Annotated in this window: 104 protein-coding genes, 1 other RNA gene, 1 pseudogene and 1 riboswitch; of the genes and pseudogenes, 52 read left to right on the top strand and 54 right to left on the bottom strand. The window is 73.1% G+C overall.

What is annotated here, in order from left to right:
- Window positions 1-129 precede the first annotated feature (129 nt).
- Window positions 130-1,152 carry an ATP-binding cassette domain-containing protein gene (locus ACIGZJ_RS01485; protein WP_396455394.1) on the top strand — a complete coding sequence of 341 codons (1,023 nt, stop codon included), beginning with the start codon at window positions 130-132 and terminating at the stop codon, window positions 1,150-1,152.
- Complete coding sequence (locus ACIGZJ_RS01480; RefSeq protein WP_392927491.1) at window positions 1,149-1,961, top strand: ABC transporter permease; 813 nt, start codon at window positions 1,149-1,151, stop codon at window positions 1,959-1,961. The genes ACIGZJ_RS01485 and ACIGZJ_RS01480 overlap by 4 nt, the downstream gene beginning before the upstream one ends.
- Window positions 1,962-2,011: 50 nt before the next feature.
- Here ACIGZJ_RS01480 and ACIGZJ_RS01475 read toward each other — a convergent pair whose 3' ends face one another.
- A complete protein-coding gene (locus tag ACIGZJ_RS01475; protein WP_396455393.1) occupies window positions 2,012-5,452 on the bottom strand; it encodes an ATP-binding protein in 3,441 nt (1,146 codons plus the stop codon).
- Between the two features lie 163 nt (window positions 5,453-5,615).
- On the opposite strand from ACIGZJ_RS01475, the gene ACIGZJ_RS01470 reads away from it, so the two are divergent.
- Window positions 5,616-6,431 carry a site-2 protease family protein gene (locus tag ACIGZJ_RS01470; RefSeq protein ID WP_396455392.1) on the top strand — a complete coding sequence of 272 codons (816 nt, stop codon included), beginning with the start codon at window positions 5,616-5,618 and terminating at the stop codon, window positions 6,429-6,431.
- A 56-nt stretch (window positions 6,432-6,487) separates the two neighbouring features.
- Here ACIGZJ_RS01470 and ACIGZJ_RS01465 read toward each other — a convergent pair whose 3' ends face one another.
- Together ACIGZJ_RS01465 and npdG are read right to left on the bottom strand one after the other, a co-directional pair.
- Entirely contained in the window at window positions 6,488-6,673 is a 186-nt protein-coding gene (locus ACIGZJ_RS01465; protein ID WP_396455391.1) for a hypothetical protein, read from the bottom strand.
- A gap of 122 nt (window positions 6,674-6,795) precedes the next feature.
- Window positions 6,796-7,488, bottom strand: a complete 693-nt coding sequence (npdG, locus tag ACIGZJ_RS01460) for an NADPH-dependent F420 reductase (RefSeq protein ID WP_396455390.1) — start codon at window positions 7,486-7,488, stop codon at window positions 6,796-6,798.
- Between the two features lie 47 nt (window positions 7,489-7,535).
- On the opposite strand from npdG, the gene ACIGZJ_RS01455 reads away from it, so the two are divergent.
- The 3 genes from ACIGZJ_RS01455 to ACIGZJ_RS01445 all read left to right on the top strand — a co-directional run bounded on the left by ACIGZJ_RS01455 (window position 7,536) and on the right by ACIGZJ_RS01445 (window position 10,416).
- Window positions 7,536-8,192 (top strand): hypothetical protein, encoded by a 657-nt coding sequence (locus ACIGZJ_RS01455; protein ID WP_396455389.1) that lies wholly within the window; start codon window positions 7,536-7,538, stop codon window positions 8,190-8,192.
- 86 nt (window positions 8,193-8,278) lie between these two features.
- A complete protein-coding gene (locus ACIGZJ_RS01450) occupies window positions 8,279-9,607 on the top strand; it encodes an MFS transporter (RefSeq protein ID WP_396455388.1) in 1,329 nt (442 codons plus the stop codon).
- A 134-nt stretch (window positions 9,608-9,741) separates the two neighbouring features.
- Window positions 9,742-10,416: a GNAT family N-acetyltransferase gene (locus tag ACIGZJ_RS01445; RefSeq protein ID WP_396455387.1), complete on the top strand. Its 675-nt coding sequence runs from the start codon at window positions 9,742-9,744 to the stop codon at window positions 10,414-10,416.
- Window positions 10,417-10,484: 68 nt separating this feature from the next.
- On the opposite strand, the gene ACIGZJ_RS01440 is transcribed toward ACIGZJ_RS01445, so the two are convergent.
- Window positions 10,485-10,715: a hypothetical protein gene (locus tag ACIGZJ_RS01440; protein ID WP_396455386.1), complete on the bottom strand. Its 231-nt coding sequence runs from the start codon at window positions 10,713-10,715 to the stop codon at window positions 10,485-10,487.
- Between the two features lie 143 nt (window positions 10,716-10,858).
- Here ACIGZJ_RS01440 and map point away from each other — a divergent pair, with 143 nt between their 5' ends.
- Window positions 10,859-11,704 (top strand): type I methionyl aminopeptidase, encoded by an 846-nt coding sequence (map, locus tag ACIGZJ_RS01435; RefSeq protein WP_392927473.1) that lies wholly within the window; start codon window positions 10,859-10,861, stop codon window positions 11,702-11,704.
- A 76-nt stretch (window positions 11,705-11,780) separates the two neighbouring features.
- Here the strand turns inward: map and ACIGZJ_RS01430 are convergent, their stop codons facing one another.
- Window positions 11,781-12,482: a bifunctional DNA primase/polymerase gene (locus tag ACIGZJ_RS01430; protein ID WP_392927472.1), complete on the bottom strand. Its 702-nt coding sequence runs from the start codon at window positions 12,480-12,482 to the stop codon at window positions 11,781-11,783.
- A 430-nt stretch (window positions 12,483-12,912) separates the two neighbouring features.
- Between ACIGZJ_RS01430 and ACIGZJ_RS01425 the strand changes: the two genes are divergently transcribed.
- Together ACIGZJ_RS01425 and ACIGZJ_RS01420 are read left to right on the top strand one after the other, a co-directional pair.
- Window positions 12,913-13,143 (top strand): hypothetical protein, encoded by a 231-nt coding sequence (locus tag ACIGZJ_RS01425; protein ID WP_392927470.1) that lies wholly within the window; start codon window positions 12,913-12,915, stop codon window positions 13,141-13,143.
- Window positions 13,144-13,169: 26 nt separating this feature from the next.
- Window positions 13,170-13,367, top strand: coding sequence for a hypothetical protein (locus ACIGZJ_RS01420; protein WP_396455385.1), 198 nt, complete (start codon window positions 13,170-13,172; stop codon window positions 13,365-13,367).
- A 36-nt stretch (window positions 13,368-13,403) separates the two neighbouring features.
- On the opposite strand, the gene ACIGZJ_RS01415 is transcribed toward ACIGZJ_RS01420, so the two are convergent.
- A complete protein-coding gene (locus tag ACIGZJ_RS01415; RefSeq protein ID WP_392927465.1) occupies window positions 13,404-13,919 on the bottom strand; it encodes a PadR family transcriptional regulator in 516 nt (171 codons plus the stop codon).
- A 276-nt stretch (window positions 13,920-14,195) separates the two neighbouring features.
- On the opposite strand from ACIGZJ_RS01415, the pseudogene ACIGZJ_RS01410 reads away from it, so the two are divergent.
- The 3 genes and pseudogenes from ACIGZJ_RS01410 to ACIGZJ_RS01400 form a co-directional block, all read left to right on the top strand.
- Window positions 14,196-14,327: pseudogene (locus tag ACIGZJ_RS01410) on the top strand (pyridoxamine 5-phosphate oxidase); the annotation flags it as partial.
- 38 nt (window positions 14,328-14,365) lie between these two features.
- On the top strand, window positions 14,366-14,764 hold the full coding sequence (locus ACIGZJ_RS01405; protein ID WP_396455384.1) for an ACT domain-containing protein: 399 nt from the start codon (window positions 14,366-14,368) through the stop codon (window positions 14,762-14,764).
- A 101-nt stretch (window positions 14,765-14,865) separates the two neighbouring features.
- The gene (locus ACIGZJ_RS01400; RefSeq protein WP_387940175.1) at window positions 14,866-15,123 is read left to right on the top strand and encodes a Prokaryotic metallothionein; all 258 of its coding nucleotides are present in this window, start codon (window positions 14,866-14,868) and stop codon (window positions 15,121-15,123) included.
- A gap of 55 nt (window positions 15,124-15,178) precedes the next feature.
- On the opposite strand, the gene ACIGZJ_RS01395 is transcribed toward ACIGZJ_RS01400, so the two are convergent.
- From ACIGZJ_RS01395 to ACIGZJ_RS01370, 6 genes are all read right to left on the bottom strand, one after another.
- Window positions 15,179-16,393, bottom strand: a complete 1,215-nt coding sequence (locus tag ACIGZJ_RS01395) for a DNA cytosine methyltransferase (RefSeq protein ID WP_396455383.1) — start codon at window positions 16,391-16,393, stop codon at window positions 15,179-15,181.
- A 73-nt stretch (window positions 16,394-16,466) separates the two neighbouring features.
- A complete protein-coding gene (locus tag ACIGZJ_RS01390) occupies window positions 16,467-18,350 on the bottom strand; it encodes a DUF6339 family protein (RefSeq protein WP_396455382.1) in 1,884 nt (627 codons plus the stop codon).
- Window positions 18,350-19,252 carry a hypothetical protein gene (locus tag ACIGZJ_RS01385; protein ID WP_396455381.1) on the bottom strand — a complete coding sequence of 301 codons (903 nt, stop codon included), beginning with the start codon at window positions 19,250-19,252 and terminating at the stop codon, window positions 18,350-18,352. The genes ACIGZJ_RS01390 and ACIGZJ_RS01385 overlap by 1 nt, the downstream gene beginning before the upstream one ends.
- On the bottom strand, window positions 19,249-21,141 hold the full coding sequence (locus tag ACIGZJ_RS01380; protein WP_396455380.1) for a hypothetical protein: 1,893 nt from the start codon (window positions 21,139-21,141) through the stop codon (window positions 19,249-19,251). The genes ACIGZJ_RS01385 and ACIGZJ_RS01380 overlap by 4 nt, the downstream gene beginning before the upstream one ends.
- Entirely contained in the window at window positions 21,138-22,157 is a 1,020-nt protein-coding gene (locus tag ACIGZJ_RS01375) for a PD-(D/E)XK motif protein (RefSeq protein ID WP_396455379.1), read from the bottom strand. Before ACIGZJ_RS01375 ends, ACIGZJ_RS01380 begins: the two co-directional genes overlap by 4 nt.
- Window positions 22,154-24,757: a Z1 domain-containing protein gene (locus ACIGZJ_RS01370; protein WP_396455378.1), complete on the bottom strand. Its 2,604-nt coding sequence runs from the start codon at window positions 24,755-24,757 to the stop codon at window positions 22,154-22,156. The genes ACIGZJ_RS01375 and ACIGZJ_RS01370 overlap by 4 nt, the downstream gene beginning before the upstream one ends.
- A 558-nt stretch (window positions 24,758-25,315) precedes the next feature.
- Here ACIGZJ_RS01370 and ACIGZJ_RS01365 point away from each other — a divergent pair.
- Entirely contained in the window at window positions 25,316-25,804 is a 489-nt protein-coding gene (locus ACIGZJ_RS01365; RefSeq protein WP_396455377.1) for a very short patch repair endonuclease, read from the top strand.
- 21 nt (window positions 25,805-25,825) lie between these two features.
- Here the strand turns inward: ACIGZJ_RS01365 and rnpB are convergent.
- From rnpB to ACIGZJ_RS01340, 5 genes are all read right to left on the bottom strand, one after another.
- Window positions 25,826-26,225: RNase P RNA component class A (gene rnpB / locus ACIGZJ_RS01360), an RNA gene on the bottom strand.
- Between the two features lie 13 nt (window positions 26,226-26,238).
- Window positions 26,239-27,726 (bottom strand): MFS transporter, encoded by a 1,488-nt coding sequence (locus tag ACIGZJ_RS01355; RefSeq protein ID WP_396455376.1) that lies wholly within the window; start codon window positions 27,724-27,726, stop codon window positions 26,239-26,241.
- A gap of 26 nt (window positions 27,727-27,752) precedes the next feature.
- Window positions 27,753-29,210 carry an RNB domain-containing ribonuclease gene (locus ACIGZJ_RS01350; protein WP_396455375.1) on the bottom strand — a complete coding sequence of 486 codons (1,458 nt, stop codon included), beginning with the start codon at window positions 29,208-29,210 and terminating at the stop codon, window positions 27,753-27,755.
- Window positions 29,211-29,317: 107 nt separating this feature from the next.
- Window positions 29,318-29,734, bottom strand: a complete 417-nt coding sequence (locus ACIGZJ_RS01345; RefSeq protein WP_396455374.1) for a type II toxin-antitoxin system death-on-curing family toxin — start codon at window positions 29,732-29,734, stop codon at window positions 29,318-29,320.
- Window positions 29,731-30,066 carry a hypothetical protein gene (locus tag ACIGZJ_RS01340; RefSeq protein WP_396455373.1) on the bottom strand — a complete coding sequence of 112 codons (336 nt, stop codon included), beginning with the start codon at window positions 30,064-30,066 and terminating at the stop codon, window positions 29,731-29,733. The genes ACIGZJ_RS01345 and ACIGZJ_RS01340 overlap by 4 nt, the downstream gene beginning before the upstream one ends.
- Before the next feature lie 114 nt (window positions 30,067-30,180).
- Here ACIGZJ_RS01340 and ACIGZJ_RS01335 point away from each other — a divergent pair, with 114 nt between their 5' ends.
- Entirely contained in the window at window positions 30,181-30,627 is a 447-nt protein-coding gene (locus ACIGZJ_RS01335) for a DUF3995 domain-containing protein (RefSeq protein ID WP_396455372.1), read from the top strand.
- A gap of 93 nt (window positions 30,628-30,720) precedes the next feature.
- Window positions 30,721-31,506 carry a peroxide stress protein YaaA gene (gene yaaA, locus ACIGZJ_RS01330; RefSeq protein WP_396455371.1) on the top strand — a complete coding sequence of 262 codons (786 nt, stop codon included), beginning with the start codon at window positions 30,721-30,723 and terminating at the stop codon, window positions 31,504-31,506.
- Between the two features lie 51 nt (window positions 31,507-31,557).
- Here the strand turns inward: yaaA and ACIGZJ_RS01325 are convergent, their stop codons facing one another.
- The 3 genes from ACIGZJ_RS01325 to ACIGZJ_RS01315 are packed head-to-tail and all read right to left on the bottom strand — an operon-like array spanning window position 31,558 to window position 34,320.
- Window positions 31,558-32,712, bottom strand: a complete 1,155-nt coding sequence (locus ACIGZJ_RS01325) for a bifunctional RNase H/acid phosphatase (protein ID WP_396455370.1) — start codon at window positions 32,710-32,712, stop codon at window positions 31,558-31,560.
- A gap of 4 nt (window positions 32,713-32,716) precedes the next feature.
- On the bottom strand, window positions 32,717-33,460 hold the full coding sequence (locus tag ACIGZJ_RS01320; RefSeq protein ID WP_396455369.1) for a zinc ribbon domain-containing protein: 744 nt from the start codon (window positions 33,458-33,460) through the stop codon (window positions 32,717-32,719).
- A gap of 23 nt (window positions 33,461-33,483) precedes the next feature.
- Complete coding sequence (locus tag ACIGZJ_RS01315; RefSeq protein ID WP_396455368.1) at window positions 33,484-34,320, bottom strand: Nif3-like dinuclear metal center hexameric protein; 837 nt, start codon at window positions 34,318-34,320, stop codon at window positions 33,484-33,486.
- Between the two features lie 485 nt (window positions 34,321-34,805).
- Between ACIGZJ_RS01315 and lanL the strand changes: the two genes are divergently transcribed.
- The 3 genes from lanL (at window position 34,806) to ACIGZJ_RS01300 (ending at window position 40,717) form a co-directional block, all read left to right on the top strand.
- Entirely contained in the window at window positions 34,806-37,898 is a 3,093-nt protein-coding gene (gene lanL, locus ACIGZJ_RS01310) for a class IV lanthionine synthetase LanL (protein ID WP_396455367.1), read from the top strand.
- Complete coding sequence (locus ACIGZJ_RS01305; RefSeq protein ID WP_396455366.1) at window positions 37,895-39,913, top strand: alpha/beta hydrolase family protein; 2,019 nt, start codon at window positions 37,895-37,897, stop codon at window positions 39,911-39,913. Before lanL ends, ACIGZJ_RS01305 begins: the two co-directional genes overlap by 4 nt.
- Window positions 39,914-40,537: 624 nt before the next feature.
- The gene (locus tag ACIGZJ_RS01300; protein ID WP_392927439.1) at window positions 40,538-40,717 is read left to right on the top strand and encodes a hypothetical protein; all 180 of its coding nucleotides are present in this window, start codon (window positions 40,538-40,540) and stop codon (window positions 40,715-40,717) included.
- A gap of 146 nt (window positions 40,718-40,863) precedes the next feature.
- Here ACIGZJ_RS01300 and ACIGZJ_RS01295 read toward each other — a convergent pair whose 3' ends face one another.
- The gene (locus ACIGZJ_RS01295; RefSeq protein WP_396455365.1) at window positions 40,864-41,961 is read right to left on the bottom strand and encodes an alcohol dehydrogenase catalytic domain-containing protein; all 1,098 of its coding nucleotides are present in this window, start codon (window positions 41,959-41,961) and stop codon (window positions 40,864-40,866) included.
- Window positions 41,962-42,131: 170 nt separating this feature from the next.
- Between ACIGZJ_RS01295 and ACIGZJ_RS01290 the strand changes: the two genes are divergently transcribed.
- The 5 genes from ACIGZJ_RS01290 to ACIGZJ_RS01270 all read left to right on the top strand — a co-directional run bounded on the left by ACIGZJ_RS01290 (window position 42,132) and on the right by ACIGZJ_RS01270 (window position 48,261).
- Window positions 42,132-43,427 carry a M48 family metalloprotease gene (locus ACIGZJ_RS01290; RefSeq protein ID WP_396455364.1) on the top strand — a complete coding sequence of 432 codons (1,296 nt, stop codon included), beginning with the start codon at window positions 42,132-42,134 and terminating at the stop codon, window positions 43,425-43,427.
- A 264-nt stretch (window positions 43,428-43,691) separates the two neighbouring features.
- Entirely contained in the window at window positions 43,692-44,345 is a 654-nt protein-coding gene (locus ACIGZJ_RS01285) for a class I SAM-dependent methyltransferase (protein WP_396455363.1), read from the top strand.
- A gap of 334 nt (window positions 44,346-44,679) precedes the next feature.
- Complete coding sequence (locus ACIGZJ_RS01280) at window positions 44,680-46,092, top strand: hypothetical protein (RefSeq protein ID WP_396455362.1); 1,413 nt, start codon at window positions 44,680-44,682, stop codon at window positions 46,090-46,092.
- Between the two features lie 7 nt (window positions 46,093-46,099).
- Complete coding sequence (locus ACIGZJ_RS01275) at window positions 46,100-47,149, top strand: N-acetylmuramoyl-L-alanine amidase (protein WP_396455361.1); 1,050 nt, start codon at window positions 46,100-46,102, stop codon at window positions 47,147-47,149.
- A gap of 176 nt (window positions 47,150-47,325) precedes the next feature.
- Window positions 47,326-48,261, top strand: coding sequence for a hypothetical protein (locus ACIGZJ_RS01270; RefSeq protein WP_392927429.1), 936 nt, complete (start codon window positions 47,326-47,328; stop codon window positions 48,259-48,261).
- Between the two features lie 84 nt (window positions 48,262-48,345).
- On the opposite strand, the gene ACIGZJ_RS01265 is transcribed toward ACIGZJ_RS01270, so the two are convergent.
- The 3 genes from ACIGZJ_RS01265 to ACIGZJ_RS01255 form a co-directional block, all read right to left on the bottom strand.
- Window positions 48,346-49,404: a prenyltransferase gene (locus ACIGZJ_RS01265; RefSeq protein WP_396455360.1), complete on the bottom strand. Its 1,059-nt coding sequence runs from the start codon at window positions 49,402-49,404 to the stop codon at window positions 48,346-48,348.
- Window positions 49,401-50,144, bottom strand: coding sequence for a class I SAM-dependent methyltransferase (locus ACIGZJ_RS01260; RefSeq protein ID WP_387940142.1), 744 nt, complete (start codon window positions 50,142-50,144; stop codon window positions 49,401-49,403). Before ACIGZJ_RS01260 ends, ACIGZJ_RS01265 begins: the two co-directional genes overlap by 4 nt.
- A gap of 109 nt (window positions 50,145-50,253) precedes the next feature.
- Complete coding sequence (locus ACIGZJ_RS01255; RefSeq protein ID WP_396455359.1) at window positions 50,254-51,564, bottom strand: glycosyltransferase family 4 protein; 1,311 nt, start codon at window positions 51,562-51,564, stop codon at window positions 50,254-50,256.
- Between the two features lie 446 nt (window positions 51,565-52,010).
- Here ACIGZJ_RS01255 and ACIGZJ_RS01250 point away from each other — a divergent pair, with 446 nt between their 5' ends.
- From ACIGZJ_RS01250 to ACIGZJ_RS01215, 8 genes are all read left to right on the top strand, one after another.
- Window positions 52,011-52,673, top strand: coding sequence for a TetR family transcriptional regulator (locus ACIGZJ_RS01250; RefSeq protein WP_396455358.1), 663 nt, complete (start codon window positions 52,011-52,013; stop codon window positions 52,671-52,673).
- A gap of 86 nt (window positions 52,674-52,759) precedes the next feature.
- Window positions 52,760-52,837: riboswitch (cobalamin riboswitch) on the top strand.
- 109 nt (window positions 52,838-52,946) lie between these two features.
- The gene (locus ACIGZJ_RS01245) at window positions 52,947-54,233 is read left to right on the top strand and encodes a prenyltransferase/squalene oxidase repeat-containing protein (protein ID WP_396455357.1); all 1,287 of its coding nucleotides are present in this window, start codon (window positions 52,947-52,949) and stop codon (window positions 54,231-54,233) included.
- Between the two features lie 107 nt (window positions 54,234-54,340).
- A complete protein-coding gene (locus ACIGZJ_RS01240) occupies window positions 54,341-55,024 on the top strand; it encodes an SCO2322 family protein (protein WP_396455356.1) in 684 nt (227 codons plus the stop codon).
- Between the two features lie 201 nt (window positions 55,025-55,225).
- A complete protein-coding gene (locus tag ACIGZJ_RS01235; RefSeq protein ID WP_396455355.1) occupies window positions 55,226-56,365 on the top strand; it encodes a CbiQ family ECF transporter T component in 1,140 nt (379 codons plus the stop codon).
- Complete coding sequence (locus ACIGZJ_RS01230) at window positions 56,362-58,062, top strand: ABC transporter ATP-binding protein (RefSeq protein WP_396455354.1); 1,701 nt, start codon at window positions 56,362-56,364, stop codon at window positions 58,060-58,062. Before ACIGZJ_RS01235 ends, ACIGZJ_RS01230 begins: the two co-directional genes overlap by 4 nt.
- Window positions 58,059-58,958, top strand: coding sequence for an ECF transporter S component (locus ACIGZJ_RS01225; protein ID WP_396455353.1), 900 nt, complete (start codon window positions 58,059-58,061; stop codon window positions 58,956-58,958). The genes ACIGZJ_RS01230 and ACIGZJ_RS01225 overlap by 4 nt, the downstream gene beginning before the upstream one ends.
- 105 nt (window positions 58,959-59,063) lie before the next feature.
- Entirely contained in the window at window positions 59,064-59,702 is a 639-nt protein-coding gene (locus tag ACIGZJ_RS01220; protein ID WP_392927415.1) for an RNA polymerase sigma factor, read from the top strand.
- Window positions 59,699-60,829, top strand: a complete 1,131-nt coding sequence (locus ACIGZJ_RS01215; RefSeq protein WP_396455352.1) for a CU044_5270 family protein — start codon at window positions 59,699-59,701, stop codon at window positions 60,827-60,829. Before ACIGZJ_RS01220 ends, ACIGZJ_RS01215 begins: the two co-directional genes overlap by 4 nt.
- A gap of 113 nt (window positions 60,830-60,942) precedes the next feature.
- On the opposite strand, the gene ACIGZJ_RS01210 is transcribed toward ACIGZJ_RS01215, so the two are convergent.
- Window positions 60,943-61,200 carry an antibiotic biosynthesis monooxygenase family protein gene (locus tag ACIGZJ_RS01210; protein ID WP_396455351.1) on the bottom strand — a complete coding sequence of 86 codons (258 nt, stop codon included), beginning with the start codon at window positions 61,198-61,200 and terminating at the stop codon, window positions 60,943-60,945.
- Window positions 61,201-61,733: 533 nt separating this feature from the next.
- On the opposite strand from ACIGZJ_RS01210, the gene ACIGZJ_RS01205 reads away from it, so the two are divergent.
- Window positions 61,734-63,203: a P-loop ATPase, Sll1717 family gene (locus ACIGZJ_RS01205; protein WP_396455350.1), complete on the top strand. Its 1,470-nt coding sequence runs from the start codon at window positions 61,734-61,736 to the stop codon at window positions 63,201-63,203.
- A gap of 45 nt (window positions 63,204-63,248) precedes the next feature.
- Window positions 63,249-64,080 (top strand): IS5 family transposase gene (locus tag ACIGZJ_RS01200; protein ID WP_396455349.1). Its coding sequence is split into 2 segments (ribosomal slippage): window positions 63,249-63,605 and window positions 63,607-64,080, totalling 831 coding nucleotides; the frame shifts between segments, so codons are not numbered across the junction.
- 287 nt (window positions 64,081-64,367) lie between these two features.
- Here ACIGZJ_RS01200 and ACIGZJ_RS01195 read toward each other — a convergent pair.
- The 4 genes from ACIGZJ_RS01195 to ACIGZJ_RS01180 form a co-directional block, all read right to left on the bottom strand.
- Window positions 64,368-64,598, bottom strand: a complete 231-nt coding sequence (locus tag ACIGZJ_RS01195) for a hypothetical protein (RefSeq protein ID WP_396455348.1) — start codon at window positions 64,596-64,598, stop codon at window positions 64,368-64,370.
- Between the two features lie 223 nt (window positions 64,599-64,821).
- Window positions 64,822-65,109 carry a hypothetical protein gene (locus tag ACIGZJ_RS01190; protein WP_396455347.1) on the bottom strand — a complete coding sequence of 96 codons (288 nt, stop codon included), beginning with the start codon at window positions 65,107-65,109 and terminating at the stop codon, window positions 64,822-64,824.
- Window positions 65,106-65,369, bottom strand: a complete 264-nt coding sequence (locus tag ACIGZJ_RS01185; protein WP_396455346.1) for a hypothetical protein — start codon at window positions 65,367-65,369, stop codon at window positions 65,106-65,108. Before ACIGZJ_RS01185 ends, ACIGZJ_RS01190 begins: the two co-directional genes overlap by 4 nt.
- 238 nt (window positions 65,370-65,607) lie before the next feature.
- A complete protein-coding gene (locus ACIGZJ_RS01180) occupies window positions 65,608-66,009 on the bottom strand; it encodes an ATP-binding protein (RefSeq protein ID WP_396455345.1) in 402 nt (133 codons plus the stop codon).
- Window positions 66,010-66,242: 233 nt separating this feature from the next.
- On the opposite strand from ACIGZJ_RS01180, the gene ACIGZJ_RS01175 reads away from it, so the two are divergent.
- A complete protein-coding gene (locus ACIGZJ_RS01175) occupies window positions 66,243-67,529 on the top strand; it encodes a hypothetical protein (RefSeq protein WP_396455344.1) in 1,287 nt (428 codons plus the stop codon).
- Between the two features lie 17 nt (window positions 67,530-67,546).
- Complete coding sequence (locus ACIGZJ_RS01170; protein WP_396455343.1) at window positions 67,547-68,260, top strand: creatininase family protein; 714 nt, start codon at window positions 67,547-67,549, stop codon at window positions 68,258-68,260.
- 73 nt (window positions 68,261-68,333) lie between these two features.
- Here the strand turns inward: ACIGZJ_RS01170 and ACIGZJ_RS01165 are convergent, their stop codons facing one another.
- On the bottom strand, window positions 68,334-68,660 hold the full coding sequence (locus ACIGZJ_RS01165; protein ID WP_387940115.1) for an antibiotic biosynthesis monooxygenase family protein: 327 nt from the start codon (window positions 68,658-68,660) through the stop codon (window positions 68,334-68,336).
- A gap of 363 nt (window positions 68,661-69,023) precedes the next feature.
- On the opposite strand from ACIGZJ_RS01165, the gene ACIGZJ_RS01160 reads away from it, so the two are divergent.
- Together ACIGZJ_RS01160 and ACIGZJ_RS01155 are read left to right on the top strand one after the other, a co-directional pair.
- On the top strand, window positions 69,024-70,049 hold the full coding sequence (locus ACIGZJ_RS01160) for a hypothetical protein (protein ID WP_396455342.1): 1,026 nt from the start codon (window positions 69,024-69,026) through the stop codon (window positions 70,047-70,049).
- Window positions 70,050-70,179: 130 nt separating this feature from the next.
- Entirely contained in the window at window positions 70,180-70,683 is a 504-nt protein-coding gene (locus ACIGZJ_RS01155) for a hypothetical protein (RefSeq protein WP_396455341.1), read from the top strand.
- 104 nt (window positions 70,684-70,787) lie between these two features.
- On the opposite strand, the gene ACIGZJ_RS01150 is transcribed toward ACIGZJ_RS01155, so the two are convergent.
- Window positions 70,788-71,171: a cupin domain-containing protein gene (locus tag ACIGZJ_RS01150; protein ID WP_396455340.1), complete on the bottom strand. Its 384-nt coding sequence runs from the start codon at window positions 71,169-71,171 to the stop codon at window positions 70,788-70,790.
- Between the two features lie 45 nt (window positions 71,172-71,216).
- Here ACIGZJ_RS01150 and ACIGZJ_RS01145 point away from each other — a divergent pair, with 45 nt between their 5' ends.
- On the top strand, window positions 71,217-71,705 hold the full coding sequence (locus ACIGZJ_RS01145) for a MarR family winged helix-turn-helix transcriptional regulator (RefSeq protein WP_396455339.1): 489 nt from the start codon (window positions 71,217-71,219) through the stop codon (window positions 71,703-71,705).
- A 53-nt stretch (window positions 71,706-71,758) separates the two neighbouring features.
- Here the strand turns inward: ACIGZJ_RS01145 and ACIGZJ_RS01140 are convergent, their stop codons facing one another.
- Window positions 71,759-73,846, bottom strand: a complete 2,088-nt coding sequence (locus ACIGZJ_RS01140; RefSeq protein ID WP_396455338.1) for a DHA2 family efflux MFS transporter permease subunit — start codon at window positions 73,844-73,846, stop codon at window positions 71,759-71,761.
- A gap of 289 nt (window positions 73,847-74,135) precedes the next feature.
- Here ACIGZJ_RS01140 and ACIGZJ_RS01135 point away from each other — a divergent pair, with 289 nt between their 5' ends.
- A complete protein-coding gene (locus ACIGZJ_RS01135; protein WP_396455337.1) occupies window positions 74,136-75,365 on the top strand; it encodes a hypothetical protein in 1,230 nt (409 codons plus the stop codon).
- A 44-nt stretch (window positions 75,366-75,409) separates the two neighbouring features.
- Here the strand turns inward: ACIGZJ_RS01135 and ACIGZJ_RS01130 are convergent, their stop codons facing one another.
- The 4 genes from ACIGZJ_RS01130 to ACIGZJ_RS01115 form a co-directional block, all read right to left on the bottom strand.
- Window positions 75,410-75,994 (bottom strand): TMEM165/GDT1 family protein, encoded by a 585-nt coding sequence (locus ACIGZJ_RS01130; protein WP_396455336.1) that lies wholly within the window; start codon window positions 75,992-75,994, stop codon window positions 75,410-75,412.
- A gap of 210 nt (window positions 75,995-76,204) precedes the next feature.
- A complete protein-coding gene (locus tag ACIGZJ_RS01125; protein ID WP_396455335.1) occupies window positions 76,205-76,984 on the bottom strand; it encodes an ABC transporter permease in 780 nt (259 codons plus the stop codon).
- Between the two features lie 11 nt (window positions 76,985-76,995).
- Window positions 76,996-78,621: a dolichyl-phosphate-mannose--protein mannosyltransferase gene (locus ACIGZJ_RS01120; RefSeq protein WP_396455334.1), complete on the bottom strand. Its 1,626-nt coding sequence runs from the start codon at window positions 78,619-78,621 to the stop codon at window positions 76,996-76,998.
- Window positions 78,622-78,766: 145 nt separating this feature from the next.
- Window positions 78,767-80,056, bottom strand: coding sequence for an MFS transporter (locus ACIGZJ_RS01115; RefSeq protein WP_396455333.1), 1,290 nt, complete (start codon window positions 80,054-80,056; stop codon window positions 78,767-78,769).
- Between the two features lie 157 nt (window positions 80,057-80,213).
- Between ACIGZJ_RS01115 and ACIGZJ_RS01110 the strand changes: the two genes are divergently transcribed.
- Window positions 80,214-80,774 carry a MarR family winged helix-turn-helix transcriptional regulator gene (locus ACIGZJ_RS01110; protein WP_396455332.1) on the top strand — a complete coding sequence of 187 codons (561 nt, stop codon included), beginning with the start codon at window positions 80,214-80,216 and terminating at the stop codon, window positions 80,772-80,774.
- A gap of 177 nt (window positions 80,775-80,951) precedes the next feature.
- On the opposite strand, the gene ACIGZJ_RS01105 is transcribed toward ACIGZJ_RS01110, so the two are convergent.
- The 3 genes from ACIGZJ_RS01105 to ACIGZJ_RS01095 form a co-directional block, all read right to left on the bottom strand.
- Window positions 80,952-82,772, bottom strand: coding sequence for a glycosyl hydrolase family 18 protein (locus tag ACIGZJ_RS01105; RefSeq protein WP_396455331.1), 1,821 nt, complete (start codon window positions 82,770-82,772; stop codon window positions 80,952-80,954).
- A 308-nt stretch (window positions 82,773-83,080) separates the two neighbouring features.
- Complete coding sequence (locus ACIGZJ_RS01100; protein WP_396455330.1) at window positions 83,081-83,749, bottom strand: hypothetical protein; 669 nt, start codon at window positions 83,747-83,749, stop codon at window positions 83,081-83,083.
- A 273-nt stretch (window positions 83,750-84,022) separates the two neighbouring features.
- A complete protein-coding gene (locus tag ACIGZJ_RS01095) occupies window positions 84,023-84,583 on the bottom strand; it encodes a DoxX family protein (protein ID WP_396455329.1) in 561 nt (186 codons plus the stop codon).
- A 149-nt stretch (window positions 84,584-84,732) separates the two neighbouring features.
- Here ACIGZJ_RS01095 and ACIGZJ_RS01090 point away from each other — a divergent pair, with 149 nt between their 5' ends.
- Both ACIGZJ_RS01090 and ACIGZJ_RS01085 read left to right on the top strand, forming a co-directional pair.
- Window positions 84,733-85,065, top strand: coding sequence for a barstar family protein (locus ACIGZJ_RS01090; protein ID WP_396455328.1), 333 nt, complete (start codon window positions 84,733-84,735; stop codon window positions 85,063-85,065).
- 22 nt (window positions 85,066-85,087) lie between these two features.
- Entirely contained in the window at window positions 85,088-85,720 is a 633-nt protein-coding gene (locus ACIGZJ_RS01085; RefSeq protein ID WP_396455327.1) for a MarC family protein, read from the top strand.
- 98 nt (window positions 85,721-85,818) lie between these two features.
- Here ACIGZJ_RS01085 and ACIGZJ_RS01080 read toward each other — a convergent pair whose 3' ends face one another.
- Both ACIGZJ_RS01080 and ACIGZJ_RS01075 read right to left on the bottom strand, forming a co-directional pair.
- Window positions 85,819-86,352: an NADPH-dependent FMN reductase gene (locus ACIGZJ_RS01080; RefSeq protein WP_396455326.1), complete on the bottom strand. Its 534-nt coding sequence runs from the start codon at window positions 86,350-86,352 to the stop codon at window positions 85,819-85,821.
- Window positions 86,353-86,392: 40 nt separating this feature from the next.
- On the bottom strand, window positions 86,393-86,827 hold the full coding sequence (locus ACIGZJ_RS01075) for an Lrp/AsnC family transcriptional regulator (protein WP_392927382.1): 435 nt from the start codon (window positions 86,825-86,827) through the stop codon (window positions 86,393-86,395).
- A 317-nt stretch (window positions 86,828-87,144) separates the two neighbouring features.
- Between ACIGZJ_RS01075 and ACIGZJ_RS01070 the strand changes: the two genes are divergently transcribed.
- From ACIGZJ_RS01070 to atpF, 4 genes are read left to right on the top strand one after another with little or no spacing between them, the layout of a single operon-like run.
- The gene (locus ACIGZJ_RS01070) at window positions 87,145-87,975 is read left to right on the top strand and encodes a tryptophan 2,3-dioxygenase (protein WP_396455325.1); all 831 of its coding nucleotides are present in this window, start codon (window positions 87,145-87,147) and stop codon (window positions 87,973-87,975) included.
- Between the two features lie 14 nt (window positions 87,976-87,989).
- A complete protein-coding gene (gene kynU, locus ACIGZJ_RS01065) occupies window positions 87,990-89,219 on the top strand; it encodes a kynureninase (protein WP_396455324.1) in 1,230 nt (409 codons plus the stop codon).
- Between the two features lie 60 nt (window positions 89,220-89,279).
- Window positions 89,280-90,020: a TetR/AcrR family transcriptional regulator gene (locus ACIGZJ_RS01060; protein WP_396455323.1), complete on the top strand. Its 741-nt coding sequence runs from the start codon at window positions 89,280-89,282 to the stop codon at window positions 90,018-90,020.
- 55 nt (window positions 90,021-90,075) lie between these two features.
- Window positions 90,076-90,600, top strand: a complete 525-nt coding sequence (atpF, locus tag ACIGZJ_RS01055; RefSeq protein WP_396455322.1) for a F0F1 ATP synthase subunit B — start codon at window positions 90,076-90,078, stop codon at window positions 90,598-90,600.
- A 129-nt stretch (window positions 90,601-90,729) separates the two neighbouring features.
- Here atpF and ACIGZJ_RS01050 read toward each other — a convergent pair whose 3' ends face one another.
- On the bottom strand, window positions 90,730-92,196 hold the full coding sequence (locus ACIGZJ_RS01050) for a choice-of-anchor A family protein (protein ID WP_396455321.1): 1,467 nt from the start codon (window positions 92,194-92,196) through the stop codon (window positions 90,730-90,732).
- A 226-nt stretch (window positions 92,197-92,422) separates the two neighbouring features.
- On the opposite strand from ACIGZJ_RS01050, the gene ACIGZJ_RS01045 reads away from it, so the two are divergent.
- Both ACIGZJ_RS01045 and ACIGZJ_RS01040 read left to right on the top strand, forming a co-directional pair.
- Window positions 92,423-93,139: a 4'-phosphopantetheinyl transferase family protein gene (locus ACIGZJ_RS01045; RefSeq protein WP_396455320.1), complete on the top strand. Its 717-nt coding sequence runs from the start codon at window positions 92,423-92,425 to the stop codon at window positions 93,137-93,139.
- Window positions 93,140-93,377: 238 nt separating this feature from the next.
- A complete protein-coding gene (locus ACIGZJ_RS01040) occupies window positions 93,378-93,860 on the top strand; it encodes a hypothetical protein (protein ID WP_396455319.1) in 483 nt (160 codons plus the stop codon).
- Between the two features lie 13 nt (window positions 93,861-93,873).
- Here ACIGZJ_RS01040 and ACIGZJ_RS01035 read toward each other — a convergent pair whose 3' ends face one another.
- Window positions 93,874-94,860: an Lrp/AsnC family transcriptional regulator gene (locus ACIGZJ_RS01035; RefSeq protein ID WP_396455318.1), complete on the bottom strand. Its 987-nt coding sequence runs from the start codon at window positions 94,858-94,860 to the stop codon at window positions 93,874-93,876.
- A gap of 122 nt (window positions 94,861-94,982) precedes the next feature.
- Here ACIGZJ_RS01035 and ACIGZJ_RS01030 point away from each other — a divergent pair, with 122 nt between their 5' ends.
- Window positions 94,983-95,801 carry an inositol monophosphatase family protein gene (locus tag ACIGZJ_RS01030; RefSeq protein ID WP_396455317.1) on the top strand — a complete coding sequence of 273 codons (819 nt, stop codon included), beginning with the start codon at window positions 94,983-94,985 and terminating at the stop codon, window positions 95,799-95,801.
- Window positions 95,802-95,847: 46 nt separating this feature from the next.
- Here the strand turns inward: ACIGZJ_RS01030 and ACIGZJ_RS01025 are convergent, their stop codons facing one another.
- From ACIGZJ_RS01025 to ACIGZJ_RS01000, 6 genes are all read right to left on the bottom strand, one after another.
- Window positions 95,848-96,780 carry an amidohydrolase family protein gene (locus tag ACIGZJ_RS01025; protein WP_396455316.1) on the bottom strand — a complete coding sequence of 311 codons (933 nt, stop codon included), beginning with the start codon at window positions 96,778-96,780 and terminating at the stop codon, window positions 95,848-95,850.
- Window positions 96,777-98,411 carry an acyl-CoA dehydrogenase family protein gene (locus tag ACIGZJ_RS01020; protein WP_396455315.1) on the bottom strand — a complete coding sequence of 545 codons (1,635 nt, stop codon included), beginning with the start codon at window positions 98,409-98,411 and terminating at the stop codon, window positions 96,777-96,779. Before ACIGZJ_RS01020 ends, ACIGZJ_RS01025 begins: the two co-directional genes overlap by 4 nt.
- On the bottom strand, window positions 98,395-99,024 hold the full coding sequence (locus ACIGZJ_RS01015) for a TetR/AcrR family transcriptional regulator (protein WP_396455314.1): 630 nt from the start codon (window positions 99,022-99,024) through the stop codon (window positions 98,395-98,397). The genes ACIGZJ_RS01020 and ACIGZJ_RS01015 overlap by 17 nt, the downstream gene beginning before the upstream one ends.
- Before the next feature lie 280 nt (window positions 99,025-99,304).
- The gene (locus ACIGZJ_RS01010) at window positions 99,305-100,765 is read right to left on the bottom strand and encodes a S28 family serine protease (RefSeq protein WP_396455313.1); all 1,461 of its coding nucleotides are present in this window, start codon (window positions 100,763-100,765) and stop codon (window positions 99,305-99,307) included.
- Window positions 100,766-100,888: 123 nt separating this feature from the next.
- Entirely contained in the window at window positions 100,889-101,806 is a 918-nt protein-coding gene (locus ACIGZJ_RS01005; RefSeq protein WP_396455312.1) for a serine protease, read from the bottom strand.
- A 120-nt stretch (window positions 101,807-101,926) separates the two neighbouring features.
- Window positions 101,927-102,556, bottom strand: coding sequence for a TetR family transcriptional regulator (locus ACIGZJ_RS01000; protein ID WP_396455311.1), 630 nt, complete (start codon window positions 102,554-102,556; stop codon window positions 101,927-101,929).
- Window positions 102,557-102,676: 120 nt separating this feature from the next.
- Here ACIGZJ_RS01000 and ACIGZJ_RS00995 point away from each other — a divergent pair, with 120 nt between their 5' ends.
- From ACIGZJ_RS00995 to ACIGZJ_RS00985, 3 genes are all read left to right on the top strand, one after another.
- Entirely contained in the window at window positions 102,677-102,832 is a 156-nt protein-coding gene (locus ACIGZJ_RS00995; RefSeq protein ID WP_392927348.1) for a hypothetical protein, read from the top strand.
- Window positions 102,833-102,925: 93 nt separating this feature from the next.
- A complete protein-coding gene (locus tag ACIGZJ_RS00990) occupies window positions 102,926-103,213 on the top strand; it encodes a hypothetical protein (RefSeq protein ID WP_396455310.1) in 288 nt (95 codons plus the stop codon).
- A gap of 238 nt (window positions 103,214-103,451) precedes the next feature.
- Entirely contained in the window at window positions 103,452-104,351 is a 900-nt protein-coding gene (locus tag ACIGZJ_RS00985) for a metallophosphoesterase family protein (protein WP_396455309.1), read from the top strand.
- A gap of 127 nt (window positions 104,352-104,478) precedes the next feature.
- Here ACIGZJ_RS00985 and ACIGZJ_RS00980 read toward each other — a convergent pair whose 3' ends face one another.
- The 5 genes from ACIGZJ_RS00980 to ACIGZJ_RS00960 all read right to left on the bottom strand — a co-directional run bounded on the left by ACIGZJ_RS00980 (window position 104,479) and on the right by ACIGZJ_RS00960 (window position 110,238).
- Window positions 104,479-107,055 (bottom strand): ABC transporter permease, encoded by a 2,577-nt coding sequence (locus ACIGZJ_RS00980; protein ID WP_396455308.1) that lies wholly within the window; start codon window positions 107,053-107,055, stop codon window positions 104,479-104,481.
- Window positions 107,052-107,807 carry an ABC transporter ATP-binding protein gene (locus ACIGZJ_RS00975; RefSeq protein ID WP_396455307.1) on the bottom strand — a complete coding sequence of 252 codons (756 nt, stop codon included), beginning with the start codon at window positions 107,805-107,807 and terminating at the stop codon, window positions 107,052-107,054. Before ACIGZJ_RS00975 ends, ACIGZJ_RS00980 begins: the two co-directional genes overlap by 4 nt.
- Window positions 107,804-108,088, bottom strand: coding sequence for an SHOCT domain-containing protein (locus ACIGZJ_RS00970; RefSeq protein ID WP_387940037.1), 285 nt, complete (start codon window positions 108,086-108,088; stop codon window positions 107,804-107,806). Before ACIGZJ_RS00970 ends, ACIGZJ_RS00975 begins: the two co-directional genes overlap by 4 nt.
- A 264-nt stretch (window positions 108,089-108,352) precedes the next feature.
- Window positions 108,353-109,027, bottom strand: a complete 675-nt coding sequence (locus ACIGZJ_RS00965; RefSeq protein WP_396455306.1) for a response regulator — start codon at window positions 109,025-109,027, stop codon at window positions 108,353-108,355.
- The gene (locus ACIGZJ_RS00960) at window positions 109,024-110,238 is read right to left on the bottom strand and encodes a sensor histidine kinase (protein WP_396455305.1); all 1,215 of its coding nucleotides are present in this window, start codon (window positions 110,236-110,238) and stop codon (window positions 109,024-109,026) included. Before ACIGZJ_RS00960 ends, ACIGZJ_RS00965 begins: the two co-directional genes overlap by 4 nt.
- Between the last annotated feature and the right edge of the window lie 154 nt (window positions 110,239-110,392).

Below are 110,392 nucleotides of genomic sequence, written 5' to 3'. Positions count from 1 at the left end.
GCCGGGTGCGGGGCCCTCCCCGCCTGCTGACAGCGCCGCGACAGTGTGATGACAGCGGGCTGTCACCGCCCGCCCGGGCCGGGGAGGCGGTGACAGCCCGCTGACAGCCGGGTCGGGCAGCCTGAGGGCATGACACGAATCGCCACCGCCCCGAACGACCGGGGACCCGCCGCTGGCAACGCCGTCGAGGTCCGCGGCATCGTCAAGCACTACGGCAGCACCAAGGCCCTCGACGGGGTCGACCTCACCGTCCGCGAGGGCACCGTCCTCGGCGTGCTCGGCCCCAACGGCGCCGGCAAGACCACGCTGGTCCGGATCCTGTCCACGCTGATCAAGCCCGACGCCGGCACCGCCTTCGTCGGCGGCTACGACGTCCTGCGCCAGCCCAAGCAGCTGCGCCGCACGATCGGCCTCACCGGCCAGTACGCCTCCGTCGACGAGATGCTCTCCGGCTACGAGAACCTCTACCTGATCGGCCGGCTCCTCGACCTGTCCCGCAAGGACGCCAAGGAGCGCGCCGCCGAGCTGCTGGAGCGCTTCTCGCTCACCGAGGCCGGCAAGCGCGTCGCCAAGACCTACTCCGGCGGCATGCGCCGCCGCCTCGACCTGGCCGCCAGCATGATCGGCCGCCCCCGGGTCCTCTACTTGGACGAGCCGACCACCGGCCTGGACCCGCGCACCCGCAACGAGGTCTGGGACGAGGTGCAGCGGATGGTCGCCGAGGGCTCCACCGTGCTGCTCACCACCCAGTACATGGAGGAGGCCGAGCAGCTCGCCCACGAGCTGACCGTGATCGACCGCGGCCGGGTCATCGCCTCCGGCGGGGTGGCCCAGCTCAAGGCCCAGGTCGGCGGCCGGACCCTGCAGGTCCGCCCGGCCGACGCGGCCGAGCTGCCCGAGATGGCCCGCTGCCTGCACGACACCGGCATCGGCGCCGCCACCTTCTCCGCCGACACCGGACTGCTCTCGGTGCCGATCACCGGCGACGAGCAGCTGACCGCCGTGGTCGGGGTGCTCGGCACCCGCGGCTTCGCGATCAGCGACATCGACACCCTGGTGCCCAGCCTCGACGAGGTCTTCCTCACCATCACCGGCAAGCCCGCGCCCGACGCGGCGCCCGCCCAGAGCCTCGCCAAGGAGCCCGTCGCATGACCACCGCCACGCTCAGCCCGGCCAAGGTGGAGGACTCCCGGATCGGGCTCTCCGGCCACCTGCGGCACGTCGGCGCGCTGACCCGCCGCAACCTGATGCGGATCAAGGCCGACCCGGAGTCGATGTTCGACGCCGTCCTGATGCCGGTCATCTTCATCGTGCTGTTCGTCTACGTCTTCGGCGGCGCGATCTCCGGCGGCCAGGACGCCTACAAGCAGTACCTGATCCCCGGCCTGCTCGGACAGACCGGGATCACCCTGGCGATGGCCGTCGGCACCGGCCTCAACAGCGACTTCCAGACCGGGGTGATGGACCGGTTCCGGACGCTGCCGATCGGCCGCTCCTCGGTGCTGCTCTCCAAGATCGGCGCGGAGACCTGCCGGTCCCTGGTCTCCTTCACCATCCTGATCGGGTTCTCCCTGATCCTCGGCTTCGAGGTGAAGACCGGCCCGCTGGAGGTGCTGGCCGCGGTCGGGCTCGCGCTGCTGTTCGGCATGTCGATCGTCTGGATCTCGATGCTGCTCGGCATGGCGATGAAGAGCGCGCAGGCCGTCCAGGGGGTGTCCATGCTCGTCCTGATGCCGATGCAGTTCGGCAGCTCGATCTTCGCGCCGACCGGCACCATGCCCGGCTGGCTGCAGTCCTTCACCAAGGTCAACCCGCTCTCGGCACTCGCCGACGCCTGCCGCGCCCTGCTCAACGGCGAGGGCGCGGTGGCCCACCCGGTGCTGATCGTGCTGGGCTGGTCGGTGGGCATCACGGCGGTCTTCGCGCCGCTCGCGGTGGCCCGCTTCCGCAAGCGGACCTGACGGTCCGCACCCCATGATCCGGCAGGCCGGCCGACCCCTGGGACGGGGGGTCAGCCGGCCTGCCAGTCGGCCACCATGTCGAGCAGCACACCGGCCTCGGTGATGGTCAGCACGGTGCCCTCGGCCCGGGCGGCCGCGAAGGCCTCCTCGCCGAGCAGGGCCCGCAGGCTCCGCTCGGACTCCTCGCGCTCGGTACGGTCCAGCCAGCCGCCCCGCGGGCCGTGCAGCCCCTGGTGCGCGCCGAGCAGCACGGCCGCCCGCCGGGCCGCCACCAGATCGCCGTCCCGCTCGGCGAACGCCCGCAGCACCCCGGCCACCGGGGGCACCAGCATCACCGACATCTGCTCGGCGAAACCGCTCGCGGGCTGCGGGACGGCCTGCAGCAGCCGCCGCCCCTCCCGGACCAGCTCGGCCCCGCTCTCCGGATCCCCGGCCCGGGCCATCACCCAGCCCCGGGTGACGGTGAGCATCCCGGCGACCAGACCGGGGGCGAAGGCGCCGATCCTGCTCCAGCCCAGCTGGTCCAACTGCTCCAGGGCCTCGTCGAACTCGCCGCGGTAGGCGTGCAGGCCGCAGAGCATCAGGTGCCCGAAGAGCAGCGCACCGTTGGACGCCTGGTTCTTCCCCGGCTCGATCGCGGCCAGTGCCTCCCGGATGTACCGCTCGCCCTCGTCGATGTCGCGGCCGAGCAGGGCACCGCCCAGGTGCACCCGCAGCATCGGCACCTCCTGCGGGGCGCCCAGCTCCTCGGCCAGCTCGATCGCCCGCTGGTACGACTCGACGGCCTCGTCGGTGAGGTCCTGGTTGGCCATCGACTCGCCGCGGGCCGCCAGCGCCTGGGACATCCCCCAGCGGTTGCCGGCCTGGCGGAACAGCTCCAGCGACTCCTCGCCGTCCCGCACGCCCTGCTCGGTGCCGCCCGGCCAGTCGTTCATCATCTTGGCCCGGATCTGCAGGATGAACGCCAGGTCGTTGCTGCTGCCGTGCCGACGGCAGCCCTCCACCGCGTCCTCCAGCAGGCCCTTCATCTCGTCCAGCCGACCGGCCACGAACGCCCCGAACACCCGCATCAGCCCGGGGAACCGGTAGGCCTGCGGCAGGTCCGGGGTGTAGACGTCCAGCATCCGCTGGGCGAGCCGCCCGGCGTCGGGATCGGCCAGGATCTCCAGATTGCCCTCGAACAGCCCGACCAGCCGGTACATCGCCATCTCCCGGCGGCCCTCGGCCACCACCCCCTCCGGCATCGGCAGGCCGTACGCCAGCACCGGGCGGTCCAGCGGGACGACCACCGCCTCCGGGGCGAACGGGTCGGGGCCGAACGCCGCCACCGCGTCGTACCAGCCGCGGGCCTCCAGGCTGTAGCCGCGCAGCGACCAGTACCAGCTCATGCCGAGCACGAGGGCCAGCCCCTCCTGCTCCTCGCCGCGGTCCACCACACGGCGCAGCGCGGCCCGGATGTTGTCCTGCTCGCGTTCCAGCACGTCCAGCCAGTGCAGCTGCTCCGGGCCGTGGATGCGCCGCTCGGCGCTCACCACCAGGGTGCGGAAGTGCTCGACGTGCCGGCGCTGGGTCCCGTCGTTCTCGACGGCCTCGGCCAGCCGCTCGGCGGCGTACTCGTGGATGGTCTCCAGCATCCGGTAGCGCGGCAGTCCGCCGCCGCCGAGGTCGGCCACCAGCAGCGACTTGTCGACCAGCGAGAGCAGCAGGTCGGCGACCTCCTCGCGGGGCACCTCGCGGTCGGCGCAGACCGCCTCGGCGTCCTCCAGCCGCCAGCCGCCGGCGAACACCGACAGCCGGCGCAGCACGGCCCGTTCGCGCTTGCCGAGGAGGTCCCAGCTCCAGTCGACCACCGCGCGCAGGGTCTGCTGGCGCGGCAACAGGGTGCGGCTGCCCGCGGTGAGCAGCGCGAAGCGGTCGTCCAGCCGGTCGGCGATCTGGCGGGCCGTCATCACCCGCAGCCGGGCGGCGGCCAGTTCGATGGCCAGCGGCAGGCCGTCCAGCCGGCGGCAGATCTCGGCGCAGGCCTCCGGCTCGCTCCGCGGGTCGAAGCCGGGGCGGGCGGCGGCGGCGCGCTCGGCGAGCAGCCGAAGCGCCACCGGGTCGGGCAGCGGCTCGACCGGCAGGACCGTCTCGCCGGGGACGCCGAGCGGCTCGCGGCTGGTGGCGAGCACGGTCAGGCCGGGGCACTCGGCGAGCAGCTGGTCGGCGAGGTCGGCGGCGGCCTGGATCAGGTGCTCGCAGTTGTCCAGGACGAGCAGCATCCGGCGGTGGCCGCAGTGCTCGACCAGTCGGCGCACCGGGTCCTCGGTGCGGCTCTCTATCACCTCGGCGACCATGCCGCCGGTGTGCAGCACGGTCTCGCGCAGGCCGAGCGCGGAGACCACCGCGCCCGGGACGGCCTCCGGGCTCTCCAGCGGGGCCAGCTCGGCCAGCCAGACGCCGTCCGGCCAGCGCCCGGCGCCCTGTTCGGCCCGGCCGGCCTCGATCGAGAGCCTGGTCTTGCCGGAGCCGCCCGGGCCGGTCAGGGTGACCATCCGGCTGCCGGTCAGGGTGCCGCGCAGGGCCGCGAGGTCGCTCTCCCGGCCGACGAAGCTGGTGAGCCGGCCGCGCAGGTTGCCGGCGCTCCGGGCGGCGGCAACCTGCGCGGCCGGCTCGGGCGCCGATGCCATGGCGGCTCCGACGGGGGCGGCGGGGACTGCTGAGCCTGCGGAACTTGCGGGACTTGCGGGGCCTGTCGGCTGGGAGGCGTCGGGCTGCGGCCGGCCCGGCGGCGGCTCGGCCGGGGACAGCAGCTGCGCGTACAGCTCCTGGAGACGGCGGCCCGGGTCGACGCCGAGCTCGTCGGCCAGCGCCCGCCTGGTCCGCTCGTAGTGGCGCAGCGCCTCGGCGGTGCGGCCGCTCTCGTTCAGCGCCCGGACCATCAGGTACTGCAACTGCTCGTCCAGCGGCTGCCGTTCGCACAGCTCGGCGAGCTCCGCGACGAGCTCGGCGGCCCGGCCGAGGCCGAGCTCGGCGGTGATCCGGTGCCGGCGGGCCTCCTCGCGCTGGGCCTCCAGCCGGGTGGCCGGCCCGCCGCGGTCGGGCAGGTCGGCGAGGGCTGGGCCGCGCCAGAGCGCCAGGGCCCGGCCCAGCCGCTCGGCGGCCGGCCCGTGGTCGCCGGTCTCCAGCGCCTCGCGGCCCTCGGCGGAGAGCCGCTGGAACTCGCCGAGGTCGGTCCGCGGATCGGTCAGCCAGTAGCCGGCCGGACCGGAGCCGACCGCGTCACGGCCGATGGTCCGCCGCAGCCGGCCGACCAGGGTCTGCAGCGCGGCCGAGGAGTCCTGTGGCGGCTCGGTGTCCCAGACCTCGTCCACCAACAGGTCGGCCGGCACCGGCCGCCCCTGCCGTAGGACCAGGGCGGCAAGGAGTGCGCGCAGCCGGGCACCGCCGAGCGGGACCGGGGTTCCGTCGTCGTGATGGGCCGTGGTGGTGCCGAGGATGCCGTAGTGCACCTGCCCATTCTGGTCGATGCCCGCGGGTGCGCACGCACATTTGCGCGGGGGTGGAACGGGGCCGGGGTGCCGTACGTTCACCCTGGACGGCTTGTCCCAGCGCCGGACCGCCCGGCATGATCGGTCCGGCCCGCACCCCAGACCCCCTCGGAGCACCCACGTCATGACCTTCGCCGCAACGCAGCGCTCGCGCAGCGAGGACCGCCGGATCAGCCCGGTGTTCTGGGTGCTGCTCGCGATACTCGCCACCTCCGGCTGGGCGGTGTACGCGGGGTACGGCAACGCCTCGTTCGGGGTGTTCCTGTTCGTGGTGGCGGGCTGGATGGTCTCGCTCTGCCTGCACGAGTACGCGCACGCCCGGACGGCGCTGCACGGCGGCGACCTCACCGTCGGCGCCAAGGGCTACCTGACGCTCAACCCGCTCAAGTACGCGAACGTCCTGCTCAGCTTCGTGCTGCCGATCGTCTTCGTGATCCTCGGCGGCATCGGCCTGCCCGGCGGTTCGGTCTGGATCGAGCGGCACCGGATCAACGGGCGGCTCAAGCACAGCCTGATCTCGGCGGCCGGCCCGCTGGTGAACCTGGTCTTCGCGGCCCTGCTGCTGATCCCGGTCGGCGCGGGCTGGCTGGACGACCCGTCCGTGCACGCCGTCTGGCGCGGCCAGGAGCTGATCGTCTCGCCGCTGGCACTGGCCCTGGGCTTCCTCGGCATGCTGCAGGTCAGCGCGGCCCTGCTGAACCTGCTCCCGGTGCCGGGGCTGGACGGCTACGGCATCATCGAGCCCTGGCTGTCGTACCGGGCCCGCCGCGCCGTCGAGCCGTTCACGCCGTACGGGATGCTGGCGGTCTTCGCGCTGCTGTGGCAGCCCGAGGTGAACCGGTTCTTCTTCGACACCGTGTACGGCCTGATGGGCCTGTTCGGGGTCGACGAGGCGTACGCGCTGTTCGGCCGGGAGCTCTTCACCTTCTGGAAGAGCTAGCGCCTCTCCTTCCGGAGAGCCGGCCCCGGTCCGGCCTGCCTGGCCGGGGCCGGCTCTCAGCCGCGTTCGGCGGCGGCCTTCGCCAGCTTGGCGCGGCGCAGGTTGAGCCAGAGCACGTTGCTCGCCACACCGGCCAGCGGGATCCAGATCAGGCCCACCCAGTCGCCCTGCACCAGGGCGACCACGGCGGCGGTCAGCGCGAGGACGACGACGATCAGGGCGAAGAGGGACGTGCGGGGCATGGCGGGGGGCTCCTCAGGGCGGGTGCGGTCGGCCCCCATTGTCGCCGACCTCACCGCCGGACCGGGTCCAGGGGTGAGGTCGGCGCGTCCGCGGGCCGGTGGGCGCGGGCCGCGCGGGCCGGTCAGACGTCCGTGATCCGCAGGCCCGCGTGCGCCTTGTAGCGGCGGTTGACCGAGATCAGGTTGGCGACCAGCGACTCCACCTGGTGGGCGTTGCGCAGCCGGCCCGCGAAGACGCCGCGCATCCCGGGGATCCGCCCGGCCAGCGCCTGGACGACGTCGGTGGCGGCGCGCTCCTCGCCGAGCACCATGACGTCGGTGTCGATCGACTCGACGGACTCGTCCTGGAGCAGCACCGCCGACAGGTGGTGGAAGGCCGCGGTGACCCGGGAGTCCGGCAGCAGGGCGGCCGCCTGCTGGGCGGCGCTGCCCTCCTCAGGGACCAGCGCGTAGGCGCCCTGCTTGTCGAAGCCCAGCGGGTTGACGCAGTCCACCACGATCTTGCCGGCCAGCTCCTCGCGCAGGGCGGAGAGCGTGGCGGCGTGCCCGTCCCACGGCACCGCGACGATCACGATGTCGCTGTCCCGCGCGGTGGCCGCGTTGTCGGCGCCGCGCACGCCGAGGCCGAGCTGGGCCGCCGAGGCCTCGGCCCGGGCCGCGTCGCGCGAACCGATGATCACCTGCTGGCCGGCCTTGGCCAGTCGGTAGGCCAGCCCGCGCCCCTGGTCTCCGGTGCCGCCGAGGACACCGACCACGAGCTGCGAGACGTCCGGCAGTTCGTGGGCCGGGTTTGTCGCTGATTCGAGGGAAGTCATGGGCCGATCCTGCCAAACGGCCGCCCCGCCGCGACATTCTGGGGCGCATGGACGCGGTGAGAGTTTCGGCACTCCGTGAGCACCTGGCGGGCACGGGCTGGTTGGAGGCGGTCGGCGGCTTCGCCGGGGCGCTGCGGCACTCGGTCACCCGGCGGGGCGCGGGCGGCCTGCTGCTGGTGGGCACCGAGGCGTACGAGCCCTGGCACCTGGCCGCCCACCTGGAGGACGAGGCCGCCTGGTCGGACGTCCCGCGGCTGGCCCCCACCCTGCTACGGCACCGGGTGCCCGAGCAGGCCCCGGAGCATCTGGCGCAGGGGCTGCGGCGGCTGAGCGGGGCCGGGCGCGGGGCGACCGTGCTGGTGGTGGCGCCGGCGGCGGCCGGGGAGGCGCTGCTGGAGCGGGTACAGGACGCCCGCCGGTCCGGCGCCACGGTGCTCGCCGTGGACGGCGGCGGGAGCGGGGACGGCTCCGGGACCGGCTCCGGTCCCGGTCTCGGCTTCGGCTTCGGCTTCGGCTTCGGCGACCTCGCGGGGCTCGCGCACGAGCGGCTGGCCGTCGGCACCGCGGAGGAGGAGCCGTTCGACCTCGCCCAGCACCTGGTGAGCGCCGCCGCCGGGCGGGCACCGGGGCGCCGCTCCGCGCTCGACCGGCTGGCCGACCTCGCCGGACGGCTCACCGCGGGGCCGGCGATCAGCCGCTGGTAGGCGGGCGGGCGGGGCCGCACCCCGGCGGGCGGCCCCGCGGAAAACCCGTTGCGGGAGCGGCCGCGGGCCGCCGAGGATGGTCCTCCGTGAACGAATCCGAACCAGCCCCGACCAGGGGACCGCGGGCGCTGCTGCGCTCCCTGCGCCCCGACCTGACCCCCTGGCACTCCTCACGGGACTTCCGGCTGCTGTGGCTCTCCGGGTGCGTCACCAGCCTGGGCAGCTTTCTCACCTACGTGGCCGTGCCGATGCAGATCAAGGAGCTGACCGGCTCGTCCTTCGCGGTCGGCCTGGTCGGCGCCTTCGAACTGGTGCCGCTGGTCGTCTTCGGCCTCTGGGGCGGCGCCCTCGCCGACGCGCTGGACCGCCGCAAGCTGGTGCTGTTCTCGGAGGCCGGCCTCGGTCTGCTCACCGGCCTGCTGCTGCTCAACGCGCTGCTGCCGACCCCGGTGCTGTGGCCGATCTACCTGGTGGCCGCGCTGGTCGCCGCCACCGACGGCCTGCAGCGCCCGGCGCTGGACTCGCTCACCCCGCGGATCGTCCCGCACGACCAGCTGACCGCCGCCTTCGCACTCAACTCCCTGTACCGGAACGCCGGTTCGGTGGCCGGACCGGCCCTGGCCGGGATCATCGTGGCCTTCGCCGGGGTGCAGACGGCGTACGCGCTGGACGTGCTGACCTTCGCCGCCTCGCTGCTGCTGCTCGCCCGGATGCGCGCGGTCCCGCCGCCCACCGGAGCCGAGAAGCCCTCGCTGCGGGCCGTCGTCGCCGGGGTCCGGTACGCCTGGAGCCGCAAGGACCTGCTGGGCACCTACGCCATCGACACCTGCGCGATGCTGTTCGCCTTCCCGGTGGCGATCTTCCCCTTCCTCGCCTCGGAGCTGCACGCCGACTGGGCGCTCGGCCCGATGTACGCCGCCTCCGCGGTCGGCGCGCTGGCCGTCTCGGCGACCAGCGGGTGGACCTCCGCCATCCACCGGCAGGGCCGGATGCTGGTGGTGGCCGCCCTCGGCTGGGGTGCGGCGATGACCCTCGCCGGGCTGTCCGGCAGCGTCTGGCTGGTGCTGTTCTGCCTGGCCCTGGCCGGCGGCGCCGACCAGATCAGCGGCATCGCCCGCTCCACCATGTGGAACCAGTCCATCCCCGACGAGGTCCGCGGGCGGATGGCCGGCGTGGAGCTGCTCAGCTACTCGCTCGGCCCCCAGCTCGGCCAGGTCCGGGCCGGCGGCATGGCCGGCCTGGTCGGCGTCCGCGCCTCGGTCTGGGCCGGCGGCGCGGCCTGCGTGGTCGGGGTCCTCGCCCTGGCCGCCGCCCTGCCCAGCCTGCTCTCCTACGACAGCCGGACCGACCCGAACGCGGTCGCCGTCCGCGCGGAGCACGAGCGGTCCGAGGCGCAGCGGGCGGCCGTCGGCTGACACCGGCCCGGCGGCCCGCCCGCTCGCCCGCTCACCCGCTCACCCGCTCACCCGCTGGCCGAAAGTAAGTGACAAGCAGCCCATTGGCCTATTACTCTCGCCTCTGTTCAGGTCTGTCGAACGGAGGGGTGGCCATGCTGGAGACCACGGCGGAGAACGTCGTACGCAGCTGGGTCGACGGGTGGATCGCGTCGCGGATGGCGGCGCCGCCCACGGTCGAGCCCTGGGGGTACACCGTCGACGTGGGCGTCGTCGGCCATGTCACCCGCCACGTCTTCGACGCCACCGGGGACGCCGTGCGGGAGGCCGACGTGCGCAAGGTGGCCGGCTCGGTGCGCGCCGGCGGGACGTGGCTCAAGATCTTCGCGGAGCCGGCGGTCATCACGCCCTGGCTCGGGCCCGGGTGGTGGATCGACGACGAGCCCGGCTACCTGATGACCGTCCCGCTGACCCCGGCGCCCGCCCACCGGCTGACCGCCCCCGACGGCTACCGCCTGCGCAGCTGGGTCCGCGGCGACGTCGTGCGCACCATGGTCGCCACCGCCGACGGCGCGCTGGCGGCCCGCGGCCAGATCGCCGTCGGCGGTGCGACCGCCGTCGTCGACCAGATCGAGACGTCCGCCGACCACCGCCGCAAGGGCCTCGGCAGCCTGGTCATGCGGGTGCTGGCGACCGCCGCGCACGAGCGGGGGGCCCAGACCGGCGTGCTGGCCGGCACCCCGGACGGGCACGCGCTGTACGCCTCGCTCGGCTGGCAGGTGCTCGCGCCGCTGACCAGCGCGAAGTACCTGGACCCGCAGGACCGCTGACGGCCTCTCGGTAGCCCGGCCCGCGCGGGCTACCGGGCCCGGGGGTCGGGCCGCCGCGACCGCGGGCCCTACTGCGGATCGTCACCGGCCGGGCGGTCGCTCCAGTTCGGGTCGTTGCGCCACTCCCGGTTGCGCTCGTCGGCGAGCGCCAGCGCGTGGGCGGCCTCCTCCCGGCTGGCGTAGGGGCCGAGGCGGTCCTTGGCGGGGCACTCCGGCCCCTCCTCGACCTTGGCGTGCTTGATGCAGTAGAACCACTCACCGGGCTTGCCGGTCGGCTTGCGGTGGAATCCCAGGGGCATGGCGCTGTCTCCCGTCGGTCGTCGTCGTGTTCGTACCGATGATTCCCCCGGCCGGGCCCCCGCGCACACCGCGGCGGCCGGGGCTGGCCCCGTGGGTTCGTGCGCCCGGCGGGAATCGTCGGACACGCTCTAGACTCGCGGCCATGGCTCTCGTACCCGGCATCCAGTCCCCCACCCGCAAGGTCCCGGCGCACATCGCCCGCCCCGAGTACGTCGGCCGGCCCGCACCGGCGCCGTACACCGGGCCCGAGGTGCAGACCGCCGAGACGATCGAGAAGATGCGGATCGCGAGCCGGATCGCCGCCCAGGCGATGGAGGAGGCCGCGAAGCTGATCGCCCCCGGTGTCACCACCGATGCGCTGGACGCCGTCGCGCACGAGTACATGTGCGACCACGACGCGTACCCGTCGGACCTGGGCTACCGCGGCTTCCCGAAGTCGGTCTGCACCTCGATCAACGAGGTGATCTGCCACGGGATCCCGGACTCGACCGTGCTCCAGGACGGCGACATCGTCAACATCGACGCCACCGCCTACATCCACGGGGTGCACGGCGACCTCAACGCCACCTACCTGTGCGGCGACGTGGACGAGGAGTCCAGGCTGCTGGTGGAGCGCACCCGGGAGTCGCTGAACCGGGCGATCAAGGCGGTCAAGCCGGGCCGGCAGGTCAATGTGATCGGCCGGGTCATCGAGTCCTACGCCAAGCGCTTCGGCTACGGCGTGGTGCGGGACTTCACCGGACACGGCATCAACACGTCGTTCCACTCCGGCCTGATCATCCCGCACTACGACAGCGAGCGGGCCACCGAGGTGATCAAGCCCGGGATGACCTTCACCATCGAGCCGATGCTGACCCTGGGCACCTACGACTACGAGATCTGGGCGGACGGCTGGACGGTCGTCACCAAGGACCGCAAGCGCACCGCGCAGTTCGAGCACACCCTGGTGGTGACCGCCGACGGCGCGGAGGTCCTCACCCTGCCGTAACGGCCACGGCCGCCGGGCCCGGCCCGGCGGCCGCACCGGCGCGGTCGGTGGGCCAGCGGGCCAGCGGGCCAGCGGGTCAGCCGATCAGCCACTGCTCCTCGGCGACCGCGCCCACCTCGGTACAGGCGTCGGTCAGCACGTCCAGCACGCGCAGCGGGTCCGGCAGCGGCTGCTCGGGCCCGCTCAGCCAGCGCACCTCGGAGCCGTCCGGCAGCGCGGCCGGCGGCAGCAGGGTGTACGAGCCGCGGCAGTGCCAGCGCAGCCCGGGGTGCTCGGACATGGTGTCCGGGGTGGAGTCCAGCGCACTCGGCCACCACTCGTCCTCGTCCACCGGGGTGCCCCGGGTGGCGGTGAAGAAGAGGTAGCGGTCCTCGCCGACCGCGGCCACCGGGCCCTCGACGCCCAGCGCGGTGAGCCGCGCCAGAGCCAGCCGGCCCGCCTCGGCCGGCACGTCCAGCACGTCGTGGGCGCGCCCGGTGGCGGTGATGAAGTTGGCCCGCGGATCCCGGGAGAGCCAGCGGGCGACCTGCTCGGGGTCGGTGGTGGCCTGGCTCTGCCAGGCGAAGGAGACCGGGTGCTGGGCGGGGGCCGGACACGCGACCCGGTCACAGGAGCACCGGTAGCCGGCCGGATGGGCCGCGGGCGCGAGCGGGAAGCCGGCGCGGACGGCGCCCAGCAGCTGATCGAGTCGGGCGGCCGGACTGTCCGTATCCGCCGACCGGGCCCGCTGGCGGTCACGCTTCTGCCACCAGGTCGTCCACCTACTGCCGGATTCCATCGGGCCCCTCTCCGCGCACTGCCGTGCCTGGTGTGACACAGCATTCGACGTACCACTCCGACGCAACGCACAGCGCCCCCCGCTGCTTCCCGGGGTGCTGCTCGGCCCTGCGGTCCGCGCCCTGCCGACCGGAGCCGGGGTTGCCGGACGGCCGACGCCGGGGTCACGGTACGGAGTCGCGGCAGCACGCAGGATGCGGCTCGGCGGGCGCGGCGACATGCGCCTCGCCCGGCCCGTACGGGCCCGCTGACCCGGGTGAACCCCGAGGGCGTAACAGGAAGGATAAGGGTGCGCGGCGCCTTCGGATGACCGGGGGCGGTGCCTCTCCGGTCACACTCCCGGCACCCGGTCCTCACAGAGCCTCCCCCTCGCGGTCCCCGGTCGCGACCTCGGCGGTCGGCCGGCCGCCCCGGGGTGAGACCCTGGTGGGGTGAAGAGCGCGGACACCGAATTCGTCGGCGGCCCCCTGGACGGCCGGATCCTGCCGATCCCGCTGGGGCCCATGTACGGCGTACCGAAGACCTACAAGGTGCCGGTCCCCGCGCACGGGGACGTTGCGGCGCGCACACTGGTGTACGTCCGGGCCAAGCAGCAGCGGGGCCTCCGCTGGTACTGGCACTACGAGTACGACGAGGCGGCCACCGCCCGCGCCTCCGGGTGACGGTCGCTCCCCCCGGGAGGACCGCGATGGCCAGGACCGCACGGCACCCCAGGACGCGGCCGCAGGCCGTGGCGCACCACAACCGGCAGGTGGCCGCGGTCACCGCCGGACTGCTCGTGGTGATCAGCGTCTACAGCGCGGCGCTCGGCGCCAACGGCTGGCTCTGGCTCGGCTGGGCGGTGCTGCTGCTCGCCTGCGTGACGCTGTTCGCCATCCGCCCCTGAGCAGCCGCACCGCCCGTTCCAGGCCCCCCTGGCCGGTCAGTCATCCTCGGCGAGGACCAGGTAGAGCTTCTTCCGCGCCTCGTTGAGGATGGCCAGGCCCTTGGCGCGCTGCGCCTCGGTGCCCGTCGTCATGACCTGCCGGATCGCCTGGTCGACCGCGCCGAGCGCCTGGCCGACCTCCTGGACGGCCTCCCAGTCGACCTCCCGGCCGGCCTCCGCCCACGGTTCGGCGTCCCCGGCCTCGGCCACCGCCCGACCGGCCTCGGTCAGCGAGTTCAGCCGCTTGCCGCCCACCTCCTCGGCGGTGATCAGGCCCTCCTCCTCCAGCAGTTGGAGGTTCGGGTAGATCGAGCCCGGACTGGGCCGCCAGGCCCCGCCGGTCCGCTCGGTGATCTCCGCGATCATCTCGTAGCCGTGCATAGGCCGCTCCTTGAGCAGCGCCAGCAGCGACGCCCGCACGTCCCCGCGCCGGGCCCGCCCGCCGCGCCGGCCGCGCGGACCGTGCCCGCGTCCGCCGTGCCCGCCGAAGCCCTGGCCGAACGGCCCGCCCATCGGCCGCCCGGGCGGCCCGAACGGCGGCCCGAAGGCCCCGAACGCCCCCCGGCTCTCAAACCCCTCCCCGGGGATCCCCCCGAACTCCGGACCCGTCCCACGACGCCTTCCGCCGCGCGGGCCCTCCTCTCGAAATCGCCTGGTCGAGCGCATCGCGCCCACCTCCTGCCATCTCCGCCGGCATGTCCGCCGACGTGTTCGTTCGGACAGTCACGTCACTGTCTCGATAACTCGACGATATATCGGTGACTGTCGCCCGTCAACGCCTACCGATACCGCTCGCTCTACGACGGCATGGTGCGGATCGTCGTCACCCCGACCTGGGCGAAGCTGATCGACTTCGAGACGACCCTCCCCAGCGCGGTCGAGGAGCTGGTCCGCCGACGCGCCGAGCGCGACGGCGCCTGAACCCGCCGGATCCGGACCCAGCCGCTACGGTGGCGGGCATGGCCGGTGAAAGAGACCTTGCGACCCTGCTGAGCAACATGCGCCCGGTGCTCAACCCGGGGAGGTACGTCTACTGCACCCTCCCCGCGAAGGTGCCCGCCGGGATGCGACCGGTGGTGACGGTCGCCGAGCCCGAGGGGGTGACGGTGGTGGTGGCACAGGAGGAGGCGGACGCACTCGGCCTGCGCTACGAGTACGTGGCGGCCTGGATCACCCTGCAGATCCACTCGGCGCTGGAGGCCGTCGGCCTGACCGCCGCCGTGGCGACCCGGCTCGCGGAGGAGGGGATCAGCTGCAACGTCGTGGCCGGGTTCCACCACGACCACCTGTTCGTCGGCGCCGACGACGCCGACCGGGCACTCGGCGCCCTGGCCGGGCTGTCGGCCCGGTCCGCCTGACCGGGTGCACCGAGTGGCCGCTCCCCCCGACGGCTCCGACACTGGGAAGCACTGAGCGCCCACCCCGGTCGGTCAGCCCCCACCGAAAGGAAGACGGCCCCATGGCGGTCTGCGACGTCTGTCACAACGACTACTGGCTGGCCTTCGAGATCAAGACCATCACCGGTGACACGTACACCTTCGACAGCTTCGAATGCGCGATGGAGAAGCTCGCGCCGCGCTGCGAGCAGTGCCAGGTCCGGATCGTCGGCCACGGCGTCGAGGTCTCCGGCCGCTTCTTCTGCTGCGCCAACTGCGCCCGCCTCAACGGCGGCCTCGGCGACCAGATCCGCGACGCGGTAGGCGCCCACCCGGCCTGACCGGCCGGGTGGGGCGGCTCACAGCACCCGAGAGTGCCCCCAAGAGCCGTCCTGGTCAGGACCCGTCCGGTCCGCAGGCCGCCAGGTACTCGTCGATCGCCTTGCCGATCGCGGCACCGAGGCCGACCGGGACGGCGTTCCCGATCTGTCGCGCGATCTGGATCTTCGACCCGTGCCACTTGAAGTCCTCGGGGAACCCCTGGATCAAGGCCGCCTCGAAGTGGGTGATCGGCCGGTCGGCCTCGGGGTGCAGGTAGCGCCCCTTCTCCGGCTTGTAGAACTCGGTGCGGATGGTCACCGAGGGCCGGTCCGCGTGCAGCCTCCCCATCACGTCGCCGGAGCCGTTGTTGTGGCGGTCCCAGCTCTCGGTCGAGAGCGGCATCTCCTGCCCGTCGATCCAGGCCGTCTTACCCCGAAGGTTCTTGCGGTTGCCACCGGCCTTGATAGCGGCGTAGCGGGCCAGCGAGAGAGGTCGCGGCACCCGCCCGATGTGAAGCTCGGCGGTCGTGTACGGCCCCGGAACGCCATCCTCGGAGACGGGGCGGTCGGGGAGGTCGAGACCGTCGACGGTCTTCGGGACGTGATCGAAGACCTCCTCCTGAACCGTCCGCCACACGGGCCTGCCGGTGAGGTCGGCCGCTCGGACATGCGTGGGCTCGGGATGGCTCAACGGGCGCCGGCTGGGGTGGCGCCCGATCACGTCCTTGCGGGTGCCGATGACGATGGTCCGACGCCGCGCCTGGGGAACCCCGTAGTCGGCGGCGTTGAGCACCGCGGGAACGATCTCGTAGTCCGCGAGCCGGTCGTCGTGGAGGGCGTTCTGCAGATCCTCGAATTGCGGAGACCGCATGAACCGGTCGACGTTCTCGATGATGAAGATCCTCGGCCGGACCTGCCCGACCACCCGTACGTACTCCTTCCACAGGAGGTTCCGCGGGTCGTCGGGGTCCTCCTTGCCCAGACCGGAGAAGCCCTGACAGGGCGGACCGCCGACGATCACGTCCGCGTTCAGGACGTCCTCGGGCGGAGTCCACCCGGTGATGTCCACATTGGCGACGTGACCGCCGAAGTTGGCGGCGTAGGTCGCCGCCGCCGCGTCGTCGGACTCCACCGCGGCGATACTGCGAAACGGACTGCGCTTCGCGCCCTTCGGCCGGTACCGCTTGGTGAGGCCTGCGGTGAATCCTCCCGCACCGGAGAACAGGTCCACCACGGTGAGCTCCCGGGGGGACTCGTCGTGGTGGGTGGGATCAGAGTCACGGATGGGCATGGTGTCGGATTCTACTTCGTGATCAGGGCGGACGGCCCCGCCGGACGAATGTCGTGGTGGCCCCAAAGTCGGATCACCCACCGGTCAGCACCTGCAGCAGGCGACGCCCCAACTGCTCGGCCATGATCGGCGGAACCGCCTGACTGATCTGTCGATACACGGACGTCTTCCTCCCTTGGACCTTCCATTCCGGCGGAAGCCCCTGCAGCATGGCCACCTGCTCAAGGGTGAGCCGCAGCAGGCCCTTGGCGGGTTCGACCTCGTGGTCCAGGACGAAGTCCGGCGCGGGGAGCTCGTCCGCCAGACTCCCTCCGAACACTCCCAGCCGGGCCCACATCGCCTTGGACCTGGACGGACCGAGATCGGCCCCGCCGCGGCCCGTCGCGCCGCCGACGATCAGCGGGGCCGGCACATCCGCACGGGCGGCCCAGTCGGCCGCCTGCGGCCAGCCCCGCGAGGCCATCGACGGCAGCAGGGTCTCGCCCAGCGTGGGCCGATGTCCGTCGAGTGGTGTGGGCCACGAGAAACGCGTCATGTCCGCCGCCGACATCGCCACCGCGAATCCGTGCGCCCTGCTCTGCGGGACCATGAAGTCCACCGCCTGCAGATCACCCCAGTCGATCACGTAGCCAAGCTCGTCCACGACGTCCATCGCCTTCGCCCGGGCCTCCTCGAACTTGGGCTTCTCCGCAAAGTCCGGAATGTTCTCCAACACGAGAATGCGCGGCCGGACGGCGCGCACCAGCGACAGGGCCCCTTCGAGCGCATCCCGCGGATCGCTCGTCGCCTGCTGCCGACCCGCCGAGGTGTACGGGGATCGGGGCAGGCCGCACACCAGGAGGTCGGCGCCCTGCCGAAAGACCGGTCGCCCGAGGTCGATCTGTTGAAGATCGCCCTTGACGACCTCCCAACCCGGCCGGTTGACCCTGAGCGTGTCGCAGCTGTCCTCGTCGATGTCGACCGCCGCGGCGATCTCGAATCCCGCCCGTTCCAGTCCGAGGGCCATACCGCCCACTCCCGCGCACAGGTCTATGGCGGTCGGTGGGCACACCTCGGTCTCAGCCGCGCCGGCCACACCTCCGACCGACGGCCGCCCCGTGTCCCGTCGGCCCGATCCCACCGGCACGACGGCCTCGGCCGCCGTCCTCGGGGTCGGCACGGCCGGCGTCGTGCCCGTGGCCGCGGGCCTCCCGGTCATCGCGTGCAGCGACTCCCCGATCAGAATCCGCAGTTCCTCGTCGAGCTCCTCCTCGTCGAGGGCGTCGAAGGAGACGAACGCCCGCAGGCGGAGGATGCGCTTCAGGAAGTCCCGGAAGACCTGACGGTCGGCGATGTCCTCGTCCTCGGGGATGTCGAACTCCTGCCACACCCTGAGAATGCCGCAGACCAGGTGCGCGCTGGCCCCGATGGACGTCCGTCGGGCGAACACCTGGTCGAAGGCCTCCTCCCCGAGCACGGACAAGGCGTCGTACAGGTCGTCGGGGTCGAGCCGTTCACCACCGACCAGGTGAGCCCGCCACCACAGCCTCCCGAAGACGTGCCGCGTAACGTCTCGGCCGGTGACACGGCGCGGGTTGAAGCCGGGAAACCGCCACGCCGTCACGTCGGGCAGGACCACCAGGGACAGGAACGCCCACAGCTGCGGGGACAGTGCCTCCGCAGGCACGATGCCCGCGTCCCGGTACAACAGCCGAGCCACGTCCATGTCGAACCGTGCGGCCTCCCGTCGCCCCGGCGACCGTCCCGGAAAGCCGTTCTCGGAGGCCCGGGCGACGATCTCGTTTCGCAGCGCCCTCATCCGGTCCACCGGCAGCCGGCGGCCGCCCGTCGCCGCGTAGTACATGGCGGGGTGAACGACGGCAGCACGGTTTCGAAGCTCCTCCACCGACGCGCCCCGCCGGTCCTCCAGCAGCTCCCCGATCGCGGAGGGGAGCAACTGTGGCATCAGAAAGACCATCAGGACTCCTTCGCGAACAGCTGGACGGCACTCTGAAGACGGGCGGAGAACAGCGAGGGGTCACCCTCATGGAGCTCGCGGAGCCCGCGCATCGACATGCCCGGCAAACGGGTGTGCACGGTCCCCAACAGGAGGTGACCCAGGGTGTCCGGCTCGAACCGCGCGTCGTCCTGGATCTCGGGGTTTCGAATGGCGTGTTCGACCAGCAAACGCGTCACGTCCGCCTGCACCGCGGAGTGAATCAGCCGGTCGGCCGCGGCGGGGCGGCCGGCCCGCTTCATCGCCTCCAACACCAGCGGGGTCCGACTGTTCACCAGGAGCACCAACGCCCCCATGGCCGCCGACGCCACATCCTGACCGACCATCAACAGCCAGGGGGCGTCCTCCGGGTAGCCCGCCTCCTTGAAGTCCAGAACGCTCATCGGGAACTGGGAGTCGTCACCTTCAAGACGGACCTGGGTTTCGTCCCGCCACAGCAGGGAGCCCGCGCGACGGGCGGTGAGAGGATCGGCGTCGTCGAGCCGCGACGCGAGGACGAGCTGGGTCTCCAGCGCCAGCATTCCACCGCTCTCCCGCCCCCGGACCGTGAGGGCGATCGGCACCGTCACGACGCCGCCGACGGGAAGGACGCAGTGGTGCGCCCGCACCCGCAGGCCGGACCCGGAAGAGCTCCAGACGACCGCCACCGCCAGGCGCGCGGCGTCGGGAAGCCCCGTCGATTGACGAACCGCGTCCACGTCGATCCGGACCTCCCGCTCCAAGCGGAGGTCGTACTGGTAGTCCCAGTCGGGGATGCTGGACGGAAGCGGCCCTCGGCCGTCCCCGTCCAGCCGCACCAGCCACCCGTCCGCCGACACGTCCCCGCCACGCGGCCTGCGGTAGGGAAAGACCTCACGGTTCATTCAAGGCCGTCCTTGTGTTCGGCGCCCACCGTTATCTGTGTGACGGTGTCGGGGGCGGGGGCGACGACGAGCGACCAGACCGTGTCATCGCCACCCTCGACGTGAAGCACCGGCGACGGGACAAGTCCCCCGGCCTCGGAACGCCATCCGACCACCTCCGGTACGGGGGCGCCCTGCGGTGGCGCGTCCTCCCGACCGCCGCCACCGAGGGTGACGGCAAGGTCCGCCGTCACCTCGTGCAGGCCGGTGTCCAACAACTGGAAGCGCTGGATCAAGACCGCCCTATCGGCGACCACGTCCAGGTATGGATCGTCCACGTACCGAATTCGCGCCGACCGGCGGCCTCGACCGGTGCCCGCGGCGCCCCGTCCTACGGCCCCCGCCGCCGCTTCGGGCCCACTCGTGGGTCGGGGACCCCGGCCACCGGCCGGGCCCTCCGGCGGGAACACCGCCGCGCCTCCACGACCCGGGGCACCCACCATGAGACCCGACATCAACCGACTCATCGGCGCGAGTGAGACCCCCTCGCCGACGTCCCCGTTCTGGACCCGCGGAGTGGCCGCCTCCCGCATCTCACGCCTGATCTCCCTCAGGGCCTGAAGGGCGAGTCGGTGATCGTCCCCCGTGAGCTTCTCGACCAGCCAGTCGTCGTGGGTGGCCGGCTCGCTCGCGGCGAAGATCCGGTCCATAGAGGGATCGGCGCGGAACACCGCGGCGTATCCCATCGCCTCCTCCGACGGGGCCGGGCCCTCCAGATAGCGCACCACCAGGTCGACGGGCCGCATCAGGCAGGTGTGGTGCACCCGCTCGTCGACGCCCGCCTCACGCGCCGCCTCCGGCGGGCGCCCGAAGGGCGAGATGAGCGGCTTGAGTCCGAAGGTCCCAAGGGTTCGTCCGAGGGTCCTGTGCTCGATGGTCTTGTCCATCGCGCGGAACGCGTGGACGAAGGACGCCAGATGCGGGACGGTGGTCGGATCGGCCACCGGTACGGTCCGCCCCTCGTGAAGCACTGAGAGACGCAGCGGCGGAACCCCGTCGGGCCCCGGGAGCAGCTTCGGCCACAGGTTCCAGACCATGGCGTCGGCGATCCTGCCCATGGCCTCCTCAGGTGTGCGTTCGCCGAAGTCGGGGTCGATGATCGCGACGGTGGTGCCGGTGACGCCGGGAGGGAAGGGACGCAGTCCGAGCCGTCTGGCCGTGCTGTCCGCCTCCTCCCCCACCAGGGGCTCGACGTACGGCAGACCGCCCTGGCCACCGGCGTCCCTGACATCGCCCCAGTAGTGGCGGCCGGTGAAGGCCCTGGGACCGTGGACCGTCCTGGTGGAGTACTTCTCGTGGAGGGCCCACCCGATGAGCCGTGTCTCGATACGTCCACCGACCCGGCACCGGGTGTGGACCAGCACGGTGTGTGCGACGGACGCGAGGTGGAAGACCACCCGACCGGCCCCGTATGTGCCGCCGCGGCTCTCCACGTCCTGGGAGTCCCCGACGTTTCGCACGAAGGCGACGAAGTCCGACGGGCCGTCCGATACCTGGTCCGCCCTGGTCGGACCGCCGAGGCCCCTCGTGCCGACGTCGGTCACGGTGAGCATTCGCGGCGCTCCCCGATGAAGCGAGGAGCGCAGGGGAAGGTGGGCGGGGATCGGGGCGTCGCGCTCCAACAGTGCCCGCCATACCGGCGCCTCACCGGGGGTGAGGGTGCGCAGCTCCATCGTGTAGTCGACCGGGCCGTCCCCGGTCCGGGCGTCCCAGCTGTTCTGCGCCGACTCCCTGACAAGGAGAGTGAGGGGGTCCAGCCTGGTCGCGTCGAGGCGGCGGAGCAGCAGAGGTCCGCCGTTCCCCCCGCCTGGGCCCTGCTGCTCGGACAACCAGCGCGGCATTGGCGTCATGGCCTTCCTCCGATCCGGGCCAGCAGGTCGTCGACGACGTCGACCGGCAGCGGTTCTCCACGCACACCCGCCAGATCCACGGTGTAGCGGATGTCCGACACCGCCACGGGGACCTCACCGATCACGGAGGCCGGGATCAGCCTGGGGAACGCGTCGTCGACCGGGTGCCAGCGACACTCGACGAGCCTCAGCCGTCGGTCGGCCTGCTGGTCTTCGAGGGTGGGTCGATAGCCCACCCTCAGGAGCTTGGAGAGGAACCCCGCCTCGTCGTCGCACAGGTCACGGACCTGCTGGACCAGTTCCTTCAGGGTCGCACCCTCCGGGTGCTCCTCGAACCGGTGCCAGCCAAGGAGGAGCGCGCCCCCGACGGGCTCCTCCAGTTGGTCCAGACCGTGCACGTGGAAGAACCTGCGTTCGGAGACCGTCGCCGTGCTCTTCACCTCGACGGCGTAGCGGCCGTCGCTGAAGTCGTACCGCTGTCCTTCGGGCCCCACCCAGAGTCGGACGGCCCCAGGGTCGATCGTCAACAACCTGGTCAAAACGAGAAGTTCACCGTGCAGTCCGACCAGCTGCTCATGCGTGAGTGTCCTCGGGGCGCCGGCGAAGAGCCGCCGCCACCGGTCCACGACGGCCAGGGCCGTGCGGTACGGGCGTTCCCCGTCCGCTTCGAGGGCCACGAGGACGTCCCCGCAGAGTCCGGTGAAGACGTCGTCGAGCTCACGGAGCGAACAGGCCACGTCCGCGTACCGGCCGTAACCCGTGTCGTCCTGCAACGGACGCTCGACGATGCGCAGTGCCGCTCCGACCATGGTCCTGGAAACCGTCTGACGCCGCTGAAGCGGGATCAACAGGTGGCGAAACCCCCGGCCGTCCACGGCCGCCAGCAGACGGCCGAACTCCGTGTCGACCGGCAGTTCCGAGGTGCGCACGACGTCGTCGTCCGTGGTCGCGGACCCCGCGTCGAGAGCCGACCAGTGCTCTTCGAGGATGGTCTGAAGTCCCCCGCCCGCTATCACATCTGCCCCTCGTAGAGAGCCGCCGCGAGGTCCTCCTCCGGCAGGTTGTCCACGTCCTCGTCGACCACAACGCCGGAGAGGTCGGCACTGAACCAGTCCACCCTGCTGTCCTCGCCACTGGGCTCCGGGAACACCATCCCGACCCCGATGACGTGCTCGACGGCGTCCAGCGGCAGACGTTCCTTGCGGGTCGGCGGCGACGTCCGGTCGATCGGGTAGAGGACGAGCAGGCCGGTGTCGGGGCACTGGGACTGCCTCGCCTGCTTCAGCATCTCCTCGGTGATCCTCCGGCCCGACCAGGCCTGCAGATCGAGGTCGATGCCGGCGTCGATCGGGCTCATCAAGGTCTTGATGTCGGCGGCCGCCGGATCCACGGACTGCTGCCTCGCTCGGACGATCCGGTCCACGGCGATGCCCTCGATGAACTCGTAGCCCGTGTCGGGCGAACCACTCGGGGCGTTGCCCACGACCGCGACGTTCCAGCGGCGCAGCGATCCGCCGTTGCGGGTCCGGGTCCGCTTCTCGATGTACTCGCTGAGCAGCCTGGTGTCGCAGTCCATCGACTTCTCGTGGAACCGGTACGCCTTCAGGAAACCGAGGATCGTGCCGTGCGACACGTCGCGAAGGATGTGCCGCCCCGGTCGGCCCTGAAGTGAAAGGTCCTCGTGGCGCGCGCCGTCAAGCCTCAGCGCGTCGCGGAGAAGTCCGCTCGCGGCCTCCTGATTGCCCCTGAGCCAGTCGGCGTCGTGGGTGTGGAAGTAGCGCGTCTGAACCCGCTGCCCTCCGTAGGAGGAACTCGCCCTGATCGCGTCGCGCATCTTCGCCGCCGCGGTGATCCGCAGGGCGGGGTGGCTTCGCAGCCGGACGGCGAAGGTGAGCGGCGTCTCGTCCTCGACCAGGTACCGGTCGATGTCCCGCCGCATCTCGGCCTCGACGGTGGCGATGTGGCGGAACCACTCGCGAAGGTCGTCGGTCATCCACACACGGGGAAGGTCCGCGTACCCCTTGCGGAAGCCGAACCACCGCCCCATCTGGAGCAACGTGTCATAGGTGGAGGCCCCCCGGACGAAGTAGCTGACGACGAGGCCCTCCAGGGTCAGACCCCGCGACAGGGTGTTCCCACCGACCGCGATCGCCGTGACGGGCCCGTTCTCGTAGTCGAGGCGCTCCACGCTGGTGGAGTTGTCAAGGATGATCCGGCACTCCGTCAACACCCCGCCCAGATGCTTCAGAAGTCCGTCGAAGGAGGTGGCCTCCTCCCCGAACTCGACGGCCCCCACCTTCGCCGTCTCCTGCTCCCACAGCTCGCGGAGTTCACTCAGCATCGCCTCGTCGCCACCCGCCACCTGGGCGGCGACCTCGGCGCGGAAGTCCTCCAACGGACCCTTGAAGCTCTCGTGCACCACGGTGCTGACGCTGGTGTGGACGAGCATCGTGGAGTGCCGGTTGCCGGTTCCGCGGAAACGGCGCGCGGCGGTGGCCAACCAGAAGTAGAGAACGGAGTCCCGCAGGGCTCCACCGATCTCGGGGACGAACCCGTCCAGCTCGTCCCGCCCGGGTCGAACCAGCGGGATCTCCGCGTACGGGACGGCGCGGATCATGTCGTAACCGTCCGGGGCGTCCTCCGGCCCCTCGCCGTCGATCGGCTGGCGGCCGAACAGCACCTCCGTTCCGAAGTGGCCCTCGGGCTTCGGCAGGTTGACGATGAAGTCCCTCGGGTAGAGGTCCTCGCTCGCCGGATCGATGAGGAGGTTCGCGAAGGGGGTTGCGGTGTAGCCCACGTAACCGCCCCTGGGAAAGAGGTCGATGATCTCCCTGATCAGCGGATTCGTGGTCTTGGAGGCCACGCTGGCCTGGTCCGCCTCGTCGTCGATGATGAGGGTGGGGCAGCCCTTGAGATAGTCGGGGGCCTTCTCAAGCCAGCTCTTGAGTTTCCGCAGCCTGGGGACGTTCTTCTTCACCACGCACAGGACGTGCTGACCGTTGCTCTGCGCGAAGAACGCCGCAGGGTTGCCGTGCGGTGGTTCGAAGTCCCCGTCGGGGCCGGTCAGCGCGTGCCACTGGTCGACCACCTGGTCCACGAGCTGGTCCTGGAGCCGAAGCTGGGTCTGGCGGCGCAGGCCGTTGTGCATTCCGGCCAACACGATGAAGAACTTGTAGCCCGCGTCCGCCGCCTTGGCGATCAGCGCGGTGAAGTTCGTGGTCTTGCCGGACTGGACGTACCCGACGACCAGCCCGCGGGTGGAGAACGTCGATTCCAGAGGGTGGTCAAGCATGGAGACCACCTTGGTTGAGGCGTCGTCCAAGCCGTGCAGGGCCGCGTCGTCCCATTGTCCGGCCCTGAGCAGGCCCTGCAGGGCCGGCCAGCAGCGATCGCCGGCCTGCGGGCCCACGTACCAGGTCTCACGGTTGTTGCGGACCACCGAGCCGGGTTGACGCATCTCCCGGATCCTGAGGGTCTCCTGCTGGTGTCGCTCCGCGACCCGCTTGGCCAGCTCCTCACTCATGCCGAAGAGCCTGATCATGGTCAGCGCCTGCTCGGGCGTCTTCTGCTTGATCAGTTGTTTGAATCCCTCGTACTGCTGGTCGAACTCGTCCATGACGACGTCCCGGCTCCCCTGTCTCACTGATTCGCCCACGCCCCACCCGTGGCATGACGGCGGCATGAGAGCCCCCAGCCAAGGATCGATTGCAAAGACAGTACAGGGAACGTCCTCTCCCAAGACCTCCCGGTCCGCGACCTACGGCCGACCTGTTCGATCTCCACCACCACGCCCTGTCACACCAACGCCCTAGGCTGGGAACGCAGCCCGGGAACCAGCCGCCACCAGGCATTCGATACGGGCCGGAGGGTCGAGGGAGTGGACTTGACTAAGAGGGACGCGGCGGGGTCTCGGGCCCCGATCGAGGGGGCGAAGAAGCCGAGCCGTGCCGAGCGGATCCGCGAGCAGGACCGGGCGGCGGGCGGCCCTGCCGCGCGGCTCGTCGATGTCGGCGGCGGACGTCTCCGGCCCGCCAGCGTCGTCCTGACCACGTCGACGCGAACCGGAACGACCCGCGCCGGATTGCGCTGGTCCGTCGACGGCCGCTCACGCGGCGTCCCGTTGGGGGTGGTCTCGCGGCGTACCCGCGCGGCCAATCTGAAGGAGGGATGGCGGTTGGCGCGCCAGGCGGGCCTTCTCACCGAGGTCGATGATCGGTCCACCTCGTGGGCCTCCTCGACGGGCACCCGTCGTTCCATGCAGTCCAACAAGGGCAAGGACACCGGCCCGGAACTGCGCCTGCGCTCTCTTCTGCACGCCGCGGGTCTTCGCTACCGGGTGTCCGCCCGCCCGCTGCCGCACCTTCGCCGCACAGCGGATCTGGTGTTCCCCAAGGCGAGGATCGCCGTCTTCGTCGACGGGTGCTTTTGGCACGGCTGCCCGGAGCACGGCACCAGGCCCGCCTCACACAGCGGGTTCTGGTCCACCAAGCTCGACCGGACGAAGGAGCGGGACGCCGAGACGAACCGTGCTCTGGAGGAGGCCGGATGGACGGTGATCCGGGTGTGGGAGCACACCGCGGCGGAATCGGCCGCCCGGACCGTCATGGCGGCCGTCAGCGTGCAGCGGGCGTCTACGGGCCATGACGCCGGGGGTACCGGTTAGGCCCGGCAGGCCGGGAAGGGGCGGAAGAGTCGGCCTGTACGCCGGGTTCTGTCTCCTGGTCCGCTTGCGCGGGCCGGGGAGGCGGCCATCCATCTAGGGCTGCCGTTGCCGACAGCCTCGTGCGGTCTACCCGCGGACTCGGGCGAGCAGCCCTCGGTCATCCGCGCACGGTGCCCGAGGGCACCGATCTTGACCTTGCTCCAGGTGGGGTTTACCTAGCCGGCCGGGTCACCCCGGTCGCTGGTGGTCTCTTACACCACCGTTTCACCCTTACCCGTCGCCGAAGCGGCGGGCGGTCTGTTTTCTGTGGCACTGTCCCGCGGGTCACCCCGGGTGGGCGTTACCCACCACCCTGCTCTGTGGAGCCCGGACGTTCCTCGGCGGGCCCGTGAGGACCCGTCGCGACCGCCCGGCCGACTCTTCCGCCGTAGTGGTCATGGTAGCCGCTCGGGCGGGGCCTCCCGTACGCCGGGCCGGGGCGCGGGCACTTCGGAGCCGAAGCGGGCGGCGACCCGGGCGGCGGTGCCGACGGCCCAGGTGGTGGTGGTGACCAGGCCCAGGGCGAGGATCACGCCGCCGAGGCCGACCACGATCCACCAGCCGGACCGGCTGGCCGGGGCGAAGCCGCTCGCGACCGGGCCGACCACCGCCGAGGTGACCACGGTGCCGATCACGGCGACGCCGAGCGACTGGCCGACCTGGCGGCTGGTGGAGGCGACCGCGGCGGCCACACCCGCCTGGGCGCGCGGCATGCCGGAGACGGCGGCGTTGGTGATCGGGGCGTTGACCATGCCGAAGCCGAAGCCGAACAGCGCGTACGCGGCCAGCAGCAGGGCCGGCGGGGAGTCCGCGGTCAGCCGGGTGAGCAGCAGCCCGCTGGCGGCGAGTCCGAGACCGGCCGCGACCAGTGGGCCGCGCGGGCCCCGGACGCCGACGATCCGGCCGGACAGCGGGGCGCAGACCAGCATCATCCCGGCCATCGGCAGGGTCCACAGGCCGGCCTCGACCGGGCTGTAGTCGCGGACGTCCTGGAGGTAGAGGGTGTTGAGGAAGAGGAAGCCGCCGAGCGCGGCGAACGCGCAGACCGCCGTCACGGTGGCGCCGGTGAACGGCACGCTGCCGAAGAAGCGCGGGTCCACCAGCGGTTCGGCCACCCGCCGCTCCCAGAGCGGGAAGGCCACCAGGGCCGCCAGCGCGGCCGCGGCGAGGGTGAGGATCAGCGGGGAGGTCCAGCCGTGCTCGGGGCCCTCGATGATCGCGGCGGTACCACTGCCGAGCAGGACGACCATCAGCAGCTGCCCGACCGGGTCCAGCCGGCGCGGCCGGGGCGCGCGCGACTCGGGGACGTACCGGGCCGTCAGCAGACAGGCGACCAGCCCGATCGGGACGTTGATCAGGAAGATCGACGGCCAGCCCGCGCCGTCCACCAGGAAGCCTCCGAGCAGCGGGCCGAGCGCCATCGAGATGCCGACCACCCCGCCCCAGACGCCGATCGCCTGGGCCCGCTCCCGGGGTTCGGTGAAGGTGTTGGTGATGATCGACATCGCCACCGGGTTGAGCATCGAGCCGCCGACGGCCTGCACCGCGCGGAACACCACCAGCCACTCCAGACTGGTCGCCAGGCTGCAGAGCAGCGAGCCGAGCACGAAGAGCAGTAGTCCGGCCTGGAACACCCGGCGGCGCCCGAAGCGGTCGGCCACCGAGCCGAACAGCATCAGCAGCGAGGCCAGCACCAGGGTGTAGGCGTCGATGATCCACTGGAGCCCGGAGGCCGGGGCGTCGAGGTCCTTCTGGATCGCCGGGAGGGCGACGTTCACCACGGTGTTGTCGAGGCCGACGATGAACAGGCTGAGGCAGCAGATCGCCAGGATCAGCAGTCGGCGGCGCCGGCCGGCCGCTGCGGGGAGTGTGGGGTCGGGCACGCTCCGATCCTCGCACGGGGCCGGGCTCAGACCGGTGCGAAGCGGACCGTACGGGTGGCGGGGTCGGCCGCCGTCAGCCGGACCCGGATCTCCTCGCCGAGCGGCAGCCCCGGATGGTCGCGCTCCCCGTCGCAGCGGGCCCGGACGGCGGGTTCGCGCAGCTGGACGGTGCCGTAGGCGGGGCGCTTCTCGTCCACGTCGACGACCACGGCGGTGAAGTCATCGCCCTCCCGGCCGGCCAGCAGCTCCGCCTCGACCAGGTCCACGCAGGCCCGTTCGACCTCGGCCGCGCGGCGGTCCCCGCCCGCCATCAGCGCGGGCACGCCCGGCAGGGCCTCCCGGGCCCAGTCCGGGACGTCCTCGCCGGCGGCGACGGCGGCGCAGACCTCCTGGGCGAACCGGTCGGCGAGGCGGCGCAGCGGCGCGGTGCAGTGCGCGTACGGGGCGGCGAGCGCGGCGTGCCCGGGGTCGGCGGGGGCCGGCAGGTCCTGGGTCTCGTCGAAGGCCTGGTAGCCGGCGCCGCGCAGCAGTCCGGTGCACTCGTTGAGGAAGGCCGCGTGCAGCGGGACGCCGGGGTCGAGGGAGCGGATCAGCTCCGGGTAGGGGAGGGTGTCCGGCCAGTCGACGTCGAGCGCGGCGGCGACCCGGCGCAGCCGCTGGTACGCGGCGGCGGGGGCGGCGGGCAGGGTGCGCAGCAGGCCGACGCCGGCGTCCAGCATCAGCTCGGCCGCGCACATGCCGGTGAGCAGGGAGATCTGTGCGTTCCAGCCGTCGGCGGGGCCGGGTGCGCGGTAGCCGAGGACGTAACCGCGCGGGGTCTCCTCGATCTCCTGCTCGGGGACGGGCAGGCTGATCCCGCCGCGGGCGCGCTCCTGCTCCTCGCGCAGCCGCCCGACGGTGGCGAGCAGGGCGAGCGGTTCGTCGGCGCCGCCGGCCTCCACGGCGCGCTCGACCTCGGCGTAGTCGAGCCGGCGGTGTGAGCGGACGAGGGCCCGGCGCAGGTCGGCGAGGACGACGGCGCCGTCGGAGTCCAGGTCGAGCTGCCAGAGCAGGGCGGGGCGGGTCTCCCCCGGCAGCAGGCTGGCGGCGTCCTCGGAGAGCCGGGCGGGGTGCAGCGGGACGCGGCGGTCGGGGAAGTAGAGGGTCTCGACGCGGCGGCGGGCCTCGGCGTCGATCTCCCCGCCGGGGCGGACGAAGGCGGCGACGTCGGCGATCGCGTAGTGCACCCGGTAGCCGCCGCCGGGGCGGTGGGCGAGGTGCATGGCCTGGTCGAGGTCGCGGGAGCCGGGCGGGTCGACGGTGAAGAGCGGGAGCCCGGTCGCGTCGTACTCCGGCAGGCGCGGCGACCCGACGGCCCGCTCGGCCTCCGCCAGCACGGCCTCCGGCCACTCGGTGCGGATCTCCAGGCGGGTGCGCAGGTCGGCCAGTTCGGTGTTGATCCGGGCGGAGTCGGCGGCCTTGACCCGCAGTTTTCGGCGTGGCATGGAGGCAGCGTAGGGCGAATCGGGTGATTCCGGGCGGAGGTCGGCGGCGGGCGCGCCGACCTCCGCCCGGGTCGGGCCGGGGCGCGGCGGGCCGGAGCGGGCCGGGCTCAGGCCCCGGCCCGGCCGGGTTCGGCGCCGAGGAGGGACCTGAGGTCCTTGGCGGCCAGGGCGACGGCGTCGTCGTAGCCGCCGGTGGCCAGGCGGAGCATGAAGGCGACGGCGTCGTCCGGGTGCGGGTCGGTGTACGGCTGGGCGTTGTAGTCGAGGAAGAGCAGCATCGCCTCGAAGGCGGTGCGCTTGTTCCGGTCGATCAGCGGGTGGTTGCGGGCGAGGCTCTGGCCGAGTGCGGCCGCCTTGGTCCAGAGGTCGGGGTAGGCGTCCCGGCCGAAGAGGGTCGCCTGCGGGCGCCCGAGGGCCGAGAGCAGTGCGCCGAGGTCGCGGATGTTCTCCGGGCCTCCGGCGAGGTAGCTGACGTCCTCCAGGTCGAGGTACTCGACGGCGTCCGGTCCCCCCGGCGCGGTCACAGGTCCTTCAGCCTCTCCAGCGTCTCCGCGTTGGCCGCCCGGATCCGGTCGACCATGGCGGCCCGGCGCTCGGCCCGGCCGGGTGCCGGCTGCTCGGCCAGCGCCTCGGGCACCTCGGACCGGCGTACGTCGAAGGCCAGCTCCGCGCGGTCCGGGTCGGTCGCCCCGGTCACCCGCACCCGGCCGGCCAGCACCGCCTGGGCGGCCGCCCGGAGGGCGAACTCCAGCGCCTGCCGGGTCTGCGGCGGCAGGTCGGCGGGCAGTCGGACGGGCAGGGACTCCTCCACCGCGTCGTCGTCGCCGGGTACCAGGTCCAGGGGGCGCATGGTCATCTCGTCACTCTCCTTCGGTGCCACCGTAGGCCGGGGAGCGATTGGGGGCCCACTGGTTTCCGTGTAAGGCCTCCTAGGGTGGTCCCAGGTATCGGATGCGAAGGGGGCTCGCCGATGGGTGCGGTACGCGTGACGGGGGCAGCGGTGGCCGGGGTGCTGGCGGCGACGGGGGCGCTGCACGCGGTGTGGACGGTGACGCCGTGGCCGGCGCGGACACCGGAGGAGTTCGCGGACACGGTGATCGGGACCGGCGACGCGGTGCCTCCGGTGGCGGCCTGCCTCGCGGTGGCCGGGCTGCTGGGGACGGCCGCGTACCTGGTGGGCGCGGAGGCCGGGGTGCTGCCGGCGGCCGGGGCGAAGCGGGTGCGCCGGGCGGGCGTCCGGACGGTGGCGGGGGTGCTGCTGGCACGCGGGGCGGCCGGGCCGCTGCTGTTCGGCGGGCTGACCGAGCGGACGGAGCGGTTCAAGCGGCTGAACACGCGGTACTACTCGCCGCTCTGCCTGGCGCTCGGCGCCGGGGCGGCCGTGGTCGCGGCGGCGGGCCGGGGCGCGGACGCGTAGCGGGGACGGGGGTGGGCGGCGGGGTTACCGGCGGTCCGGTCGGGTTGCGTAGGGTGGCGGGGTTCGTCCGCACAAAATGTTGAGGAGTCCGCTGTGCTGGTGCTGTTGCCGCCCTCGGAGGGCAAGGCCGCGTCCGGGGACGGGGTGCCGGTGGCGCTCGACGGGCTGTCGCTGCCCGGGCTGACGGCGGCGCGCGCGCAGGTGCTGGACGCCCTGGTCGGCCTCTGCCGGGGTGACGAGGAGGCCGCCGCCGGGGTGCTCGGGCTGAGCCCGGGCCTGCGCGGCGAGGTCGCCCGGAACGCGGGCCTGCCGACGGCCGGCGCGCTGCCGGCCGGCGAGGTGTACACCGGCGTGCTCTTCGACAACCTCGGTCTGGCCACCCTCGACGAGGCCGCGTACGACCGGGCCGAGCGCTCGCTGCTGGTGTTCTCCGGGCTCTGGGGCGCCGTCCGGATCGGTGACCGCATCCCGCCCTACCGCTGCTCGATGGGCGTGAAACTCCCCGGCCCGGGGGCGCTCGGGGCGTTCTGGCGGAGTGCGATGGCGTCCGTGCTGCCGGAGGTGGCGGACGGCCTGGTGCTGGACCTGCGCAGCTCGGCGTACGCGGCGGCGTGGCGGCCGGCCGGCGAGGTGGTGTCCCGGACTGCCACCGTGCGGGTGCTGCAGGAGCGCGACGGCAAGAGGTCCGTGGTGAGCCACTTCAACAAGGCCACCAAGGGCCGGCTGGTGCGCGACCTGCTGGTGGCGGGCGCCGAGCCGAAGACGCCCGACGAGCTGGTGGACGCGCTGTCGGAGCTGGGCCACCGGGTGGAGGTCGCGGCCGAGGGCACCGCGCGCAAGCCGTGGCAGCTCGACGTGGTGGTCACCGAGGTGCACTGAGCTGCGGTGCGATGCACCAGGCGGCGGGCCGAGGGCCCGCCGCCGGGTTGTTCAGCGCAGGTGCCCGGTGTCGTTGAGCAGCCGCAGCGAGGCGTTGCCGTCCGCGTAGTACTGGACGGCGCAGAGCGAGGCCGCCGACAGCTCCATCCGGTACAGCGAGTCCGGCGGGGCGCCGAGCGCGAGCCGGACCAGCGTCTTGATCGGGCTGACGTGCGAGACGACCAGCACGGTCTTCCCCGGGTAGCGGGCGAGGATCTTGTCGCGGGCGACCCCGGCCCGGTGGGTCAGCGTGGTGAAGCTCTCGCTGCTGCCGGTCGGCTTGGCCTTGGCGGAGCCGAGCCAGGCGTTGAGGTCCTCCGGGTGGCGCTCCTGGACCTCGGCGAAGGTCAGACCCTCCCAGTCCCCGAAGTCGACCTCCCGCAGCCCCTCCTCGTACCGGACCTCCAGGCCGAGCCGGGCGGCGACGGTCTCGGCGGTCTGCCGGGTGCGGCGCATCGGGGAGCTGACCACGGCCTGGATGCTGCCGCGCGCGACCAGCGCCTCGGCGGCCCGCTCGGCCTGCCAGCGGCCCTTCTCGGAGAGCTCCGGATCGCTGCCGCCGCTGCCGGAGAATCGCTTCTCCGGGGTGAGGGCGGTCTCGCCGTGGCGCAGCAGGACGAAGGTGGTCGGCATGCCGAGGTCGGCCGGGGCCGCCCAGCCGGCCTTCGGCGCGGCCTTCTCCAGCGGGGGTTCGGCCACCGGCGCGGCCGGCGTCGCGGGGACGGCGCGGGCCTTGGGCTCCCACGCCCGGCCGGCCTTGCCCGCGTCCATCGCCTCGTTCGCCAGCCGGTCGGCGTCCTTGTTCCGCTCGCGCGGGATCCAGGTGTACTTGACCTGGCCGCGCGGGAGGATGGTGCGGGCCTCGGCGGCGAGCGGCTGCATGTCGGGGTGCTTGATCTTCCAACGCCCGGACATCTGCTCGACGACCAGCTTGGAGTCCATCCGGACGTCCACCGAGGCGTCCGGGTCGATCTCCCGGGCCGCCTTCAGGCCGGCGATCAGACCCTTGTACTCGGCCACGTTGTTGGTGGCGTGGCCGATGAACTCGGCGTCCTCCGCGATGATCTGGCCGGTGTCGCCGTCCCGCACCACCGCGCCGTAACCGGCCGGCCCCGGGTTGCCCCGGGAGCCGCCGTCGGCCTCGACGATGAACCTGCGCCCCGCCATCGGGTCAGATGCCCGAGTCGGCGGTGCGCACCAGGATGCGGCCGCAGTTGTCGCAGCGCACGACCGCGTCCTTGGGCTCGGCCTTGATGGCGTTCAGGTCGGAGACGGCGAACTCGACCCGGCAGCCCTCGCAACGGCGCTGGAAGAGACGGGCGGCGCCGACGCCGCCCTGCTGCTCGCGCAGGCGGGTGTAGAGCTTCAGCAGGTCGGCCGGGACGACGGCGACGACGGCCTCGCGGTCGCGCTTGACCTTCTCGGCCTCGCTGTCGATCTCGGCGAAGGCGGCGTCCCGGCGGGTCTCGGCCTCCGTCAGCACGACCGTGGAGTGCTCTAGGCGCGCGGTCAGCTCGGTGACCCGGGTCTGGGCGGACTCCAGCCGCTCCATGATCTCCAGGACGACGTCCTCCAGGTCCCCCTGGCGCTTGGCCAGCGAGCCGATCTCGTGCTGGAGGTTCTCCAGGTCCTTCGGCGAGGTGATCGTGCCGGAGTCCAGGCGCTGCTGGTTGCGGGCGGACCGGGTGCGGACCTGCTCGACGTCCTGCTCGGCCTTGGTCAGCTCACGGGTGGTGTCGCCGTGCTGGGCCTGGGCGGCCACCACGAGGTCCTTGAGCGCGGTGTGGTCGGCGGTGGCCTTGTCGATCTCGGCGTGCTCGGGCAGGCTGCGCCGCCGGTGGGCCAGCTGGTCGAGCTTCGAGTCGATGGCCTGGAGGTCGAGCAGGCGGATCTGGTCGGCGGGCGCGGCGTTCAAGCGGAGAGCTCCTGTGAATCGGGTCAGGCGGTGAAGGACATGGGGGCGTGCGCGGTCCACGGGTCGGTGACCTTGTGGGAGACCTTGGTCTCGACGGCCCAGCCGCGCTTCTCGGCGGCGCTGTGGAGAGCCCGCTCGGCCAGGGTGAGCCAGGGCCACTCGGTGGCCCAGTGCGCGGCGTCGACCAGGGCGACCGGCGCCGCCTCGACGGCCTCGGACGCCGGGTGGTGGCGCAGGTCTGCGGTGAGGTACGCGTCGACACCGGCCGCCCGCGCCTCGGCGAGGAAGCTGTCGCCCGAGCCGCCGCAGACCGCGACGCGGCCGATCAGCCGGTCCGGGTCGCCGGAGACCCGGACGCCGGTGGCGGTGGCCGGCAGGCCGAGGGCGACCTGCGCGGCGAAGGCGGCGAGGGTGAGCGGGGGCTCCAGCAGGCCGATCCGGCCGCTGCCGCGCCGGCCGAGCGGGTCGGTCGGGTCCGGGACCAGCGGGCCGGTGACCTGGACCCCGACCGCCTCGGCGAGGGCGTCGGAGACACCCGGGTCGGCGTGGTCGGCGTTGGTGTGGGCCACGTGCAGGGCGATGCCGTTGCCGATCAGCGTGTGCACGACCCGGCCCTTGAAGCCGGTGGCGGCGACGCTGGTGGTGCCGCGCAGATAGAGGGGGTGGTGGGTGACCACCAGGTCGGCACCCCACTCGACGGCCTCGTCGACGACGGCCTGTACTGGGTCCACGGCGAAGAGCACGCGGCCGACCTCGGCCTGAGGGTCCCCGCAGACCAGGCCGACGGCGTCCCAGGACTCCGCCCACTGCGGCGGGTAGACCTCTTCGAGCGCGGTGATGACGTCGGACAGTTTCGGCACCTGTCGAGACTACCGTGCGCGCGGGGGCGTCCGGGCCGCCGCCCGTCCCGGGGCCGGTGCGCGCGGGGCGCACAGGTGGGCGCCGACCGTACGGATGCACGTCAACCCGGGGGCCGTGCGGTCCCGCCGGCGACCCGGGGGTCACCTGCCGTGATCAGCCCGGCGGGTTCTGCTCACACCGGCCTGCTCGTACATATTCGAAATACAGGCCGGATCACCCTTACGAGTGAAGTGACCGGATTCGCGTTGAACCGTCCCGACCTCGAAAGTAACTTCACTTCTGAGAACGGGAGTTGCCCCGACCGGGGGGTCGGGAAGGCGCTCCGCCGGCAGGCGGGTCAGGACAGCGGCAGGGCCCGGGCGGACGCGGCCGGGGCGGCGCTCCCGCACTTCCGAGAAACCGATCCAGGCCGTGGCCGTGCTCCCGGGTGCCGGAGCAGTGGGCACCGCCGGGCGTCGACCGGGACGAAGGGATGTGGATGCAGATGGGCGCGGGCACATCGCTGCGGACGGCCGGGGCACGGGAATCGGCGGGCCGCGGACCGGATGCGGCCGGCCCGTGGCCGGAGGCGACGCGGGCGGCGCTGGCCGGTGCCGGGGGCCGGGGAGGCGGTGGCGACTGGGAGGTCGCCGTCGAGGGCTTCTGGTGCACGGCCAGGCCGGCGGCGTCGGGCTCGCGGGAGGCTGCTCTGCGGGTGGCCGCCTCGCTGGAGCCGGCCGAGGAGGGCTGGAAGATCCATGTGAGCGCGGCCTCGGCGGTCGGGGGCGAGGTGCTGGCGGCGGTCGTCGCGGTGCTCGCGGACGACCCCTGCACCTTCAAGTTCGCCGCCGGGCCTGAGCGGCTCCACGAGATCAACTCGCGTAACAGCGACCGGGGTTCGGCGGGGAAGTTCATCACGGTCTACCCCGTCGGCGACGAGCAGTTCCGGCGGCTCGCGGCCGCGCTGCACCGGGCGACGGCGGGCCGGCCGGGCCCGGTGGTGCTCTCCGACCGCCCGTACGAGCGCGGGAGCCGGGTGCACTACCGGTACGGCGCCATCGCGGGGCGGGCCGAGCTGGGCAACGACGGCGGGTACCGGTCGATGCTGCGCGGGCCGGACGGGGAGCGCGTCGAGGACGTGCGGGCGGCGGCGTACCGCTGCCCGCCGTGGGCGCGGGACCCGCTGGCGGCGGGGCCTGCGGCGGGTGCTGCGGGCGGGCCGGGTTCGGGCGGGCCGGGTGCGCCGAAGCCGGTGGTGCCGGCGAAGCGCGGCGGTGTGCTGCTCGCGGGGCGGTACGCGCTCACCGCGGCCGTGCGGCACGGCGCCAAGGGAGGGGTCTTCCTCGGACGGGACACGGACAGCGGCGCGGAGGCGGTGGTCAAGCAGGCCCGCGCGCACATCGAGGTGGACCGGTCCGGTACGGATGCGCGGACGGCGCTGCGGCACGAGGCGGCGATGCTGACCAGGCTCTCCGCGGTGGCGGTCGGGGCGGCCGGGCCGGACCGGGTGGCAGAGGCGGCCGGGGCGAGTGAGCCGGGCACAGCCGGCGAGCCGGGCACGGTCGGCGGGACCGGGCGGCAGCCGCTGGCGCCGCGCCCGATCGAGCTGATCGAGCAGGACGACTCGCTCTTCCTTGTGCAGGAACGAATCTCCGGGCAGCCGCTCGGCGGCTGGGTCGCCGCACGGCTGCGCCGCGACGGCAGCCCCGACGTCGACTGGGCCGAGGCCGAACCGCTTGCGCACGCCCTGCTCGACCTGGTCGAGCGGGTGCACGCGCAGGGCCTGGTGCTGCGCGACCTCTCCCCCGGCAACGTCATGGTGCTGCCGGACGGCGGACTGCGGCTGGTGGACCTGGAGCTCGCCGTCGAGGCCGGTCACCGGGCGGGCACGGCCGGCACCCCCGGCTACCGGGCCCCCGAACAGGGGCGGCTCACCCTGGTGACGGGCGACGCGGGAGTCTGCGTGGCCGAACCCACCGCCGACCTGTTCGCGCTCGGCGGACTCCTCTTCCTCCTCGCCACCGGCCACGACCCGCTGCTGCCCGAGGACCTGCCGCAGGCCCGTCCGGTCGCCGACCGGCTGGGCCGCTGGCTCGCCCTCGCCGCCCGCGACGGCCACACCGCACGCCGCCTCGCCCCGATCGTCCTCGGGCTGCGCGCGGAGGAGCCCGGTCAGCGCTGGAGCCTGGACCGGGCGCGGGAGGCACTCGTGCGCGCCGGGGCGACGGGCCCGTCCGTGGACTCCGGCTCTCTCCCCTACTCCGCTGCGCCTGACGCCGTCATCGACCGTGTCCTGCACGACGGGCTTCGGCACCTGGCCCTGACCGCCACGCCGCTGCGGCGCGACCGGCTCTGGCCGACCGTGCCCGCCGGGGAGCGGTCCGACCCGTGCAACGTGCAGCACGGCGCCGCCGGGGTGCTGGCGCTGCTCGCCCGGGCCACGCTCGCGGCGGGTCTGCCGGAGGAGGTCCGCGCGGAGGCCCGCCGGACGACCAGGACCGCCGCCGAGTGGGTCGAGCGCCGCTGCGCCGCCGAACCGGTCGTCCTGCCCGGCCTGCACTTCGGTCGATCCGGCGCAGCCTGGGCCCTGTTGGACACCGCCGAGGCGCTGTCCGACCCGCGACTCGCCGGGCACGCCGCCGAGTTGGCCCGCCGGATAGCGGTCGAGTGGCCCAACCCGGACGTCTGCCACGGCGCGGCCGGCTCCGGTTTCCTGCAACTCCGCCTCGCGGCGGCCGGCTTGGGGGATGGCTCCGACCAGGAGTTCCTGGCCCGGGCCGCCCGGTGCGGCCACGGGCTGCTCGCCGCCGCCCGCCGTGCGCCGTACGGCACGGTGTGGCCGGTGCCGAAGGACTTCGACTCGGCGCTCGCCGGGATCACCCACCTCGGCTTCGCCCACGGCGTCGCGGGGGTCGGGGCCTTCCTGCTGGCCGCGGCCGAGGCCACCGGCGACCGTGACCTGTTGGCCGGTGCCGTCGAGGCCGGGCGCACCCTTGTCGCGACCGCCCGCCGCCGGGAGCACGGCGGCGGGCTGCAGGACGGCGGCGGGCAGGAGCGCGGCGGCAGGCAGGAGCGCGGCGGCGGCCTGGACACGGCCTGGTGGCCGCAGAGCGCCGGCGACCCCGAGCACGTCCGACTGGCACACTGGTGCAGCGGATCCTCCGGCGTGGGCAGCTTCCTGATCCGGCTCTGGCAGGTCACCGGTGATGCCGCCGCGCACGAGCTCGCCCTCGCCGCCGGGCGGGCGGTGTCGGCCGGGCGCTGGCACAGCGGCATCGGCGCCTGCCACGGGCTGGCCGGCAACGGCGAGTACCTGCTCGACCTTGCCGACGCCACCGGTGACGACGAATTCCGCCGCGCCGCGGATGAGTTGGCGCATCTGATGACCGCCAGGTCGGCGCTGCGCGACGGGCTGCTCGTGCTGCCGGACGAGACCGGCACGGGCAGCGCCGCCGCGTACGGCACCGGCACGGCGGGCGCGCTGGCCTTCCTGCTGCGACTGCGACACGGCGGCCCCAGGCTCTGGGTGGATCCCGTGCCGCCCGCCGCCGGCCGTCGGCACCCCACAGGCGAACCCGGGACAGGCGGTGCGAAATGAACGTGGCCACCCGCGCGGCGACCCAAGCGCTGCGCCGCCTCAGCTTCACCTTCGCGGCCGACGGCAGCCACGCCGCCAGCCTGGCCTCCGCCGCCGACGGCGGCTGGTACGTGGAGAGTTGGCTGCTCCCCTCGACCGGCCCCGCCGTACCGACCGCGCTGCCGCTGCCCGGGAACCGCTCGGAGAACCTGCGCTCGCAGCTGATCGCGCTGCCGGACGGCTCGGTGCTGGTCTGTCGGCACGACGGTGAACGGCATGATCTGGCTCTGCTGTCCGATCCCGGCCCCGGGCGCGAACCGGTCACCTCCGAAAAGCAGTTGGCCACCCTGCGGATGCCGGGACTACGACTGCTGCCACTGCCCGTGCCGCCCGGCGACGCCCCCCGCACGCGGGGAGCGTCCCGCGCGCCGGTCGCCCTCGCGCTCGGTACCGACACCCGGCCGACCACCACCGCCTGGCTGCTGCGCACCGACGGCAGCGAGCCCGAACAGGTCGCCGAGATCCCCGGGCTGCACGGCGGCGGGGTCTGGCTCGACCACGCCGGCAGCCTGCTGGCGCTCGACCGGGTGAACGCGGGAGTCGTCCGCACGGTCGTCCTGGACCTGCGCACCGGCGACGTCACCCCGCTGCTGGAGATCGGCGAGCGTAGCAACGACCGGCTGGTGCTGTTCGATCCGGACAGCCGCTTCGCGATGGTGCGCAGCGACGCGCCCGCCACCGACCGGCTCGGCTGGGGCGTGCTGGGCGGCGGTGAACCCCTGCGGTTCCCGGAATGCCTGCACATGGCGGGCATGTTCCTGCGACCCGTCGCGCTGCGCCCGGCGGCGGACGGCCCCCGCGTGGCCGTCCAGGTCGACCACGGCGCCGGCTCGGCACTCGCCCTGTGGCGGCCAGCCGCCGGCCGACTGGATCCCCTGGCCGTGCCGCCCGGCCGACTGGGCGCGGTCGGACACTGGTCGGAGGCCGGACTGCGGATGCCGTACTCCTCCCCCGACCACCCGGCCGCGCTGGCCACCCTGGACGTGGACGCCCTGCTCGACCACGGTCCGGCCGTCGCGACCACCGGACCGGTACCGCTGCCCCTGCAGTTGGCGCCGCTCGGCTCCGGACTGCCCGGGCCGTGGCGGGACACCGTCCTCCCGTGGCAGCCCGGCACCCCGCGCACCTCCCGCACCGCGCCGCCCGGCTGGCAGCTGGACGGCAGCACCCCGCCCGGGGACGGCGGCCGCTGGCATCCCGCCCAGAGCCTCGAACTCGCCGGTCCGGCAGGTCCGTTGGAGGCGGTGGTGTACGGCGGGGACGCCTGGCTGAGCAGTCCGCACCTGGTACTCGCACTGCACGGCGGCCCGGCGGACGCCTGGCGGCTGGAGTTCGACCCGGCGCTCCAGCGCATGGCCGCCGCGGGACTGGCCGTGATCGCCCCCAACCAACGCGGCTCCACCGGCTACGGGTTGGCGCATGCGATGGCCATCCGAGGCGCCTGGGGCGGACCGGACCTGGACGACATCCTGTACCTCCTGGACGGCATCGCGGGCCAGCGCGCGGCCCTCGGCCTGGAGCCGCCGGCCCTGTTCGGAGTCAGTTACGGCGCGTTCCTGGCCCTGCTGGCGGCCGCGCACGCGCCCGCCGACCATGTCGCGCGCTGTGCGGTGGTCGCGCCGTTCCTGTCCGGCGCCCGGCTGCTGGCCGAAGCGTCCTCTCCGGTACGGGCGTTGACGACGCGGCTCGGCGGCGGCGAACCGATCGCGGACGCCCGCGGCCCCCGCGACGTCCTCCAGCTCGCGCACCGACTGAGCTCACCGCTGCTGGTCGTGCACGGGGACCGGGACGAGGTCGTCCCGGTGAGCCAGTCCCGTTCGCTGCGGCACGAGTTGCTGCGGATCGGCCGCACCGAGGGTGCCGAATTCCGCTACGTGGAGGCGGCCGGCGCGGGGCACGAGGTGCTGGCCGAGGAGGGCGCCGCGGTGCTCCACGAGCTGCTGGCCGCCTTCCTGCGCACCGGCCGGCCGGGCTAGGCCCCACACGGGAGGCGGGCCTGCGGGGGCGGGCCTGGCCTCGGGCTTGGCCCTGGGTGTGGACCGCCTCGGCTGGCCGGTCCGCACCCACCGCGCCCGACAGCGCCCTCCGGGCAGGGGCCCACCTCGCCGGCCCCGGCCCTGACGGCGACCCCCGTTTCGTCCACGCCCCCGACCACGCCCCGACCCGACCCGACCGCGGCAACCCGACCGCCGCCCGGCGCCGCACCGGTCGCAGGGGGGCACCTCGTGATCTCGATAGGATCTCGCCCGTTCCGGCCGTTATGGTGGCCGGGGCAAGGGCCGCGATCACCGGCTGTGGCGCACCACGGAGCGTCCGATCGGATCTCCGGCCGGTTCTCCGACCGGTCCCCTGAGCAAGCGTCCGAGACCTGGTGTCCGAGACAGGGCATCCGAGACCGGGCGCCCAGTCAGGCAACCGGTTGGGACACCCGATTCGGGCATCCGAACAGGGCTGCCTGGTCAGGGCTGTCAGGTCAGGCGGCCGGATCAGGCACCGGCATCGGATGCCTGCCCCGGACACCCGATCAACGCCCGCCCCGCGCCCGTGGTACCACCCGGGCGCCGAAGCACCTGCACCCTCGCACGGAAAAGACGATTCTGATGTCCGACACCCTCACCGACACCACCGGTCCCGCGAGCAACGGGCCCGACGCCGACGAGACCACTGCCGAGGACACCTCGTCGCACGGTCGCCACCGGGGCCACTCCGCCGCCGACGACGCGCCGGAGGCCGACCCGCACGGCCGACACCGTCTCGGCACCCTCGCCGGCCGGAACTGAGAGAACCCGCACGGAACCCCGGAAGGGCCCGCCACACCGGCGGGCCCTTCCGCTTGCCCCGGTCGGCGGCCAGCGGTCAGCGATCAGCAGTCAGCGGAAAACCGCGCCCTGCCCCACGACACGCCCAACGACGCACCTCAGGCACCTCACGCGTCCAGCGTGACGATCGTCCGCAGCGCCTCGCCGTCCCGCATCTGCGCGATGGCCTCGTTGACGTCGGCCAGGGCGACCCGGTGCGTGATCATCCCGGCCAGGTCGATCCGCCCGGCCCGCCACAGCTCGACGACCAGCGCGATGGTCTGGGACACGTCCGCGCCGCCGTACAGCGAGGGCAGCAGCCGCTTCTCGTTGAAGAACAGCTCGCCCATGGTGAACTGCGCGAGGTCGTCCTGCGCCCCGGCGCCGATCACCACCACCGCGCCCCCACGCCGGGCCGCGTCGTACCCGGCCCGCACCGTGGCCCCGCGGCCGACCGCCTCGAAGACGTAGTCGTAGCCGCCGCCCGGTACGCCCTTGGCCGTGGCCTTCAGGTCCTCGGGGGCGATGGCGTCGGTGGCGCCGAAGGCCAGGGCCCGCTCCCGCCGCGAGGCGACCGGGTCGACCACGGTGATCCGCCCGGCGCCGCAGACCCGGGCACCCTGCACCGTCGCCACGCCCACGCCGCCCGCGCCGATCACGGCGACGGAGGCGCCCGGCTCGACCTTCGCGGTGTTGACCGCCGCGCCGATGCCGGTGGTCACCCCGCAGCCGATCAGCGCGGCGAGCTCGTACGGCAGGTCGGCGGGGACCTTGACGACGGCGCCGCGGTCGACCACCACCTCCTCGGCGAACGCCCCGGTCCCGTAGAAGCCGGAGGCCTCCACGGTCGTGGCGTCCGCCAGGGGGCCGAACCGGAAGCCGGGTGCGCCGAGCCGGCGGAGGCTGGCCACGCACAGGTGCCCACGGCCCCGCTCGCAGTGGACGCACCGGCCGCAGGGGGCCATCCAGCAGAGCACCACCCGGTCGCCGACCTCGACGCCGGTCACGCCTTCGCCGACCTCCACCACGTCCCCGGATCCCTCGTGGCCGGGGACGAAGGGCGCGGGCTGCGGCAGCACACCGCTCATCGCCGAGAGGTCGGAGTGGCAGAGGCTGGCCGCCCGCAGGCGCACCCGCACCTTGCCGGGGCCGAAGCCGACCGCCACCACGTCGTCGCGGACGTCGAGCGTGTCCTGGCCGGTCTTGTGCAGGATGGCTGCGCGCATGGCGTTGCTCCCGGGGTCCGAATCGCTGGTCGGGCCCGATTCTGGCACGCCCCGTCCGCCCGGAGTAGAACACGTTTCACTCCGCTGTCCGGCCGCCCCCGCCAGCGCTTCTGACCACCGGTCGAAATCCCCCCGCCCCGCATCGGCCGGCCGTGGCATGATCAGCCGCCGTGTCCACGCCTGCCTTGACCTCGCCCGCTGTCCAGACCTGCCCGGAGTGCGGCGCGCGACTCGACGTCGATCCCCGCTTCTCCGCCTGGTGCCCCCACTGCGACTGGAACCTCGTCCCGGCCGCCGAGGCCGCCGAGCCGCCTGCGCACGGCGCCGACCGCGCCGAGCAGCTCTACGAGGACCTCGCCGCCGGCCGTTCCGCCACCGGACGGCGCGACTGGCTCGCCGCCTCCGCCTTCGCCGCGCTTGTCCATCTGAGCACCACCGCACTGCTCGCCTGGGCTCTCTGGCTGCTCGTCACGGGCAACACCCCGCTGCGCTGCCTGGGCGCTGCCGCCCTCGCGGTCGTCGTCCTGCTGCGCCCCCGGCTCGGCCGGGTCCCACGCGGCGAGAGCGTGCTGGACCGCCACCGGGCGCCCGCGCTGTACGGCCTGACGGACCGGATCGCCGCCCGGGTGGGGGCCGGCCCGGTCGGGGTGGTCCGGGTCGACGAGAGCTTCAATGCGAGCATCGCGGTGGTCGGCCTGCGACGGCGTTCCGTCCTCACCCTGGGTCTGCCGCTCTGGGAGGCGCTGACGGAACAGCAGCGGATCGCCCTGCTCGGCCACGAGCTCGCCCACCGGGTGAACGGCGACCACCGGCGCGGCCTCTGGCTCGGCTCCGCGATCAGCGCGCTCGCGCACTGGCACGACCTCGCCCGGCCCCGTCAGCGAACCGGGGACACCGCCGCGATCCCGGTGCTGTTGCACCTTGCCGAGCTGGTCGCCGACGCGTTGCTCAACAGCCTGGCCTGGCTGCTGCTGAAGGCCGTACGGCAGCTCGACCGGCTCACCGCCCGAGCCGGGCAGCAGGCCGAGTACCACGCGGACAAACTCAGCGCCCGGGCCGCCTCCACCACGGCGACCCGCGGGCTGCTGGAGACCGTGCTGCTGGACGGGGCGACGCACACCCTGGTGACCCGGCTGCGGGCCGACCTCGTACACCGGCCCAGGACGGTCCGCCGCGGTGCGGCCCGCCCGCCGCAGGAGCCGGTGACCACCACACTCTGGGAGCAACTGCGCGAGCACCTCGCCACCATTCCGCCCCTGGAGCGCGAGCGCCTGCTGCGCCGCTCGGCGATCCGGCAGGACGCCGTGGACGCCACCCACCCGCCGACCCACCTGCGGCTGGCCCTGCTCGGCCGCCGCCCGTCGTACCCGGCCGTCATCACCACCACACCCGCCGAGTCCGCCGCCATCGCCGCCGAACTCGCCCCGCACCGCGAGCGCGTCGCCCGAGCCCTGCTGGCCGGCTGACCTGCCGGCCTGCTGACCCGCCCACGAGCCGCGCAGGAAGTCGGCCCACCCGGCTTCCTGCGCCCGGCTCCGCCGCCCCGCCCCCCGGCACCCACAGGACGCCCGGGCGTACCGTCGAGTAGGGTCCGACGGCGAGCGGTAGCACCGCCCACCGGGTCGCTCGGACACCCGAAGCGCCCGGAACGTCCCGAACTCCCCGAACACCCGGCCCGCCCGGAACCCCGGGAGCCCACACCGTCCACCGCCCCGGCGAGGAGCAGCACCATGTCCGACCTCCTGCAGAACACGCGCCCCGCACCCGAGGTGCTGGCGGCGTTCGAGGCCGCGACCGGGTTCATGCCCGTGGACGAGGGCCTGGCGCTGTACGCGGCGGCGGTGGAGTCCGCCCGCCGCACCGGGCGGCCGGTGCTGGAGATCGGCACCTACTGCGGCCGGTCCGCGATCCTGCTGGCCGCCGCGGCCCGGGAGACCGGCACGGTGGCGCTGACCGTGGACCACCACCGGGGCTCCGAGGAGCAGCAGCCCGGTTGGGAGTACCACGACACGACCCTGGTGGACCCGGAGGTCGGGCGGATGGACACCCTCCCCCGGTTCCGCCGCACCCTGCACGCGGCCGGCCTGGAGGAGTACGTGGTCGCGCTGGTCGGCCGCTCGCCGCAGATCGCGGCGCTGTGGGGCGGACAGGTCGGCCTGGTCTTCATCGACGGCGGCCACACCGACGAGCACGCGACCGGCGACTACGAGGGCTGGGTGCCGCACCTCGCGCCGGAGGGCCTGCTGGTGGTGCACGACGTCTTCCCCGACCCGGCGGACGGCGGACAGGCGCCCTACCGGGTGTACCTGCGGGCGCTCGCCGAGGGCTTCGAGGAGGTCTCGGTGACGGGCTCGCTGCGGGTGCTGCGCCGCACCGCCGGCTGACCCGCCGCGCCCTCCCGGTCCTCACCCGGTCCCCGTCCCGCCGCCCCCGAGAACACCCGGCCGCCCGCCGCGGGATCCCGCCGTTCCCTCCCGCCCGCGCCGTCCCGGCCGGTCCACGAGATCCCCGGACCCGCCCCACAGGCGATCACGGATGCTCTAACGTCGTGCCGGGGCTGTGGGGCGGGGGCTCGAACGGTACGGTGTCCGCGCGGCGCGTCGGTCATCTCGGCGGCGCCGCGACCGGCGCCGCTGCGACACCGCGGCGGGCGCCAGGAGCCGGCGACAGCGGCACAGCACCAGGCAGAGCATCGGGCACACGGTGGGGGCTAGCGCAATGACGGACCAGCACAACACCGCTCCGGCGGTCTGGGACCCCACCGCGCGCGGTGGGGCGGGCGGCTGGGTGCGCGGCCCGCAGGGCGCCGCCCCCGCCCAGGCCCAACCTCCCGCCCAACCCCCGGCCCAGCCCCAGCAGCAGCCCCACCAACAGCAGCAACCCCCGCAGCAACCCCCGCAGCAACCCCCGCAGCAACCCCCGCAGCAGCAGCCCCGGCCGGCTCCCCCGGCCGCCGCCCCGACGCCCCCTCCCGGCCCGCAGCAGGCCCCGGCCGGCGGCGTCGGCGACCAGGGCCCCCCGCTGGGCGCCCGCCCCTACCTGGCCGCCGCTCCGGGCTACGACGCCCCGACCGCGCCCGCCTTCCCCCGCGCCGTGCCGCCGTCAGCGCCGTCCGCGCCACCGGCCGCCCCGCCCGGCCGGGGCTTCCCGAGCCACGCCACCCCGCAGGACCAGGGTCAGGGCGGCTACGGCTACCCGCAGCCGCCCGCCTCCCCGGGAGGCCCCGCCCAGCCCCCGCCCGGGTACGGCGCGCCGTACCCCCAGGCCGCGCCGTACGGCCACGGCGGCCCGGGCGGCCCCGCCCCGGACCTGTACGCCCAGGCCCCGGGAGGCTACGGCCAGTACCCCGGCCAGCCGGACTACCCGGCCGGCTACGAGGACCTCGACGACGACGAGGACCGGCGCGGCAACAAGCGGGCCCCGCTGCTGATCGCGTTCGCCCTGCTGATCGTCGTCGCCCTCGGCGGCGGCATCCTCTGGGCGAAGCAGGGCAGCGACTCCCCGTCCGAGAAGGCCGCCGGCCCCACCCCCTCGGCCACCGAGACCACCGCCGGCGGGAACCCGCAGCCCGCCCCCGTCCCGAGCGGTTCGGACGCCGCCCCCAGCACGGCCGCCACCGACCCCGCCTCGGCGAGCCCGAGCGCGAGCCCGTCCGCCGGCGCCCCCGGACCGGGCGCGCAGACCCAGGCCAAGTCGCTGGACGAGCTGCTGGCCCGGGGCGAGGGCGCGAAGGCGCCGATCGGCAGTGCGGTCGCCAAGGTCAACAGCTGCCCGTCCAAGGCCGACATCGAGAGCGCGGCACAGGTCTTCGACACCGGGGCCAAGCAGCGCGACCAGCTCCTCGCCGACCTCGGCAAACTCACCGTCACCGACGTGCCCGGCGGCGCCGACGCGGTGCAGTCGCTGAAGTCCGCCTGGCAGCTGTCCGCCGACATCGACCGGGCGTACGCCGCCTGGGCGCGTACGGTGGCCGGCCAGGGCTGCTCCGGGTCGGCCCCGAACACCGCCGACAAGAAGCACGCGGACGAGCTCAACCCGCAGGCCACCCAGGCGAAGAAGGACTTCGTGACGAAGTGGAACGCGATGGCCGGCACGTACGGCCTGACCGCGCGCACCCAGGACAGGATCTGAACCACCCGTGACCCGCACCACCCAAGGCCCCGCCGGCCCCACCCGCCGGGCCGACGAACCGCCCCGCCGCTCCACCCTGCTGCGCGCCACCACCGCGGTCGCCGTGCTCGTGCCGCTCGGCCTGGCCGGCTGGCTGGGCTGGCAGGCCGTCAGCTCCGACAGCCCCTCCGCAGTCCCGGCGACCCGCGCCGCCGAGGCCGCCGCCCCGCCGGCCGGCTCGCCCGCCGGGTCCGCGGCCGCCCCGTCCCCGGCCACCACGTCCCCGGCCACCACGTCCTCGGCCGCCACCCCGGACACCCCGCCGGCCACGGCACCCGCCACGGCACCCGCCACCGCGGAGGCGACCACCCCCGCCGTCCCCGGCGGGCAGCCCATGGCCGCCACCACCCTCACCGGCCGCACCGTGCTGCTCGACCCCGGCCACAACCCGGGCAACTTCAAGCACACCACCGAGATCAACCGCCAGGTCGACATAGGCAACGCCCGCAAGGAGTGCGACACCACCGGCACCTCCACCAACGCCGGCTACACCGAGGCCGAGTACACCCTCGACGTCACCCGCCGGGCCCGGGAGATCCTGGTCGCCCGGGGCGCCACCGTGGTGCTGGCCCAGGACGCCGACAGGGCATGGGGTCCGTGCATCGACGAGCGGGCCAGGGCCGGAGCCGCCGCACACGCCGACGTCGCGCTCTCCGTGCACGCGGACGGCGGCCCGGCCGGCGGCAGCGGCTTCCACGTGATCATGCCCGCCAAGGTGGTCGCCGGTAAGGCGGACACCTCCGCGATCGTCGCGCCCTCGCACCGCCTCGGGCTGCTGCTGCGCGACAGCTTCCACACGGCCACCGGCGAGCCGTACGCCGACTACGTCGCCAGCCAGGGCCTGGACACCCGCTCGGACCTCGGCGGACTGAACCTCTCGTCCGTCCCCAAGGTGTTCATCGAGTGCGGTAACATGCGCAACTCCGCGGATGCCAAGCGGATGACGGACCCTCAGTGGCGCCAGCAGGCGGCCCAGGGAATCGCGGACGCGCTGACGGCGTTTCTGACCACGCGGTAGCCGGCCCGGCAAAGGGGTCAGGACCGCGCAGTTTGCAACGACTTCGCCCCATTCCCGAGCCCGCTGTGCACCGACGGGGTGGTTGGCCCTAGGCTCTTGGTCCGTTCGGGAGTTTCCCGGCCGGTCAGCCGACCGCGAAGATCGCCGTCCACGACACACCAACGAGGGGAACGTTAGTGAATCTGCGCGCTCTCACCAGGGGAGACGCCGCCGTCGCAGGTGCGGCCGTCCTGCTCTTCATCGCTTCATTCCTGCCGTACTGGACCGTGGACTGCAGCGGCAGGTACTGCGGCGACACCTCGCAGAACGCCTGGGACAGCGTCCTGTTCCCCGTCCTGCCCTCGGTCTTCCTGCTCGGCATCCTTGCCGCCGTGCTGATCCTGGTGCAGCGCTTCCAGGGTGCCGCCGCCGCCAACCGCCAGGTGCTCGGCCTGCGGCTGGACCAGTGGGGCATCGCCTTCGCCGTCGCCGCGCTCTGGACCTCGATCTGGTCGCTGGGCGGCGGTCCGAAGGGCCTCGACCACGGCTTCGGCGCTTGGCTCGCCGTCATCTCGCTGCTCCTGCTCGCGGGTGCCGCCGCGGCCGGCCCGCTGGTGCCCGCGCTGCAGGCTCCGCTGGTCACCGACAAGCCGGCCGCCCCGCAGGGCTACCCGGGCGGCTACCCGAACCCGCAGGTCGGCCAGCCGGGCCAGCCCGGCCAGTACGGCTACCCGGCCGCCGGCCAGGACCCGAACCAGGCCCCGGCCTTCGGCGGCCAGCCCGGTGGCTACGGCTACCCGGCGGCCGGTCAGCAGCAGGACGCCGCAGCTCAGCAGGCGGCGGCCCAGCAGGCGGCCCACCAGGCCGCCCAGCAGGCCCCGGCGCCCGCCCAGGCCCAGGCCGCTCCGGTGCCGTCGCCGGCCCCCGCGGCCGACTTCGCGCCGTTCTGGTTCGCCGTTCCCTCGCCGCGCCAGCTGGCCCCGAAGGACAACCCGGTCGGCGCCCCGGTGGGCGACCTCGTCCCCGGCACCTGGTACCTGGCGGTCGAGCAGCGCGGTACCGCGCTGGTCGCCCAGCTCCAGGACGGCACCCAGGGCGTGCTGGCCGACACCTCCGGCATCCAGCGCGGCTGACGCCCCGCTCCCTGCACGGCGAAGGGGCGGGACCGGATCACTCCGGTCCCGCCCCTTCGCCGTGTGCGCCCCCGGCGGGGTCGCTCAGCAGCAGTCCTGGACCACCAGTCCGGCCGGCAGCTGCTCGCCGCCGAAGACCGCGACGGTGGCCGGGTCCCCGCCGAGCGCGGCGACCGCCAGCAGCAGCGCCCCGGCCGTCCAGGTGGTGCGCTCCTCGGGCCAGATGGCGTCGTCCTCGAAGACGTACCCCGTCCAGTACGAGCCGTCGGTGTGCCGCAGCCGCTGGATCCAGCGCAGGATCTCCACCGCCCGGTCGGACTCGCCGACCGCCCAGAGCGCCATGGCCAGCTCGGCGCTCTCCCCGCCGGTGACCCAGGGCCGGTCGCTCACGCAGCGCACGCCCAGGCCGGGGACGACGAAGCGGTCCCAGTCCCGTTCGATCCGCGCCAGCGCGGCCGGGCCGCGCAGCGCGGTGCCGAGCACCGGGTAGTACCAGTCCATCGAGTAGCGGTCCTTGTCGAGGAACCGCTCGGGGTGGTGCGCGACGGCGTGCCGCAGCCGACCGGCCGCCAGCTCCCAGTCGGGCTGCGGCTCCTCCAGGTAGTCGGCGATGGCCAGGCCGCAGCGCAGCGCGTGCAGGATGCTGGAGGAGCCGGTGAGCAGCGCCTCGTCGGGCGCGCCGCCCTGCTCGTCCACCCGCCAGGAGATCGGGCCGCCGGGCAGCCGCAGGCCGACGATGAAGTCCAGCGCGCGCCTGACGACGGGCCAGACCCACTCCAGGAAGGCGTCGTCGCCGGTGCTGAGGTGGTGGTGCCAGATGCCCACGGCGATGTACGCGCAGAAGTTGGTCTCCTTGGACGCGTTGGAGACCTCCCCGTCGGTGTAGCCGGCGAACCAGGAGCCGTCGGGGTTCTGGTTGTCGGCCAGCCAGCGGTACGCGGCCTCGGCGGCGGCGTGCTCGCCCGCGGTGTCCAGGGCCATCGCGGCCTCGGTGTGGTCCCACGGGTCGAGGTGGTGGCCGGTGAACCACGGTATGGCGCCGTCGGCGCGCTGCTCGGCGAGGATGCTGCGGACGGTCCCGGCCGCCTGCTCGGCGTCGAGCACCCCGTCGAGCAGCAGCACCTCGGGGACGGCGGCGGTCACGCCACCCCGCCCGGTGCGCGGTTCGGCTTGGAGGCGTAGGCGACGAAGCTCTTGCCGATGACGGGGTTGAGGGCCTTCTCGGCGGCCTTGGTGAGGGTGCTGATCACCGGGGTGCCGACGATGTCCCAGACCAGCAGCTGGTGGTAGGCCTTGACCGGCAGCGCCTTGTCGTTGTCCACGCCGACCGCGCACTTGATCCACCAGTACGGCGAGTGCAGCGCGTGCGCGTGGTGGGTGCCGTACGGCTCCAGACCGGCCTCCTTGAGCCGGTCGAGCAGTTCGTCGCCCCGGTAGATCCGGATGTGGCCGCCCTCGACCTCGTGGTACTCGTCGGAGAGCGCCCAGCAGATCTTCTCCGGCAGCCAGCGCGGCACGGTCACGGCGAGCAGTCCGCCGGGCTTGAGGACCCGGAACATCTCGTTGAGCACGCCCTTGTCGTCCGGGATGTGCTCCATCACCTCGGAGATGATGATCTTGTCGAAGTACTCGTCCTCGAACGGCAGGGCCAGCGCGTTGCCCTCCATCGCGACCGCCGACGCGCCCTCGGGGGCCTCACCGGCCTGCTCCATGGCGGCGAACCACTTCCTGACCTCGGCGATCTCCTCGGTGTTCTGGTCGAGGGCGATCACATTGGCCCCGCGCCGGTAGCACTCGAACGCGTGCCGGCCCCCGCCGCAGCCCAGGTCGAGCACCCGGTCGCCGGGGGCGAGCGGGAAGCGCGAGAAATCGACGGTCAGCACTGCGGGCTCCCATTCCTTTGGTACCAGACGTTTGTGACGCTGCGCCGGACGAGCGTACGGCGCTGTCGGCGGCGGCCCGGACGGACGTCCGGCGCCGGCCGGTGGCGGCTCAGGGGACGTAGCGCCAACCCGGTCCGGAGCGGGCCCGCCGCCCGACCCCGGTGGCGATGGCCGCCCGGTAGCCCTCCGCGGTCAGCTCGGCCGCCCGCTCCCAGGTGAACCGGGCGAGCACCCGTTCCCGGCCGGCCTCGCCGAGCTCCGCGCGCAGTTCCGGGTCGTCCAGCAGCCGCCCTAGCGCGGCCGCCAGGGCGTCCGCGTCACCCGGCGGCACCGCGAGACAGGTCTCGCCGTCCGGGCCGGCCACCTCGGGGATCGCCCCGCCGGTGGTGGCGACCAGCGGGGTGCCGGTGGCCATCGCCTCGGCGGCGGGCAGCGAGAAGCCCTCGTACAGGGACGGCACACAGGCCGCCTCCGCCGAGCGGTACAGGTCGACGAGCTCCTGGTCGGTCAGGCCGCTGCGGAACTCGATGTACCGCTCCAGGCCGAACCGGCGCACCGCCTCGGTGACCGGACCGGCCTCCTTCTGCGGCTTGCCGACCACCACCAGGTGGGCGTCCCGCTCGGTGCGGACCTTGGCCAGCGCCTCGACCAGGTGGACCAGGCCCTTGAGCGGCACGTCAGCGCTGGAGGTGGTGACGATCCGTCCGGGCACCCGGGCGATCTCCTCGGAGGGGGACCACAGCCGGGTGTCGGCGCCGATCGGGACCACCGAGATGCTGTCGGGCGCGGCGCCCAGGTGCTCGGCGATCTCGGTCTTGGAGCTGCCGGAGACGGTGATGATGTGGTCCAGCCGGGCGGCCACCCGGCGCTGCATCCGGGTGAACGCGTACCAGCGGCGCAGCGAGAGCCGCCGCAGCGGGGTGGGGGCGGCGTCCAGCTCCAGCCGCCGGTCCACGGTGATCGGGTGGTGGATCGTGGTGACCAGCGGGAACCCGTGCCGGGCCAGGCCGAGCAGCCCGTAGCCGAGGGTCTGGTTGTCGTGCACCACGTCGTAGCGGCCCTTGTGCAGGGCGAGGTACTGACGGGCGCGCAGCGAGAAGGTCAGCGGCTCGGGGAAGCCTCCGGTGCGCATGGTGGCGTACTCCAGCACGTCCACCAGGCCCCGGTACTCGCCCACGGCCGGGGTGCGGAACGGGTCGTCGCTCCGGTAGAGGTCCAGGCTCGGCAGCTCGACCAGGCGGACCGAGCCCGGCCCGTCGACCTCGTCGAGCACGGGGTACGGCTGGGCGCCGATCACGTCCACGTGGTGGCCGAGGCGGGCCAGCTCGCGGGAGAGGTGCCGTACGTACACGCCCTGGCCGCCGCAGAACGGGTCCCCGCGGTACGACAGCAGGGCAATCCGCAGCGGCTGCGCGGTCATCCTCGGCCCCCATCTCGGCTGCATCGGTGGTTGCTGTCCATGACTTGATCCATGCCTCTGAATCCGTGCCTGTGATCCGTGCCGGTGATCCGCGCCTCTGATCCGTGCCGGTGTTCCACGACTGCGGTCTTCGGCTGGGGCCTTCGGCTGGGGTCTTCAGCTGCGAGCGGCGGCTGCCATCGCCGCCGCCGGTCGCTAAAGTAGATCAGGTTTCAGTGTGGTGTGGAGTTCGTCATCGACCATGTGAACAATGAGAGACCTCGAAGATACCGGCCCGTAGCTTGCCGTCAGGAGCCAGGGCTGGTGATTCACGCCACGCCGCGGCCTGGTGATTCCCGCCACGCCGCACCCCTGCGGAATCCGCCGGTCCCGCCGGTCCTCCGCACGCCCGGTCCGCCCTGCCCGTCCTGTTGGAGCACACCGCCACCCGCGCCCCGGGAGCACCCTTGCCGTCGCCCGTGACCCCCGCGAACCCCACGCCCGCCGCGCCCCAGGCGGCCCCCGCGCACGCCGCACGCCCGGCGCGCCCGGCCGATCCGCCGCTGACCGCCCGGCAGACCGAGCGCCGGCGCCGGATCCTGCGGTCCGCGACCGCGCTGGCCGCCCGGGGCGGGTACGAGGCGGTGCAGATGCGGGAGGTCGCGGAGGGCGCCCAGGTGGCGCTCGGCACCCTGTACCGGTACTTCCCCTCCAAGGTGCACCTGCTGGTGGCGGTGATGCTGGAGCAGTTGCAGGCCCTCCAGGAGCAGGTGCGGCGGCACCCGCCGACCGGGCCGGACCCGGCGCCGCGGGTCGCCGAGACCCTCACCCGGGCGTTCCACGCGCTCCAGCGCGAGCCGCTGCTGGCCGAGGCGATGGTGCGGGCGCTGTCCTTCGCGGACCGCTCGGTGGGCGCCGAGGTCGACCGGGTGAGCACCACCACGGCGCAGCTGATCCTGGATGCGATCGGCCAGTCCGGGCCGCCCTCCGAGAGCCAGCGCGCCGCCGTCCGGGTGATCGAGCACACCTGGCACTCGGCGCTGGTGGCCTGGCTGTCGGGCCGCGCCTCGATCGCCGAGGTGCGGGCCGACCTGTACACCGCGGCCCGGCTGCTCACCCTGCCTGACTGAAACCTGTTCCTGTACGGCGCGGTCGGGGGCCGCGGGTACGGCGGCTAAAGTCGACGGGCACGACAAATCCATCCGTTTCTCCTCCGGGGAAAGCCGGTGCGACTCCGGCACTGACCCCGCAACCGTGAGCCCGGTGCCCTGCGGCCGGGCGAGTCGGAGTGCCCGGGGAGAGGCGAGCGGCCACCCCGGGCGCACCGGCGCCCGGCACCGTCGAGGTCTACGGAACGGCCCGCCCGGGCCGGCACACCGCTCACCGAAAGGCGCACCTCCACCATGCTCACCGCCGCCCGCCTGGGCGCCGCCACGCTGTCCGCCGCCCTGCTGGCCGGCACGGCCGCCGCGCCGGCCCTCGCCGACACCCCCGCGCCCACCGCGCCCTCGCCCAGCGCCGCCGCCGTCCCGGAAAGCCTGTACGGCAAGGGCGACCCGACCTACGACGGGGTGTGGCGGCAGTCGCTCGCCCTGACCGCGCTGGCGAGTGCCAAGGTGGTGCCGGCCGACTCCGCCGTCTCCTGGCTGACCGGGCAGCAGTGCGCGGACGGCGGGTGGCCGTCGTACCGGGCGGACACCGCCGCGGCCTGCGACCCCGCGACCGAGGACAGCAACGCGACGGCCGTCGCGATCCAGGCACTGGTCGCGCTCGGCGGGCACCAGGACTCGGTGGACAAGGGCGTCCAGTGGCTCAAGGCCAACCAGAACGCGGACGGCAGCTGGGCCTACAACCCCGGCAGCCCCGGTGATGCCAACTCCACCGGGCTGGCCGTGAACGCCCTGTTCGCCACCCGGACGGACCCGGCGGCCGTCGCCAAGGCCGGCCGGAACGCCTTCGACGGGCTGGCGCTGTTCCAGCTCGGCTGCGCCGCGCCCGCCGACCAGCGCGGCGCGTTCGCCTTCCAGCCGGACACGGCGGGCGCGCTCGCCCCGAACGCCCTGGCCACCGGGCAGAGCGCGCTGGCGGCGGCGGGCGGGAAGCTGCCGGTCGCCAACGCCAACCGGTCCGACGCCGCGCCCAAGGCGCTGCCGTGCGCGGAGGGCTCCACCGAGAAGGCCGTACCGCGTGCGGACTCCGCGGAGGCGGTCGGCGCGTACCTCACGGCGCAGCTCGCGGCGGGCGGACAGCACCTGACGCTGACCAACCCCGGCGCGGCGCCGACGCCCGAGTACACGGCCACCGCCTGGGCGGCGCTCAGCCTGGTCCAGGGCGGGCACCCACAGCAGGCGGGCGGCGCGGTGGACTGGCTGGCCAAGGAGGGCGGCGCCTGGACGAAGGGCGGCACCGACGCCTCGGCCACCGCCACCCTGCTGCTGGTCGCCCAGGCGGCGCAGCGCAACCCGGCGGACTTCGGCGGCAGTGACCTGGTGAAGCAGCTGACGGCCCTCGGCCCGGCGCCGAAGGCGGTCGGCGCGAGTTCCGGCGCGAGTGCCAGCGCCGCTCCGGCGAAGGACGCGAAGAAGGACGGGGGCCTCTCCCAGTACTGGCTGCTCGGCGTCGGGCTGCTGATCGGCATCGGCGGCGGTCTGGTGCTGAGCCTCCAGCGCAAGCGCGGCGCGAAGCTGTGACCACGCCGTCCGGCTCGCGGGCGGCGGCGTCTGCGCCCTGGGCGTCCGCGTCCCGGGCGTCCGCGTCCCGGGCGGGGGTCGACGCGTCCCGGACGGGGGTGGCCCGGGTGACCCTTCGCTCGACCGTGGTGGCCGTGCTCGTGGGGCTGCTGGCCGGACTGTTCGTGGTCGGCGCGGCGCCGGCGCAGGCCGCCGGGTACCGGTACTGGTCGTTCTGGAAGTGGTCCGGCGACACCTGGACGTACCAGCAGCAGGGCCCGTCGGTCCACGTCCCACCGGACGGCAGTACGGACGGCTGGCGCTTCGCCGTCAGCCCGGACGGCGGACAGGACGCCGCCCGACCCGGGGCGCCCGGGGACTTCGGCGCGATCTGCGCGGACACTCCCGGGCAGCCGGGGCGCAAGCGGGTCGCCGTGGTGCTGGACTTCGGCACCGGCGCGGACGCCCCCTCCGGCGAGACCCCGCCCGGACCGCGTACCGCCTGCGCCCGCGTGCCCGCCTCCGCCACCTCGGCGGAGGTGCTGGCCGCCGTCGTGCCGCCCCTGCGCTACGACACCAACGGGCTGCTCTGCGCCATCGCCGGCTACCCGAAGGCCGGGTGCGGCGACCAGCTCGCGGGCGGCGGGTCGGGTGGGGGCACAGACGGGGGCACCGGCAGCCCGGGCACTGCTCCGGGCGGCTCCGGCGAAGACCCGGGTGCCGGTCCCGACATCGGCCTGATCGCGGGCGGCGCACTCGTCGCCGCCCTGGCCGCCGGGGCCGTCTGGCAAGCGCGCCGCCGCCGGGGCTGAGCAAAAATATGTGGACCGGTCTACCTATTCACGAGGACTTCACCCGAGCCTCATATACCGACCGGTCTACATATCCCGAATATACCGACCGGTCTACATAAGTAGACCGGTCTACATAAAAACGCGGCACCCGGAGTGGGAAGTCGGCCAGCCCGACTTCCCACTCCGAACCCCTCCCCGCCCCGACCTGGACCCCTCCCCGTGACCACACCCCGTGCCCCCCGCGCCCCGCGCCCACCCCGCACGCCACGGGCCACCCGCCCGCCCGCCGGCCCCCGGCAGCTGCACCCCGGCGCCTGGTGGCTGTGGGCGCTCGGTCTGGGCGCGGCCGCCACCCGCACCACCAACCCCCTCCTGCTGCTGCTCCTAGCCGCAGTCGCCGGCTACGTGGTGGCCGCCCGGCGCGGCGACGCACCGTGGTCCCGCTCCTACGGCGCCTTCCTGCGGCTCGGGCTGCTGGTACTGGGCATCCGGATGCTCTTCGCCGTCCTGCTCGGCTCGCCGATCCCCGGGACGCACGTCCTCTTCACCCTCCCCGAAGTCCCCCTGCCCGCCTGGGCGCAGGGCGTGCGGATCGGCGGCCGGGTCACCGTGGAGGGCCTGCTGGCCGCGCTGTACGACGGGTTGCGGCTGGCCACCCTGCTGGTCTGCGTCGGCGCCGCGAACGCCCTGGCCAGCCCCGCCCGACTGCTGCGCGCCCTGCCCGGCGCCCTCTACGAGGCCGGGGTGGCCGTCGTGGTGGCGATGACCTTCGCGCCGAACCTGATCGCCGACGTCCAGCGACTGCGCGCCGCCCGCCGACTGCGCGGGCGCACCGACCGGGGCATCGCCGCCGTGCTGAGCGTCGGAATCCCCGTCCTGGAGGGCGCGTTGGAGCGCTCGGTCGCACTGGCTGCCGCGATGGACACCCGGGGCTTCGGCCGCACCGCCGACGTACCGCGACGCCTCGCCCGGGCCACCGCCGCCCTCACCCTGGCCGGCCTGCTCGGGATCTGCCTCGCCGCGTACGGGCTGCTCACCGCCGGCGGCACGGGTTGGGCGCTGCCGGTCCTGCTGCTCGGCCTGGCCGCCGCCTTCACCGGCCTGCTGCTCGGCGGCAAGCGCTCCATCAGAACCCGCTACCGGCCGGACCCCTGGGCGCTGCCCGAATGGCTGACGGCCGGCTCCGGCGCCGCCGTTGCCACGCTCACCATCTGGCTGTCCTCCCGCGACCCGGCCGCCTTCGCACCCACCGTCGTCCCGCCGACCGCCCCCACCCTGCCGCTGGCCGCCGTCCTCGCCGTACTGCTCGGTCTGCTCCCGGCCTTCGTCACCCCGAACCCGCCCCGGAGGGCCTCGTGATCACCTTCGAGCAGGTCTCCGTCCAGTACGCCGACGCCGCGGCGCCCGCTCTGAGCGGAGTCGACCTGACCGTCCCCGAGGGCGAACTCTGCCTGCTGGTGGGCCCGTCCGGCTCCGGGAAGTCCACCCTGCTGGGCACCGTCAGCGGCCTCGTCCCGCACTTCACCGGCGGCGCGCTGCACGGCCGGGTCACCGTCGGCGGCCGGGACACCCGCGAGCACCGCCCGCGCGAACTCGCCGACCTGGTGGGCACGGTGGGCCAGGATCCGCTGGCGCACTTCGTCACCGACACGGTCGAGGACGAACTCGCCTACGGCATGGAGTCCCTGGGCCTTCCGGCGGACGTGATGCGGCGCCGGGTCGAGGAGACGCTGGACCTCCTGGGCCTGGCCGATCTGCGCGACCGCGCACTGGGCTCGCTCTCCGGCGGGCAGCAACAGCGCGTCGCCATCGGCTCGGTGCTCACCGTCCACCCGAGCGTCCTGGTCCTGGACGAGCCCACCTCCGCACTCGACCCCGGCGCCGCCGAGGAGGTGCTGGCCGTCCTACAGCGCCTGGTGCACGACCTCGGCACCACCGTCCTGATGGCGGAGCACCGGCTGGAGCGGGTCGTCCAGTACGCCGACCAGGTCCTGCTGCTGCCCGGCGGCGGCGCGCCCCCCGTCCTCGGCGATCCCGCGGAGGTGATGGCCCACTCGCCGGTGCACCCGCCCGTGGTCGGCCTCGGCCGACTCGCTGGCTGGCACCCGTTGCCGCTCTCCGTCCGCGACGCCCGCCGCAAGGCCGGCCCACTGCGCACCCGCCTCGACGGGCGCCACCCCACCGAGACACCGCACCGCCCCACCGCGACACCCCGCCCGCCCACCGAGACACCCCGCCAGCCTGTCGACGCACCCCGCGGAGCCCCAGCCGCGCCCCGCCCCGCCCCCGAGCCGGTCGCCGTCGCCCACCGGCTGGCGGTGCGGCGCGGTCCCGTCCCCGCCCTGCGCGGGGTCGACCTCACCCTGCACGCCGGCGAGATCACCGCACTGATGGGCCGCAACGGCGCGGGCAAGTCCACCCTGCTCGGCGCCCTGGTCGGGCTGCACGCCCCCGCCGCCGGCACCGTCCGGGTCGGCGGCCTCACCCCCCACCGCACCCGCCCGGCCGAACTGATCCGCCGGGCCGGCCTCGTCCCGCAGGACCCGCGCGACCTGCTGTACGCGGAGAGCGTGGCCGCCGAGTGCACCGCCGCCGACTCCGACGCGGGCGCCGACCCCGGTACCTGCCGGGCCCTGGTCGAACGGCTGCTGCCCGGCATCGCCGACGCCACCCACCCGCGCGACCTGTCCGAGGGCCAGCGGCTCACCCTCGCCCTGTCCGTCGTGCTCACCGCGCGCCCGCCGCTGATCCTGCTCGACGAACCCACCCGCGGGCTGGACTACGCCGCCAAGGGCCGACTGGTGGAGATCCTGCGCGGGCTCTGCGCCGACGGCCACGCCGTCCTGCTCGCCACCCACGACGTCGAACTCGCCGCCGAACTCGCCCACCGCACGGCGATCCTGGCCGAGGGCGAGATCGTCGCGGACGGCCCGACCGCGGAGGTGGTGGTCTCCTCCCCCGCCTTCGCCCCGCAGGTCGCCAAGATCCTCGCACCCTCGCCCTGGCTCACCGTCCACCAGGTCGAAGCGGCCCTCGCCGACGGGGAGCCCGCATGACCCCGCCGACCCGACGCCCCAGGTCCGTACTGCCGGGCCTCCCCCCAGCCGTACCGGTACCGCTGGCCCGTCCCGTCCCGCTCGGCCGCCGTTCGGCCATCGCGCTGCTGCTCACCTCCGCCGTCGGCGTGGCCGGCTTCGGCTGGCCGCTGCTCGCCTCCACCCGGTCCGCCCTGGTCGGCCACGCCACCGACGCCCCTTGGCTGTTCGCGCTGCTCCTGCCGCTGCTGCTCGCCGTGGTGGTCGCCCAGATCTCCGAGGGCCGCTCGGCGGGCGGCGGCGCACCCGGCCTGGACGCCAAGGCCGTCGCCCTGCTCGGCGTCCTGGCCGCCGCCGGCGCGGCACTGCGCCCGCTCGGCGCGGGGACGGCCGGCCTGGAGCCGATGTTCTTCCTGATGGTGCTGGCCGGCCGGGTCCTCGGTCCGGGCTTCGGCTTCGTCCTCGGCGCACTCTCGATGTTCGCCTCCGCGCTACTGACGGGCGGCGTCGGCCCGTGGCTGCCCTTCCAGATGCTCGCCATGGGCTGGGTCTGCCTGGGCTCCGGCCTCCTCCCGGGCGCCGCCACCCTGCGCGGCCGCCGCGAACTCGCCCTGCTCGCCGGGTACGGCGCGACCGCCTCCATCCTCTACGGCACGATCATGAACCTCCAGGGCTGGCCCTACATCGCCGGGCTTTCCGGCTCCATCTCCTTCGTCCCCGGCGATCCGGCCTCCACCAACCTCGTCCGCTTCGCCGCCTACTGCCTCACCACCTCCCTGGGCTGGGACCTCCCCCGCGCCGTCCTCACCGTCGTCCTCTGCCTCACCCTCGGCACCCCCGTCCTGCGTGCCCTCCGCCGAGCCACCCGCCGCGCCGCCTTCGCCGCCCCGGTGGAGTTCACCCCGCCCAAGTCCTGACACCCGTCCCGCACACCGCCACGCCAGGTCAGGGGCGCACTGCTTGGGCTCCCCGGTGTGAGCCAGGTCACCGGAACCGAGGTACTGCGACGGACAAGGCACTTCGTGGACTACACATTGCACGCCCGGATACGCACGGGGGATCCCGAGGCGTTCAGGGAACTCTTCCGTGACCATGCGCCCTTGGTCCATCGGTACGCCGTCCGCGTGAGCGGCGACCGGGACCTCGCCGAGGACGTCGTCTCGCTGACCTTCCTGGAGGCCTGGCGGCTGCGGGACCGGCTCCTCGACCACGAGGCCGGCCCGCGCCCGTGGCTGATGGGCATCGCCGTCAACGTGCTGCGCAACACCCGTCGTGCCGCACGCCGCCACCAGGCGGCCCTCGGGCGCCTGCCCGCCCGCGACACCGTCCCGGACTTCTCCGACGAACTCGTCGGACGCATGGCCGACGCCGACCAACTCGCCGCCGCCCAGCGGGCACTGAAGCAACTGCGCCGCACCGAGCGCGAGGTGTTCACGCTGTGCGTCTGGTCCGGACTGGGCTATGCCGAGGCCGCCGCCGCCCTCGGGGTCCCCATCGGTACCGTGCGTTCGCGCCTCTCACGCGCCCGCACGCGACTGCGCAAACTCGCCGGACAGGAACTGAAGAAGAACCGGGAACCGCTTCCGCGCCCCGGACAACAACAGGGCGGCCGCACCTACGCGGCCCGGTCGTACGAGTCGCACGAGGAGACGTACGGATGACCCGCAAGTTCTGGAAGCGGACCGAGCCCCTGGACCACACGGACTTGGACCACAGCGAGCCGGACCACGCGGAGCTCGCCCGGCTGCTGCCGGCCCCGTCGATCCCTCCGATGCCGCTCGACCGCCAGTTGCTGTTCGAGGAGCACCTGTTGAACGAGATCCGCACTCCCGCGCCCACGGCCGTACCCGCACCCGCACCCGCGAAGCGGCCGATGCGGCGCGCCCTGCTGATCGCCGTCCCGGTCGCCGCCGCCGCGCTCACCGCCGTCGTCGCCGTCAACTCGCTGACCAGCGGAATCAGTTCACCGCGCACGAAGACGGCCTCCGTGGAGGCGCCCGTCGTCCAGGTCGAGGAGGGCAGCAGCCTCCAACTCGTCGCGACCGCCCAGCAGATCGCCGCCGCCGTGCGCACCCAGGGGATCCCGGAGCCGAAGCCCGGCCAGTTCATCTACATCAAGAGCAAGGTCTCCTACCTGTCCTACTCGCAGAACGCCGACACCAACGAGTCCAGGACGTGGGTGCAGCCGCTGCACCAGCGCGAGATCTGGAAGTCCGCCGACGCGCTCAACGGCTGGCTCGACGAGCCCGGCTACCAGGACGAGGGCGGCATCGGCCTCGGCAACGACAACCCCCACTCCAAGCCCGTGAACGGCAAGGACATCCCGGGCGAGGCCCTCGCCCTGTCGTACAACTGGCTCAAGGCCCAGCCGACCGACCCGGACCAGCTGCTGAAGACCATCTACACGACCGCCGGCGGCCCGCGCGACCGGGACCAGCAGGCGTTCGAGACGATCAAGTCGATCATCAACGAGCAGCTCGTACCGGGCCCGAACGCCGCCGCGCTCTACCAGGCCGCCGCAAAGATCCCCGGCGTGGTGGTCGTCCAGAACTCCCAGGACGCCGCCGGCCGCACCGGCCTCGCCCTGGCCCGCCTGGACGAGCAGACCGGCGAGCGCATCGAGCTCGTCTTCGACCGCACGACCTTCACCTACCTGGGCAGCCGCGGCGTCCAGATCAAGCAGGTCAACAACATCAAGCCCGGCACGGTCACCGAACGCACCGCCGTCCTGGAGCGGGCCGTCGTCAACACCAAGAAGGAACGCCCCACCCCGGGCGGCACCGCCTGAGCCCATCCCCACAGCCAGCTGTCCCATCACGGGCGACCGAGCAAGCACTTCGGGCCCTTCCCCGGCAGGGGGAAGGGCCCGAAGTGCAGGAAAGGAGCAGTGACCGAGCGGGCTCAGGCGTTCTTGGGGCCGGCCGACTGGACGACGTCGAAGGACCAGAGGGTGGAGCCGGAGGCCGCGGGACGCTTCGGGGCCTCGCCCTCGCCGCCGTTCTGGTGGGCCGCCTTCATCAGGCCCTCCATCCAGGCCTGGAAGGACGCCTCGTCACGCCAGCGGGTGTAGACGAGGTACTGGTCGGTCCCCTCGACCGGGCAGCACCTCTTCAGATGTACCTTGCGCCCATGGCCGAAGACCTGGTGACTCGCGCCCATTGGGGCGATCTGACAGGGCAGAACTGGTCCGGACTGGTCCGCCTCTCCTTCGAGGTGGACGCCGACTCAACTTCCGCCGCAGGTAAGGAATCCGATCCGGACAGCGCGGCAGCGGGCCGGAGATTCGTCCTTCTCACGGGACGGGACATCAAGGGCCGCGACGAACTAGAGAAGGACGCCCGGCAGTTCGTCGAGAGCCGCGGCGACGTTACGTCCACACCTACGAGGGACCCGACACCAGCGCGTGGAAGCGCAAGCGGGTCAGACTGCCGGACGGCCAAGTCATCTACCGCGCCATCGCCCGGTCTTCGAAGGGACGCTGGCCAACCTCAAGGGCGCGCACAGCGCGCCTGCGCGCGGCCCTGGCCGCGCCAGCGGGCTGCCGGCCGGGTGCCGAGGTGAGGTATCAGACCCCGCCGTGGCTGGGGGCGGGTCGCCAACGCCGCCACGACGTTCGACCCTCCGCACGCCTTAATATCAGCTGATTCTGCCGAGCCAGACCCATTCACGTCCCGAAGTGCTAGCATCTCGCCATGGTGGCAATTGGGGACTTTCGAAGCTTCGACTTTGGCTACTCTGACGCTGGGAGTGAATTTCAGCGAGCCCCGAAGCTGCTCAGGGAAGGCTATTACGATCTCGGCGGAATTGAAGACCGAGTTCTAAGTTCTCACGAATTCCTACTTCTAGGATACAAGGGATCTGGGAAATCTGCGATCGCGAGCCGTCTACGGCTGCTAGCAAACGACTCCCCGGCCCTATACTCCGTGCCTGACGCGATCCACATCGACCGGCTCCCCCTAAAGGAATTCCGGGGAGTAGTCCCCGATTCGATCGATTCTCACATCCGCCATCGATTCGTTTGGGAGCTTCATCTCCTGATTCACGTGACAGCCAGTCTCGCCAAAGACGGCCAGGCCGAGCGGAAGCATCGTAAATCAGTCGGAGCAGCCCAGGAGCAGCTTGAGAAATACGGCGTCACGCCTCAGCATCCCTCAGAGATGAAGCGCCTTCGGACCAACAAGGTGACAGCTTCTGCAGGTCTACCCCAAAGGGTTGCCAACGTATCTGCAGAATTCAATCGTAGCACCGACGCCAGCACCTTGGATGACTGGATCACCTACCTACGGGACGTGGCATCGACGTTCCGCAGCCAGCGGAAGCACTATCTGTTTATTGACGGCCTCGACGATATCTCCTTGATCCAGGAGAGCCGAAGCTCACTTCTGGGTGGACTCATTCAAGCAGCTGCGGATCTGAATGAGCTTTTCTCTTCGTCTGGCGCCCCGGTAAAAATCGTCGTGTGTTGCAGGACCGACCTATATTCGCGATTGATGCTCCCGCGCGCAGGAAAAATCCGAAGTGATGACGGCCTGGAGTTGAACTGGTATCAGAATACTCGCGACTTCCAGGCAACACATCTCGTTAAGCTCGCCAATCTGCGAGCTCGCCTCGTAGATAGGAATTGCGCAAATATCTTCCAAGAGTTCTTCCCTGATAAAATTGGTGGCCGCGATGCCGTAGAGTTCATCCTCCTCCAAACTCGCCATACGCCTCGCGACCTACTGCAGCTACTGAAAATCGTCAAGGGTCACGTGGCGGCTCCTGGGGCCATCCCAGAAGACACCGTCAAGGCAGGGACGACCGAATACTCTGCCACATACTTCATTGGCGAATTCAGAGACGCGCTTAATACCTATTTCGACCCCGAGCAGGTACGTCGAATCGAGGATCTCCTGGGGTCATTGCGAAAGCGTCAATTCACGTATGCCGAGCTTCGCGCCAAAGTGGATAATGACGCACGCTTCAAAGATAAGTTCGACCTTGAGAACGTCTTGGCTGCCCTATTTGATAGCAGCTTTATTGGAAATGTGACGCCTGGCGGTGCGACAGGCGGCTACGAGCAGTACTATCGGTTCAAGTATCGGAACCCTCTCGCGTCTCTCTCTTACGAGGAAGACATGCAGTTCCACCGAGGACTCTGGAAGGTCTTCAATGTGGCCTGAGTCCCCTAGGGCGTTTCTTTCCGATCATCGGATCGTTGGTCTGGTGTGCCGTTAACTGACGCGCAGTGGGCGCGAATAGAGCCGTTGTTGCCGGATCGGACGCCGAAGCGGGGAGGGCGATGGCGCGATCACCGGCAGGTGATCGACGCGATCGCGTGGAAGTTCGAGACCGGCTCGCAGTGGGTGTACCTGCCCGCCGAGCACGGCTCCTGGAAGGGCGTCTACACCCGGCTGCGGAACTGGGCGATCGACGGCACGTGGGAGCGGGTTTTCACCGCCCTGCTCGCCCAGGCCGACGCGGAGGGCGACCTGGACTGGGTCGTCTCGGTCGACTCCACGATCGTGCGCGCCCACCGGCATGTGGCCGGGGCCCGTCAAAGGGGCCCCGGCCGACGAACCGCACCACCACGCCATCGGACGCTCCCGCGGTGGGCTGACCACCAAGATCCACCTCGCGGCGGACAGCCGCTGCCGCCCGCTGTGCTTCCACCTCACACCCGGCCAGGCCGGCGATGCGCCCGCGTTCGAGCACGTCATGGCCGCCCTGCGGGTGCCGAGGCCGGTTGGCAGGCCACGTACCCGGCCCCTCGTGGTCCTGGCCGATCGGGCCTACTCGTCCCGGGCCATCCGCGAGCCCCTGCGCAGGCGCGGGATCCGCGCGGTCATCCCGCAGCCCGCCGACCAGATCGCCAACCGCAAGCGCAGAGGCCGGCACGGAGGCCGCCCGCCGGCGTTCGACCGCGAGGCCTACAAGCAGCGCAACACCGTCGAACGCTGCATCAACCGCCTGAAGAACTGGCGAGGCCTGGCCACCCACTACGAGAAGACCGCCACCGTCTTCCAAGCCGGACTCCACATCGCGGGCATCTTCATCTGATCCGCCCGCTGATCCAAAAGAAACGCCCTAGCTGCCCTGCAAGGGAGGCAGTCCATGTCTTTCCGAAGGAGCCGCGCACGCCAGCGTCGGAACAGGCGGGCCTGCCCAGTCCGGCAGCTGAGTGTCTAACTGCGGTACAACGCCCCCGGACTCAAGCGAACAGTCAGGGACGTCAGGGGATTCTCAGCGCAGGTCAGCGGTGCTTCTGACCCACGTCGATCAAGTACCCAGGTTGCTTCGGGACTAAGAGCCAACGGGTAGGGCCAGTGCAGGCTGGCCCCACTCAGCTAAGCCAACTCATCACGCGTGTGGGCGGCCAGGCACAACAATTCCTCAAGGCTCAGCCATCCTTCCGCGATGCCCTCAAGCCGGACCACCGGCGCGCCCTGGGCATCAGTGTCGGCGATAGCTCGCAGGGTCGAGCGGTCCACCCCGCAGAGCGCCAGCAACCCATTCAGCTCGTCCGCTGTCCGCCGGGCGGTTCTCCAGCCGGCCGCGTAGTCCACCCCGGTAGCCATGCCCACACGTCAGGGTCGAGGCTCGCGGCCAACTCCGCACCGAAGTCGTCGTCCCCGTCCAACTGCTCTTCAACTCCCCTGCTCAAGAACCGAACGGGCCACCCCGTGCACGGACGTGCCGAGGAGTCCGATGCCATCGGCATCGGGCTCTGACCCACCGGACCATCCCCACCCCGCCAAAGTCCCGGGTGGTCCGGCACGTCTTCAGTTGTCCCTGATCAGGTCAGGTGCGGTCCCGAGTCGGCTCCTCGCAGCCGAAGATCCGCCGGAACAGCTCCGCCTCGCTCAGGTCGAGCAACGGATCGTCAACGCCGGCCGTCTCCCGCCAGATCTGCCGCATGAGTATCAACTGCTGGTCTTCAGCGAACCCAGGCTCGGCGTACCACGCCACCGCGTCACGGTGCGCGGCCCGCCGACCCTGCGAGACAACCCGCATCGACCAGGAGAACTGGCCGTCCAGCAGCCACCAGGTCGAAGCCCGGTCCCACCAAGCCCGCAGGTGCCGGATCACCGGGCCATCCCGGGACCTGCGGGGTACAGACGGACCACAGTCGGGGTCAAGTCGAGGAAGGCCAGGGCCCGCACCTCGCCATGCGTCGCGAGCCGGTGCCCGACCGACGGCAGCTCCGACGGCCCGAACAGCTCGGCGAAGTAGCCGTGCTGGTCCGGGCTGAGCGGAAGCACGTCGAGCGTCTTCAGGAGCGCGGCCATCGCGTCCGGAAGCTTGCTGAAGCGCGCGGCCGCGGTGACACCTCGAACCTCCGCGATCACCGGGAAGGGGTACGGGGAGTCAGCCTCCGGCCCGGAACCGTCCACCAGGACAAGCTCCGTCCGCGGCCCAGCCTGGTCTCCGAACGGCGTCACTTCCCCGACACCTCCCCCGTGCGGCGCTGGTGCCACCGGTGGACACCGACGGTCTGGCCGTTCACCACGATGCTTCGGGTCAGCGCCTTCCTCAGCCCCGCGCCGCAGGAGAAGCACCGCGCCGCCGCTCCGGGCGCCTGCCTGCTCATTCCACACCGCCTTCCGGGCCCACCAGGGCCCAAACGATCTTTCCGATGCCTTCGGGCCGGGGCTCGAAGCCCCATTCCAGGGACAGGACTTCCACCAGGTGCAGCCCGCGCCCCGAGAGGTCGCCCGGGTCGTTGGCGCGCCGGATCGCGGGCTTCTCGCTGCTCGCGTCGTGCACCTCGATTCGCAGGTGGTCGCACACCACCTCGAACCGGACGGCGATCTCGCGCCCGGGCGAAACCCGCGCGTGCACCACCGCGTTGGACACCAGTTCGCCGAGCACCAGCTGGCCGTCACCAATGAGGGCCACGCCGCCGGGGATGTTCTGCAGGAACTCGCGCAGGTGGTTCCTGGCCACCGCGGCGGACCGCCTGTGCCGCGCAAGCTTCGCCTCGAACACAGGTATTCCGACGGCCGGCTTGTAGGGTTCGGAGCCGTCGGGAGAGTTCCCCGAGCTGATCACGTGCACCGCCTCCCGACGCCCAAAGGGCGGCCCGAACTTGGATGTTCCGGCCCTTGACGCCAGGTTGCCGGGAGGGGTCGCGGACTTCGTACCCGAGCTGGTTACCCAATGTGGGTAAACTCACATGTAATCAACTTGCTTGTAGTGACTGCTGATCGACAGCGGGGGCAGTGGTGATCGAGGCGCGCGTACCGGACCGACTTCCTGCGGGCCTGCTCTCCAACCCGGAGATGATCGTCGCCTGCCGAAGGCGAGACTTCGCCACGATCTTCCGGCTGCTCAAGCTGGCCGGGGTCTATCCCTCACTCATCGCCCGCGCCTGTGACATGACGCCGAGCCGCGTGGGCGAGGTCATGGCGGGCAAGCCCAAGATCGAGAAGATCGATGTCATCGAGCGAATCGCGGACGGGCTGCACATCCCTGGACACATGCTCGGATTGGCTTCTCTGGAATGGGAGCAGGAAGCACCCGCCGCCCCACAGGCCCGGCCGCGATCGATCGAGCCGTCCATCGGTGGGCAGGGGCTCAGCGCACCGATCGACCCCGACTTCCTCGTCAGCCATCTACGCAGCCTTATGCCCGGTCACTACAAAGCTGCGAATCTGCTCGGCTCCCGCCACGCACTCGACGCGGTGACCCGGCACGTCCAGCTACTCGACCGCCTCCAGCAGAACGTCGGCGGCCGCTCTCGCGACGAACTCCTCACCATCGGCGCCCGTACCGCGGAGTTCCGGGGCTGGTTGAACCAGGATCTCGGGGACTTCGGCCAGGCCCTCTACTGGTCGGACCGCGCCATGGAGTGGGCGCAGGAGACCGGCGACGACGTCATGGCCGCCTACGTGCTCTTCCGAAAGAGCAACCAGGCCACCGCTCAACGCAACACGCAGAAGGCCGTCAGTCTTGCCCGCGCTGCCCAGCGGTCGGCCGGCGCGACGCTTCGCATCCGTGCTCTCGCGGCCCAGCAGGAGGCCCAGGGCCACGCCCTCATGGGCAACCTGCGCTTCGCCGAGGCGAAGTTCGACGAGGCCCACGAACTCGCCGCCGAACCGGACGACTCACATGCGGACGACGCCCTTGATCTGGCGTACTGCACCCCGACCTACATCGAGATGCAGCGCGCGAACTGCCTGATCGAACTCGGCGATGCGCAGACGGCCGTAAGCATGTTCGAGGCGGAGCTTCAGATCCTGCCGCCGATCTACCGCAATGACCAGGGCGTGTACCTCTCACGACTGGCACGCGCCTATGCCGTGTCCGGCGAGCCGGAGCAGGCTGCCGCAGCGGCGGACCGCGCGCTGTCGATCGCCATCGACACCGAGTCGGCGCGGGCGATGGCGGAGCTGTCCGCCGCCGACAAGGCCCTCCAGCGGTGGAGCACCGTGTCCGAAGTCGCCACCTTCACGGACCGTTTGAAGCTGATGAGCGGCACCGCTCCCTCTCGACCTTCGACAGGCTGATGAGAGAGGGTGGGGCCATGGACGCACTGATCACGGCCGCCACCTCCGCAGACGAACGCCGGCGCGGTGCCAAGGTCGCCGTGCTGCCGGTCGGCAGCTTCGAGCAGCACGGCGACCACCTCCCGCTCACCACGGACACCGTCGTCGCCAGCCTGATCGCCCGGCGGATCGCCGCCGACTACGACCTGTTCCTCCTGCCGCCCATCACGGTGTCCTGTTCTCACGAGCACGCTCACGTGCCGGGCACCGTCAGCATCAGCGCCCCCACGCTCTACGCCGTCGTCAACGACATCTGGAAGTCGCTTCAGGCGTCCGGCATTCACGGCCTGCTCATCGTGAACGGCCACGGCGGGAACTATGTCCTCGCGAACGTCGTGCAGGAGGCGAACACGGCCGGTCCGCGCGTCGCGCTCTTCCCTGTCCGTGAAGACTGGCACCAGGCCCGTGAAGCAGCCGGGCTGGAGAGCAGCAGCGCCGAGGACATGCACGGCGGCGAACTGGAGGTCTCTCTCCTGCTCCATGGTGCTCCGCACCTCATCCGTGAGGGCGTCAAGCAGGACGACCACTCCGCTCCGGCGCGCCCGCACCTGCTCACGCTCGGCATGGCCGGCTACACGAGGAACGGCATCATCGGACAGCCCTCCCTCGGCACGGCGGCAAAGGGCAGGGCCCTCCTCGACAGCCTGTCCAAGGCTGCCGCCACGCACCTCTCCCTCATCACGAGCGGCTGAGAAAGCACTTCGGGCCCTTCCCCGGCAGGGGGAAGGGCCCGAAGTGCAGGAAAGGAGCAGTGACCGAGCGGGCTCAGGCGTTCTTGGGGCCGGCCGACTGGACGACGTCGAAGGACCAGAGGGTGGAGCCGGAGGCCGCGGGACGCTTCGGGGCCTCGCCCTCGCCGCCGTTCTGGTGGGCCGCCTTCATCGGGCCCTCCATCCAGGCCTGGAAGGACGCCTCGTCACGCCAGCGGGTGTAGACGAGGTACTGGTCGGTCCCCTCGACCGGGCGGAGCAGCTCGAACCACTCGAAGCCGTCGGAGTTCTCCACCGACCCGGCCCGCGCGGCGAACCGCTTCTCCAGCACCTCGCGCTGTTCGGCGGGGACGGTCAGCACGTTGATCTTGACTACGCTCATGGCTCCATCCTGCCTCACGGGTCGACGGCAGGTGCAGATCCGGCGGAACCGACACCCCACGAGGTGCACCGGCGAGACGCCCGTCCCGCAGTGCCGGGCCGGGCCCGGAACGCCGTGGGACGTCTCCAATCGAACGGCGCTGGCCGTCCCAAAGCGCAGGTCACGGCGGTGAGACGAAGTGCGGCGCGTCCCCGTGGAGTCCAAGCCGCGATCACGCTCCGACAGCTCCCCTACGCTGGGCCCACCGCCCGGCGCCGAGCCGAGTCGCCGCCTCCTGCGAGCTGTGCCGCGACCGCCCTCCCGCCGACACCGCACACGACACGGGCGGCCCGACACCACACCACAGCCAAGGAGCGATCCGTCATGCCGTTGCGCCGGAACGAGAGGGCGGGCCGCCGGCGCGGCGCGGCCCTCGGGGCAGGGCTGTCGGCCGTCCTCGCGCTGGTGAGCGGCTGCGCCACGGCCGCGCCCGCCGCGCCCCCGATCGCCGCACCGCCCACCACGCCGGTGGCGCCGCCCCCGGCGGCCACGCGCGTCGCCGATCTTCATCTTCCGATCGAGCAGTACATGTTGACGCCGCTTCAGTCCGTGCAGTTCGACTGGGTGCGCAAGGCCGCGACCGGGTCCTGCATGAAGCGGTACGGGCTGGACTACCCGGCGGGGGCGAAGCCCGGACCGGACAGTCCGGGCGTGCGCACCTTCACGCCGATGAACCGCCGCTACGGCGTCACCGAGGCGGACGGCGCGGCCCGTTGGGGCTACCACCTGCCGCAGGCGGCGCCCGCGGCAGGCGCGCCCGACCAGTCGGTCGCGCCGGTCGCGCTGGCCGCGCTGCCCGCCGCCACCCGGACTGTCCTGCTCGGCATGGACCCCGACAACGGGACCAGGGTGACGGCATATCAGGGGAAGCCGTTGCCCGCGGGCGGCTGCTTCGCGGAACTCGACCGCATCCTCCCGGGCGCCGTCGGCGGCCCACAGGGGCCCGGCAACGGCCCGCAGGGCGTGGTGACCGACATCAAGTCGGCGAGTTTCACCGAGTCGAGGTCCGCGCCGGAGGTCGTGGCGGCCACCGCCGCCTGGACGGACTGCATGAAGGGCCGCGGCTTCGACATCCCGGATCCGCTGAACGCCCCGGCCACCGTCACGACGATGCGGGATCCGGCACCGGGCGGCGCGGAGATCGCCCAGGCCGTGGCCGACGTCGACTGCAAGGGCCGAACCAACCTGACCGGGATCTGGTTCGCCGCCGAGTCGACCCTGCAGAACAGGGCGATCGCCGCGCACGCCAAGGACCTGGCCGCCGTCAAGGCCGCCCTCGACGCCGAGGCGGGATCGCTCGGGCGGCTGCTCGACCACGACTGGTCCTCCCCCGCGCCCGCCGCCCCCTGAACCTCACCGAACCTCACCGAACGTCGGTGAACCTCACCGAACCGGCCGTCGGGGCGGCAGGTCGGCCCCGGCGGTGTGAGAACCATCCACCCCTACAACCGTCCATCGAGTGAAGGAGCACAACCACCCCATGAAGCTGAAGTCGACCGGCCGCCGCCTGGCCACCGGCGCGGCGGCCCTCGCCATCGCCGGCACCTCCATGCTCACCGGCGCGGGCCAGGCCAGCGCCGACAGTGTCACCTGGATCAACGGGTGGAGCACCTGGAGCTCCCCGGTCCGCTGCAAGGACAGCAACGGCGCCTACGTGACCTTCTGCATCTACTACTCGCCGAGCGCCGAGGGCGCGATGACGATGGAGTACACCGTCCAGGACGGCGAGATCGACGAGACCTTCTGGAAGCAGGACCAGTACGGCTCGGCCGGCTACGGCCAGAAGGTGCGCAACAACGCCGCCTCCGTCGAGAACGCCTCCAACGCGACCATCGGCGTCTGGGTGTCGCCGTGGTTCTACGGGGACGCGAACTACGTCCCCGCCGGGCGCGGCGGCAGCCTGACTCCGCGGCTGCGCAACAACGAGGCATCCTGGGGCATCGTCGACCAGTTGGACCGCGGCGGCCAGGTCCGCCTCGACTGACGCTCCCGCCGGACACTCGGGACCACCCCGGCACGCCGCACCCCGGCGCCCCGCACCCCGCACCCCGCATCGCGCTCGCCGCGGTGCGGGGTGCGGTGTTCCGGTCAGGCGATCCACCCGGGGACGAAGGCCTCCTCCTCCGGTCCGCCGATGCGGGACACCCGCGCCCCGCCCGGTGCGGCCACGACCGCGGCGAAGCCGGCGTCCGATCCACCGGTGAGCCGACGGGGCACCCCGGCGGGGAGGATGACGGTGTCGCCGGCCTCCACGCCGAGGACCTCGTCGCCCAGTTCGACGGTCACGCTGCCGGACAGCAGGGTCCAGACCTGCTCGGCGTCGAAGACGTGCAGCGGGCCCTGGGCGCCGGAGTTCATGTCCACGCGCCACATCGCCAGCCCCGAATCGCCCTGGGTGGGCGAGGCGAAGGTGGTCATGACGGCGTTGGGCGTCTCGGTACGACGGGCTTCGGTGCGGCGGACTACGGGCATGAGCGGAACCCCCTAAGATGGACAATGAAGTTGTCTATATGGTCAATGAGGTTGTCTATCGTGTCAAGTGAACCCGCACCGGGCTTCGAACTGCCGCTGCGCCTGCTGCTCGCCTTCCGGACGATCATCGACGAGCTGCACGAGCGCATCGCCCACGAGGGCCACCCCGATCTGCGCCCGATGCACGGCTTCGTGTTCCAGGCCATCGGCCCGCACGGCACCACCGCCGTGGAGCTCGGCCGCCGCCTCGGCGTCTCCAAGCAGGCCGCCGGAAAGACCGTCGAACAGCTCGAAGCCCTCGGCTACGTCGAGCGCGGCAGCGACCCGGACGACGCCCGCCGCAAGGTGGTCCGCCTCACCGCACGCGGCACCGACTGCCTCCACCGCTCGGCCCGGATCTTCGACGAACTGCGCGCCGAGTGGTCCGCACTCCTGGGCGAGCAGAACCTGCGCGCCCTGGAGGCCGACCTGCGCACCCTCGCCCCCGGCGACCTGTTCCGCCTCGACACCCCGCGCTGGTTCGGCAGCCCCTGACCGACCCACCCGTCGGACGCAACAAGCCCTAGGCGGATCTTGCCGGACAGACCCTAGACCGGCCGACCCTCTCCACCCTGCGCGTACTCGGGACCGCCGCGGTCCGGCCGGTCCGGGCCGTCCCGCAGGTCGGCGCCGAGGGAGGAGGAGAGCCGGGTGAGCAGGTCGGCGAGGTCGGCGAACTGCTTCTCGTCCCAGTCGCCCAGCAGCTCGGCCAGCTGGGCCCGGCGCGCGGCGACCAGCCGGACGGCCGCGGCCTCGCCCGACTCGGTCAGCCGCAGCGGCAGCCCGCCCGTCCGGGAGGCGAGGCCCCGGTCCTCCACCTCCTGCACCGCCTCGTCGATGACGGCGACCGGGACGGTCCGGCGCTCGGCCACCTCGGCGGGCTCGACCGAGCCGTGGTGGTACATCAGCAACAGCAGCCAGCTGGAGGCCGGTTTGAGGTCGAGCCCGGCGGCCGCGGTGATCCGCCGGTAGAGGTCCCGCCGGGCCTCCCGGGAGCTCAGGACGGACAGCGAGCGGGCGATCTCGTCCAGCGAGGAGCGCTCGACGGGGTTGAGGCCGATCGACTCGCTGAGGTCGGGCGCGGTGACGGTGGAGCGGAGCTTCTGCTCGCGCAGGAACAGCGAGAGCACGAAGGCGACCAGCGCGACCGGCACCGCGTACAGGAAGACCCGGGTGATCGACTCGGCGTAGGCGTGGTAGATCCCGTCCTGCACCGCGGGCGGCAGCGTGGAGATGACGCGCGGGTCGGAGGTGACGGAGCCCGGGTCGAAGCCGGGCGGCAGCGGCACCCCCGCGAGGGCTTCGGACAGCCGGGAGTTGAGCCCGCTCGCGAAGACGGTGCCGAAGATGGAGACGCCGAAGGACGCCCCGATGGACCGGAAGAAGGTGGCGCCGGCGGTGGCCACCCCGAGGTCCTGGTAGCCCACCGAGTTCTGCACGATCAGCACCAGGACCTGCATCACCAGCCCCAGCCCCAGGCCGAACACCAGGAAGTAGCAGCTCATCTCGAAGGTGCTGCTGTGCTCGTCCAGCCGGGAGAGCAGCAGCAGGCCGACGGTGGTGACGGCCGTCCCGGCGATCGGGAAGACCCGGTAGTGGCCGGTGCGCGCGACGATCTGGCCGGAGCCGATCGAGGTGAGCAGCATGCCGAGCACCATCGGCAGCATGTGGATGCCGGACATGGTGGGCGAGACCTGCATGACCACCTGGAGGAAGGTCGGCAGGTAGGTGAGTGCGCCGAACATCGCGAAGCCGACCACGAAGGAGATGACGGCCACCAGGCTGAAGGTCCGGGAGCGGAACAGCCGCAGCGGGAGCACCGGTTCGGCGGCGGTCCGCTCGACCTGGACGAAGGCGACCAGCAGGACCAGGCCCAGCACGCCCAGTCCGACGATCTGCCAGGAGGTCCAGGCCCAGGTGGTGCCGCCGAGCGAGGTCATCAGCACCAGGCAGGTGGCCACCGAGGCGATCAGCACGGTGCCCAGGTAGTCGATCCGGTGCCGGCGTTTGACCTCCGTCCCGTGCAGCACGGCGGCGATCACCACCAGGGCGACCACACCGACCGGCAGGTTGATGTAGAAGACCCAGCGCCAGCTGAGGTTGTCCACGAAGAGCCCGCCGAGCAGCGGGCCGAGCACGCTGGTGACGCCGAAGACGGCGCCGAACAGGCCCTGGTACTTTCCGCGGTCGCGGGGTGAGACCAGGTCGCCGACGATGGCCTGCGAAAGCACCATCAGGCCTCCGCCGCCCAGGCCCTGGAGAGCACGGAAGGCGATCAGCTCGCCCATGTTCTGGGCGATGCCGCAGAGCACCGAGCCCAGCAGGAAGATCACGATGGAGGCCTGGAAGAAGCGTTTCCGGCCGTACATATCGCCGAGCTTCCCCCAGAGCGGGGTGGCCGCCGTGGAGGCCAGCATGTAGGCGGTGACCACCCAGGAGAGGTGCTCCAGCCCTCCGAGGTCGCTGACGATGGTGGGCAGCGCGGTGGAGACGATGGTCTGGTCGAGCGCGGCGAGCAGCATCGCCAGCAGCAGGGCGCCGATCGGCACCCAGAGGTTGGGGACGGTGACCTCCGGCGGGCCGGGCTCGCCCTCCGCGCCCCGCTCGGACTCGGCGATCGGGTCCGGATCCGTCATGGCGTCTCCGTAGGGTCGCGGGCCCCGGACGACCGGGGGTCCGTTCGGATGATCACTCCCAGCTCACCATGCTGTCAGAAATGCCCGGATATGGGGCATTCGATTGCGCCGAACGTAAGAACGGCCGCCACCCGGTATCCCTCCCACGCACACCGACCGTTCATCGGCTCCCAACCACCACCAACCGGCACAACACCCCCACAGCAGGTCGGATGCCCCTGTCCCCTCCTTCCTGACGTCCTGCATAATCAGGCGCGTTCGCCACCCGAGGACCGAGGAGGACCGGCCGATGCCGGACCAGCACTGCCCGACGTGCGGCACCGCACGTTCCGCCGGCTGCAGGTGCCTCCCGGACCCGAGCCTGACCGAGACCGCCGTCCTGCCGCACATCGAGGGACCGCCCCTGGTCCGCCCGTACGTACCGCAGGCCGTCGACCAGGTCGCGACGGACGCCCCCGGGTCGAGCGTGCCCGTGGACCCGTTCGCCACCACGGTGATGCCGGCGGCCGCCCAGCGGCCCGCGGCCCGACCCCCCGTCACGCCTCCGCTGGGGCCGGACGCGGACGCCTACGCGACGACCGTGCTGCCCCCGATGGCACCCCCGCAGCAGTCCCCGCAGCAGACCCCGGGCCTGATACCCCGGCAGCCGTCCGGCGGGTACGACCGCCAACCGCCCGGCGGGTACGACCAGCCGTACAGCCGGCCGCACGACCAGCCGCACGACCCGCAGCCCCCCGCCGAGGACGAGCTCGGGGTCTTCGCCTTCGCGGCGGGCCCGGCCGAGGTGGCCGCTCCCACCGGTGGCCGGGCCGCCCGGCGGGCGGCGGAACAGGCGGAGCAGAGCCCGCTCGCCCGGCGCAGGGGCCTGCTCGTGGCGGCCGGCGCCGGACTGCTGGTGGTCACGGTCGGCCTGGCCTACGCGGTGGCGCCCTCCGGGGAGCCGGACCACTCGGCGCGGCCCGCCCCCTCGACCACCCTGGCGCCCGCGCCGGTCGACCCGCCCACGCCGGCGGACCCGACCCCGAGCGCCCAGCCGTCCGCCACCAGCGAGGCGCCCAGCCCCTCGCCGACCAGGACGACCAAGCCGAGTCCGAGCAGAACCGCGACCCCTCCCCCGGCGGCCACCACGGCCCCGGCCGCTCCCCCGGCCCCGGAGCCGGCCCCGGGCACCCAGCCGCCCGCACCGGGCCCGGCAGCGCCCAGCACCCCGGCGCCGACCGCGACCACCCCGGCCCCGACCGCGACACCGACGCCGACCCCCACCCCGCCGCCCGTGGTGCGGGTGCTGGAGCGCGGGATGACGGGCGCCGACGTCAAGGACATGCAGCTGCGGCTGTCCGCGACCTCCTGCGGCTTCGTCGACAAGTCGATAGCCACCAGCACCTTCGACTGGTGGACCCAGACCGTGCTCGGCGACTACCAGCGCAGCTACAAGATCAAGGGCGAGACCGGGCCGAACGGCCCCTACTACGGGCCCAAGACCAGGGCCGCCCTGGAGAGCGACCCCGGCACCTGCTGACGCCCGGCCGGCCGACGGTCGGTCGGCCAACCCCCGATCCCCCGTCAGCCGGTGACCGCCTGGAAGATGCTGAACCCGGCCATCAGCACCATCACGCCCGCCGCGAACCGGATGATCATCTTCATCGGCACGTGCTTCAGCAGCTTCTGCCCGCCCAGGATGGCGATCCCGGCGACGGCGCAGAGCGCCAACCAGGCGCCCAGGCCCACGGCCAGCGGATCGGCGTACTTGGCGGCCAGGTTGGCGGTCATGATCTGGGTGAGGTCGCCGAACTCGGCGATCGCGACGACCACGAAGCTGGCCCCGGCCACCTTCCAGAAGCTGTTCGCGGACGGCTCCTTGGCGGCGTGGCCGTCGTCGTCACCGCCACCGTGGAAGAGCAGCATCGCGGCGCCGGCCAGGAACAGCACGCCGGTGACGCCCTCGACCCAGCGGTGCGGCAGCAGCGAGAGCAGGTGTCCGGCGACCAGGGCGATGCCCACCTGGAGGGCGAAGGCGGCGGCGATGCCGGCGAAGACGTAACTCGCGCGGTAGCGGGCGCCGAGCATCAGGCTGGCCAGGGCGGTCTTGTCCGGCAGTTCGGCCAGGAAGACGATGCCGAAGGTGATGGCGGCTACGGTCAGACTCATCGGGGGTCGGATTCCCTCGGTCGGGCTGTCCGGCCTCGGCAGCTCCGTCAGGGGTCGCTCCGGCCCGACAGCACTGGTTGGAAGTCACAGCACTGCGGCCGAAGGTCTCGCCGGCACCCCCGAACCGCAGGATGCCCCGGGCGCCGGGCCCGCGAGGGCCAGTATGTCGACGGTCCGGTGGAGGGCTACTCCCCTTCAACGCGCACCAGCCTACCCGATGCCGGCCTGGGCCGGTCGGGCCACGAGTCCCCGGCCGACCAGCTCCAGCACCACCACGATCGCCACCGACTGCACCGCCAGCAGGCCGATCAGCACGAACAGCTGCACCGCGCCCGCCTGTACCGGGGAGGCGCCGCCGAGCAGCATCCCGACGAAGGCGCCGGGCAGTGTGACCAGGCCCACCGTCCGGGTCTGGTCGAGGGCGGGGACGAGCGAGGTCGCGGCCGCGGTGCGGCAGATCTCCAACCGGGCGTCGCGCTCCTCCAGGCCGAGCGCCAGGGCGGCCTCCACCTCTCCGTGGCGCTGGTGCAGCTCGTCCAGGGCCCGGCGACCGGCCAGCGAGGTGGCGGTGAGCCCGCCGCCGATCAGGATGCCGGCGACCGGGATGAAGGAGAGGCCCTTGGGCGGCAGCAGCCCGACGGCCAGCAGCAGCCCGAGCACCGGCAGCACGGCGGCGCCGATCGGTGCGGCCGCCCAGGCCCAGCCGGGGCCCGGGGTCATCCGGCGCCCGGCGGTGCGCACCGCGACGGCGAACATCAGCAGGACGAACAGCGCCGACCACCAGAGCGAGCGGACCACCCAGGCGATCACCAGCGCGACGGCGGCCAGCTGCACCACCGCGCGCAGCCCGGCCCGCAGTACCGCGTGCCCCTGGCCGAGCAGCCCCCACCCGGCGACCGCCACGGCGGCGCCCAGCAGCAGCGCGGTGACCACCCCGAGGAGCGGGGTGACGGGCAGCAGCTGGGTCTGGGCGGCGGCCGAGGCCGTCATGCCCCGGGCCCTCAGACCCAGGTGGTGAGCCACATCCGGTCCTGCCAGGACGTCATGGGGATCACCTCCGCCGTGTAGAGCGGGTGGAAGAAGGCGAAGCAGGCCATGACGGCAAGCACGATCAGCCCGGCCCCGGCCGCACCGATCCGGCGCCGCTCGGGCGAGCAGCCCTCCGGCCCGAGCATGGCGCCGAGCATCTGGGCGACGGCCAGGCAGAGGAAGGGGACCAGCACCACCATGTAGAAGGAGAAGACGGTCCGCTCCTGGTACTGGAACCACGGCAGGTAGATCCCGGCGACGGCGCAGAGCACCGCGCCCGAGCGCCAGTCCCGGCGGAAGAACCAGCGCCACAGCAGGTACACCAGGGCGAAGCAGGCCGTCCACCAGAGCAGCGGGGTGCCGAGGCCGAGGATCTGCGCCGCACAGCCGCCGGAGGCCGTACAGCCCCGCTGGCCGTTCGGCACCTGCTCCCAGTACATGGAGACCGGGCGGGACTGGACCAGCCAGCTGAACGGGTTGGACTGGTAGGTGTGCGGGGTGCTCAGCCCGGTATTGAAGTCGTACATCTGCCCGTGGTAGTGCCAGAGGCTGCGCAGCGGCGCGGGCACCCAGCTCATCGACACCTGCGGCAGCGGGATGCCGAGCACCTTGTCCGGGGAGAGGCCGGCCCGGTCGTCGGCCCAGTGCCGGTCGTACCCGCCGCCGCTGGTGCCGCCGGCGGCGAGCCAGCCGGCCCAGGAGCCGACGTACACCACGAGGGCCGAGCCGACCATCGCGAGCAGCGCCGGCAGGGCGTCCCGGCGCAGCATCGAACGCCAGGGGCGGCGGGCGCCGGCCCAGCGCCGGCCGGACTGGTCCCAGAGCACGGTGAGCAGCCCGAAGGCGGCGAGCACCATGATGCCGTTCCACTTGACGGCGCAGGCGGCGCCGAGCGCGACCCCGGCGGCGATCCGCCAGGGGCGCAGGCCGAGCCGGATCCGGTCCCCGTCGGGTGCACCGCCCTCCCGGGCGACGGCCAGCCGGGCGCGGGTGTGGTCGCGGTCGATCAGCAGGCTGCCGAAGGCGGCGAGGACGAGGAACATCTGGACGCCGTCGAGCAAGCCGACCCGGCTCATCACCAGCTGGAGGCCGTCGACGGACATCAGCAGGGCGGCGGTGCAGCCGATCAGGGTGGAGCCGAAGAGCCGGCGGCCGATCCTGGCCAGCATCAGCACGGTGAGGGTGCCGAGCAGGGCGGTCATGAACCGCCAGCCGAAGGGGTGCAGGCCGAACAGCTGCTCGCCGAGGGCGATCACCCACTTGCCGAGCGGCGGGTGGGCGATGAACTCGGGGGCCGAGGTGAGCGGGATGCTCTGCGGGACGGAGAGGATGTCGGCGTTGGCGCTGTCCGGCCAGGTGCCCTCGTAGCCCTGCCGGAGCAGCGACCAGGCGTCCTTGGGGTAGTACGTCTCGTCGAAGACGAAGGCGTTGGGGTAGCCGAGGTCCCAGAAGCGGAGCAGACCGGCGAAGAGCGCCACCGCGATCGGCCCGAGCCAGTCGGCCCGGTCCGCGGCCCGGCGCAGCAGCCCCCGCCGGCCCGGTGCGGGGCCTGCGGGGGCTGGTGGTGCCGGTGGGTGGATGAGCGCCGCTTGCGTCATTGCCTCGCCGATTCGCCGTCTCGCCTGTGCCGGTGCCCGCCGGTGCCGGCCGGCGCCGGGCGGTCAACAGCCACTGACACTATGTGGCGGCGGTCGTGAATCCAAGCGCGACGGGCGCCGACCAGGTGACCCGTCACACTGGTGTTCACGCGGCGGTCTGCAGCTCCCGGACGGGGATGGTGCGGACGGCGGCCACCGGGGCGTTGTCCTGCTCCGCAGTGAGGTACGGGCGCAGCCGAACCGCCATGGCGACGATCAGCAGGGTGGAGCCGGCCATCGCCGCCAGGTAGAGCGGCCAGGTGCCGGAGCCGACCAGCAGCACGCCGACGGCGGGGCCGACCGCGATCGCGATCTGCTTCACCAGGGCGTACCCGGCGTTGTAGGTGCCCAGCAGCCGGGTCGGGGCGAGGTCGGCGACGATCGGGCCCATGGTGGGCGCGAGCAGCGACTCGCCGACGCCGAACAGGGCGTAGATCGAGACGATCGCGACCGTGGCGGCCATGGTCTCGGTCCGGATCAGGCCGGCGACCAGGGCCATCGCCCAGGCACCCAGCCAGACCACACCGGCGGCGGCCATCGCGGTGGTGCGCCGGCGGCGGGCGGTGATCCGCACCATGAACATCTGCAGCACCACGATGGTCAGCGCGTTGGCGCCGATCGCCAGGCCCAGGGTGGAGGGCGCGGTGCCGACGGTGTCGGTGGCGAAGGCCGCGACACCGGACTCGAACTGGCCGTAGCAGGTGAAGAAGATCAGCCCGGCGAGGACGCAGAGCCGCAGCATCGCCTTGTCGGCGACCAGGGCGCGCAGGCCGGTGGGCCCGCTCTGCCCGTGCACCAGGACGGGCGCCGCGTTCGGGATCCGGGCGCTGCCGGTGACCAGGGCCAGGCCCAGGAAGGTCGCGGCCTCGATGGTGAACAGCCTGGTCAGGCTGGCCGGGTCGGCGACGTCGACGATCTGCCCGCCGACCAGTGCGCCGATGCCCATCCCCAGGTTGATCAGGGTGAACTGCAGCGCGAAGGCGTGCGAGCGGGTCGCGGCCGTGGAGCAGCGGACGATCATCGTGGCGAGCGCCGGCTGGCAGGTGGTGACGCCCGCGCCGAACAGGAAGGAGGAGACCAGCAGGGCCGGGGTCCCGGTGGCGTGGCCGAAGGCGAACGCGCCGACGGCGGCGAGCGCGGCGCCCACCAGCAGCACCGGGCGCGGGCCGTAGCGGTCGATGCCGCGGCCGGTGAACGGCAGCACGGCGAGCGCGGCCAGCGCGAAGACGGTGAACACCATCCCGGCGGCCAGCGAGCCGAGGCCCCGCACCTGGTCCACGTACACGAACATGTACGGCATCGTGAATCCGCTGCCGAACGCGCTGAGCGCATTGCCGATCTGGACGCGGCGCAGCGGGCCGCCCGCCCCATGACGCCGCTGCCTCTGCTGCTTCACCGTGCCGGTCACCGTGCACACCCCTTCAGTAGTTTCGCTGGATACTCTTAAGGCCAGAAGATTTAAGACCTAAAGTCTGACTAGATAAAGTCTTAGCACTAGAAGAGTGTGGCGTCAAAGCCTTAAGGGGTGCACCTTCCGTGCGACACTGGTCCGCATGACTGCAGACAAGCCCGGCCCGGCCGACCTCCGCGAGCTGGGCATCGCCGAGCAGGTGGCCGTCTACCAGCGGGAATTCCCCACGGTGGACCCCCAGGTGGAGACCATCGTGCAGACCCTCTCCCGGGTCGCCCGGCGGATGGGCGTGGCGTACAGCAGGCAGCTGACTGTGCTCGGAATCACCTCCGCCGAGTGGGAGGTGCTCAAGGCGCTCGTCGTGGCGGGCAGCCCCTACCAGCTCGGGCCCGGCGAGCTGGCCAAGCGGCTCGGACTCACCCCGGCGGCGATGACGCACCGGATCGACCGGATGGTCGCCGAGGACCTCGTCACCCGGGAACGGGACGAGACCAACCGGGTGCGCGTGATCATCGAGCTGACCGAGAACGGCCGCGACAAGTGGCTGGAGTCGATGCGGATGGCGGCCGTCTTCGAGGAGGAGCTGCTCCAGGACCTCGCCGCCGAGGAGCGCTCCGTGCTGTCGGGCATGCTCGCCCGGATGCTGCGCCGGATCGAGGAGACCCAGCCGGACGCCCTCGGCCGCACCGACGACCTGGCCTGACCCCTCCCCCGGCAACGGCCCGGCAGGCACGGCGAGCCCGGCGGACACGGGCGGCACGGCAGGCACAGCCGATACGGGACGACACAGCGAGAAGTCCGGCCCGCCGGGGGAAGCCCCCGGCGGGCCGGACTCGGTGCGAGGGTCCGTCAGGCCCTCAGTCGCTCAGACCATGCGGTGTCAGCAGGGACCGTTGTCGGTCCAGACGCCCCACTGGCCGGTGGTGGTGGGGTCCTCGCCCTTCGTCCACCACTTGTTGGTGTAGTAGTGGCCCTTCCAGGAGACCTTGGTCGGGCTGCCGTAGGTGGCGGCCGAGTCCCAGCTCGGGGCGCCCGCGCAGCCGGCCGGGGTGGTCGGCGCAGTGGTGGGCGGGGTGGTGGGAGGCGTCGTCGGCGGGGTGGTCGGCGGCGTCGTGGGCGGAGTGGTCGGAGGCGTGGTCGGCGGGGTGGTCGGCGGCGTCGTCGGCGCGGCCGGGCAGGCGGCGGCGGAGCCGTTGGTGGCCTCGACCATCTTGTCGAACAGCGCGGTCTTGGTGCCCAGGTCGTACAGCGAGAAGGCGAAGGAGCCGCCGAGCCCGTTGCAGTGGGCGTAGTCGACCTTGGCCTGGATCGAACGGGCGTCCTCGCCGCTCCAGAAGGTGGTGCCGTCGTAGAAGTACGTGGTCTTCGCCGTGTCGTCCCAGAAGGTCTTGGCCGGGTTGTCGACGAAGCCCGCGAGCTCCTTGTTCATCTGGATGCCGGGGACGTTGCCGGACATCGCCGCGCCGGCGGCAGCGCCGGTGGCGGGCTGGAAGAGGCCGTTCTTACCGTTGTTCTGGACGCCGGTCCAGCCGCGGTAGTAGAACGGGACACCCACGTTGATCTTCTTGGCGGGGAAGCCGCCCGGGATGCCGTAGTCGGCGTCGCCGGCGGTGTACGCCTTGATCGCGGCGTCGACCGAGTACTTGCCGTGACCCGGCGCGGCCGGGGTCATCGGGTCGTCCGGGCCGGAGTAGATCGGGGCCTGGTGGTTCGTCGGGCCCTTGGCGTCCCAGGCACCGTGCATGTCATAGGTCATGATGTCCAGGAACGTCAGGTACTGACCGATCTTGTCGGTCTCGACGTTCCGGATCTTGTCCTGGCCGGCGCCGACCGCCGCCGCGGTGGCGTAGGTCTTGCCGTCGGCCTTGCCCTGGGCGTCGAGCTGCTCGCGCAGCTCCTTCAGCAGCAGGGTGAAGTTCTGCTTGTCGTTCGGGCTGGAGATGTTGCCGGTGTGGCCGCCGCCGCCCGGGTACTCCCAGTCGATGTCGATGCCGTCGAAGATGCCGGCCGCCGAGCCCGGGCCGCCGTAGCCGGCCTCGGTCGGCAGGTTGCCCTTGATGAACATGTCGATGCAGGACGAGACCAGCTTCTTGCGGGAGGCGTCCGTGGCCGCCGCCGCCGAGAAGTACTTGGAGTAGGTCCAGCCGCCCAGCGAGATCAGGACCTTGAGGTTCGGGTTCTTCGCCTTCAGCTTCTTCAGCTGGTTGAAGTTGCCCGCGATCGGCTGGCCCCAGACGTCGCCGACGCCGTCCACCGAGATGTCCGGACCGAAGCTCTTCTGGAAGTCCGCGAAGGAGTCGCCCGCGCCGTCACCGGCGTTCGGGTTGTTGTCGTCCTGGTTCGCGGCCTTGTTCGCCTCGAAACAGCCGAGGTCGGTCGGGTTGATGTTGGCGAACGAGTAGATCAGGTAGTCCAGCTTCCCGGCGACGCCGGTGTCCTGGATCGTCTTGGGGTAGTACGCGTTCGCGTAGATCGACCACTGGTCGAAGTAGGCGACCTTGATGCCGCCGCTGGTGGCGGGCGCGCCGGTGCTGTTGGTGACCGCGGCGTTGGCCGCGCCGCCACCGGTCAGCGCGAGGCCCGCGCCGAGCAGCAGGGAGGCGGTGGTGCCGGCCGCGAGCGCGGCCAGGCTCTTCGGACGCCGACGGCGCCCGGGCTCCTGGGCCGGGGCCCCGGCCCTCTCAATGCGTGAACGCAGCATGGGTGCGTGACTCCTGGTTGTGGGGGATTCCGCAGCCCTGGCGGGTTCGCACGGGGTGGGGCCGTACGACCAGGGCATGACAGAACAGGGAGGGGAATCGAGCGGGGTACATGCCTGACGGACACCGGGATGGGCCGAACCGGCGCCGGCGGAGCAAGCCGCCGACGCCGGTTCAGGGGCTCCCTGCACCTGTGGATTAAAATGGACTAGACCAACTCCCCCGTCAAGGGGTGATGTTGAGCCTTGAGCCGCGCTTAAGGTTCCCCTGCCTCCACTGCACCCCCGCTGACCTGCGGACGAGCCGAACGTCAGTACCGGACGGCGTTGGCCACGACCGCCTTGACCGTGCCGGAGAGGTCCCGGTTGCTGCGTGCGGTGGCCTGGGCGCTCTGCCCGGCGGCCACGTCCGGGACGGTCACCGCGGTCACGTCCAGGATGTTGCCGGACTCGTCGGTGAAGTTGACCTGGATGACGTACCGGTCGGACTGCTGCCCGTGGTTGGTGACGGTGAGGGGCACCTCCACCTTGCCGTCCGAGGCCGTCGTCACCGCACCCACGGCGACATCGCCCTTGGCGTCCAGCCCGCCCTTCACCCCCGCGATCGCCGAGGACGCGGCCGCCTCCGCCGAGGCCGCCGCCGAGGAGAGCCCGCCCGCGGCCGAGGCCACCGCCGAGTTCACCGCCGAGGCGGCGGCGGAGGCCGCGCCCTCCACACCCGACTGCACGGCGGCGGCCGCCGAGGAGACGGCCTTGCTCGCCGTGCTGTCGGAGGAGCAGCCGGCCAGCGCCGCCGCTCCGACGGCCGCCGCCACCAGCACGCCCGCCACGGCGCGGCGCGGGCGGCGGACCGCGGGTGCGGCCGGGTCCTGTGCGGTCGGCCGGCAGGTCGTCGTCCGGTGGGGTGTCGTCGGGTGGGGTGTCGTCGGGTGGATCGTCGTCCGGCTGGTTGTCGTCCGGCGGGGCGGCTGGCGGTCCATGACGTCCTCGTTTCTGCCCGGCGCCGGGCTGCCCGGCACACCTCACGGCCACCCTGCGAGGCACCGACCGGGCCCGCCAGCAGGGCTGGTGCATCCGGGTGACGCGGCGTCGGCGGGACCGGGCCGCCGCGCGCAGTGACCGGATGTGCGCAGTCGTCGGATACGCGCAGTGGGAGGTCGGACCGGCCGACCTCCCACTGCGCACGCCCCGGGGCGGGGGCGGCTTCCGGACAACCTGCGGTCCGGGGCGCGATCACCCCGGGCCGCCCGGGCTCAGGACAGCCCCGAACCCTCCTGCCCCTCCGCCTCCACGGCCGCCCGCTCCTCGCGCAGCCGCACCTCGTGCCGGCGCCGCGCCACCACCCCGTAGGCCGAGGCCGCGCTCGCCGCGAAGGCCAGCATTCCGACCCACGGCTGGTTGAAGGCGTGGCCGGTCAGGTGGTCGAGCGAGTAGCGCCCCGGGCCGGTCAGGCCCAGGGCGAGCCCGGTCGCCCCGAGGAAGGCCGGGTACTCGTAGCCGCCGCCCGTCACGAAGAAGCCCGCCGGGGCGTGCACCGCCACCGCGCCGGCCATCGTGCCGGCGACCACCGCGCCGGCCGCCGGGGTCGCCAGCCCGGCCACCAGCAGGGCGCCGCCGCCGGCCTCGCCGAGGCCCGCCGCGAGCGCGTTCTGCCGCCCGGGGTGGAACCCCATGGCCTCCATCGCCTGCGCGGTGCCCTCCAGACCACCGCCGCCGAACCAGCCGAACAGCTTCTGGGTGCCGTGCGCGATCAGTACCCCGCCGACGGCACCGCGCAGCGCGAGCAGGCCGAGATCCTTACGGTTCAGACACATGTCGAATCCTCGTTCCAGCGGAGGACGGCCGAAAGGCGGCCGATGACGCGGATGTGATCCACCCCCCATCCCAGCCGAAAGCACCGTCCGGCTCGACTCGGGACCGCCATTCGAGCGAACATCGAAGCATCGAGGAGTGGAGCGCGCCGATGACCCGACCGCAGCAGCAGCCCGCCCACCCCGCGCCCGCCGCCTACCGGCTGGAGGGCCGCGGGATCACCGACCGGGCGGCCTTCTACACCGCCCTCGGCGCCGCCCTGAACGGCCCCGGCGGCTACTTCGGCGGCAACCTCGACGCGCTGGCCGACTGCCTGCGCGGCGGCTTCGGTCCGAGGCCCCCGTTCACCCTGGTCTGGGCGGACGCCGACACCGCCCGCCGCCACCTCACCGGCCAGGTCTTCATCGGCGAGCGGCGGCTGGACTACTTCGACGCGATCCTCGACACACTCCGCGCCGGAGGCGTGGCGGTCGAACTGCGATGATCATCCCGGTCATGCTTGGGCCATGTTCGTCTTCAACCTGAGCAGCGCCTTCATCGCCTTCTTCGCCGTCGTGGGCCCGCCCAAGACGCTGCTGTCCTTCGCCCGGCTTGCTGCCACCCGCACCACCGGGGAGCTGCGGCGGCTGGCCGCCTGGAGCTCGCTCATCTCGGCCCTGGTCGGCCTGGTGCTGGCCTTCAGCGCGGACTTCGTCACCACGCTGTTCCACATCAGCGACCAGTCGCTGCAGCTGGCCGGCGGCGCGATCTTCTTCATCTACGCCGTGGCGCTGGTCCTGGGCATCCACCTCGGCGTCGGCGACGAGGAGGACGAGCACCTGCCGAACCCGATGGTGGACGGCATCCGCGAGCTGCTGCTGCCCTACATCGCCAGCCCGCTGGCGGTCACGGCGGTGCTGGTCGGCTCGCTGAGCAAGGACGAATGGGGCTGGCGCGCCACCATCACCGGGGCGTACGTCGCCGTGGTGGTGATCAACTACGTCTGCGTGGCGCTGCTCGCCCCGCTGATGCAGCGCACCCACCGCACCTCGCTGGAGGTGCTCTCCCGGCTGCTCGGCCTGCTGCTGGCGGCGGTCGGCGTGGAGCTCTTCCTGAACGGTCTGGCGGGCCTGGGCCTGCACCTGCCCGACGGGCACTGAGGCACCGCCGGGCACGCGGACTGCGGCTCTGCCGGGCACCGGGGCTGCGGCCCCAGCCGGGCACCGGGGCCGTTTCAGCCGGCCACCGGGGCCGTGGCTCAGCCGGCGGCGAGCCTGGTGAGGACCTCGGCGATCTGCGCGCGGACCAGCGGATCGGCGGCCAGGCCCTCGGCGTCGACGGCCCCGCGGTCGAGCGGGATCCGTGCGCAGGCCTCGTCCAGTACGGCGGCGCCGGTGTAGCCCAGCACGGTGCGCAGGGTGGCCTCGGCCCCCTGGCCGCGGCCCGGCCCGGCGGCGTTGATCCAGGCGGCGGGCTTGTCCGAGATCTCGGTGCCGCCGACCGTCCAGTCCAGCAGGTTCTTGAAGGAGCCCGGCAGCGTGCCCGCGTACTCCGGGGTGCAGATCAGCAGGCCGTCGGCGGCCTCGATGGCGCCCCTCAGCGCGGTCACCGCCTCCGGCAGCGGGTCGGCGTCGTGGTCGGGGTTGAAGTGCGGCAGTTCGGCCAGCCCGGCGTAGTACGCGGTGGTGACGCCCTCGGGGGCGACCGCGGCGGCGGTGCGCAGCACCGTCTCGTTGGCGGAACCGGCCCGGAGGCTGCCGGGGATCAGCAGGATGTGACGGTCTGTCGGCATAGCCGCGCACCCTACCGGACCGGCGGCGGACACCGGCGGCTCAGGGCGCGACCACCGGCCGCCAGGGCACCGGACTGGAGAGGATCATCGAGCTGGCGGGCTGGCCGTAGCCGCCGAGCCGGTCGATCAGGGCCTCGAAGGCGGCCATCGCGGGCACCGCGACCAGCAGTACGCAGCACGCCCCGCCGGTGACCCGGTGCAGTTGGAGCACCTCCGGCCAGTGGGCCACCTCGGGATCGCGCAGCACGCAGCGCGGGCCGTAGCACTGCAGCTGGACCAGCGCGGTGATCGGCAGCCCGGCCCGGGCCGGGTCCACATGGGCGTGGTAGCCGCTGATCACCCCGTCGGCCTCCAGGCGGCGCACCCGTTCGGCGACGGCGGGTGCGGAGAGGCTCACCCGGCGGGAGAGTTCGTTGTAGGAGAGGCGGGCATCGGCCTGCAGCTCGGCGAGCAGGCGGCGGTCGACGGCGTCCATGGCGGCTCCCGGTGGATTCGGTTCGGGTCGGGTCGGGTCAGGGGCGGATCGGGTCGGTTCAGGGTCGGATCGGCGCATGGTCCAGGTCGCGGATCAGGTCTCGGCTCAGGGCGCCGAGCAGAGCGGATCGGGGTCGGATCGGCCGGGCTCCGGGTGGCTTGAATCAGCTGTTTTTCATTCATAAGGCCGATCGACTGAAAGACCTTTCGAATGGAATGCCCGGGTCCGGCGACCGTACCCGAAGGCCATTCAAGAGCGGGCCGGGGCCGCCGCACAATGGGGTCCCGGCAGCGGCCGGATCATCAGGAGGGATCGGGATGGGGCACGACACGGTGGAGACACCCAACCTGTCGTTCGGTCGGGGCGGTGAGCCGGGTCGGGGCACTCCGTACGCCCGCTACGCGCGGCTGGACGAGCTGCACAGCCTGCAGCAACCGCGCAGCAAGGAGCCCGCCGAGCTGTCGTTCATCGTCACCACCCAGGTGATGGAGCTGCTGTTCGACCTGCTGCGGCACGAGTGGACGCTCGCCCAGCAGGCGCTGCGCGAGGATGACGTTCCGGCCGCGCTGGCGGCACTGCGGCGCGGCACCCACGTCCAGGACGTGCTGGCACAGTCCTGGGACCTGCTGGCGACCATGACCCCGCAGGAGTTCAACTCCTTCCGGTCGGTGTTCGGCGAGGCCTCGGGCTTCCAGTCCTCGGCCTTCCTGCACCTGGAGTTCCTGCTCGGCAACAAGAACCCGGCCCTGCTGCGGATGTACGACGAGGTGCCGCAGACGCAGGCCGAGCTGACCGAGGTGCTGCGCTCCCCCGGCCTGTACGACGACGCGCTGGCGCTGCTCGCCCGGCGCGGCCTGGCGGTGCCGCACGAGCCGTCGGAGCAGCGCTACCGGGCCGACGCGGCGGTGGAGGCGGCCTGGCGGCAGGTCTACACCGACCCGGAGTACGCGGCCCTGCAGCCGCTCGCCGAGGCGCTGCTGGACGTCGCCGAGCGGGTGACCCGCTGGCGCCAGCGCCACCTGGCCGCGGTGAAGCGCTCGATGGGCGCCAAGCCCGGCTCGGGCGGGTCCAGCGGCCTCAGCTGGCTGCGCAAGTCCGCCGAGCAGGACGTGTTTCCCGAGCTGTGGACCGTCCGGAACGAACTGTGAGTGGGAGACTGGGCATGATCACGCGCGAGGACTGCGCGGCGCTGGACGCCGCCGACCCGCTGGCGGCGTTCCGCAAGGAGTTCACCCTGCCCGAGGGTGTCATCTACCTGGACGGCAACTCGCTCGGCGCACTGCCGGCCCGCACCCCCGAGCGGGTGCGGCAGGTGGTCGAGGCCGAGTGGGGCCGGGAGCTGATCCGCAGCTGGAACGAGGCCGGCTGGTTCGAGCAGCCGTACCGGCTCGGCCGGCGGATCGCGCCGCTGGTCGGCGCGGAGCCGGACGAGGTGGTGGTCTGCGACACCACCTCGGTGAACCTGTTCAAGGTGCTGGCCGCCGCGCTGCGGCTGCGCCCCGGGCGGCGCACCGTGCTCGGCGACGGCGCGGCGTTCCCCACCGACCTGTACATCGCCGAGGGCGTGACCGGCCTGGTCGAGGGCGCCCGCAGCGTGCTGCTGCCCTCGGCGGCCGAGCTGGCGGAGCACCTGGACGAGGACGTCGCCGTGGTCGTCCTCTCGCACGTGGACTACCGCACCGGCGAGCTGCTGGACATGCCCGGGATCACCGCCCGGGTCCAGGCCGCGGGCGCGCTGATGGTCTGGGACGTCTGCCACGCGGTCGGCGCGCTGCCGGTCGCCCTGGGTGCGAGCGGCGCGGACTTCGCGGTCGGCTGCACCTACAAGTACCTGAACGGCGGCCCCGGCTCGCCCGCCTTCCTGTACGTGGCCCGACGCCACCTGGAGGCCGGCCCGCAGCAGCCGCTGAGCGGCTGGTTCGGGCACGCCCGCCCGTTCGCCTTCGAGCCCGGGTACGACGCCAAGGAGGGCATCGGGCGGTTCCTGACCAGCTCGCCCTCGCTGCTCGGCCAGGCCGCGCTGGAGGCGAGCCTGGACGTCTGGGAGCGGGCCGACCTCGCCGCGGTGCGGACCAAGAGCCTGGCCCTGACGGACCTGTTCATCGCGCTGACGGAGGGGCTGGACGGGATCGAGGTGGCGACCCCCCGCGAGCACGCCCGGCGCGGCAGCCAGGTCGCCCTGCGGCACGCGGACGGCTACCCCGTGGTGCAGGCGCTGATCGAGCGCGGGGTGATCGGCGACTTCCGCGCGCCGGACCTGATGCGGTTCGGCTTCACCCCGCTCTACCTGTCGTACGTGGACGTGTGGGACGCGGCGCGGCAGCTGGCCGAGGTGCTGGAGTCCGGCGAGTGGCGGGCGGAGCGGTTCGGCCGGCGGGGCGAGGTGACCTAGGACGTCCACGGCCAGGCGGCCCTTGCCGCGCGGTAATGCAGGGCATTAACGTCGCGCACCATGGCAAGGACGTCGGCGGGCCACGAGACCCGCGAGAAGCTGTTGCGGGCCGCGGAGGAGCTCTTCGCCACCCGCGGCGTCGAGGGCGCCCCCACCAGGGACATCACCAGGCTCGCCGGACAGGGCAACCCGTCCGCCGTGCAGTACCACTTCGGCTCCCGCGAGGGCCTGCTGGACGCGATCATGGCCGCACGCCAGGAGCGCACCGGGCAGGCCCTCGCGCCGCGTCTGGCCGGGCTCGGGCCCGCCGGCCCGACCGGCGTGGCGGACCTGCCGGACCTGCTGGGCGCGCTGATCGCGGCCGAGGCCACCGAGCTGCGCACCCGGCATGGGCGGTACTGCCTGCGGATCGCCGCCCAGATCAACCACCACGGCGGTGTCCGCGCCCGGGCCCCGCACCCGACGTCGGCGCCGGCCGCGGCTCCGACGGGTGCGGCTCCGACGGGCGGGGGCCACCGGCGGGTCGTCGGGATGGTCGAGGACCGCCTCCGGGACCTCCCCGAACCCCTCCGCCTGGAGCGGATCGACCTGGCGCTCACCCTGATCGGCGCGGCGCTGGCCGACCGGGCGCAGCAGTACCTCACCGGGAGCACGCCGCTGACCGACGAGGAGGCCTTCCTCGCCGACCTGGGCGCGATGTCCGCCGCGATGCTCACCGCACCGGCCCCGCAGTGCAGCGCCCCCGTGAACGACCCGACCGGCAAGGCCGCCACCACCACCGGCATCGGCGGCCGGCCTTGAAGTACGCCATGGGGCAATAGAGTTCAGAGCCGTCCCGCCCCGGGCAGGATCCCTGGTGACGACCCGTCATCACACCGGGGGGACGCACATGGAACTCGGCCCGCTCAAGCCCGAACCGGTCGAGCTGGTTTTCGGCCTGCTCTGCTTCCTTCTGATGGTCTGGCTGCTGGGCCGCCGGGTGCTGCCGCGGATGGAGCGGGTCCTGGCCGATCGGCACGATTGCATCGAGGGCGGTATCGAGCGGGCCGAGGCGCTCCGCGCGGAGGCCGAGCAGGCCTTCGAGGCCCGTCAGCGCGAACTGGCCGGGGCCCGGCACGAGGCCGCCCGGATCCGTCAGGAGGCCGCCGAGCAGGGCGCGGCCCTGATCGCGGCGGCCCGGGCGGAGGGCGTCCGCGAGCGCGACCGGCTGGTCGCCGAGGCCCAGGCCCGGATCAGCGTCGACCAGGCCATGGCCGCCGTCCTGCTGCGCCAGGACGTGGGCGAGTTGGCCGTCGACCTGGCCGGGCGGGTGGTCGGCGAGTCGGTGGCCGCCGTCGCGGCGCAGCGCGGCACGGTGGGCCGCTTCTTCGACGAGCACTGACCCGGCCCGTCGGCTGCTGTCACTGCAACTACCAGGGGCGGGACTGCTGCCGGACGCCCGTCGGGCCGCCCGGTGCGAACACCGGGCGGCCCGACGGAGTGTCAACGCCTCTGGTCAGCGGGCGGACGGTCAGCTGTGCCGGCCGCGGCGGCGGGCTGCCAGGACGGCGAGACCGCCGAGGCCCAGCAGGCCGACGCCGGCCAGACCGGAGACGACCGGGGCGTTGCCCGCACCCGTCGAGGGCAGTTCACCCCCGCCGCCCGACGAGCCGCCGCCGGTCGGCCGGTGGCTGGTGGGGCGGTGGCTGGTCGGGTGCGTGGTCGGGCTGGTGGGCGCCGGGCTCGTCGAGGTGGGGGCCGGGGACGAGGAGGTCGACGTCGGGGACGGCGAGGTCGGCGAGGGGGACGTCGGCGAAGGAGAGGTCGGCGAGGGGGACGTCGGGGACGGCGAGGTCGGGGACGGGGACGTGGGCGACGGCGAGGTGGGGGACGGGCTCGGCGTCGGGCTGGGTGTCGGGCTGGGCGTCACCTCGCAGTCCGGGAGGTCCCCGTCGAACGGGTAGCTGTGGATCTCGTAGCCGCCGCTGCCGGTCTGCACCAGGTTGCCCGCCAGGTAGACCCGCCCGTTGAGGCCGGGGATGTCGATGGTGGTCGTGCCGGCCGCGTTGCCCGCCATGACCGAGCCCTGGAACTGCGCGCTGCCGAGGATCTGCGCGTTGCTGGAGGTGGGGAAGTTCCACATCAGCTTGGAGCGCATCTCGGTGGTCTGGTCCCCCGGCAGCCCGGTGCCCGTGTAGGTGTTGATGATCGCGTCGTCCGACAGCATGTTGACGACGACGGTGGCGCCGGCCGGGATGCCCGCGAAGACCAGGCCGATCTGCCCGCCGGTCGGCGAGGCGAGGTTCCCGGTGACGTTGAAGACCTGCCTCATGCTGGTGCCGTCACCCGTGAAGGTCGCCTCGCTGCTGGTGACCGCCACCGTGCCGGTGGCGGTGGCCTTGGCGATGCAGGAGGAGACGCCCTCGATCTGGGTGAGCACCGACTGGTACGGCGCCGCGGCGTTGGGATCGTTGATCGACTGCCCGGTCGGGTCGATGTTGATGGTGCCGGTGGCCGTACCGCCGTAGCGGAGGTTTCCGAAGGCCTGGCCCTGGGAGTCGCTGCCGCCGAGGAGCAGGGAGTTGCCGGCCACCACGTCGACGTTGCCGCCGACCGTCACGAAGTCGCTGCCGTTCGGCGGGACGACCCGCGAACCGACGCCGACGACGCCCATGTTGAAGGCGCCACCGCCCAGGCTCTTGTCGATGGTGAGGTTCCCGAGGGTGACGACCTTCCCCTCGGCCTCGGCGGCCCGGCCGTTCACCGTGTAGTCGCCGCCGGTGAAGACGTTGATGGTGGCATCCCGGCCGGGGAAGTCCCCGTTGTTCGGCGGCGGCCAGGTGCTCGGGCAGTCGGGGCCGCTGCAGGCTCCCAGCGGCGGGGCCAGCGGCGCTGCCGAACCGACGGTCAGCACCGCCGCCATCGGCAGCGCCGCCATCGCCGTGGCCACCGCCACCCGCACCGCCCGGCGCCGGCGGGCCGCCGGGACGCCCCTCACGGCGGTCGTTCTGTGATCCGGCGTACCGGTGCCCTGACCCATCGACACACTCCTCCGCGCATGAAAAAAGGACAGGCCCTATGAACCTGCCACGAATGACTCGATCTGCGACATCCAATATCAAACTCGGACGATCCGTACCCTACAGACCATCAGGACCCATCCGAAGATCATCCGAACGGGCGCGCTGACCCGGGTGCCGCGCCGTCACCGTTAGGTTGGGAGCATGACTTCCGAGGACCAGGAACCGGGCGGCCCGATCGCCGCCGTCGCCGCCAGCGCCGACGTCCTGCGGCATCCCGAGGCCGGCGAGCACCTGCTCACCACCGTCGAGCGCGAGCGGGCCGCCCGGTTCCGGTACGAGGCGGGGCGGGTGGACTTCATCGCCGCGCACGTCCTGGTCCGGCTCTGCGCCGCTCGGCTGCTCGGCGTGCCGGCCGCCGGGCTGACGCTGGCCCAGAACTGCCCCGACTGCGGAAAGGGCGACCACGGCAAGCCCTACCTGCCGGACCACCCGGACGTGCATGTGAGCCTGTCGCACACCCGGGGCGTGGTCGCGGCCGCCGCCGGGCACCACCCGATCGGTGTGGACGTGGAGCTGGCGGGGCGCAGCGGGGCCCTCACCGAGGTGGCACAACGGGTGCTCGGCGCGGCCGAGTTGAGCCTGGTCGAGGCGCACCCCGAGCCGGCCCGGGCGTTCCTGCGGCAGTGGGTGCGCAAGGAGGCGCTGATCAAGATCGGCCGGACCAGCCTGGACACCCTCTCCGCCGTCGACCTCTCCGCCCTGCCGCTCGACGTCCCCGCGGGTGCTCCACTGCTCAGCCGCTACCAGGACCTCTACCTGCTGGACTGGGCGGACGGCCCGCAGGGCGCGGCGGTCTGCGCGGTGAGCACGGCCACGCCGCGGGTCGTGGCGCTCACGCCCGGCGCGCCGGGGGCCTGAGGGGCCGGGCGGGCGTCCGCTCCGGGCCCTGGTTCAGGCCCTGGTTCAGGCCCTGGTCGGCGCCATGGCCGGTCTCCGGTCGAGGCCCTGGTCGGGGCCCGACCCCGGCCTGACCGGGGCGGGACCCGGCCGGACGAGGCCCGGATAAGCGGTGTTAGCGTGCGTGCCCGGGGCTTCGGAACCGGACGCCCCGGCTGCCCGTCGCGCAGCCCCCGTGTGGAAAAAGGGTGTCTCCGCCATGGCCAAGTTCCTGCTGAGCCTGCACGTCCTCGCCTCGGTGCTGTTCATAGGCCCGGTCGCGGTGGCCGTCAGCATGTTCCCGCGCCGGGCGAAGGCCGCACTGGCCGGCGGGCCGGAGGGCGCCGCCGACGCCGGGGTGCTGCGGGTGCTGCACCGGATCACCCAGGTGTACGCGCTGCTGGGGCTCGCCGTGCCGCTGATGGGCATCGGTGTGGCGCAGGTGATGGACGTGCTCGGGCAGTCCTGGCTGATCGTCTCGATGGTGCTCACCGCCCTCGCCGCACTCTCGCTCCTGCTGTTCGTCCTGCCCGCGCAGCAGGCCGCCGTGGACGCGCTCGACCTGGACGCCGGGGCCCCGGAGCACGGCAAGGCGGTGCAGGGCCTGAAGGCGCTGCCGATGACGGCCGGGGTGTTCAACCTGCTCTGGGCCGTGGTCGTGGTGCTGATGATCATCCGGCCGGGCTCGACCACCGGCGCCTGAGCGGGGCTGCGGCTCAGGGCTTGGTTCGGCCGCGCTGGAGCGGTACGCCGGCCCGTTTGACCGCGCGGCCGACGATCGCGGTCTCGATCCCGGTGACGCCGAGCGGGCCGAGCGTCGAGGTGATGAAGCGGTAGAGGCCGCCGTGGTCCGCGCAGAACAGGGTGGCCAGCAGACCGGCCGGCCCGCTGGTGGCGAACACGCCGTGAACCTGGGGCTGACGGGCCAGCGACATACCGACCTCGGCGAGTCGGCCGGGCGGGACGTCCAGCCAGAGGTTGGCGTCCACGGCCATGCCGAGCAGCCGCGGGTCGACGGTGGCGTGGGTACGCAGCAGACCGCCGGCGGCCAGCCGGTGCAGGCGGCGGCGGACGGTCGACTCCGGGGCGCCGACAGCCGCCGCGAGCGCGGCGTCGGACTGCCGGGCGTCGGTGCCGAGCCGGGCGAGCAGGGAGCGGTCGAGCCCGTCCAGCGGGGGTGCGGGCGTGTCGGCGGGGGGCGGGGCTAGCGCGGCCGCCTCGTCCTCGGTCAGGTACCCGGCCTGCCACCGGCCGGCGTCGCAGAAGGCGTGGAGCACGGCGTGGGCGGTGGTCTCGGTGACGGCCGCGGTGGCCGGGAGCTGCCCGTACAGCAGCCGGTCGCGCGAACCGGCGTCGGTGAGGACGACCGCGCCGACCTCCTGGCCCCCGAGCATCACGTCCACGAAGGGGACGTCGGGGCGGTCGGCGAGGGACTGCGCGATGGTGTCGACCTTGCCGCGCAGGACCCGTACCCGCAGGATCAGCGCGCCGACCGCGGCGTCCTCGACGTCGGGCAGCCGCACCACGCGCAGCACCCCGGCCTGCTGCATCCGGGTGAGGCGGCGGGTGACGGTGCGGGCCGAGACGCCGAGCACCTCGGCGATCCGGCCGGTCCCGGCGCGGCCGTCGACCTGCAGGGCGCAGACCAGGCGGCGGTCCAGGGCGTCGAGCGCGCTGTCCGGATCGGCGGTGGAGAGGTCCATGGTGTCCGATCTCCGCCACATCACGGCGGTCAAGGGTCCTGTTCGGCCGCTCCGACGGTACTCCTGGTCCGGTCGGGCCGGCGGACCGGTCCGTCGGTCGACGGGAAGACAGGAGCAGGACGATGAGGGTGTCCCAGGGGATCGGGGAGTACCGGGAGCTGCTGCCCGCGGTCGAGGCGGCGGTGCGGGAGGTCGGGGCGCTGCTGGTGTCGACGCGGCCCGCCGAGCCCTCCCCCGCGCGGACGGCGGTGGAGGCGATGGCGCACTTCGCCGAGCTGGACGGCCCGGCCGCCGGGCGGCTGCGGGAGCTGCTGGGTGGACTGCGCCCGGGGGCGGGGTGGCTGACGGACGAGCTGGTGGGCGAGGTGCCGGCCGAGGGCGAGTGGTGGCTCTGCGACGCCACCGACGGCGCCGTGCAGTACCTGCTCGGGATGCCGCACTGGGCGGTCACCGCGACCCTGGTCAGGGACGGGCGGGCGGTGCTGGCCGTGGTGCACGCGCCGCAGCTCGGCGGCCGGACGTACCGGGCGGTGCTGGGCGGCGGGGCCGAGCTGGACGGGCGGACGATCGCGCCGGTGGAACGGGAGTTGGCGGCGGCCGTCGCCGGGACGAGCCAGCCTCCGCTGGTGGCGGCCGACCCGGTGGCGCGGCGGCGGGCGGGCGAGTCGTTGGCGGCGGTGCTGGGCGAGGTGCTGGCGGTGCGCAACCTCGGGCCGACCGCGCTGCAGGTCGCCCAGGTCGGCTCCGGGCATCTGGCGATGTTCTGGGAGTACGGCGCCGACGCGGGCAACCTGCTGCCGGGCGCGCTGATCGCCGACGAGGCGGGCGCGAGGGTGACGGACACCGCCGGGGCGGCCTGGACGGCCGCCTCCGACGGGTTCCTCGTCGCCGCGCCGGGCCTGCACGGCGCGGCGGTGGGGGTGCTGCGGGCGGTCGGCTGACGCCGGGCCGGGGTGTGCCTCGGGTACTCGGTGGTCGGTACGCGGGTCAGTGCTCCGCGGTCAGTGCGAAGAGCCGGGCCGCGTTGTCGTGGCAGACCGCGCGCAGCCACTCCTCCCCCAGGTCCAGCCGGGCCAGCGCGTCCAGCTGGTGGACGTACCGGTACGGGATGTTGGGGAAGTCGCTGCCGAGCAGGACGCGGCCCTGCAGCCGCCCGAGGCGCGGCAGTTCGGCGGCCGGGAACGGGGTGTCCCGCTCGACGAAGTCGGTGAAGGCCATGGTGGTGTCGAGGTGGACCCGGGGGTGGCGCTCGGCGAGGTCGAGGAAGTCGGAGTACTCCGGCAGGCCGAGGTGGGCGACCACCAGGGTGAGCCGCGGGTGGCGGGCGAGCACCTCGCCGATCGGGCCGGGCCCGGTGTGCTTGCCGGGGACCGGCCCGGATCCGCAGTGGGTGACCACGGGTGTGCCGGTGTCGGCGAGCAGGCCCCAGACCTCGTCCAGCAGCCGGTCCGCCGGGTCGTACCCGCCGACCTGGAGGTGCGCCTTGAACACCCGGGCGCCGTCCGCGAGTGCGCGGGCGACGTAGCCGGAGGCCTCCGGCTCGGGGAAGAAGGTGGCGGTGTGCAGGCAGTCGGGCGTGCGGGCGGCGAAGTCGGCGGCCCAGGCGTTGAGCCAGGCCGCCATCCCCGGCCGGTGCGGATAGAGCATCGCGGTGAACGCCCGGACCCCGAACTCCCGCAGCCGCTCGACGCGTTCGGCCTCCGCCTCGCGGTAGGTGATCGGCCAGGGCCGGCCGACCAGCGGGCCGGCCGCGTCGAAGTACGCCCAGACCTTGTCGAGGACGTTCTGCGGCATGAAGTGGGTGTGGACGTCGACCAGGCCGGGCAGGCCGAGGCCCTGCCAGAAGGCCCGGACCTCGGCCGCCTCGACGCGCACGCCGTCCCCGCCGTGCAGGCCGTCCCCGCCGGGGGGCCCGCTCACGCGGGCACCGGACGGGCGCGGTCGATGATCGCCCCGGTGTCCAGTCCGGACGGCAGGGTGCCGAAGGCCGCGCCGTGGTCCCCGCCCAGCCGGGAGGCGCAGAACGCGTCGGCCACCGCCTGGTCGCCGTGCCGGACCAGCAGTGCCCCCTGGAAGGCCAGCGCCATCGACTCGACCAGCCGGCGGGTGCGGTACTCCAGGTCGCCCGGGTCGCTGAGCTGCTTGCGCAGTTCGGCGACCGCGGCATCGAGCCGGCGGTCGGCGCCGGCCGCCGCGTCCAGCTCGCCGAGGAAGGCCTCCACCGTCTCCGGGTGCTTGGCCATGGCGCGCAGCGCGTCCAGGGCGGCCACGTTGCCGGAGCCCTCCCAGATCGAGACCAGCGGCGCTTCCCGGTAGAGGCGGGGCATGCCGGACTCCTCGACGTAGCCGTTGCCGCCGAGGCACTCCAGCGCCTCGGCGGCGTGCGCCGGACCGCGCTTGCAGACCCAGTACTTGGCGACGGCCAGCCCCAGCCTGCGCACCAGCGCCTCGCTCGCGTCCCCGGCGAGGGCCAGGTCGGTGGCGTGGGCCAGCCGCATCGCCACGGTGGTGGCCGCCTCGGACTCGACGACCAGGTCGGCGAGGACGTTGCGCATCAGCGGCTGGTCGATCAGGGCCTTGCCGAACGCCCTTCGGTACATGGCGTGCTGGACGGCCCGGGTGGCGCCCAGGCGCATGCCGGAGGCGGCTCCGACGGTGCAGTCCAGCCGGGTCATGTTGACCATCTCGATGATGGTCGGCACGCCCCGGCCCTCCTCGCCGACCAGCCAGCCGACCGCGCCGTCGTACTCGATCTCGGCGGAGGCGTTGGACTTGTTGCCCAGCTTGTCCTTGAGCCGCTGCAGCAGCAGGCGGTTGCGGGCGCCGTCCGGCAGGATCCGCGGCAGCATGAAGCAGCTGAGCCCGCCCGGCGCCTGGGCGAGCGTCAGGAAGAGGTCGGACATCGGCGCCGAGGTGAACCACTTGTGGCCGGTGAGCCGGTAGGTGCCGTCGGCCTGCGGGACGGCGGTGGTGGTGTTGGTGCGGACGTCCGAGCCGCCCTGCTTCTCGGTCATCGACATGCCGGCGATCAGACCGCGCTTGCCGTGCGGCTCGCGCAGCCCGAAGTCGTACTCGGTGGAGGCCAGCAGCGGCTCCAGCTCCGCGGCCAGCGCGGGCGTGGCGCGCAGCGCGGGCACCGAGGCGTAGGTCATCGAGATCGGGCAGGTGTGGCCGGCCTCGACCTGGCCCCAGACGTGGAACCTGGCGGCCCGGGCGGTGTGCGCGCCGGGGCGGTCGTCCCGCCAGGGCGCGGCGTGCAGACCGTGGCCGACGGCGGTGCGCATCAGCTCGTGCCAGGACGGGTGGAACTCCACCTCGTCGATCCGGTGGCCGAAGCGGTCGTGGGTGCGCAGCACCGGCGGGTTCTCGTTGGCCGTCCGGCCCCACTCGGCGGCCTGCTCGGAGCCGGCCAGGCGGCCGAGTTCGTGCAGCTCGGGCTCGGCCCAGCCGGCGCCTGCGCGGTGCAGGGCGGCCAGCAGGGCCGGGTCGGCGGCGGTGTCCTGTCCGTACGGCAGGGGCACCTGGTTGGTGACCTCATGCGTCGCTGTCATCGCGTCCTCCCAGGGCACGCAGGGTGAAGGAGACCAGAGCGGGGACCACCTCGGGCGGGGCGTCCCCGGAGACGGGGGTGTGGGCCGCGGCCAGCGGTCCGGCCAGGGCCTCGGCGACCGCGCCGACCAGCGCGGCGGCGGTCAGGTCCGGATCCTGGCGGGGCAGCCGGCCGGCCGCCACGGCGGCGGTGATCTGGGCGGCGATCACGTCGCGGAACGCCCGCCGGAACACCAGGCGTTCGGCGTCCACGACGGCGTCGGCCGGTTCGACCAGCAGCGCGTGGGCGAGCCGGGGGGCGCGCAGGGCGCGGGCCGCGAAGGTCTCGACCACGGCGGCGATCCGCTCCTGCGGGTCCTCCCGGCGGGCCACGGCCTCGTTGACGGCGGCGATCTCGCGGTTGACCACCCGGCGGAACAGTTCGACGGACAGCTCGGCCTTGTTGGCGAAGTGCTGGTAGAGGCTGCCGGTGGCGATCCCGGTGCGGTCCGCGACGGCGGCCATCGAGCAGCCGCCGTAACCGCGCTCGGCGAGCAGCCCCGCGGCGGCCTGGAGCACCGCCTCGCGCTGGGCGTCCAGGCGGGCTTGCACGGCGGGCGTGCGTCGGTAGGCCATGGAAGCATTGAAGCACTGATTCACTGCTTCGGGGAGGGGGCGGGCGGCACTTCACGCGGCACGTCGCGCGGCTCGTCGCGGGTGCGGGGGCGGGTGCGGGGGCGGGGGTGCGTGCGGGTGCGGGGGCGGGTGCGGGGGCGCGCCGGGTCTTCGGGCTGCACAGGGCGAGGGGCCGCCCGCCGGCCCGTTGTGCGCCGGCGGGTGGCCCCTCGGAGGTGTGCGGTGTGCGGTGTGCGGTTTCGCGGTGTGCGGTGTCGCGTTGTTCGCCGCGGTTCCGCCGCTACGGGCGGTCGCGCTCCAGCTTCAGGCCCTCGGCGTCCAGCGGGCCGAACGGCGGGATCCGGTGGGCCGCGGTGAGGGAGCGGGCGGAGGCGCCGTCGGCGTCGCCGAGACCGGCCCACTCCAGGACCTTGGCGGTGGCCGCGGCCGACTCACCGGCCGACAGCTTGCCGATGTTGGAGCCGTGGTTGCCGCCGGCCACGGTGTAGACGTAGCTGTCCTCGCTGCCCCGGCCGAGGCGGAACGGCTCGGCGCCCCACGGGTCGTTCTGCCCGTAGACGAAGATGATCCGCTCGGCCGAGTTCTTCACCCAGCGGTCGATGTCACGCATCGCGGAGGGGTCGAAGCGCAGCGGGATGTTCTTCGGCACGTAGGTGCGCGGCGAGTACAGCTCGTTGTAGTCGTAGTGCAGCAGGCCCTTGAGACGGGAGACGTCGAAGCTGGGCGAGCCCAGCTCGGTGCCCGCCTGGTAGTAGTAGGCGGTGTATCCGGCGAGCGACTGGTCGCTGTTGCCGGTGATGCCGGACTGGGCGTCGAACCAGGCGTACAGCTGGTCGTCGGTGGAGGCGGCCGTCGGGACGCCGGCGCAGTCCGCCTCGGTGCTGTACTGCCAGAACGCCCAGACCACGTCGAGCACGCCCGCCTCGTAGGCCCGGTCGGCGCTGCCGGTGGTGGTGAAGGTCGAGCCGGCGGCGGCGTTGTCGGCCGTGTAGCGGGCCTCCAGGCGGTCGCGGCGGACCAGGAGCTCCCGCTGGGCGGCCTCCAGGGTGGCCCGGCACTCGGGGGTGCCGACGTTGCGGAAGAACGCGCTGTAGGCGGCGTCCTCGCGGTTGTCGACGTCGTTCGGCGCCACGTACGCGATGGTGCCGTCGACGTCGTCCGGGTAGAAGCGGCGGTGGTAGACCGAGGACATGCCGCCCTTGCTGGCGCCGGTGGAGAGCCACTCGTGCTGGTAGATCCGCTTCAGCGCGGTGATGATCCGGTGCGAGTCGGCGGCGGCCTGGCGGATGCCGGCCTTGGTCCAGTCGGCCGGCTCGGGGCGGGACGGCGTGAAGTAGCGGTACTCGATGGAGACCTGGTTGCCGTCGGTCAGCCGGGTCGGCTCGGTGCGCGAGGGAGTGGTCCGCAGGCTGTAGCCGTTGGTGTAGAAGACGGTCGGGCGGTCGAAGCCGCGGTGCAGCACGCTGAGCCGCTGCTGGAAGGTGCCCAGCCAGGGGCGGGAGTGGTCGATCGGCTGGGTGTAGGTGAGCAGGAAGTAGCGGTGCTCGGCGTCCGTCGGCTGCTCCTCGGTGACGGTCATCCCGGGGATCGCCGCCAGGCGGTCCTTGATGTCACCCGAGGCCGCGGCGGCGTCCGCACTGTCGGGGGCGCCCTGCGCGAACGCGGGCGCCGCCAGACCTCCGACGGCGAGCAGGGGTATCAGCAGGACGGCAACCAGCAGTCTTCTGAGCTTGGTGGACATCAACTCTCCATCGGGTCAATGGATCAACAGATCAGCGGTACTGACCGACAGCTCGGCCGCCCGGTAGACGGCCGAGTGGGCCACCCGCGGATCGCGGATGGCCCACCGGAACGAAAGTGCTGGTCAAGGGCGCGGCAGGGTGCAGCCGGACAGGGTGAGGTCGAGGCGGTTGCCGGCGGCGAAGCAGGCCGGGATGCCGTAGGTCTCCTGGGCGTAGTTGATGCCCTTGCGGACCGTCACCTTGCCGCTCTGGTCGACCTCGCACGGGTTGTTGACGGTGCAGGTCTCGCCGTCCTCGTTGCCCGTGTTGTTGACGGCGACGACCTGGCCGGTGGCGGTGTCGACGACGGGCGAGCCGGAGGTGCCGCCGATGGTGTTGCAGCTGGAGGTGTAACGGACCGAGTCCTTGAAGGTCCAGTCACCCTCCTTGAGGCGGTAGACGAAGCCGTCGACCGAGCAGGAGTAGATCTTCTTCCAGTACCCGGAGACGACCTTGATCGAGGTGCCCTGCACGGGGTGCGTCGCGGCGATGGTGAGCGGGGCGATCCCGTACTGCGACTGGATCGAGGCGTAGCTGGTGTTCAGCTGGTAGATCGACACATCGGTGTCGGTCATCGTGCCGTAGACCACCTTGGTGGCCCGGACCGTGCCGAGCTTCGAGCCGGTCGAGCTGAGCAGCGAGAAGGTGCGACTGGAGGACCGGTTGACGACCACCTCGCCGGGGCCGGGCATCCCGGTCTCCAGGCAGTGGCCGTTGGAGAGGATCAGGGCCGGGTCGCTCGCGGTCGACTTGGGGAGCCGGACCAGCGAGCCCGAACAGTTGCTGAGCGCCACCGTGCCGGCGAAGTTGACGGCGGCCGCGACCTGCGACGACTGCTCCTGCGAGGCCTGGGCGGTCTGCGACGTCAGCGCGGTCCGGGATTCGGCGGCGTCCTGGGCGACAGGTGCCGCCGGTGCGGCGGTTGCGGGGGCGGCTCCGGCGAGGGCGGTGGCCCCGGCGAACACGAGCGCGGCGACCATGCCTATGAGCGGCTTCTTCATGAGAGACCTCTCGGTGTGGGGGTGCACCAAAGCTGTCGCGGACATGACGTGATGTCAAGAGCCAGGCCGCGCCCCGGAGGTCATTGACACATTCCGGTCACCCCGCCGCCGGCCGTCCCCTCAACTCCCCTGCCAGTGACGGCGGCCGAGGCTGATCAGGCGCAGCTGAAGCCGGGCGGTGGCGGCGATGCGCCGCTCACGGGCCGGGTCGGCCTCGTGCGCCTCCAGGAAGGCGGCGGCGGTGGAGACCATGTGGTCGACGTACAGCTCGGCCAGCATCCGCAGGTCGTCGCCGCTCCACCCCTCCGACACCGGCTGAAGCGCGAGCGCCGCGCCGACCTCCTCGGCGAACCGGCCCATCTCGGCGTCGATCGCCTCGCGCACCGGCCGCACTCCCCCGTGCCGCTCGCGCGCCAGGAACCTGACGTGCGGGCGGTGTTCGCGGACATGCTGCTCGATGACGTCCACCGTCCGGTCGATCAGCTCCTCGGCGCCGCCCTCCCCGGCGAGCACCGCGCGGACCAGCCCGTGGAGGCTGGCGAGCGACTCCTCCACCAGGGCCACGCCGAGTGCGGCGAGATCCGGGAAGTGCCGGTAGAACGCGGCCGGCGACAGCCCGGCCTCCCGGGTGACCTCGCGCACGCCGAGACTCGCCAGGTTCTGATCGACCAGCAGGCGCAGCCCCGCATCCAGCAAGGCGCGCCGACTCTGCTGCTTCTGGGCCTGTCTGGCCCCGACGGTGTGACTCACGCCATTCAGTAAACAAGTGTTTGCCGACTTTGGCCAGCCGGGCGTAGAGTGGCAACGGATTCAGCGAACACTTGTAAACCGAAAGCCCGTCGGGCCGAGTCCCATCGGAGGGGCCACACCATGATCCTGCTCACCGCCCTGGTCGCCATGGGCGTCATCGTGGGCGCCGCCGCCCACACCTCCCTGCCGGTCTTCCTCACCGCCGCCGGGGCCATCGCCGCCTGGCTGCTGGCGTTCGGCGCCCGCGAGCACCTCAGCCGCCTGCGGCAGCGCTGAGGCTGCGGCAGCACCGACGCCGCGGCGGCGCCGGCCCTGTCCGGCCCCACGTCCGACCCCACGTCCGAGACGACCACCGAAGGAGCCACCACCATGAGTGCCACCATGAGCCCGCGCACCGCCAGGGACCGTCAGACCCCGTCCACCGTCGAGGCCGACAACCTGGCCGTCGCCTCCTTCCTGCTCGGCCTGCCGGGACTGCTGCTCTTCAACATCGTCCTCGGGCCGCTGGCCATCACCCTCGGCACGCTCGCGCTGGTCCGGGGCACCCGCCGCCGCGGACGGGCCGTGCTCGGGCTCACCCTGGGCGTCGCCGCCCTGGCGATCCTGGCCGTCACCACCGCCGCCGGCCACGGCGTGCTCTGGCAGATCGGCGGCTGAGCCCCGTGGGCGGCCCGCCGGGGTCGCCGGGATACCTCGAACGTCGGAACGCCGCGAACGCCGGAACACTGCGAACGCCGGAAAAGCCCGGAAGGCCGGGAAGGCGGCTCGCGCGGCCGACGGCGCGGACCGGCCAACCTTGCAGGCCACACCACCCCGATCGAACGACTGATCCAGCCAACCTGCGGCGCGGAGGCGGTCGACACCCGTACTGTGGCGACATCGGCCGGGTGACGACATGGGGGCTGGAGTGACGACCGAGCAGCACAACGACGCACGATCGGGGCAGGGCGGAGGAGCCGGGCGGGGAGGCCGACTGCTCGCCGTGAGCGATCTGCACGTCTCCTACCAGGAGAACCGCGACCTGGTGGAGAAGCTGCAACCCGACTCCCCCGACGACTGGTTGATCGTCGCCGGGGACATCGCCGAGATCTCCACCACCATCGAGTGGACCTTGGGCCTGCTCGCCGAGCGCTTCGCCCGCGTGGTGTGGGCCCCCGGCAACCACGAGCTGTGGACCCACCCCGACGACCCGGTGCAGCTGCGCGGCGTGGCCCGCTACGAGCACCTGGTGGAGATGTGCCGCAGCCTCGGTGTCGTCACTCCCGAGGACCCGTACCCCGTCTGGGAGGGAGCCGGCGGACCAGTCGCCGTCGCCCCGCTGTTCCTGCTCTACGACTACTCCTTCCGTGCGCCGGGGACGACCACCAAGGAGGAGTCCCTGGAGGCCGCGTACGCCAGCGGCGTGGTCTGCGCGGACGAGCGCATGCTGCACCCGGACCCCTTCCCGGACCGCGACTCCTGGTGCCGTGAGCGCGTCCGGCTCACCGAGCAGCGGCTGGCTGCCTGCGACCCGGAGCTGCCGCTCGTCCTGGTCAACCACTACCCGCTGGTCCGCCACCCCACCGAGATCCTCTGGTACCCGGAGTTCGCCCAGTGGTGCGGCACCGAGCTGACGGCCGACTGGCACCGCCGCTTCAACACCGCGGCGATGATCTACGGCCATCTGCACATCCCCCGGGAGACCACGTACGACGGCGTCCGCTTCGAGGAGGTCTCGCTCGGCTACCCCCGCGAGTGGCACCGCCGCGGCCTGCCGAAGCCGCTGCTGCGGCAGGTCTTCCCGCAGGCCGACTGACGACTTCCGACGGCTGCTGACGGTCCTGACGGCCCTGAAGCAGGTGAGGCGAGGGCGGCAGGGAGGCGGCGGTAGGGAGGCGGCGAGGCGGAGGCCCGTGGTCCCCGCCCCGGCCTCCCGGCCGCTCTCACTCCGCCGCGATCGCCCGCAGCACGTCCAACCGCGCCGCCCGGCCCGCCGGACGCAGCCCGGCCACCGCACCGGCCAGCAACCCGGCCGCCAGCACCACCGAGAGCTGCCCCGGCGGTATCGCGAACGACCCGGTGCCCGCGCTGTCCGAGGCCCGGACCAGCGCCCACCCGAGAAACGCGCCCAGGCCGAGCCCTCCGACCGTCCCGAAGGCCGCCACCAGCACCGACTCCCAGCGCACCATGCCCCGCAGTTGGGCCCTGGTCTGCCCGACCGCCCGCAGCAGCCCCAGCTCCCTGGTCCGCTCGTGGACGGCGAGGGTCAGCGTGTTGGCGATGCCGAGCAGCGCGATCAGCACCGCCAGCGCGAGCAGCGCGTAGACCACCGACAACATCATGTCGACCCCGCCCGCAGCGCTCTCCGCGTACTCGCCCCGGTCCTGCACCCGCGGGTTGCCGAAGGGCGCGGACGCCTTCTCCACCGCGGCCTTGCCCGCGCCGAGCGCGACGCCGCTCTTCAACCCGACGGCCACCATCGTGTCGGCGTCCTGTCCCCGGTGCGGGGCCCAGGCCTGCCGGGTTATCAGGTAGTCGCCCGCCAACCCGCCGCCCTCGTACAGGGCTCGGACGGTGAACGGGCCGCCGGCGCCGTCCGCGAAGCCCACCGTGACGCTCTGGCCGAGCCGCCAGCCGCGCTGCGCCGCCTCGCTGCGCGACACCGCCAGTCCGTCCGTGCCGAGGGCGTCGAGCGCTCCGTCGACGCGGCCGAGGTCCACGATCCCGGCCAGTCGCGCCGGGTCGGTCACATCGAGGACCCGCCCGTGGCCGTCGATCCGGGCCACCCCGCGACCGAGGCCCACCGTCTGCCGCACCTCGGGCAGTTGGGCGAGCGCATCGGCCAGCTTCGGGCTGACCCCGCTGCCGCCCGCACCGAACGAGGGCGCGGTGACGGCGAGATCGCCGGCGAAGGAGGCGTCCACGGTGTCGTCCAGGGTGGCCTTGATGGACGCGCCGAAGACCGTGAACAGCGTGACCACCGCGACACCGATCATCAGCGCGCTCGCCGTGGCCGCCGTACGGCGCGGATTGCGGGCCGCATTGCGCCGGGCCAGCGTGCCGGGGACCCCGCGCAACCGGGCCAGCGGCGCACCCAGCACCCGGACGGCGAAGGCCGCGGCGACCGGACCGAGCACCACCACCCCGGCGAGCACCGCGAGCGCGCCGCCGGTGGTCAGCGGGACGGACGGGCCGTCGGTCGCCCCGAGCACGGCGGTCGGGACCCCGCCGGCGAGCAGCAGCGCGCCGAGCACCACCCGGACCAGGCCGGAGCGCCCTTGGGCGGCCCGGTCCACACCGGTCTCGCGCAGCGCCGCCAGCGGCGCGGTGCGACCTGCCCGGACGGCCGGCAGCAGCGCGGAGCCCACCGCCACCGCCGTGCCGACCAGCAACGGCAGCACCACGGCGGCCGTGCTGATCACCATGCCGCCGGTCGGCAGTGAGAAGCCCAGCACCGAGAACAGCGCCTTGAGGCCCGCGGCCACCCCGATGCCGCCGAGCAGCCCGCCCAGCGAGGCCAGCACCCCGATCGTCACCGCCTCCACCAGCGTTGCCCCGAGGACCTGGCCGCGGACCGCGCCGAGTGCCCGCAGCAGCGCGTTCTCCCTCGTCCGCTGGGCGACCACGATGGCGAAGGTGTTGTGGATGGTGAAGGTCGCCACCAGCAGCGCGATCCCCGCGAAGACCAGCAGCAGCGTGGTGAACATGCTCAGGAACCGCCCGGACACCATCGCGGTGCTCTCCTGGGTGGCCGCCGCGCCGGTGACCGCCTCCACGCCGCCCGGCAACTGCGGGCTGATCCGCGCCACCAGGTCGCGCTGCGAGAGACCGCCCGCCGCCCTGACCTGGATCGAGCTGGCCTGCCCGGAGCCCCGGGGCGTGAGGTGGCGCTCGGCGTCGGCGAGGGTCAGCGCGGTGAAGGTGCTCGGGCCCATCCCGTCGGCGCTCTCCCCGAAGGTGGCGATGCCGACGATGGTGACCGCCACCGGATCCGGAGTGCGCAGCACGGTGGTGGAGCCGAGGTGGAGCCCGCCCGTCTTCGCCGCGCCCCGGTTCACCACCGCCTCGCCGGGTGCGGCCGGGGCTCGGCCCTCGGCGAGCCGGTAGGGGTTGAGCCGGCCGTCGGCCAGCCAGTTACCGGCGAGGGTGGGCGGCCCCTGCCCGCCGATCGCCTTGCCGTCGCTGCCGACCAGCTGCCCGGCGCCCTGGATGGACGGCTCGGCGGCGGCGACCCCCGGCACGCTGCGCAGCCGGTCGGCCAGCGCGGCGTCGACCGGTGCCCGGACCCCGCCCGGCGTCCCCGGGGAGTCCAGGACGTCGGCACTGCGGACCACCGCATCGGTACCGGCGTTGGCGTCGGCGAAGAGGGTGTCGAAGTTGGCCCGCAGGGTGTCGCCGAGCACCATCGTCCCGGTCAGGAAGGAGACCCCGAGCAGGATCGAGAGGAGGGTGCCGGCCAGGCGCCGGCGGTGGGCGTTGAGGGAGCGCAGGCTGATCCGGAGGGTGGCGGAGGAGCTCATGAGCGGCCCTTCTCGAAGGCCTTCATCCGGTCCAGCACCCGGCCCGCGGTGGGGTGGTCCATCCGGTCGACGAGGCGGCCGTCGGCGAGGAACAGCACCTCGTCGGCGTACCCGGCGGCCATCGGGTCGTGGGTGACCATGACGACGGCCTGTCCCATCTCGTCCACCGCGCGCCGCAGCAGGCCGAGCACCTCGCCGCCGGTGCGGGAGTCGAGGTTGCCGGTGGGCTCGTCGGCGAAGACCACCTGCGGCCGTCCGGCGAGCGCCCTGGCCACGGCGACGCGCTGCTGCTGGCCGCCGGAGAGCTCGCTCGGGCGGTGGTGCAGCCGGTCGCCGAGGCCGACGACGTCGATCAGCCCGTCCAGCCAGTCCTGGTCGGGGGCGGTGCCGGCGAGGTCGAGCGGGAGGGTGATGTTCTCCCGGACGGTCAGCGTGGGGACCAGGTTGAAGGCCTGGAAGACGAAGCCGATCCGCTCGCGGCGCAGCAGGGTCAGCCGCCGGTCGCCGAGGCGGCCGAGCTCCGTCTCCCCGATGTAGGCGCTGCCCGCGGTGAGGGTGTCGAGCCCGGCCGCGCAGTGCATCAGGGTGGACTTCCCGGAGCCGGACGGGCCCATGATCGCGGTGAACCGCTCGGCCGGGAACCCGACCGTGACGTGGTCCAGCGCCCGGACCTCGGTGCCGCCGACGCCGTAGATCTTGACGGCGTCGGCGACCCGCGCGGCGGTGTCGTGCACGACATCGAGCGTGGTCATTTGCCCGTACCCCCGCGGTACTGCGCGCGGCCCTGCTCGCGGTGCGGCTCGGTGAGGACGGCCCGCTTCGCGCGGTACTCGTCGGCGTCGATGTCGCCCTCGGCGAAGCGGCGGCCCAGGACCGCCAGCGGCGCGTCCGGCCCCGCTCCGCATCCCCGGCGCCAGAACGTCCTGCGCAGGACGACGATCGCCAGGAACACCACGGCGGCCCAGGCCAGCGGAATCAGCAGGATCCACGGGCCGGGCCAGTGCCCGTCGTGGTCGGCCAGCAGCGTGTACATGGTGGTTCAGCTCCTCGGCGGTGGCTTTCAGGACCTCGGGGTGCTTCCCGAGATGCCTTGAGCCTCCCGCCGGGGGGCGTACTCTCGCGTCCTACCGGCAGCGGCAGTTGGGATACTCCACCGGGAGTACGGACGCCGCCGTGGCAGCGGGCCGGGAGTACGAACCCCGCCGCAACCGCGGCCCGCCGCTCCGGGCGCACCGCCCTCAGCGCCGGATCGGCCCGGCCGCCGGATCGGCTCCGCCGCCGGATCAACCCGGCCGGATCAGCCCAGCCAGCCCGGCCGCACCAGCCCCGACTCGTAGGCCAGCACGACCAGTTGGGCCCGGTCCCGGGCCCCGAGCTTCACCATGGCCCGGCTGACGTGCGTCTTCGCGGTGAGCGGGCTGACCACGAGCCGGCGGGCGATCTCCTCGTTGGACAGGCCCATGCCGACCAGCGCCAGCACCTCCCGCTCCCGCTCGGTGAGCACGGAGACGTCCGACAGGACGGCCGCGGCCTCCGGTGCCTTGGAGCGGACGGCGAACTCACCGATCAGCCGCCGTGTCACCCCGGGCGAGAGCAGCGCGTCCCCCTCCACCGCGACCCGTACGGCACGCAGCAGGTCGGCCGGCTCGGTGTCCTTGACCAGGAAGCCGGCCGCACCCGAGCGCAGCGCCTCGAAGACGTACTCGTCCAGTTCGAAGGTGGTCACCACGACCACCCGCACCGCGGCGAGGGCCGGGTCGGCGGCGATCCGCCTGGTCGCCTCCAGGCCGTCCATGCGGGGCATCCGGATGTCCATCAGGACGACGTCCGGGAGGAGTTCGCGGGCCAGCCGGACGGCCTCCTCCCCGTCGACGGCCTCGCCGACCACGGTCATGTCCTCCTGCAGGTCGACCAGCGCGTGGATGCCCGCCCGGAGCAGCCTCTGGTCATCCGCCAGCAGTACTCGGATCACTTGCCCTCCGCCTCGGCCGTGGGCAGTGTCGCCCGGACCCGGAACCCGCCGTTCGGCAGCCGCCCCGCCTCGATGGTGCCGCCGAACGCGGCCACCCGCTCCCGCATCCCCGCCAGCCCGCTGCCGGTGCCGCCCGCGTCGCCGAGGACGGCCGGCCCGGGGTCGACGATCTCGACGAGCAGGGCGGCCGGGTCCGTCCAGTCCAGGATGACGGCCGCCTGCCGGGCGGCCGAGTGCCGGACCACGTTGGTCAGCGCCTCCTGGACTATCCGGAAGGCGGTGAGGTCGGCGGCGGCGGGGAGCCCGCGCCGGCGGCCCGTCTCGTGCACCTCGACCTCCAGCCCGACCCGGTCCGCCTGCTCGGTCAGCTCGTCGAGCCGGCCCAGCCCGGGCGCCGGGCCGCGCGGTGCCGCCTCCGGTCCGCGCAGCGTCCCGAGCACCTGGCGGACCTCGCCGAGCGCCTCCCTGCTGGTGGCCTTGATGGTGGCCAGCGCCTCGCGGGCCTGCTCGGGCCGGGTGTCGAACAGCTCCAGGCCGACCCCGGCCTGAACGGTGATCAACGACAGGCTGTGCCCCAGGATGTCGTGCAACTCGCGGGCCATCCGCAGCCGTTCCTCGTTCGCCCGGCGCTCCTTCAGCTGCTGGCGGTGCGCATGGTGCGCGGCGATCCGCTCCTGCCGGAAGCGCACCAGCTCGGCGACCGACACCACCAGCAGCAGCCAGGCCACCACCTCCAGCTCCTGCCACCACACGATCGCGGACGGCGGCGCGCGCAGCCAGTCCGCGGGCAGCACGAAGGTGGTCAGCAGGTGGGTCAGGTAGACCGCCCCGAGGCCCGCCCAGGCGGCCCACCGGTACCCGGCCTGGACCGCCACGCAGCAGGCGATCACCCAGCTCGCGAAGACCGGCCCGTACGGGTACCCGGCGACCAGGTACACCACCGTGACGGCCGCGGTACCGGCGACCACCGCCACCGGCCGACGGCGGCGCAGCACCAACAGTGCCGGCCCGAGCAGCAGCAGCGCGTAGCCGAAGGCGTCCAGGGCGACCCGGTCGGGCTGGTGCCGGGCCGCCGCGCCCGTCCCGGCCACCTGCAGCACCGCGACCGCCAGGGCCAGCGCGACCGGCCAGCCGGCCTTGGCGGCCCGCACCCAGGGGGGACTCCACGGCTCGGGGTGTTCCTCCGGCGGTTCGGGCGTAGGCGGCGTCATGCCCGGAAGGCTAGACCCCGGGCCCGGCCTCGCGCGTCACCCCTCGGCGTGGGGGGGGGGGGCGCCCCCGGGGGGGGGCCCCCCCCCCCCCCCCCGCCCCGCCCCCGCGGGGCCCGGGCCCCCCCCCCCCCCCCCCCCCCCCCCCCCCGGGCCC

The organism is Kitasatospora sp. NPDC052868 (assembly GCF_044547105.1).
Lineage (GTDB): Bacteria > Actinomycetota > Actinomycetes > Streptomycetales > Streptomycetaceae > Kitasatospora.
The sequence above is the reverse complement of the archived record's forward strand: the minus strand, read 5'-3'. Positions and strand labels throughout refer to the sequence as shown.

Bases quoted from the DNA above. Each gene is read 5' to 3' on its own strand.
- ACIGZJ_RS01485 (WP_396455394.1), top strand. From the start codon at position 130: ATGACACGAATCGCCACCGCCCCGAACGACCGGGGACCCGCCGCTGGC.
- ACIGZJ_RS01480 (WP_392927491.1), top strand. From the start codon at position 1,149: ATGACCACCGCCACGCTCAGCCCGGCCAAGGTGGAGGACTCCCGGATC.
- ACIGZJ_RS01470 (WP_396455392.1), top strand. From the start codon at position 5,616: ATGACCTTCGCCGCAACGCAGCGCTCGCGCAGCGAGGACCGCCGGATC.
- ACIGZJ_RS01465 (WP_396455391.1), bottom strand. From the start codon at position 6,673: ATGCCCCGCACGTCCCTCTTCGCCCTGATCGTCGTCGTCCTCGCGCTG.
- npdG (WP_396455390.1), bottom strand. From the start codon at position 7,488: ATGACTTCCCTCGAATCAGCGACAAACCCGGCCCACGAACTGCCGGAC.
- ACIGZJ_RS01455 (WP_396455389.1), top strand. From the start codon at position 7,536: ATGGACGCGGTGAGAGTTTCGGCACTCCGTGAGCACCTGGCGGGCACG.
- ACIGZJ_RS01445 (WP_396455387.1), top strand. From the start codon at position 9,742: ATGCTGGAGACCACGGCGGAGAACGTCGTACGCAGCTGGGTCGACGGG.
- ACIGZJ_RS01440 (WP_396455386.1), bottom strand. From the start codon at position 10,715: ATGCCCCTGGGATTCCACCGCAAGCCGACCGGCAAGCCCGGTGAGTGG.
- map (WP_392927473.1), top strand. From the start codon at position 10,859: ATGGCTCTCGTACCCGGCATCCAGTCCCCCACCCGCAAGGTCCCGGCG.
- ACIGZJ_RS01430 (WP_392927472.1), bottom strand. From the start codon at position 12,482: ATGGAATCCGGCAGTAGGTGGACGACCTGGTGGCAGAAGCGTGACCGC.
- ACIGZJ_RS01420 (WP_396455385.1), top strand. From the start codon at position 13,170: ATGGCCAGGACCGCACGGCACCCCAGGACGCGGCCGCAGGCCGTGGCG.
- ACIGZJ_RS01415 (WP_392927465.1), bottom strand. From the start codon at position 13,919: ATGGGCGGGCCGTTCGGCCAGGGCTTCGGCGGGCACGGCGGACGCGGG.
- ACIGZJ_RS01405 (WP_396455384.1), top strand. From the start codon at position 14,366: ATGGCCGGTGAAAGAGACCTTGCGACCCTGCTGAGCAACATGCGCCCG.
- ACIGZJ_RS01400 (WP_387940175.1), top strand. From the start codon at position 14,866: ATGGCGGTCTGCGACGTCTGTCACAACGACTACTGGCTGGCCTTCGAG.
- ACIGZJ_RS01395 (WP_396455383.1), bottom strand. From the start codon at position 16,393: ATGCCCATCCGTGACTCTGATCCCACCCACCACGACGAGTCCCCCCGG.
- ACIGZJ_RS01390 (WP_396455382.1), bottom strand. From the start codon at position 18,350: ATGGTCTTTCTGATGCCACAGTTGCTCCCCTCCGCGATCGGGGAGCTG.
- ACIGZJ_RS01385 (WP_396455381.1), bottom strand. From the start codon at position 19,252: ATGAACCGTGAGGTCTTTCCCTACCGCAGGCCGCGTGGCGGGGACGTG.
- ACIGZJ_RS01380 (WP_396455380.1), bottom strand. From the start codon at position 21,141: ATGACGCCAATGCCGCGCTGGTTGTCCGAGCAGCAGGGCCCAGGCGGG.
- ACIGZJ_RS01370 (WP_396455378.1), bottom strand. From the start codon at position 24,757: ATGGACGAGTTCGACCAGCAGTACGAGGGATTCAAACAACTGATCAAG.
- ACIGZJ_RS01350 (WP_396455375.1), bottom strand. From the start codon at position 29,210: ATGCCACGCCGAAAACTGCGGGTCAAGGCCGCCGACTCCGCCCGGATC.
- ACIGZJ_RS01340 (WP_396455373.1), bottom strand. From the start codon at position 30,066: ATGACCATGCGCCCCCTGGACCTGGTACCCGGCGACGACGACGCGGTG.
- ACIGZJ_RS01335 (WP_396455372.1), top strand. From the start codon at position 30,181: ATGGGTGCGGTACGCGTGACGGGGGCAGCGGTGGCCGGGGTGCTGGCG.
- ACIGZJ_RS01325 (WP_396455370.1), bottom strand. From the start codon at position 32,712: ATGGCGGGGCGCAGGTTCATCGTCGAGGCCGACGGCGGCTCCCGGGGC.
- lanL (WP_396455367.1), top strand. From the start codon at position 34,806: ATGGGCGCGGGCACATCGCTGCGGACGGCCGGGGCACGGGAATCGGCG.
- ACIGZJ_RS01305 (WP_396455366.1), top strand. From the start codon at position 37,895: ATGAACGTGGCCACCCGCGCGGCGACCCAAGCGCTGCGCCGCCTCAGC.
- ACIGZJ_RS01300 (WP_392927439.1), top strand. From the start codon at position 40,538: ATGTCCGACACCCTCACCGACACCACCGGTCCCGCGAGCAACGGGCCC.
- ACIGZJ_RS01295 (WP_396455365.1), bottom strand. From the start codon at position 41,961: ATGCGCGCAGCCATCCTGCACAAGACCGGCCAGGACACGCTCGACGTC.
- ACIGZJ_RS01285 (WP_396455363.1), top strand. From the start codon at position 43,692: ATGTCCGACCTCCTGCAGAACACGCGCCCCGCACCCGAGGTGCTGGCG.
- ACIGZJ_RS01280 (WP_396455362.1), top strand. From the start codon at position 44,680: ATGACGGACCAGCACAACACCGCTCCGGCGGTCTGGGACCCCACCGCG.
- ACIGZJ_RS01255 (WP_396455359.1), bottom strand. From the start codon at position 51,564: ATGACCGCGCAGCCGCTGCGGATTGCCCTGCTGTCGTACCGCGGGGAC.
- ACIGZJ_RS01245 (WP_396455357.1), top strand. From the start codon at position 52,947: ATGCTCACCGCCGCCCGCCTGGGCGCCGCCACGCTGTCCGCCGCCCTG.
- ACIGZJ_RS01225 (WP_396455353.1), top strand. From the start codon at position 58,059: ATGACCCCGCCGACCCGACGCCCCAGGTCCGTACTGCCGGGCCTCCCC.
- ACIGZJ_RS01215 (WP_396455352.1), top strand. From the start codon at position 59,699: ATGACCCGCAAGTTCTGGAAGCGGACCGAGCCCCTGGACCACACGGAC.
- ACIGZJ_RS01210 (WP_396455351.1), bottom strand. From the start codon at position 61,200: ATGGGCGCGAGTCACCAGGTCTTCGGCCATGGGCGCAAGGTACATCTG.
- ACIGZJ_RS01205 (WP_396455350.1), top strand. From the start codon at position 61,734: ATGGTGGCAATTGGGGACTTTCGAAGCTTCGACTTTGGCTACTCTGAC.
- ACIGZJ_RS01195 (WP_396455348.1), bottom strand. From the start codon at position 64,598: ATGGCTACCGGGGTGGACTACGCGGCCGGCTGGAGAACCGCCCGGCGG.
- ACIGZJ_RS01170 (WP_396455343.1), top strand. From the start codon at position 67,547: ATGGACGCACTGATCACGGCCGCCACCTCCGCAGACGAACGCCGGCGC.
- ACIGZJ_RS01165 (WP_387940115.1), bottom strand. From the start codon at position 68,660: ATGAGCGTAGTCAAGATCAACGTGCTGACCGTCCCCGCCGAACAGCGC.
- ACIGZJ_RS01160 (WP_396455342.1), top strand. From the start codon at position 69,024: ATGCCGTTGCGCCGGAACGAGAGGGCGGGCCGCCGGCGCGGCGCGGCC.
- ACIGZJ_RS01155 (WP_396455341.1), top strand. From the start codon at position 70,180: ATGAAGCTGAAGTCGACCGGCCGCCGCCTGGCCACCGGCGCGGCGGCC.
- ACIGZJ_RS01150 (WP_396455340.1), bottom strand. From the start codon at position 71,171: ATGCCCGTAGTCCGCCGCACCGAAGCCCGTCGTACCGAGACGCCCAAC.
- ACIGZJ_RS01145 (WP_396455339.1), top strand. From the start codon at position 71,217: ATGAGGTTGTCTATCGTGTCAAGTGAACCCGCACCGGGCTTCGAACTG.
- ACIGZJ_RS01140 (WP_396455338.1), bottom strand. From the start codon at position 73,846: ATGACGGATCCGGACCCGATCGCCGAGTCCGAGCGGGGCGCGGAGGGC.
- ACIGZJ_RS01135 (WP_396455337.1), top strand. From the start codon at position 74,136: ATGCCGGACCAGCACTGCCCGACGTGCGGCACCGCACGTTCCGCCGGC.
- ACIGZJ_RS01130 (WP_396455336.1), bottom strand. From the start codon at position 75,994: ATGAGTCTGACCGTAGCCGCCATCACCTTCGGCATCGTCTTCCTGGCC.
- ACIGZJ_RS01125 (WP_396455335.1), bottom strand. From the start codon at position 76,984: ATGACGGCCTCGGCCGCCGCCCAGACCCAGCTGCTGCCCGTCACCCCG.
- ACIGZJ_RS01120 (WP_396455334.1), bottom strand. From the start codon at position 78,621: ATGACGCAAGCGGCGCTCATCCACCCACCGGCACCACCAGCCCCCGCA.
- ACIGZJ_RS01110 (WP_396455332.1), top strand. From the start codon at position 80,214: ATGACTGCAGACAAGCCCGGCCCGGCCGACCTCCGCGAGCTGGGCATC.
- ACIGZJ_RS01105 (WP_396455331.1), bottom strand. From the start codon at position 82,772: ATGCTGCGTTCACGCATTGAGAGGGCCGGGGCCCCGGCCCAGGAGCCC.
- ACIGZJ_RS01100 (WP_396455330.1), bottom strand. From the start codon at position 83,749: ATGGACCGCCAGCCGCCCCGCCGGACGACAACCAGCCGGACGACGATC.
- ACIGZJ_RS01095 (WP_396455329.1), bottom strand. From the start codon at position 84,583: ATGTGTCTGAACCGTAAGGATCTCGGCCTGCTCGCGCTGCGCGGTGCC.
- ACIGZJ_RS01090 (WP_396455328.1), top strand. From the start codon at position 84,733: ATGACCCGACCGCAGCAGCAGCCCGCCCACCCCGCGCCCGCCGCCTAC.
- ACIGZJ_RS01085 (WP_396455327.1), top strand. From the start codon at position 85,088: ATGTTCGTCTTCAACCTGAGCAGCGCCTTCATCGCCTTCTTCGCCGTC.
- ACIGZJ_RS01080 (WP_396455326.1), bottom strand. From the start codon at position 86,352: ATGCCGACAGACCGTCACATCCTGCTGATCCCCGGCAGCCTCCGGGCC.
- ACIGZJ_RS01075 (WP_392927382.1), bottom strand. From the start codon at position 86,827: ATGGACGCCGTCGACCGCCGCCTGCTCGCCGAGCTGCAGGCCGATGCC.
- ACIGZJ_RS01070 (WP_396455325.1), top strand. From the start codon at position 87,145: ATGGGGCACGACACGGTGGAGACACCCAACCTGTCGTTCGGTCGGGGC.
- kynU (WP_396455324.1), top strand. From the start codon at position 87,990: ATGATCACGCGCGAGGACTGCGCGGCGCTGGACGCCGCCGACCCGCTG.
- ACIGZJ_RS01060 (WP_396455323.1), top strand. From the start codon at position 89,280: ATGGCAAGGACGTCGGCGGGCCACGAGACCCGCGAGAAGCTGTTGCGG.
- ACIGZJ_RS01045 (WP_396455320.1), top strand. From the start codon at position 92,423: ATGACTTCCGAGGACCAGGAACCGGGCGGCCCGATCGCCGCCGTCGCC.
- ACIGZJ_RS01040 (WP_396455319.1), top strand. From the start codon at position 93,378: ATGGCCAAGTTCCTGCTGAGCCTGCACGTCCTCGCCTCGGTGCTGTTC.
- ACIGZJ_RS01035 (WP_396455318.1), bottom strand. From the start codon at position 94,860: ATGGACCTCTCCACCGCCGATCCGGACAGCGCGCTCGACGCCCTGGAC.
- ACIGZJ_RS01030 (WP_396455317.1), top strand. From the start codon at position 94,983: ATGAGGGTGTCCCAGGGGATCGGGGAGTACCGGGAGCTGCTGCCCGCG.
- ACIGZJ_RS01020 (WP_396455315.1), bottom strand. From the start codon at position 98,411: ATGACAGCGACGCATGAGGTCACCAACCAGGTGCCCCTGCCGTACGGA.
- ACIGZJ_RS01015 (WP_396455314.1), bottom strand. From the start codon at position 99,024: ATGGCCTACCGACGCACGCCCGCCGTGCAAGCCCGCCTGGACGCCCAG.
- ACIGZJ_RS01010 (WP_396455313.1), bottom strand. From the start codon at position 100,765: ATGTCCACCAAGCTCAGAAGACTGCTGGTTGCCGTCCTGCTGATACCC.
- ACIGZJ_RS01005 (WP_396455312.1), bottom strand. From the start codon at position 101,806: ATGAAGAAGCCGCTCATAGGCATGGTCGCCGCGCTCGTGTTCGCCGGG.
- ACIGZJ_RS00995 (WP_392927348.1), top strand. From the start codon at position 102,677: ATGATCCTGCTCACCGCCCTGGTCGCCATGGGCGTCATCGTGGGCGCC.
- ACIGZJ_RS00990 (WP_396455310.1), top strand. From the start codon at position 102,926: ATGAGTGCCACCATGAGCCCGCGCACCGCCAGGGACCGTCAGACCCCG.
- ACIGZJ_RS00985 (WP_396455309.1), top strand. From the start codon at position 103,452: ATGGGGGCTGGAGTGACGACCGAGCAGCACAACGACGCACGATCGGGG.
- ACIGZJ_RS00980 (WP_396455308.1), bottom strand. From the start codon at position 107,055: ATGAGCTCCTCCGCCACCCTCCGGATCAGCCTGCGCTCCCTCAACGCC.
- ACIGZJ_RS00975 (WP_396455307.1), bottom strand. From the start codon at position 107,807: ATGACCACGCTCGATGTCGTGCACGACACCGCCGCGCGGGTCGCCGAC.
- ACIGZJ_RS00970 (WP_387940037.1), bottom strand. From the start codon at position 108,088: ATGTACACGCTGCTGGCCGACCACGACGGGCACTGGCCCGGCCCGTGG.
- ACIGZJ_RS00960 (WP_396455305.1), bottom strand. From the start codon at position 110,238: ATGACGCCGCCTACGCCCGAACCGCCGGAGGAACACCCCGAGCCGTGG.